General features: G+C 66.1%; 113 protein-coding genes, 1 tRNA gene and 1 pseudogene (2 of these 115 only partly in view). 67 read left to right on the forward strand and 48 right to left on the reverse strand.

Annotation, left to right across the window (positions count from 1 at the left end):
- A protein-coding gene (locus FZP69_RS05045) for a DUF2070 family protein (protein WP_152040257.1) crosses the window boundary here: on the forward strand, positions 1-955 show its 3' portion. It extends 947 nt beyond the left edge of the window; the window shows 955 of its 1,902 coding nt (coding positions 948-1,902); the start codon falls outside the window, past its left edge; its stop codon occupies positions 953-955.
- A 108-nt stretch (positions 956-1,063) separates the two neighbouring features.
- Here the strand turns inward: FZP69_RS05045 and FZP69_RS05050 are convergent, their stop codons facing one another.
- From FZP69_RS05050 to pth2, 9 genes are all read right to left on the reverse strand, one after another.
- Entirely contained in the window at positions 1,064-1,267 is a 204-nt protein-coding gene (locus tag FZP69_RS05050; protein WP_152040258.1) for an HVO_0649 family zinc finger protein, read from the reverse strand.
- A 65-nt stretch (positions 1,268-1,332) separates the two neighbouring features.
- Positions 1,333-1,599, reverse strand: coding sequence for a DUF3194 domain-containing protein (locus FZP69_RS05055; protein ID WP_152040259.1), 267 nt, complete (start codon positions 1,597-1,599; stop codon positions 1,333-1,335).
- Positions 1,600-1,604: 5 nt separating this feature from the next.
- A complete protein-coding gene (locus tag FZP69_RS05060; protein WP_152040260.1) occupies positions 1,605-2,003 on the reverse strand; it encodes a prefoldin subunit beta in 399 nt (132 codons plus the stop codon).
- A gap of 429 nt (positions 2,004-2,432) precedes the next feature.
- A complete protein-coding gene (locus FZP69_RS05065; RefSeq protein ID WP_152040261.1) occupies positions 2,433-2,726 on the reverse strand; it encodes a KEOPS complex subunit Pcc1 in 294 nt (97 codons plus the stop codon).
- Positions 2,727-2,739: 13 nt separating this feature from the next.
- The gene (locus FZP69_RS05070; protein WP_152040262.1) at positions 2,740-2,874 is read right to left on the reverse strand and encodes a DNA-directed RNA polymerase subunit P; all 135 of its coding nucleotides are present in this window, start codon (positions 2,872-2,874) and stop codon (positions 2,740-2,742) included.
- Between the two features lie 7 nt (positions 2,875-2,881).
- Entirely contained in the window at positions 2,882-3,154 is a 273-nt protein-coding gene (locus FZP69_RS05075) for a 50S ribosomal protein L37ae (RefSeq protein WP_152040263.1), read from the reverse strand.
- A gap of 245 nt (positions 3,155-3,399) precedes the next feature.
- Entirely contained in the window at positions 3,400-4,134 is a 735-nt protein-coding gene (locus FZP69_RS05080) for a DUF2103 domain-containing protein (protein ID WP_152040264.1), read from the reverse strand.
- A gap of 259 nt (positions 4,135-4,393) precedes the next feature.
- Positions 4,394-5,848: a tRNA pseudouridine(13) synthase TruD gene (gene truD, locus FZP69_RS05085; RefSeq protein ID WP_152040265.1), complete on the reverse strand. Its 1,455-nt coding sequence runs from the start codon at positions 5,846-5,848 to the stop codon at positions 4,394-4,396.
- Positions 5,848-6,186, reverse strand: a complete 339-nt coding sequence (pth2, locus tag FZP69_RS05090; protein ID WP_152040266.1) for a peptidyl-tRNA hydrolase Pth2 — start codon at positions 6,184-6,186, stop codon at positions 5,848-5,850. Before pth2 ends, truD begins: the two co-directional genes overlap by 1 nt.
- 101 nt (positions 6,187-6,287) lie before the next feature.
- Between pth2 and FZP69_RS05095 the strand changes: the two genes are divergently transcribed.
- The gene (locus FZP69_RS05095; RefSeq protein ID WP_152040267.1) at positions 6,288-6,617 is read left to right on the forward strand and encodes a hypothetical protein; all 330 of its coding nucleotides are present in this window, start codon (positions 6,288-6,290) and stop codon (positions 6,615-6,617) included.
- Between the two features lie 246 nt (positions 6,618-6,863).
- On the opposite strand, the gene FZP69_RS05100 is transcribed toward FZP69_RS05095, so the two are convergent.
- Positions 6,864-7,286: a hypothetical protein gene (locus FZP69_RS05100; RefSeq protein WP_152040268.1), complete on the reverse strand. Its 423-nt coding sequence runs from the start codon at positions 7,284-7,286 to the stop codon at positions 6,864-6,866.
- Between the two features lie 196 nt (positions 7,287-7,482).
- On the opposite strand from FZP69_RS05100, the gene FZP69_RS05105 reads away from it, so the two are divergent.
- Positions 7,483-8,733 carry a site-specific integrase gene (locus tag FZP69_RS05105; RefSeq protein ID WP_152040269.1) on the forward strand — a complete coding sequence of 417 codons (1,251 nt, stop codon included), beginning with the start codon at positions 7,483-7,485 and terminating at the stop codon, positions 8,731-8,733.
- A gap of 2 nt (positions 8,734-8,735) precedes the next feature.
- Here the strand turns inward: FZP69_RS05105 and FZP69_RS05110 are convergent, their stop codons facing one another.
- On the reverse strand, positions 8,736-8,939 hold the full coding sequence (locus tag FZP69_RS05110) for a hypothetical protein (RefSeq protein WP_192918473.1): 204 nt from the start codon (positions 8,937-8,939) through the stop codon (positions 8,736-8,738).
- Positions 8,940-10,093: 1,154 nt separating this feature from the next.
- Between FZP69_RS05110 and FZP69_RS05115 the strand changes: the two genes are divergently transcribed.
- Together FZP69_RS05115 and FZP69_RS05120 are read left to right on the forward strand one after the other, a co-directional pair.
- The gene (locus FZP69_RS05115; RefSeq protein WP_152040271.1) at positions 10,094-13,453 is read left to right on the forward strand and encodes a KAP family P-loop NTPase fold protein; all 3,360 of its coding nucleotides are present in this window, start codon (positions 10,094-10,096) and stop codon (positions 13,451-13,453) included.
- A 621-nt stretch (positions 13,454-14,074) separates the two neighbouring features.
- A complete protein-coding gene (locus FZP69_RS05120) occupies positions 14,075-14,362 on the forward strand; it encodes a hypothetical protein (protein WP_204959910.1) in 288 nt (95 codons plus the stop codon).
- A gap of 43 nt (positions 14,363-14,405) precedes the next feature.
- Here the strand turns inward: FZP69_RS05120 and FZP69_RS05125 are convergent, their stop codons facing one another.
- The 3 genes from FZP69_RS05125 to FZP69_RS05135 form a co-directional block, all read right to left on the reverse strand.
- Entirely contained in the window at positions 14,406-15,734 is a 1,329-nt protein-coding gene (locus tag FZP69_RS05125; protein ID WP_152040272.1) for a hypothetical protein, read from the reverse strand.
- Entirely contained in the window at positions 15,727-17,871 is a 2,145-nt protein-coding gene (locus FZP69_RS05130) for an AAA family ATPase (RefSeq protein WP_152040273.1), read from the reverse strand. The genes FZP69_RS05125 and FZP69_RS05130 overlap by 8 nt, the downstream gene beginning before the upstream one ends.
- Before the next feature lie 232 nt (positions 17,872-18,103).
- The gene (locus FZP69_RS05135; protein ID WP_152040274.1) at positions 18,104-19,294 is read right to left on the reverse strand and encodes an HNH endonuclease; all 1,191 of its coding nucleotides are present in this window, start codon (positions 19,292-19,294) and stop codon (positions 18,104-18,106) included.
- Between the two features lie 422 nt (positions 19,295-19,716).
- Here FZP69_RS05135 and FZP69_RS05140 point away from each other — a divergent pair, with 422 nt between their 5' ends.
- Complete coding sequence (locus FZP69_RS05140; RefSeq protein ID WP_192918474.1) at positions 19,717-20,976, forward strand: ATP-binding protein; 1,260 nt, start codon at positions 19,717-19,719, stop codon at positions 20,974-20,976.
- Between the two features lie 239 nt (positions 20,977-21,215).
- Here FZP69_RS05140 and FZP69_RS05145 read toward each other — a convergent pair whose 3' ends face one another.
- From FZP69_RS05145 to FZP69_RS22380, 4 genes are all read right to left on the reverse strand, one after another.
- Entirely contained in the window at positions 21,216-22,874 is a 1,659-nt protein-coding gene (locus FZP69_RS05145; protein WP_240137466.1) for a MarR family transcriptional regulator, read from the reverse strand.
- Positions 22,875-22,958: 84 nt separating this feature from the next.
- Positions 22,959-23,031: transfer RNA gene (locus FZP69_RS05150), tRNA-Thr, on the reverse strand.
- Between the two features lie 56 nt (positions 23,032-23,087).
- Positions 23,088-24,164, reverse strand: coding sequence for a class I SAM-dependent methyltransferase (locus FZP69_RS05155; RefSeq protein ID WP_152040277.1), 1,077 nt, complete (start codon positions 24,162-24,164; stop codon positions 23,088-23,090).
- Positions 24,165-24,496: 332 nt separating this feature from the next.
- A complete protein-coding gene (locus tag FZP69_RS22380; RefSeq protein WP_192918475.1) occupies positions 24,497-24,967 on the reverse strand; it encodes an HTH domain-containing protein in 471 nt (156 codons plus the stop codon).
- A gap of 147 nt (positions 24,968-25,114) precedes the next feature.
- Between FZP69_RS22380 and FZP69_RS05165 the strand changes: the two genes are divergently transcribed.
- Complete coding sequence (locus FZP69_RS05165) at positions 25,115-25,825, forward strand: TVP38/TMEM64 family protein (protein ID WP_192918476.1); 711 nt, start codon at positions 25,115-25,117, stop codon at positions 25,823-25,825.
- A 133-nt stretch (positions 25,826-25,958) separates the two neighbouring features.
- Here FZP69_RS05165 and FZP69_RS05170 read toward each other — a convergent pair whose 3' ends face one another.
- Both FZP69_RS05170 and FZP69_RS05175 read right to left on the reverse strand, forming a co-directional pair.
- Positions 25,959-26,399 carry a pyridoxamine 5'-phosphate oxidase family protein gene (locus FZP69_RS05170; protein WP_152040280.1) on the reverse strand — a complete coding sequence of 147 codons (441 nt, stop codon included), beginning with the start codon at positions 26,397-26,399 and terminating at the stop codon, positions 25,959-25,961.
- 34 nt (positions 26,400-26,433) lie between these two features.
- Positions 26,434-26,877, reverse strand: coding sequence for a universal stress protein (locus FZP69_RS05175; protein WP_152040281.1), 444 nt, complete (start codon positions 26,875-26,877; stop codon positions 26,434-26,436).
- A 159-nt stretch (positions 26,878-27,036) separates the two neighbouring features.
- Here FZP69_RS05175 and FZP69_RS05180 point away from each other — a divergent pair, with 159 nt between their 5' ends.
- Positions 27,037-27,465 carry a universal stress protein gene (locus tag FZP69_RS05180; RefSeq protein ID WP_152040282.1) on the forward strand — a complete coding sequence of 143 codons (429 nt, stop codon included), beginning with the start codon at positions 27,037-27,039 and terminating at the stop codon, positions 27,463-27,465.
- An 8-nt stretch (positions 27,466-27,473) separates the two neighbouring features.
- On the opposite strand, the gene FZP69_RS05185 is transcribed toward FZP69_RS05180, so the two are convergent.
- The 3 genes from FZP69_RS05185 to FZP69_RS05195 all read right to left on the reverse strand — a co-directional run bounded on the left by FZP69_RS05185 (position 27,474) and on the right by FZP69_RS05195 (position 31,239).
- On the reverse strand, positions 27,474-28,127 hold the full coding sequence (locus FZP69_RS05185; RefSeq protein ID WP_152040283.1) for a potassium channel family protein: 654 nt from the start codon (positions 28,125-28,127) through the stop codon (positions 27,474-27,476).
- A gap of 24 nt (positions 28,128-28,151) precedes the next feature.
- Positions 28,152-29,639, reverse strand: a complete 1,488-nt coding sequence (locus FZP69_RS05190; protein ID WP_240137577.1) for an APC family permease — start codon at positions 29,637-29,639, stop codon at positions 28,152-28,154.
- A gap of 436 nt (positions 29,640-30,075) precedes the next feature.
- Complete coding sequence (locus FZP69_RS05195; RefSeq protein ID WP_152040285.1) at positions 30,076-31,239, reverse strand: tubulin/FtsZ family protein; 1,164 nt, start codon at positions 31,237-31,239, stop codon at positions 30,076-30,078.
- Between the two features lie 30 nt (positions 31,240-31,269).
- Here FZP69_RS05195 and FZP69_RS05200 point away from each other — a divergent pair, with 30 nt between their 5' ends.
- On the forward strand, positions 31,270-31,623 hold the full coding sequence (locus FZP69_RS05200; RefSeq protein ID WP_152040286.1) for a hypothetical protein: 354 nt from the start codon (positions 31,270-31,272) through the stop codon (positions 31,621-31,623).
- On the opposite strand, the gene FZP69_RS05205 is transcribed toward FZP69_RS05200, so the two are convergent.
- Both FZP69_RS05205 and btuC read right to left on the reverse strand, forming a co-directional pair.
- Positions 31,584-32,978, reverse strand: a complete 1,395-nt coding sequence (locus FZP69_RS05205) for an ATP-binding cassette domain-containing protein (protein WP_152040287.1) — start codon at positions 32,976-32,978, stop codon at positions 31,584-31,586. The genes FZP69_RS05200 and FZP69_RS05205 overlap by 40 nt on opposite strands.
- The gene (gene btuC / locus FZP69_RS05210; RefSeq protein WP_152040288.1) at positions 32,975-33,994 is read right to left on the reverse strand and encodes a vitamin B12 ABC transporter permease BtuC; all 1,020 of its coding nucleotides are present in this window, start codon (positions 33,992-33,994) and stop codon (positions 32,975-32,977) included. The genes FZP69_RS05205 and btuC overlap by 4 nt, the downstream gene beginning before the upstream one ends.
- A gap of 205 nt (positions 33,995-34,199) precedes the next feature.
- On the opposite strand from btuC, the gene srp19 reads away from it, so the two are divergent.
- The 3 genes from srp19 to FZP69_RS05225 are packed head-to-tail and all read left to right on the forward strand — an operon-like array spanning position 34,200 to position 35,839.
- Positions 34,200-34,478, forward strand: a complete 279-nt coding sequence (gene srp19 / locus FZP69_RS05215) for a signal recognition particle subunit SRP19 (RefSeq protein WP_152040289.1) — start codon at positions 34,200-34,202, stop codon at positions 34,476-34,478.
- 19 nt (positions 34,479-34,497) lie between these two features.
- Positions 34,498-34,722, forward strand: a complete 225-nt coding sequence (locus FZP69_RS05220; protein WP_152040290.1) for an H/ACA ribonucleoprotein complex subunit GAR1 — start codon at positions 34,498-34,500, stop codon at positions 34,720-34,722.
- Between the two features lie 58 nt (positions 34,723-34,780).
- On the forward strand, positions 34,781-35,839 hold the full coding sequence (locus tag FZP69_RS05225; RefSeq protein ID WP_152040291.1) for a presenilin family intramembrane aspartyl protease PSH: 1,059 nt from the start codon (positions 34,781-34,783) through the stop codon (positions 35,837-35,839).
- 230 nt (positions 35,840-36,069) lie between these two features.
- On the opposite strand, the gene FZP69_RS05230 is transcribed toward FZP69_RS05225, so the two are convergent.
- Positions 36,070-36,555, reverse strand: coding sequence for a PUA domain-containing protein (locus FZP69_RS05230; protein ID WP_152040292.1), 486 nt, complete (start codon positions 36,553-36,555; stop codon positions 36,070-36,072).
- A gap of 121 nt (positions 36,556-36,676) precedes the next feature.
- On the opposite strand from FZP69_RS05230, the gene FZP69_RS22385 reads away from it, so the two are divergent.
- On the forward strand, positions 36,677-36,844 hold the full coding sequence (locus FZP69_RS22385) for a hypothetical protein (RefSeq protein ID WP_192918477.1): 168 nt from the start codon (positions 36,677-36,679) through the stop codon (positions 36,842-36,844).
- Positions 36,845-37,025: 181 nt separating this feature from the next.
- Here FZP69_RS22385 and FZP69_RS05235 read toward each other — a convergent pair whose 3' ends face one another.
- The gene (locus tag FZP69_RS05235; protein WP_152040293.1) at positions 37,026-37,523 is read right to left on the reverse strand and encodes a LabA-like NYN domain-containing protein; all 498 of its coding nucleotides are present in this window, start codon (positions 37,521-37,523) and stop codon (positions 37,026-37,028) included.
- Between the two features lie 545 nt (positions 37,524-38,068).
- Here FZP69_RS05235 and FZP69_RS05240 point away from each other — a divergent pair.
- Positions 38,069-41,188 (forward strand): malectin domain-containing carbohydrate-binding protein, encoded by a 3,120-nt coding sequence (locus FZP69_RS05240; RefSeq protein WP_192918478.1) that lies wholly within the window; start codon positions 38,069-38,071, stop codon positions 41,186-41,188.
- A 191-nt stretch (positions 41,189-41,379) separates the two neighbouring features.
- Here FZP69_RS05240 and FZP69_RS05245 read toward each other — a convergent pair whose 3' ends face one another.
- Positions 41,380-41,874, reverse strand: coding sequence for a hypothetical protein (locus FZP69_RS05245; protein ID WP_152040295.1), 495 nt, complete (start codon positions 41,872-41,874; stop codon positions 41,380-41,382).
- 707 nt (positions 41,875-42,581) lie between these two features.
- On the opposite strand from FZP69_RS05245, the gene dapA reads away from it, so the two are divergent.
- Genes dapA through FZP69_RS05275 form a run of 6 tightly spaced genes read left to right on the forward strand, consistent with a single transcriptional unit; the run spans position 42,582 to position 48,358 of the window.
- Positions 42,582-43,502, forward strand: a complete 921-nt coding sequence (gene dapA / locus FZP69_RS05250; protein ID WP_152040296.1) for a 4-hydroxy-tetrahydrodipicolinate synthase — start codon at positions 42,582-42,584, stop codon at positions 43,500-43,502.
- Positions 43,499-44,284: a 4-hydroxy-tetrahydrodipicolinate reductase gene (gene dapB, locus FZP69_RS05255; RefSeq protein ID WP_275689339.1), complete on the forward strand. Its 786-nt coding sequence runs from the start codon at positions 43,499-43,501 to the stop codon at positions 44,282-44,284. Before dapA ends, dapB begins: the two co-directional genes overlap by 4 nt.
- A gap of 9 nt (positions 44,285-44,293) precedes the next feature.
- Positions 44,294-45,136 (forward strand): 2,3,4,5-tetrahydropyridine-2,6-dicarboxylate N-succinyltransferase, encoded by an 843-nt coding sequence (locus FZP69_RS05260; RefSeq protein ID WP_152040297.1) that lies wholly within the window; start codon positions 44,294-44,296, stop codon positions 45,134-45,136.
- A complete protein-coding gene (gene lysA, locus FZP69_RS05265; RefSeq protein ID WP_152040298.1) occupies positions 45,133-46,386 on the forward strand; it encodes a diaminopimelate decarboxylase in 1,254 nt (417 codons plus the stop codon). The genes FZP69_RS05260 and lysA overlap by 4 nt, the downstream gene beginning before the upstream one ends.
- Positions 46,383-47,246, forward strand: coding sequence for a diaminopimelate epimerase (dapF, locus tag FZP69_RS05270; RefSeq protein ID WP_152040299.1), 864 nt, complete (start codon positions 46,383-46,385; stop codon positions 47,244-47,246). Before lysA ends, dapF begins: the two co-directional genes overlap by 4 nt.
- Positions 47,243-48,358 (forward strand): M20 family metallopeptidase, encoded by a 1,116-nt coding sequence (locus FZP69_RS05275; protein WP_152040300.1) that lies wholly within the window; start codon positions 47,243-47,245, stop codon positions 48,356-48,358. Before dapF ends, FZP69_RS05275 begins: the two co-directional genes overlap by 4 nt.
- A 71-nt stretch (positions 48,359-48,429) precedes the next feature.
- Here FZP69_RS05275 and FZP69_RS05280 read toward each other — a convergent pair whose 3' ends face one another.
- Complete coding sequence (locus tag FZP69_RS05280; protein WP_152040301.1) at positions 48,430-49,095, reverse strand: RNA ligase partner protein; 666 nt, start codon at positions 49,093-49,095, stop codon at positions 48,430-48,432.
- Between the two features lie 245 nt (positions 49,096-49,340).
- Entirely contained in the window at positions 49,341-50,129 is a 789-nt protein-coding gene (locus tag FZP69_RS05285) for a helix-turn-helix transcriptional regulator (RefSeq protein WP_152040302.1), read from the reverse strand.
- A gap of 239 nt (positions 50,130-50,368) precedes the next feature.
- Here FZP69_RS05285 and FZP69_RS05290 point away from each other — a divergent pair, with 239 nt between their 5' ends.
- The 6 genes from FZP69_RS05290 (at position 50,369) to psmA (ending at position 55,417) form a co-directional block, all read left to right on the forward strand.
- Entirely contained in the window at positions 50,369-51,319 is a 951-nt protein-coding gene (locus tag FZP69_RS05290) for a DMT family transporter (RefSeq protein WP_152040303.1), read from the forward strand.
- A 204-nt stretch (positions 51,320-51,523) separates the two neighbouring features.
- Positions 51,524-52,648 carry an RNA ligase gene (locus FZP69_RS05295; protein ID WP_152040304.1) on the forward strand — a complete coding sequence of 375 codons (1,125 nt, stop codon included), beginning with the start codon at positions 51,524-51,526 and terminating at the stop codon, positions 52,646-52,648.
- Between the two features lie 145 nt (positions 52,649-52,793).
- Positions 52,794-53,501, forward strand: coding sequence for an RNase P subunit p30 family protein (locus tag FZP69_RS05300; RefSeq protein ID WP_152040305.1), 708 nt, complete (start codon positions 52,794-52,796; stop codon positions 53,499-53,501).
- Positions 53,485-54,108: a class I SAM-dependent methyltransferase gene (locus FZP69_RS05305; RefSeq protein ID WP_152040306.1), complete on the forward strand. Its 624-nt coding sequence runs from the start codon at positions 53,485-53,487 to the stop codon at positions 54,106-54,108. Before FZP69_RS05300 ends, FZP69_RS05305 begins: the two co-directional genes overlap by 17 nt.
- A 40-nt stretch (positions 54,109-54,148) precedes the next feature.
- On the forward strand, positions 54,149-54,628 hold the full coding sequence (locus FZP69_RS05310; protein WP_152040307.1) for an Rpp14/Pop5 family protein: 480 nt from the start codon (positions 54,149-54,151) through the stop codon (positions 54,626-54,628).
- A 21-nt stretch (positions 54,629-54,649) separates the two neighbouring features.
- On the forward strand, positions 54,650-55,417 hold the full coding sequence (psmA, locus tag FZP69_RS05315; protein WP_152040308.1) for an archaeal proteasome endopeptidase complex subunit alpha: 768 nt from the start codon (positions 54,650-54,652) through the stop codon (positions 55,415-55,417).
- Between the two features lie 196 nt (positions 55,418-55,613).
- On the opposite strand, the gene FZP69_RS05320 is transcribed toward psmA, so the two are convergent.
- From FZP69_RS05320 to purH, 5 genes are all read right to left on the reverse strand, one after another.
- Complete coding sequence (locus FZP69_RS05320; protein ID WP_152040309.1) at positions 55,614-55,973, reverse strand: helix-turn-helix transcriptional regulator; 360 nt, start codon at positions 55,971-55,973, stop codon at positions 55,614-55,616.
- 48 nt (positions 55,974-56,021) lie between these two features.
- Positions 56,022-56,780, reverse strand: coding sequence for an NRDE family protein (locus FZP69_RS05325; RefSeq protein WP_152040310.1), 759 nt, complete (start codon positions 56,778-56,780; stop codon positions 56,022-56,024).
- Between the two features lie 275 nt (positions 56,781-57,055).
- Positions 57,056-57,493 (reverse strand): universal stress protein, encoded by a 438-nt coding sequence (locus FZP69_RS05330; RefSeq protein WP_152040311.1) that lies wholly within the window; start codon positions 57,491-57,493, stop codon positions 57,056-57,058.
- Between the two features lie 82 nt (positions 57,494-57,575).
- Complete coding sequence (locus FZP69_RS05335; RefSeq protein WP_152040312.1) at positions 57,576-57,881, reverse strand: hypothetical protein; 306 nt, start codon at positions 57,879-57,881, stop codon at positions 57,576-57,578.
- 101 nt (positions 57,882-57,982) lie between these two features.
- Positions 57,983-59,557, reverse strand: a complete 1,575-nt coding sequence (gene purH / locus FZP69_RS05340; RefSeq protein WP_152040313.1) for a bifunctional phosphoribosylaminoimidazolecarboxamide formyltransferase/IMP cyclohydrolase — start codon at positions 59,555-59,557, stop codon at positions 57,983-57,985.
- A 168-nt stretch (positions 59,558-59,725) separates the two neighbouring features.
- Between purH and purB the strand changes: the two genes are divergently transcribed.
- The 5 genes from purB (at position 59,726) to FZP69_RS05365 (ending at position 64,695) form a co-directional block, all read left to right on the forward strand.
- Positions 59,726-61,153, forward strand: coding sequence for an adenylosuccinate lyase (gene purB / locus FZP69_RS05345; RefSeq protein ID WP_152040314.1), 1,428 nt, complete (start codon positions 59,726-59,728; stop codon positions 61,151-61,153).
- Between the two features lie 386 nt (positions 61,154-61,539).
- Positions 61,540-62,610, forward strand: coding sequence for a glucose 1-dehydrogenase (locus FZP69_RS05350; RefSeq protein WP_152040315.1), 1,071 nt, complete (start codon positions 61,540-61,542; stop codon positions 62,608-62,610).
- Positions 62,597-63,247 (forward strand): transcriptional regulator GfcR, encoded by a 651-nt coding sequence (gene gfcR, locus FZP69_RS05355; RefSeq protein WP_152040316.1) that lies wholly within the window; start codon positions 62,597-62,599, stop codon positions 63,245-63,247. Before FZP69_RS05350 ends, gfcR begins: the two co-directional genes overlap by 14 nt.
- A 384-nt stretch (positions 63,248-63,631) precedes the next feature.
- Positions 63,632-63,973 (forward strand): glutaredoxin family protein, encoded by a 342-nt coding sequence (locus FZP69_RS05360; protein WP_152040317.1) that lies wholly within the window; start codon positions 63,632-63,634, stop codon positions 63,971-63,973.
- A 158-nt stretch (positions 63,974-64,131) separates the two neighbouring features.
- The gene (locus FZP69_RS05365) at positions 64,132-64,695 is read left to right on the forward strand and encodes a DUF7110 family protein (protein ID WP_152040318.1); all 564 of its coding nucleotides are present in this window, start codon (positions 64,132-64,134) and stop codon (positions 64,693-64,695) included.
- Between the two features lie 164 nt (positions 64,696-64,859).
- On the opposite strand, the gene FZP69_RS05370 is transcribed toward FZP69_RS05365, so the two are convergent.
- From FZP69_RS05370 to FZP69_RS05380, 3 genes are all read right to left on the reverse strand, one after another.
- Positions 64,860-65,390, reverse strand: coding sequence for a hypothetical protein (locus FZP69_RS05370; protein ID WP_152040319.1), 531 nt, complete (start codon positions 65,388-65,390; stop codon positions 64,860-64,862).
- Positions 65,391-65,625: 235 nt separating this feature from the next.
- Positions 65,626-66,009: a methylmalonyl-CoA epimerase gene (gene mce, locus FZP69_RS05375; protein ID WP_152040320.1), complete on the reverse strand. Its 384-nt coding sequence runs from the start codon at positions 66,007-66,009 to the stop codon at positions 65,626-65,628.
- Between the two features lie 57 nt (positions 66,010-66,066).
- Positions 66,067-66,684 (reverse strand): DJ-1/PfpI family protein, encoded by a 618-nt coding sequence (locus tag FZP69_RS05380; protein WP_152040321.1) that lies wholly within the window; start codon positions 66,682-66,684, stop codon positions 66,067-66,069.
- 238 nt (positions 66,685-66,922) lie between these two features.
- On the opposite strand from FZP69_RS05380, the gene FZP69_RS05385 reads away from it, so the two are divergent.
- The 5 genes from FZP69_RS05385 to FZP69_RS05400 all read left to right on the forward strand — a co-directional run bounded on the left by FZP69_RS05385 (position 66,923) and on the right by FZP69_RS05400 (position 70,447).
- Entirely contained in the window at positions 66,923-67,888 is a 966-nt protein-coding gene (locus FZP69_RS05385) for a phosphoadenosine phosphosulfate reductase family protein (protein WP_152040322.1), read from the forward strand.
- Between the two features lie 252 nt (positions 67,889-68,140).
- Positions 68,141-69,094 (forward strand): phosphoadenosine phosphosulfate reductase family protein, encoded by a 954-nt coding sequence (locus FZP69_RS05390; protein ID WP_152040323.1) that lies wholly within the window; start codon positions 68,141-68,143, stop codon positions 69,092-69,094.
- A gap of 201 nt (positions 69,095-69,295) precedes the next feature.
- On the forward strand, positions 69,296-69,427 hold the full coding sequence (locus FZP69_RS23370; RefSeq protein ID WP_192918479.1) for a zinc ribbon domain-containing protein: 132 nt from the start codon (positions 69,296-69,298) through the stop codon (positions 69,425-69,427).
- A gap of 100 nt (positions 69,428-69,527) precedes the next feature.
- Positions 69,528-69,686, forward strand: a complete 159-nt coding sequence (locus tag FZP69_RS22395; protein ID WP_192918480.1) for a hypothetical protein — start codon at positions 69,528-69,530, stop codon at positions 69,684-69,686.
- Between the two features lie 44 nt (positions 69,687-69,730).
- On the forward strand, positions 69,731-70,447 hold the full coding sequence (locus FZP69_RS05400; protein ID WP_152040325.1) for a diphthine--ammonia ligase: 717 nt from the start codon (positions 69,731-69,733) through the stop codon (positions 70,445-70,447).
- Positions 70,448-70,643: 196 nt separating this feature from the next.
- On the opposite strand, the gene coxB is transcribed toward FZP69_RS05400, so the two are convergent.
- Entirely contained in the window at positions 70,644-71,372 is a 729-nt protein-coding gene (gene coxB, locus FZP69_RS05405) for a cytochrome c oxidase subunit II (protein WP_152040326.1), read from the reverse strand.
- Positions 71,373-71,557: 185 nt separating this feature from the next.
- Here coxB and FZP69_RS05410 point away from each other — a divergent pair, with 185 nt between their 5' ends.
- Together FZP69_RS05410 and FZP69_RS05415 are read left to right on the forward strand one after the other, a co-directional pair.
- On the forward strand, positions 71,558-73,843 hold the full coding sequence (locus tag FZP69_RS05410) for a DUF6789 family protein (RefSeq protein ID WP_152040327.1): 2,286 nt from the start codon (positions 71,558-71,560) through the stop codon (positions 73,841-73,843).
- 5 nt (positions 73,844-73,848) lie between these two features.
- A complete protein-coding gene (locus FZP69_RS05415) occupies positions 73,849-74,376 on the forward strand; it encodes a hypothetical protein (protein WP_152040328.1) in 528 nt (175 codons plus the stop codon).
- 95 nt (positions 74,377-74,471) lie between these two features.
- Here the strand turns inward: FZP69_RS05415 and FZP69_RS05420 are convergent, their stop codons facing one another.
- From FZP69_RS05420 to FZP69_RS05435, 4 genes are all read right to left on the reverse strand, one after another.
- A complete protein-coding gene (locus tag FZP69_RS05420; protein WP_152040329.1) occupies positions 74,472-75,281 on the reverse strand; it encodes a cytochrome c oxidase subunit 3 in 810 nt (269 codons plus the stop codon).
- A gap of 163 nt (positions 75,282-75,444) precedes the next feature.
- A complete protein-coding gene (locus FZP69_RS05425; protein ID WP_152040330.1) occupies positions 75,445-75,687 on the reverse strand; it encodes a DUF7123 family protein in 243 nt (80 codons plus the stop codon).
- Positions 75,684-75,947 (reverse strand): hypothetical protein, encoded by a 264-nt coding sequence (locus FZP69_RS05430; protein ID WP_152040331.1) that lies wholly within the window; start codon positions 75,945-75,947, stop codon positions 75,684-75,686. The genes FZP69_RS05425 and FZP69_RS05430 overlap by 4 nt, the downstream gene beginning before the upstream one ends.
- Positions 75,948-76,248: 301 nt before the next feature.
- Positions 76,249-77,214, reverse strand: a complete 966-nt coding sequence (locus FZP69_RS05435; RefSeq protein ID WP_152040332.1) for a nucleotidyltransferase family protein — start codon at positions 77,212-77,214, stop codon at positions 76,249-76,251.
- Between the two features lie 217 nt (positions 77,215-77,431).
- Between FZP69_RS05435 and FZP69_RS05440 the strand changes: the two genes are divergently transcribed.
- The 9 genes from FZP69_RS05440 (at position 77,432) to FZP69_RS05480 (ending at position 87,428) form a co-directional block, all read left to right on the forward strand.
- Positions 77,432-77,722: a transcriptional regulator gene (locus FZP69_RS05440; RefSeq protein ID WP_152040333.1), complete on the forward strand. Its 291-nt coding sequence runs from the start codon at positions 77,432-77,434 to the stop codon at positions 77,720-77,722.
- An 88-nt stretch (positions 77,723-77,810) separates the two neighbouring features.
- Positions 77,811-79,223, forward strand: coding sequence for a sensor histidine kinase (locus FZP69_RS05445; protein ID WP_152040334.1), 1,413 nt, complete (start codon positions 77,811-77,813; stop codon positions 79,221-79,223).
- Positions 79,224-79,300: 77 nt separating this feature from the next.
- A complete protein-coding gene (gene hpt / locus FZP69_RS05450; RefSeq protein WP_152040335.1) occupies positions 79,301-79,867 on the forward strand; it encodes a hypoxanthine/guanine phosphoribosyltransferase in 567 nt (188 codons plus the stop codon).
- A 154-nt stretch (positions 79,868-80,021) separates the two neighbouring features.
- Entirely contained in the window at positions 80,022-81,950 is a 1,929-nt protein-coding gene (locus FZP69_RS05455) for an ABC transporter substrate-binding protein (protein WP_152040336.1), read from the forward strand.
- Positions 81,951-81,975: 25 nt separating this feature from the next.
- A complete protein-coding gene (locus FZP69_RS05460) occupies positions 81,976-82,944 on the forward strand; it encodes an ABC transporter permease (protein WP_152041522.1) in 969 nt (322 codons plus the stop codon).
- On the forward strand, positions 82,944-84,182 hold the full coding sequence (locus FZP69_RS05465) for an ABC transporter permease (protein ID WP_152040337.1): 1,239 nt from the start codon (positions 82,944-82,946) through the stop codon (positions 84,180-84,182). Before FZP69_RS05460 ends, FZP69_RS05465 begins: the two co-directional genes overlap by 1 nt.
- Positions 84,179-85,309 carry an ABC transporter ATP-binding protein gene (locus FZP69_RS05470; RefSeq protein WP_152040338.1) on the forward strand — a complete coding sequence of 377 codons (1,131 nt, stop codon included), beginning with the start codon at positions 84,179-84,181 and terminating at the stop codon, positions 85,307-85,309. Before FZP69_RS05465 ends, FZP69_RS05470 begins: the two co-directional genes overlap by 4 nt.
- On the forward strand, positions 85,309-86,652 hold the full coding sequence (locus tag FZP69_RS05475) for an ABC transporter ATP-binding protein (RefSeq protein ID WP_152040339.1): 1,344 nt from the start codon (positions 85,309-85,311) through the stop codon (positions 86,650-86,652). The genes FZP69_RS05470 and FZP69_RS05475 overlap by 1 nt, the downstream gene beginning before the upstream one ends.
- Before the next feature lie 83 nt (positions 86,653-86,735).
- A complete protein-coding gene (locus FZP69_RS05480) occupies positions 86,736-87,428 on the forward strand; it encodes a type 1 glutamine amidotransferase domain-containing protein (RefSeq protein ID WP_152040340.1) in 693 nt (230 codons plus the stop codon).
- A gap of 110 nt (positions 87,429-87,538) precedes the next feature.
- Here the strand turns inward: FZP69_RS05480 and FZP69_RS05485 are convergent, their stop codons facing one another.
- Positions 87,539-87,784, reverse strand: a complete 246-nt coding sequence (locus tag FZP69_RS05485) for a hypothetical protein (RefSeq protein ID WP_152040341.1) — start codon at positions 87,782-87,784, stop codon at positions 87,539-87,541.
- Positions 87,785-88,216: 432 nt separating this feature from the next.
- Between FZP69_RS05485 and mbhE the strand changes: the two are divergent.
- The 11 genes and pseudogenes from mbhE to FZP69_RS05540 all read left to right on the forward strand — a co-directional run.
- Positions 88,217-88,405, forward strand: a pseudogene (gene mbhE / locus FZP69_RS23330) (hydrogen gas-evolving membrane-bound hydrogenase subunit E); the annotation flags it as partial.
- 327 nt (positions 88,406-88,732) lie between these two features.
- Positions 88,733-89,770, forward strand: a complete 1,038-nt coding sequence (locus tag FZP69_RS05495; RefSeq protein WP_152040342.1) for a monovalent cation/H+ antiporter subunit E — start codon at positions 88,733-88,735, stop codon at positions 89,768-89,770.
- On the forward strand, positions 89,767-90,042 hold the full coding sequence (locus tag FZP69_RS05500) for a cation:proton antiporter (RefSeq protein ID WP_152040343.1): 276 nt from the start codon (positions 89,767-89,769) through the stop codon (positions 90,040-90,042). The genes FZP69_RS05495 and FZP69_RS05500 overlap by 4 nt, the downstream gene beginning before the upstream one ends.
- 3 nt (positions 90,043-90,045) lie before the next feature.
- Positions 90,046-90,411 (forward strand): monovalent cation/H(+) antiporter subunit G, encoded by a 366-nt coding sequence (gene mnhG / locus FZP69_RS05505; RefSeq protein ID WP_152040344.1) that lies wholly within the window; start codon positions 90,046-90,048, stop codon positions 90,409-90,411.
- Positions 90,408-90,944 (forward strand): DUF4040 domain-containing protein, encoded by a 537-nt coding sequence (locus FZP69_RS05510; protein ID WP_152040345.1) that lies wholly within the window; start codon positions 90,408-90,410, stop codon positions 90,942-90,944. Before mnhG ends, FZP69_RS05510 begins: the two co-directional genes overlap by 4 nt.
- Positions 90,941-91,444: an MnhB domain-containing protein gene (locus FZP69_RS05515; protein WP_152040346.1), complete on the forward strand. Its 504-nt coding sequence runs from the start codon at positions 90,941-90,943 to the stop codon at positions 91,442-91,444. Before FZP69_RS05510 ends, FZP69_RS05515 begins: the two co-directional genes overlap by 4 nt.
- Entirely contained in the window at positions 91,441-91,797 is a 357-nt protein-coding gene (locus FZP69_RS05520; protein WP_152040347.1) for a cation:proton antiporter subunit C, read from the forward strand. Before FZP69_RS05515 ends, FZP69_RS05520 begins: the two co-directional genes overlap by 4 nt.
- The gene (locus tag FZP69_RS05525; protein ID WP_152040348.1) at positions 91,790-93,352 is read left to right on the forward strand and encodes a monovalent cation/H+ antiporter subunit D family protein; all 1,563 of its coding nucleotides are present in this window, start codon (positions 91,790-91,792) and stop codon (positions 93,350-93,352) included. The genes FZP69_RS05520 and FZP69_RS05525 overlap by 8 nt, the downstream gene beginning before the upstream one ends.
- Entirely contained in the window at positions 93,349-95,145 is a 1,797-nt protein-coding gene (locus tag FZP69_RS05530) for a cation:proton antiporter (protein WP_152040349.1), read from the forward strand. Before FZP69_RS05525 ends, FZP69_RS05530 begins: the two co-directional genes overlap by 4 nt.
- Positions 95,145-96,908 carry a Na(+)/H(+) antiporter subunit D gene (locus FZP69_RS05535; RefSeq protein ID WP_204959914.1) on the forward strand — a complete coding sequence of 588 codons (1,764 nt, stop codon included), beginning with the start codon at positions 95,145-95,147 and terminating at the stop codon, positions 96,906-96,908. Before FZP69_RS05530 ends, FZP69_RS05535 begins: the two co-directional genes overlap by 1 nt.
- Before the next feature lie 104 nt (positions 96,909-97,012).
- Positions 97,013-97,672: a DUF7322 domain-containing protein gene (locus tag FZP69_RS05540; protein ID WP_152040350.1), complete on the forward strand. Its 660-nt coding sequence runs from the start codon at positions 97,013-97,015 to the stop codon at positions 97,670-97,672.
- A 33-nt stretch (positions 97,673-97,705) separates the two neighbouring features.
- Here the strand turns inward: FZP69_RS05540 and coaBC are convergent, their stop codons facing one another.
- On the reverse strand, positions 97,706-98,890 hold the full coding sequence (coaBC, locus tag FZP69_RS05545; RefSeq protein WP_152040351.1) for a bifunctional phosphopantothenoylcysteine decarboxylase/phosphopantothenate--cysteine ligase CoaBC: 1,185 nt from the start codon (positions 98,888-98,890) through the stop codon (positions 97,706-97,708).
- 207 nt (positions 98,891-99,097) lie between these two features.
- Between coaBC and FZP69_RS05550 the strand changes: the two genes are divergently transcribed.
- The 3 genes from FZP69_RS05550 (at position 99,098) to trkA (ending at position 102,116) form a co-directional block, all read left to right on the forward strand.
- Positions 99,098-99,871 (forward strand): FAD-dependent oxidoreductase, encoded by a 774-nt coding sequence (locus tag FZP69_RS05550; RefSeq protein ID WP_152040352.1) that lies wholly within the window; start codon positions 99,098-99,100, stop codon positions 99,869-99,871.
- A gap of 85 nt (positions 99,872-99,956) precedes the next feature.
- Positions 99,957-100,487 (forward strand): type II toxin-antitoxin system RatA family toxin, encoded by a 531-nt coding sequence (locus FZP69_RS05555; RefSeq protein WP_152040353.1) that lies wholly within the window; start codon positions 99,957-99,959, stop codon positions 100,485-100,487.
- 273 nt (positions 100,488-100,760) lie between these two features.
- Positions 100,761-102,116: a Trk system potassium transporter TrkA gene (gene trkA / locus FZP69_RS05560; protein WP_275689341.1), complete on the forward strand. Its 1,356-nt coding sequence runs from the start codon at positions 100,761-100,763 to the stop codon at positions 102,114-102,116.
- A gap of 9 nt (positions 102,117-102,125) precedes the next feature.
- Here the strand turns inward: trkA and FZP69_RS05565 are convergent, their stop codons facing one another.
- Complete coding sequence (locus FZP69_RS05565) at positions 102,126-102,584, reverse strand: universal stress protein (RefSeq protein WP_152040355.1); 459 nt, start codon at positions 102,582-102,584, stop codon at positions 102,126-102,128.
- 346 nt (positions 102,585-102,930) lie between these two features.
- Here FZP69_RS05565 and FZP69_RS05570 point away from each other — a divergent pair, with 346 nt between their 5' ends.
- Positions 102,931-104,535 (forward strand): TrkH family potassium uptake protein, encoded by a 1,605-nt coding sequence (locus FZP69_RS05570; RefSeq protein WP_152040356.1) that lies wholly within the window; start codon positions 102,931-102,933, stop codon positions 104,533-104,535.
- A gap of 48 nt (positions 104,536-104,583) precedes the next feature.
- On the opposite strand, the gene FZP69_RS05575 is transcribed toward FZP69_RS05570, so the two are convergent.
- Entirely contained in the window at positions 104,584-104,979 is a 396-nt protein-coding gene (locus FZP69_RS05575; protein WP_152040357.1) for a hypothetical protein, read from the reverse strand.
- Positions 104,980-105,168: 189 nt separating this feature from the next.
- On the opposite strand from FZP69_RS05575, the gene FZP69_RS05580 reads away from it, so the two are divergent.
- The 5 genes from FZP69_RS05580 to FZP69_RS22400 all read left to right on the forward strand — a co-directional run bounded on the left by FZP69_RS05580 (position 105,169) and on the right by FZP69_RS22400 (position 110,304).
- Complete coding sequence (locus tag FZP69_RS05580) at positions 105,169-105,603, forward strand: hypothetical protein (protein ID WP_152040358.1); 435 nt, start codon at positions 105,169-105,171, stop codon at positions 105,601-105,603.
- Positions 105,604-105,791: 188 nt separating this feature from the next.
- Complete coding sequence (locus FZP69_RS05585) at positions 105,792-107,633, forward strand: SLC13 family permease (RefSeq protein ID WP_152040359.1); 1,842 nt, start codon at positions 105,792-105,794, stop codon at positions 107,631-107,633.
- A gap of 317 nt (positions 107,634-107,950) precedes the next feature.
- Positions 107,951-109,345 (forward strand): APC family permease, encoded by a 1,395-nt coding sequence (locus FZP69_RS05590; protein WP_152040360.1) that lies wholly within the window; start codon positions 107,951-107,953, stop codon positions 109,343-109,345.
- Positions 109,346-109,360: 15 nt separating this feature from the next.
- Entirely contained in the window at positions 109,361-110,047 is a 687-nt protein-coding gene (locus FZP69_RS05595) for a potassium channel family protein (protein ID WP_152040361.1), read from the forward strand.
- An 80-nt stretch (positions 110,048-110,127) separates the two neighbouring features.
- Complete coding sequence (locus tag FZP69_RS22400; protein ID WP_192918481.1) at positions 110,128-110,304, forward strand: hypothetical protein; 177 nt, start codon at positions 110,128-110,130, stop codon at positions 110,302-110,304.
- A 49-nt stretch (positions 110,305-110,353) separates the two neighbouring features.
- Here the strand turns inward: FZP69_RS22400 and FZP69_RS05600 are convergent, their stop codons facing one another.
- Positions 110,354-111,249 carry the 3' portion of an alcohol dehydrogenase catalytic domain-containing protein gene (locus FZP69_RS05600; RefSeq protein WP_152040362.1) on the reverse strand. Its footprint extends 121 nt past the window's final position, so only the last 896 of its 1,017 coding nucleotides appear in the window; its start codon lies off the right edge, out of view; its stop codon occupies positions 110,354-110,356.

The raw sequence follows: 111,249 nt of genomic DNA on the forward strand, positions 1-111,249 counted from the left end.
GGTCGCCTCGCGCACCGAGGGGCTGGCGTTCCCGCCGCACGCGACCGCCGGGCACGACTTCAACCTCGTCACCGAGCGCGAGGTCGACACGATCCTCGACGCCGCCGACCGCGCCTACGACCGGATCACCTACTCGCGGGAGGCGACTCCCAGTGTTCGCGTCCAGTCGGGCGAGGCGAAGATGCTCGCCCAGGGGTTCGACGACGACGCGCTCCTCGTCTCGACGTACGCGCCCGGCTACGCGGACGACGTCGAGTACGCCGTCGGCCTCTCGGCCGCCGCGGAGGCCCGGACCGCCGGTCTCGACGACGTGCTCCTCGTCGACGCCCACAACTCGAACAACGGGCTCGACGGACCCGACCTCGGCCACGTCACGCCCGGCTCGAAACGGTCGTTCGACATGATCTCCGCGGCGGGCGACGCGGGGAGACGCCTTACCACCTCCCCGCGCGGCGACCTGGCGCTCGGGACGGCCTGGGACACGACGCCGTGGAACCCCAGAGACGGGATCGGTCCCCTCGGCATCCGCGTCACGGTCACGGCGGTCGACGAGCAGACCACGGCGTACGTCCTCGTCGACGGCAACAACATGGAGCCGGGGCTTCGTGACCGCGTCGTGGAGGCGCTCGACGATCTCGTCGACGTGAGCGAGGTGATGACCACGGACACCCACATCGTCAACACCGTCGAGGCGGACAACCAGGTCGGCGCGGCCATCGACCACGGGGCGTTCCTCGGCATCGTCACCGACCTCGTCGAGGAGGCACTCGCGGACCGCGAACCCGTCAGAGCGGGGATGGCGATGGAACGCGCGGAGGTCACGATCTTCGGTAACGACCGGACGGAGACGCTCGCCAGCCACGCCAACGCCGTCGTCTCGATGGGGGGTGCGCTCGCCGCGGCCGTCATTCTCGCGGCGATGGCCGTCAGCGTCCTCATCTTCTTCCTCGCGTAGCCGCCACTCGCGAGGTGTCTCCCGTCCTCGTCGGAGCTCCCCCGTGGCGATCGCTGGCCGTCCACCGTCGGATCGCCGGCCGCCTCTCACGCCGTCGAACCGGCCCGGTCAGTCCCGCAGTCGGAGCGTCCGCGTCTCGATCGCGCCACAGCTCGGACAGACGTGCCGATAGCTGACGCGATCGCCGGTCGTTCGGGCCTGCCACGCCCCGTCCGTGTCCACGTAGCCACACTCCCGGCAGCGGAGATCACGGTCGTACTGCGCCTTCAGTCGGTCCAGCGGGGTCGTTCCGCGTCCGTGGTCGACTGTCATGTGACAACATACGACACGGGTCGTGATAGCTGCTACGGTGGGCGCGGGGGTCGAGAGAGAAGGGGTTACTGCTCCGACGTCGCCGCTGCGCCGTCGGTCTCGTCGGCGAACAGATCGTCGACGGCCGCCTGCGCGGCTCGTGCGGCCTCGTCCGCGACCCGTTCGGCCTTCTCGTCGTCGGGCGCGTTCAGGTAGACGTCGACCTCGAGGACGCCCTCCTCGAACGTGACCGTGATGTCGACGTCGCGGACCGCACTCTGCTTGTACCGGTCGAAGACGACGCCTTCGGCGGCCTCGGCCGCGGTCTGGACGACTTCCTCGTCGGTCGGCATCGGCGTCAGTCGCCGCCGGCGCCGCCGGGGCCCATCGGGCCGCCGCCCGCGCCGCCCGCGCCACCCTGGAGCATCTGCTGGAGTTCCTGCTGGAGCTCCTCGAACTGGTCGCGGACGCGCTCTTCCTGTTTCGACAGCTGCTCGACACGGATCTCGAGCGAGTCGACGCGATCCTGGAGAGCGTCGTACGCCTCGTCGTACTCCGTCTCGACGAGCAGTTCGCCGACCTCGCGGTACATGACGGTGTCCTCGTCGATGTCGTCGAGCGCGTCGAGCGCGGTCTGGGAGTCGTTGAGCGTCGACTCCGCCGACTGCTTCTGCGCGGCGACCTGCTGGGCGGTCTCCTGAAGATCCTGCAGTTCTTCGAGTTTCTCCTGCGCTTCCGGCGGTAGGCTTCCCTGCATACGCGGGAGGAGGGTATCCTCCCTGAAAAAGCCCCGTATTCGCGTTCGTCGCCCGCCAGCGGCGTGTGAACCGTTCCCGTCGTCGGGTCTCGTGGCCGTCACCGGCCCGGTGATCCGATGCCGCGGGCCGGCGTCGGCTCGAAACATGCGAGATACTCTCTCAGAACACTCATTTGTTAGTTGTACGTCACACGGGCATGGGAGACATCGACGACGTCGAGGGACTGCCAGAGGGGGAGGACGAGATCGGCCCCAGCGGCGGAGATGTGCCGGACAGACCGCCGGGCCGGCCAACGACGGGACCGACAGTGCCGTCTGCCTCGAACTCGCGGGCGAGCGGTGGCCGCTGGACACGACGCTCACCGGCGACGAGCGCTACACGTTCGCGTACCCGGCGTAGTGACGACGGCACCACCGTCACGCACGGTGTCAGTTCCCGTTCGCGCGGCGCTCGGCGGCCAGCGCACACACGTCTTCGGCCGTCTCGACCAGCCGGATCCACGTGTTCACGCCGGCGCGGAGTGCGATCAGGTCGTGCGCTCGGACGTCGACGTGGAGCGTATCGCTCGCGCGGCGCACCGTGGCTGTCGAGCGATCGTCGTCGATCTCGCCGACTTCGACCGCGACCGCGTCCCCGACGAGCCGAGCGTCCCGCTCGTCGGCGTAGTCGAACAAGAGAGAGACCGTGTGCGGGTACGCGTCCGGTTCGGGCGTCGGGCTCACCGTCCGGCTCGTGCTACTCGACGGCGACTTCCTTGACCGTCGGGGCGCGTTCCTTCAGGAGGACGCGGTGCCCGCAGAACGGACACCGGACGCCGCCGTACTCGTCGAGTTCGACGTCGCGCTTGCAGCGGGAACACTTGTAGCTCATCGTCGGATTACTCGTCGCTGTCGGCGCTGAGCGCCGCGCGGATCGACCGACTGACCTGTCGGCCACCGGGCGTCTGCGGACGGTACGCGCCGCCGGTGAACACCTCGCCGGTGCGCTCGTTCTTCCAGACGCCCGTTCCAAGACGCTTCACGTCGTCGCCGTCGACTTTCGCGCTCCGCATCTCGCCTTCGATCTCCTTGACGCGTCGGCGGGCCACCCGACCGTACCGCGCCCCGAATCGGCCGGCGCTCCCGACCTTGCTCGCCTTCTTGTCGGCCATAGTACCACGGAGTACCCCGAGCGGAGGGATAAACCCTACGAGTCCGACCGACGCGAGGGCCGACGTGACACGGTCGGCGGTGCCGGACACGCCGTCTCCGAACTGGCTCGTGTCGCCGTTTCACGCCGCGAGAGCGTCTCTCCTGCCCGGCCACGACCTCCGTCACACTCGTGGTCGGGGCTATGCGGCACGTACGGCGGACGGCTCCGGCGATGGACGCGTTCGTCACTCGTCGTCGGTGTCGATCACTGGTCTCGTTCCTGCAGTCCCGCCTCGCGCAGTGCCGCGTTGAGGTCCTCCCGCACGCGTTCGCCGGTCTCGCGGTCCATGGCGGTCGTCACCACCCGGTTCTCCTGCACGCTGGAGCCGTCGCGCAGGAGGAGGCGGACGTTGCCGTTCTCGTCGGCACGGGTGACTTTCGCCCGCAGGCTCTTGCGCGAACTCATCCCTCCCGCCTCGATGGGACCGGGGACGACTTTCTTCACGTGGGGGTGTTCGGCCACGACGCCGATGGCTCGTCGACCCTCGCGTCCGCCGATCAGCGTGGTGTGGCTCCCTCCGAGTTTCTCGGCGGGTGCGGCGTCGACCACTTCGAGCGTCCGTTCGCCCCGACGAGCGAGCACCGAGGCCACGGGGTCGGACTCGTCTCTGACACGGAACACGTCGTGGTGCAACTGCGCGCGGATCTCGCGGATGACGTCGTGGTCGCCCGCGACGTACACCTCTTCGGGACGCTTGCGGTGGATCTCGTCGGCGACGAGGCCGGCGAAGTTCCGGAGCTGGATCACGCCGTGTTCGTCGCCCTCCTCGGGGACCGTCGTGACGGCGAACTCGCCGACCTCGTCGTCGTCGTCGAGCATCGTCAGCGTGGCCCGCTCCCGCGAGACGTCGACGACGACCGTGTCGCAGTTGGCGGTGTCGCAGGTGAGACAGTAGTCGCCCGGGCGTTCGAGCGGGGACTCACACCGCCGGCAGTTCATGCTCCTGACTGCGGGTGCCGGCGTAAAAGCCCGTCCGTTTTCGGTCGTCTACGAGGCCCGGTCCGGTACCGGTCGAAGCCCCCTGCAGGCGCGCACCGGACGTCCCGGGACTGTCGTGTGTGCCACGACGCCACTCCCGCTCGACCGGCTGGACGGTCCGCCGCCGGCGCTCTCCTCGTCGCCGCGACCGTCACTTCCGCGACGTCCCGTTCGTCCTCCTCGGACAGTCCGTCGCTGTCGAGCGCCGTGGACGCGGCGGTCAGAGGTCGAGCGGGTCGACTTTCAGGAACTCGCGGAGGAACACGGTCGCGTACGATCCGCGGGGGAGCGCGAAGTCGAAGGCGGCTCCCTCGTCGTCGACGGCCGTCTCGACGCCGGTCCGGACCAGCACGGCCCGGCGGGTTCCCGTCGAGTCGAACGCGCCGGGGAGCGCGAAGTCCGACGGCGCGAGGGCCAGCTCCTTGAGCACCGCGCGTTCGATGTCGCCCGGTTCTCCCACCCCCAGTTCGGTCTCCGTCCCGACGAGCGGCGCGGTGACGAACGCCCGCCCGCGCGCGCAGTGTCGTCGCATCACGTCGACCCGCGTCTCGGTCACGCGCTGTTCGCGGTCGGTGTCGGGGACGGCGAACGGCGCGTCCACGTCGCGGTCCGTAAAGCAGACGACGTCGCCCGCGACCGGCTCAGAGAGGGGGAGTCCCCGGCGGAGACGCTCGCTCACGATCCGGTTGAAGACGTACGACTGCGCGGCGTTGACGAAGAGCCGTTGCAGGTTCGACGGCACCGCTTCGAGCGCGTGGCGGAAACGGGCGTCCTCTGCGCCTTCTCCGTCTTCTGCGCCTTCTCCGTCTTCTGCGCCTTCCGCGTCTTCGGCGTCTCCACCCGCTTCGGCCTCACTCGCTTCGGCTTCCGTCCCCTCCGCGAGTCGGTGGAGCATCGACCGCTCGTACCGCAGATAGCCGGGGATGGTGTCGAGCGCCCGCTGCCAGTCGGGGTCGTCGCTCGTGGCCACCTCGTCGACGACGGCTCGCGCCTCCTGTGTCTCTGCCGGTTCACTGTCGGCGGGGTCACCACAGTACGCCAGCACCGCCTCGCGCCACTCGCCGCGGACGACGTGGAGACCCACACGATGCGTGACGGGTCGGCGCGACCCGAACCGCTGGTGGCCGAAGTAGTTGGGGACGCCGACGTGCGCTCCGTCAGTCCCCCCAGCCAGGTCCGCGAGCGACTCGGTCACGGCGTCGATCCGGTCGGCGGCGGCCGCGGTGTCACACGCGAGGTCGCGAACACGGATGGAGAAGTCGTTGCCCGCGAGGTCGCCGAACTGGAGCGCACGGCCGAGCCGACCGACGACCTCGATGTCGGCGTTTCGAACCGCCGGGACCTCGTCCGCAGAGACGCCCCGGAGCGAGAACAGCTGGGTCGTCACGGCGTGTTTGTCCTTCGTGCCGGCCCACGAGACGCGCTCGCGGCTCATCCCCAGCGCGTCGGACAGCCGCCCGGCGAAGTCGTTGGTGTCCCAGCCGTGGAGCGTCGCCCGGACGAGGAGGTGCGGGTAGTCGCCGGGGTCGCTCCCGACCGGTGCGGGGTCGAGCGTCTCGACCTCTCGCACGCGGAAGTCCTCGGGTCGGACCCTGAGCCGACCGCCCACGCCATCGGCGTCGCTCGCGTAGAACGCCATCCCGACCCGTTCCTCGCGGGGGTGTGCCGCGCGCATCAGTACAGCGAGAGGTCGCCGGTCACGCGGTCGACCTCGTCGTCCGCGGCGGGTCCGACGGCGACGGCGGTGACCGTCCCGGGCTCGAGCTGCGTGTGGCCCGCGTCGCGGACGACCGCGTTGGGGAGGCCGAGCCGTTCGGCCTCGCTCGCCACGTCGAACACCGCCTGCTCGCCCGACACCTTCAGGACGACCTTCTTCTGTCCCGACCCCTTCCACGCCTTCCGCGTCGAAGAGGAGGCGTCCTCGTACGCCGACAGCGACGCGTGGGCGACCTGCGCGGCCAGCTTCCCGCGCCCCATTCCGATGTCGGTACGTGCGGCGATAGCCTGCTTCATAGCTCCCCTCGTCGGGCTAGCGTGAAGTCTCCTGCTATCCCGGAAGCGGTGCGGCGACCAGGGGCGGAATACATATCCTTCGCGTAAATAGATCACATCCTATGAAGATCGTCGGCATCGATACGGAGGACGTCCGCACTCGTATCCACGTTCGCGCCGGTCGCTCCGAGGGCGACGATCTGGTCGCCTACGGATTGCGACGACACGTAGACCGCCTCCCGTCCGACGCAGAGGCCCGTATCCGACGTGTTCTCTCGGATCACGACATCGAACGGTATCCCGAAGGAGCGTACATCGGGACCTTCAGTTCACGACCACTGGAGGATTCGCGCATCGTCCGAGATCACGAGGAGATCGTCTCCGACCCGTATCCGCGCGACATCGAACTGACAGAGTTCCCACCCGAGGAAGGCCAACTCTACTACTGGTAGACGGCGTGTAGAACTGGTCTCCGAACGACTGTCTGTCCGCTTCGTGATTCGAATCACGGGCGCTCCACTCGCGTCTTCCCCGATTCGAATCCCTCCACACGACCACTCCTCACACACACCCACACCGTGGAGCCGTAACCAACCGTCCGTCTCTCGGTCGACTGAACCGTGTCGTTAGCTGAAAGGAGGCGCTAAGCCCCCACCCTCAACGGAGCGACCGAAGGGAGCGGAGTAGGGTCGGGTAGTTCACAAACTGGGTTTTCCGGACCCGCCGCCTCTGCCTGCGTAATCCGCGCTCACGGTGACGTTGTCGATCGGGAACGCGAAGCTCACGGCGTCGTTCTTCGTTCCATCACGCGAGTACTGGCGCGGCGGCGGGTACACGTCGTTGCCTTTCCCGTCGAGCGAGGCGTAGACTCCTGGCGGGGGGTACACGTCGTTACCCTTGCCGTCGAGCGACGCGTACAGACTCGGCGGGGGGGTGGGAACGTCGTTGCCCTTACCATCCAGCGACGCGTACAGATCCGGGGGATACGGGTCGTTGCCTTTCCCGTCCATGGGTTCGGCTGCGGCCGTTCCGACTCCGCCAACGACCCCGGCCGTCAGAACGGCCGCGATGAGGAGTGCTTTGATTACAGTGCGTCCAACCGTGATGTCGATTGCTTTCATCACAGATGTATCCAGGTCGGGGGATTCGATGGAGACAGATGCTTACTATTGAAGCGCGTTCCGGGATACGCATTCTAGATAGCTAGAGTTGTGCGCTCGGCGGCTCCGATCTCGCTTCGTTCGGCAGAAAGAGCCGGTGGAGGGGTTGTAACCTAAGGTTTACATCCGTGTAAGTTATCCATCGGTTCAGGGAGTCATGCCAACAGATCCCAAGGAAGCCGTCGAGCGTCTCGAAGACCGTATCAGAACCAGCGAGGAAATCAGACCGAACGACCGAGACAATCTTCTTGCGTTCATTGACCGTCTTCGTCTCCTTCGTACGGTGTACGGTGATCACCGCCGGGAGAAACTCCTCCGACACTGCACTATTCTCGCAGAGGAACTCAACCAGCTCACAGAGGCGCTTGACGATCGCGAAGCGGCTGAGTCGATCGTCAAGTGGATCAATCGTAACTACCCTAACGAGGAGACGAACAAGGACTATCGAGGTGCTCTCAGGGCTTTCGCTAAGCGAGTCACAGAGGGTCCGGATATCCCTTCGAGCGTAGACTGGGTACCTTCTGGTACCAGCCGCAACTATGATCCAAAACCGAACCCATCCGAGATGCTTCATTGGAAAGACGACGTGATTCCGATGATTGACGAGACCCGGAACGCTCGCGATGCCGCACTTATCGCAGTTGCTTGGGACTCTGGTGCTCGAAGTGGAGAGATCCAGGCGATGTCGGTCGGAGACGTCTCTGATCACACTCACGGGCTGCAGATCACTGTCGATGGAAAGAGAGGACAACGTTCCATCACGCTGTTTAACAGTGGTTCCTATCTGATTCGGTGGCTTCAGGATCACCCATGTTCGGATCAGCCAAACGCTGATCTCTGGTGCAAGTTGAGTTCCGGTGAGAGTATCAGTTACCAGATGTATCGAAAGGCCCTGAATCAGGCTGCAGACCGAGCAGGCGTCACCAAACCCGTGACGCTGACGAATTTCCGTAAGTCGTCTGCATCTCATCTCGCGAGCCAGAACGTGAATCAGGCCCACATCGAGAACCACCACGGTTGGAAGCGGGGTAGTAAAGTTGCCGCACGATACATAGTTATCTTCGGCTCGGACAGCGACAGAGAGCTCGCAAAAGCGTACGGTCTCGAGGTTGATGAAGAAGAAACCGAACCGATTGGTCCTCTTAGCTGTCCTCGTTGCCAGCGCGAAACGCCCCGACATGAGGAGTTCTGTGTTTGGTGCGGGCAGGCACTTGAGCCCGGAGCCGTCGAGTCGGTTAGGCAGACAGAGCGTGACGTCAGAGATGCAGTGTTCCGCCTCGCTCGGAGCGATCCTGAACTCCTTACGGAAAGGGAACGGATTGAGGGGTTGATGCGCCTCGTCGAGAGTAGACCTGACCTGATTGATGACGCCGAAAGATACCTGGACGCTCTCGAATCTACCAGCTGACATCAATCCTGCTCCTCATTCGAGAGTCGGTCGATCTCCCGTTTTATCTCTTCACGATCGCGCTCGTCGCCGCCTCTGAGCAGAACTGCCAGAGCCAATCCTCGGACCGTTTCGTCGGTTCCGTGTTTGAGGATGTATGCAAGATCTTCTCGATGATTCTGTACGTATTCTCTGACTTCGGGTGGTGTCCGGTTGTTTTCCATCATTCGGCGGCCGCAGAGCGCCACCCTCACTGGGTAAGGAAAACCTCTTTACTACCACACACTCTATTTTGGGTGTGGAGTGGCCTTCCTCGGCGCTCCTCGTTCTCGGTTCAAAACGGTATCACGGCATGCCTGGCAGCAACGACGTGATATCGTTCGAATCTACTCCTTTGAGAGCCATCGATTACAGCATGTTAGGTTAGTTTTCCCTTTTGTCAGGAAAACACCTAAGCTGATCCCACACAAAGACGCTGTTGGGGACGATCGACTGCAACCCTGAAGCTAGCAAACAACACGTGATTTCTCCCTCATGTTGCTTGCTGGTGTCGTCTGTCGCCCGGTCTTTCCCTGGGCGATTTTTTATCCCGAATCCATTTACACCACCAAATACTCCAAGCATCATTAAATTTTCTTTAACCAACATATGTTCCAGTGCGTTGGTTAAATCCCGCTCCGGAAGTTTCGAAGCTCTTTGGATGCCGGGATAATTAAAAAATGAGCGTTCAGTAATCCATTATCTGATTGAACAAATAAGAAAATATCTTGAGTTAGCAGCCATCCGCAGCTCACAATTCCAACCCCTTATTGCTAGGTAAATCACCCACGTCACGGTCTCTCAAAGTAACATAGCCGTATGAATACCTGAACTGGTGCGTTGTGGCTGGGATCTCGGCTCCAAGCCCTCGTAGTATTAAGTTAAATTAAACACTGGGGGGTGGGGGGGTGTGTGTGTCTACCCCGTTTCGTAAGGCATGTCGTAGTCTGTGTGCACCATTTGATTTGAACGGGTGTTAATGCATACTCCAGTCGAAATTGGAGTAAGACACCCATGAACATGAGCCGGATCCGAGAGTCTTGAGACGAACGCCTCAATGGATACGATAGTATCAAGTTCTGATAGAGACAGCGTATAAGACTTAGAGAGTATACTGCTCACACGTATTTCAAGGCGATTATCGGGCGCAGTTACACCCGGGTTCTTATTCTATCATAAGCAAACGTGATATCGAGGTCCCAGTACTCTAGCTCAGGCACCCAAAGACCGATCACTACTCCTCCCATAGATTCAAAAAGGCGGACTTGATCCAATTGCTGGCCTTCATTCATTTTTCAGCCGAAGATCACTTTTTTAATCGGGTGATGAGAGAGTCATATTCATGATCGATGAAGGCGGACGTGTCTTTCTTTCTGACGAGCCGATTGAATCGCCCGAACAGGACAAGTTCGAGCATCGGGAGTACGTTGATGCGCTCGAACAGATCCTCGAAAACGCTGAACCTCGGTGGAATATAGGTGTGTTCGGCAAGTGGGGCACTGGGAAGAGTTCGATAATCAATCTATTGTTCGACCGGCTGCAAGACAATCCAGCGTTCGACGATACGATCTGTGTCGAGTTCGATGCATGGACACACGCTGAGGAGTCGATTCGAACCGACCTGCTTCTCGGTATCGATTATCAACTTGGTGAAAAAACGGATACGAAGGTCGATGGCGAATACGGGATTCTTGGGGAGGACTACATAACGGAAGAACTCTACGACATTACAGAAGAGACAGGGAGCGAGGATCTCTCGTATCGGGAGTACACCGCTAGGCTCCTTTCCCATTCCAAGCCCGTTACTGGAATCGTTGTGATAGCCGCCGTAGTTCTAGTTCTGGGCGTTCTCGCCAACGTACTGAATCTCGTCGGTGTTCTAAATCCAGACCCTGACCTAATGGCCACCGTCAATAGCATCCTCCAAATCGCCATTCTCCCACTGTTTTTGAGTCTCTTCATTTTCATGGCGAAACAGGTGGAAGACGCGACCTCCACCCTCCGTCAACGATACCCTCGGAAGGAATGGTCCGGCGCATATGAGCAATTGTTCGAAGAGATGCTCACCGATCTGGTCAAGAAAACTGAGAAAAAGAAGGTCATCATATCGGTAGACAATCTCGACCGTTGTGAGAGCGACACCGTCTATGACGTCCTCGTCTCGTTAAAGACGTTCATGGAGAACGACCGCTGCACCTACATCATCCCCTGTGACGATGAAGCACTTCTCAGTCACGTGCAATCTATCGACAGAGGGGGGTACTTTGAGGAGCCCGAGAACGAACGTGAATTCTTACGGAAGCTGTTCCAAGCGCATGTCCGTGTTCCGCCGTTCACTAACGAGGCAATCTCCGACTATGCCAGGGAGTTGAAAGGGCAACTTGATGAGGACCTTGGAGAGGACTACGACGACGAGGTTCTGTCCGTAATCACGAAAGCATATGCCCGAAATCCACGCCGTATCAAACAGGCATTCAACCGGCTGACGACCCTGCGAATGTTGGCTCAAGAAATGGAAGCGACAGACCGTATGCGTGAGGGTGCAATCACAGATAATTACCCGTTTTTGGCCAAAGTATCGATACTACAGGAAGATTTTCCAGAATTCTATCGGGCGCTTCAGACGAATCCACGATTACTTGATGAATTCAATGACTACTTCGCCGGGCGTGTTTCCGAATCCGAACGAGAGAAGGAGCTGGCTGCGTATTTTGATCCTGATGAGAACGAAGACAACGGCTCAGTTGAAGGGCTGAGGGATTTTCTTCGGACAACCCGATACATTACTGACGACAACCCTCGTCGCTTTATTTACCTGAGCGAGCCATCATATGCACTCACCCTAGGAGACGACGAGCGCTTCGTACAGGACCTCCGTACCGGTCAGGTGGATAAAGTACGTGATGAGTTGAAATCGCTTTTCGAAAGCGACGAGGACTTCACTCCCTATCTTGAGGCTATTCGAGATACGCTCGATGAGTGGAGCCACCTCAATTCGGAACTATTCAACATCGTTGAGGGGTTGATGGAAGTTTTCAGCGCTCTCGACGAAGATTCCCAATCCAGAGTGGCTGCGGTTGTGAGCGAATACTTGGTCTCCGCTGACCGGAGACACTTCTTGGAGGATCTTGACCCACATCTCTCGTTCCCGCTCCTCCTCAAAATGCCTCATCGGGATTCTCAAATCCTTTTTAATGCATACGGACAACTAGCTGCCGACCCCGAGACCCTCCACGAGAACGTGCTTGAAGCATTTGTTTCTCACAGTGACGAAATCCCACGCTCTGCGCGGCGACCCCTTGCAGAAAATCTCACTCATCTGCGACAGAATCTACAGATAGATGAGTTCAAGCGGGCACTCGACATGCTTCACTCTTCAGCCCCAGCACGGGAGAAGTTCGCCACGGCAAGCCTGTTGAAAGAGGCTGTTGAGCTAATCGAGTTAGATAACCAACATCAGTTCCAGAACCACGAGTACTACACTAAATTCGACCCGCAAGCGTCAATCGAGGCTCGAAGCACGTTTGTCAAAAAGCTGATTGACCTTTACAATGATGTTGAGGATGACAACGTCAAGAATCTCAACCAGAACCTTGCTGACATCCTCCTTGATATCGAACCGGACTTGACAACACCGGCCACTCGCCGTCTCTATGACGAATTCCAGGGGTTAGTTCATGCGCCAAGTGGCGATGAAAGACAACTCGTAGAAACGCTCTTTCATTTCTACGATGTTCTCGTGCCGAGCGATCAAGACGAATTCCGCCAACAGTGTGTAAACCAGATCCAGAACTGGGGCAGCACCGCACAGCAGTATCTCAAGTGGGCAGAGCAGTACGACGTCCCACTACTCAATTCGGAAAACGCGGTGGAAGCAGCTCTCGCCCCGTTCCCCAACCAGAACTCGAACGCAAATCTATTCACTAAAACGATCCTGCCCCTAATCCCTGAGGAATTTGACGAGGAAGTGACGGCGAAGAAACTACTCGATATTCTGGATAGCAGTGACGACTCGCATGCACAACTCGGGGCGGAAATTTTCTTGACCGCGCCCGAACGCTTCTCCAATGTCCAGGATTCGGTTGTTGATAAGTGCCTCAGCAAGGCGAACAGGACGAACGACATTAAGAGTAAGCAGACGTTTCTGACCGCGGTTTCAGGAGTGTTTACCGAATTGAAGGACAGCGATCAAGAACTATTCCTTAGCCAGCTGACTGAGCTGGCGCGTGGGAGTAATCGGGACAAGCAGGCCTTTGCCCAGGTGTGGCGAGAAGTTGAAGACGATCTTGAACCCGGACACCGGCGCACTATTGGACAGAACGTTCTCAGCGTGCTGGAGGATGAAGCGAGCGATCAAAATCAGCAGGTCCCGAATGATGAACTGGTGAAAGTTCTCCAATCGGTAACGGACTACCTTACGACGAATGCACATGAGGAATTTGTCCAACGGTTGAGCGATAAGTTGACAGATGGCGATATAGGATGGCAACAGAAGCAGGATATTGTCGGGCAGCTTGTAGCGTTCGAAGATCTCGCTGGGCAAGAGGATCTGGTATTGACGCGTATCGAGGGAATGCTAAAGCAAAACTCGCAGGGGCGGCTCCACCAGACGACTGAAAAGAAACTGAACATACTCGAACAGCGTGACAAAATCGATCAAGAGCGAATCAAGGAAATCCGGAAGACCTACCTAGAGACGTAAGCCAAGTTTCCCACGGCATAGTTACTGATCCGTTCTACGCGCTGATGCCTGTTAACCTCGTCCCAACAAGGAATCATCGTCGTATCATGGTGATGTACCCTCCCAGTCTCTCCATCTCATTGAGAGTAGTGTCTAAATGTATCGTCCTGGCCGGATTTGCCATTTTAATACAATAATCCCCCCTTGGCGTAATAGAGCGTCGTCCGTATCAACCGATCCCATTGTCCAAATTCAGGAGTTAGTGCTGTGCGAAATTTGCGCGCTGTATTCAGCACTGGCAAAAAATCAATCATCGGTTGAGAGAATTTTCAATACGGTTGCTTACTATACCGGACTAATCCACACCTTTTCGAAGATTCTGACGGTATCCGGAGTCATGCATCAACATATGAGGAACCCCGCGGAACCGGGTCTTTGTGTAATAGGTGGGGGTTGCACGCTGAGAATATGCATTCTCCAGAACTGCACACACGACTGTCGTTGAAGTGTGCAGATTCACTCCAATCGAGTCTCCTCGGCGACGAAATACTGCAGTTGAGCCGGCCTATCCAAGCCGAGTATATAAGTGAACACTGGTTGCGTCACCCGCGAAAGATACCTATGGTCCCGACGTGTGCACAAATGATGCGACTCAGAATGCCCGAATCGAGGAAGCGACTGTATAAGCGACTTCTCGAGGCGACCGGCGAGTCAACGAAGTCAAAGGCACTCGACCGTGCTGCCCGGTACTACTGCGAGATGCGCGGAGACACGGCAGTCGTTCCCGTCGGTGCGATCGGCGAGCTTCTGGCGGCGGCCGAGGAGCGCGGATCACTCACGGGCGAGGAGATCGCGGCCATCCTCGACTGTCAGTGGCTTCGCGTTGAGTATGAAACCGAGTGGTTGGTGGGCGATGGTGATAACCGATAAGCGACCGTGAGGTGCATTCATACTGCTCGCGGCAATCCGTGCGCTACTGGATCTCCTCCGGAACCCAGTTGGTTGAGGATCCACTTGACAGGAGGTTCTCCGCAGAAATATGTGTGATTCGCCCATCCAGTGGAGATGCCTCATTCACCTCGATGTCATCCGTAATGAGGAGTCCACGGACATCGACATCATGTTCGGTGAGATAACCGTCCTTCTGCGCGAACTCGACGTATTTCAGTAGCTCCTCAAGCCCCCGGGTGAACGTCTGCTGGCTGTCGCTATACTTGATCTCGCCGAGAACAACCGCAGTTGGCGTTCCTCTCTCTCTGGAGTCGTACACCTCAATAACGAGATCCGGGCGGCCGTGGAATAATGAGGGCTCAGTGCTGCTACCATGGAACGCCTCGGTCAATTTTTGATGCTGGCGCTGGACGCGCCTAACACGTTCAGCATAAGCAGTCTCCACACCGTTCAGTTCGAAAAGCGGCACATAGAACGAAAGGCTACCACTTCGGTCGTGATAGACGTCGACGGTACGCTGCTGGTCCTCCAAGATGGCTAACTGCTTAGCACCCGATTCGATTGGCTGAAGGCGCCATGCCTGTGAGCGGAGCCCGTGCAGGAGCCGGAACACACAAAAAAGTTCGAAGAGCCGCGGTAACCGTTCAGGCACTACGAGCGTGTCTGTCAGCAGTTTAGAGATGTCTGCATCATCGTATGCTCCAGATAGCAAGCGTCGATAGCGGTCGTATAGCGTGAATGCCTCTGTATACAGCGTCTGTCTGGACCGTCGAGCCGTGTTAAGCATTCGACGTGTGACCTGAATATCTGCTCCGTCCTGTATTCGATTCAGATGGACGTTCCTAGCGTACACTCTGTCGAACATCGCGATGCGCTCGGCTGGCCAGGCGTTCGTCCGCCATTCGTAATCAATCGCGGCGACGTCCTCATCCACCGTCGAGTGGATCATCCAGAGAAGCTTCTTCAGGACGAGGTTCTCGTCAATGTTGTACTCCGTGTATGGAGTCTTACAAGCGAACCTGGTTCGATCACCGGATTGATCGGCGTATCGGAGACGTGTCGTCGCCGGCCAATCGATCCCTCCCCGGACCTCTCCTTGTGTGACCTCACGTTCGCGCTGGTTAGCGGTCTTGACACGCCGGAGTCTCTCTTGAAGTGCTTTGATGAAGTTGACAACCTCGTCACTGAGGCAATAATGGATTCGCTTGAGACGGTCGAGATTCTCGATGTTTAAATCTGTGATGTCAAGATGTCGAGTGACTTCTCGCTGGTTGATCGTCCCGTTTCGGAGATACGTGACCAGCTCCTCCTGAACGCTATCCACCAGTATGGTGCGGCCCAGTTTACTCATCAGAGCGTGGCGGGAGGTCGAAGAAGTCCTCAGCCTTCCGTTCGAGCCACTCTCCCTCAAGCGTGAGATCAACCGTGCCCGTCTCCGTCTGCACCTCGGTCGCGGTCAAGGATCCGACGAGGCTCCGCTGTTCCTGAGGTGCCATTCCTTCGAGCTGGGGGAACACTAATGCGACGACCGCGTCGGTGAGAGCAGGACCTGGATCTTCGCTCACTTCCGGCCCCGTCGCAGCGAGGTACCCAAGGATGTCCCGGACGATGGAGGGCCCAATGGTCTGGTGTTGATTCACTTTCTGCCAGACGACAGCGACCTGTTCATACGTCGTCTCCAAAACGCCTCGTAGTGACTCGTCAGCGTTGAGCCACACGGTAGCGTAGTTCTCGTCTTCGTTTGGATCCAGCAGTGAGGTCCGGACTCGACCGTTCCTCCTGAGCCGTGGGACTCCAAGATGGATGAAATTAAAACGCCGCATGAACGCATATGAGAGTTCATAGAGCGATGTTTTATCATAGGTGTTCATTGTGGCGAGGAGTCGCCAGCTAGGAGTGACTGGAAAGATATCCTGGTTCGTGACGATCGATCTAAGACGATCGTGTGTGGTCTCTTCATCGAGCGATGCGATCTCGACTGGTTCGTCCCGCTCGTAGGGGAGTTGTACCGAGTCTCCAGAGAGTACTGAGAATAACTGACCGAACGCTTTGTCGATATCAGAACGGTTGATCTCGTCGATTACCAACCATTCATTCCTAATCTCGCCATCTTTACGAAAGCAGTCCAGAAAGATTCGAGGCTGAAACACCAGTTCGTCTCCCTCAGCCGATCGGTTAGGCACGTATCCACCGATTGTGTCGAAGGTGGTCCATTCAGCTGTTGCCGTCGTGAACCGATAACCGTCCACAATTTCGCCCTGAGATTCCGTTACCTGCTCACAGATATGCTTGGCCAACTTTGTCTTCCCCGTCCCGGGTGGTCCAGTGAAAATGATGTGTTTTCCAGCATTGAGAGATGCATTCACTTGTCGGCGGATGCGAGCCCTTTCACCTCCGTGGAAATAGAGATTATCTGGCAACCCGATATCCATATGGGGTAGTTGGAGTCGTCCTTCCAGTCTAGAAGCTTGTGACCCCTCGACTTGTCCTTGTTCAAGCAGATAATCTCCAGCCTCTTGGCTCAGATTAAATAGGTACTGCTGATTGATCCCAGCTTTGTTGATCGGATAATATTTTTCCAGACGGACGTCTTCCTGCCAGAGGTACGAAAAAATGTCTGAGAACTGTAATGGCGAGTCGAATCTGTGAATCTCGATGTCTACCCGTCTCTTTTCTTCACCATCAACAGTCACAATGTATGGATGTGATACAACTTCTGAGTATGCAATTATCTCCCCATTCTGGTAATTGAATACAGTATCCCCCTCTTGAAGTTTGGCGAGGTCGTAATTCGGAAAATCGGTTCGTGGGGCTTGGAGAAAACCTTCCTCTATCTCCTCAGGATTGTTACTCTGGTTCACCCAATAGTACGGAGCTAGTTCGCTGGTTGATTCGTCGGGTGGACAGAGCCGTCTTCTGCTTTGACTCTTGATTCCGAATAGAGCTGACGAGGGATCTCCGGTAGATGAATTTTCTCTGAGGTGCTGGATGAAGTTAGAAATCGACTCGTATTCATCGTAGAAATTCGAGTTCGGTTTGTCAAAGTTAATCCGACTAAACGCATCATATGGGAATCCTGAATAACCCATCAGATTCCAAAATTCGTCTGCTGGTTTGTAGATATCGTAAACCCCGACCAGCCGAATTACAGTCGTATACGGATCGCCTGTTGTATATTCCCATCCGATATCTTCAGCGAACTGTTCCGCGCTGTCGACACCGAGTATATGTGATTCGGCAATCTCACCGAGTGCAATATATTCATCCGTTTCACGATCCGCGAATAGCAACCAGTCGCCTGTCAACCCAGTTACGTCGGTGCGAGTACCCCATATCCGGGAGATCTCTTCGGAAACTGTACCTGAAAAATACTTCTCAATGACGGCTGAGTCGACACCCTCAATGACCGTCTTCCTGTAATTTTCACGCATGACCGGAGGGTCACCCTCCGAGATTGGAACCTGATATACATCTGGATCTTGAGACATTGAGTACCATCCTGCACTCAAGCAGTAGACTAAATTCTTACTTCGGTGCTACCTGATTAACCTCTGAAAACTGCGTCGAGCTTAGACGTATGCACCGCCCACACCCTGCATGATTACATCTGTTCTAGGCTGGTACTTGATGCCGGATCCGCTTAGATAGCGTCAGTAATCGGTTATCCCGAACTGCGAGTCAAGTACGAATTGAGGTTACGCGAGTACCGGTGACAGAACGTCACCGTGCTATCTCGGAGTTGTGGTATTGTAGGTACACCTCTCCGACCTCGTGATCGCTGTGAACGCTTAGTGAGTGACCCGAGATCTCGGTATCGTATTCGTGCGTGATTTGCAGTGAGTCAGGCTCAATTCTAACCATGCCGTTGTCGAAATCGGCGTGGTGATTCGGACACAGGACAATCATGTTCTCACTCACGTCGGGCCCATCGTGTGGACTCCCGAGAGGCTGGAGATGGTGAACCTCTGAATACCCCTTGTTCGAACTTTGCTGTAGTCGCGTCTCACAAATCTGGCACCGGTGATCGTATAAGCATTTCAGCTCTTCTACCAGCCTCTGGTCCCTCTGTACTTGATCTTGGACCGTACTCCGACGTTTAGGGCTCTCTGTTCCCAGCTGCTCGAGAACGGTCTCACTAGTCTTCTCTACTTCCCTTGGCCGCCAGAGAATCGCAGATTCGATTGATCCATATTCTCGTCGTAGCTCCTCTGTCACTATGTCTGAGACCCTCATAAAACCGGTTACGATCTGCCGATCTCCGTATCCCAAGAGGCTCCAAACCTCGCCAATGTCCGGTCCCCAGTCGTCGTACTCCGTAACCAGGTAGACCCACTTGCTCTGTGGATTGTTCCAGAGCCAGTCACCGATCACGTCGCTTTCGATGGTCCTCTTGACCCGCCCCGAGGCGATGAAGTCTCCATCGTGGTAATACAGGACGAGATCGCCGGGGCACATTCGATCAATATAAGATTGGTGAGCAGGCGAATCAGTCTCCTCGATACCCCAGATCCGCGTAGGCAGTTCGTGCTCGAGTTCTTCGGGAACAGTTGCCCACCCTTCAGTCACTTCGCTTCGAACCGTCCGAGCGAAACGATCAATCCACTCGTCCGATACTGGTTGCAGGTAGAGCGCTGGAAAATTATAGAACCAACTACCGTCTCGTCGCTCAACTCTGCTGTTCTCCTTCCGTTTCAGTTGTTGCTGGACCCTACGAGTAGCGTGCATCCACTCGGGCTGGTCAGTGCCTCCGTCACACACTTCTGAACAGAGGTAATCGTCGTCACAGAGATCTGGATATGCAGACTTCACTGCCGGATATACCTCCTCAGTCGTGTCTCGAGTTCCCGAGGGAACACAGAGCAGCTCTGTCTCCAGTAGACGATCTTGGAGAGCACGCACATCGTCCCTCATGAGTGTCTCTCACGTTGTTCCAGCGTTGTTGTAGGTCTATCTCTGACCATCGCAGTCTAATCGTTGATCGCTCGTGCGTCCCATTATATACCGATTTATGTAGCGAGGGTCCAGAGCGCGGTGCTGGAGTAACCGAACATAGTTCGTCAATCCGACCTCGACTTAGCTGGACTCCGCAGTTAGATACTCTCCTCAGATCAACTGAGACTATACACACTGTCGAGGGTCAGGGCAGAGCCTGTGTGCATACATCGAGATCTCTGAATACATCAAGATACTACCCCAAGGGGTGGCGGGTTTCGACAGTACGTCCGGAGAGGAGTCATCAGTGAGTAATAACCAATAATATATTTGATATTAGATGGTCGTATGGGAGTCACGGCTCCGGTAAATTGATGTCACGCGTCACTAATAATCATATAATGCACGTAAGCGATATTTTCCCACATAATAGTTATCCTGAATACACATACGTCAAACGAGAAAAGCGTGATTTGGAAGAAAACCTCGAAGACGCACTTCGAATGTCTGGGAGTATTGTTTCTATTTCTGGACCTTCTAAATCAGGAAAGTCCATGCTAGTCAAGCGGGTCGCAAAGAACAGTCATATCGAACAAATTGCAATCGTAAACGGTTCAGAAATCGAAAGCACCGGAGATCTGTGGCGACAAGCTCTAGATAATTTGGGTACTCCTACTACTACTGAACGCCATTCCTCTGAAACGGATGAGAGTGGAAATACAATAACAGGAGGAATAAGCACGGTAGTTAGTGCAGGTGCTGATAAACATTCACGGAGCGCCGAAACAGACACTGATGTCAAAGTCGATTCTAGGCGAGGACTAAGCAAACTCATCGAGGTTGTTGACAAGGACAAATTCGTTCTGCTAATCGATGATTTTCACTATATAAAATCAGATGTTCAATCGGATATCGCGGAGGCGATCAAAGCCGCAGCTGAACGGGGAATTTCGATTTGTGTGGCACTTGTCTCATATCGGAGCGAAAACCTTGAGAAGGTGAACGATGATCTGGCGGGGAGAGTATATAACATCAAACTGGATTACTGGCACGAACATGAGCTAAGAGAAATTGCTGAGCTCGGCTTCACAGTCCTGAACGTAGAATTTTCTGAATCTCTAATTGAGACTCTTGTGAGAGAATCTGCAGGCTCTCCATTATTGATGCAGCTACTCTGTTACAGCACATGTCTCCACAACGACGTTCGCGAGCCACAAGATGAACATCGAGTCATCGAAATGGAAGAGGGCGATCGAGATGGGATATTCGAGGAAGCAATAAAGTGGGGTGGTTACTCAGACGTAGTTTCAGCGATTAACGACGGAGCGACGACCCGTGGAGAGGGTCGAAAACTGTATCCATTAAAAACAGGATCAGAGGGCGACTATTACGAGTGCTGTCTAAGGGCCATCGCTGCAAACCCTCCTGAATTCTCGTTCACCCGTAACGAGTTATATAATCGCGTAAAGCACGAATGCGCAGGCACTCACCCACAGTCAAATCAAGTCTCTCTCTTCTGTGAACAGATGGACAAGATAACCAAGGAAGAACGCCCAGACTCTCGATTAGTAGATTGGGATGAAGATGAAGACACTCTCCACATCTCTGAGCCAGGACTTCTATTCAATATCAGGTGGTCCGTTCGATTGGGGATTGAGTAGTAGCAGCCACAATTGGCTTGCGTCGATGTTTGTAGGACTGAAGTATTTTGAACTAGTACCCTTAGGTACACCCCTAACAGAGAACCCGACAGCTCCGGTCGGATTCGTTCCCTCACGTAATCCTGAGAAGCACTGTCTCCGAATAGTCGGTCTACAACAGCCTACGAACAGCCCCACCAGTCGGCAACATATGTCGCGATTACCGTCCCTCGACAGTGTTGCCACTCAGCAGTCGGTCGCTACCCGAGCGCTTCCCACACCCTTCCGCCGATCGTCCGGGTTCTCTCCTCAGCCTCGATGGACCGAAGCTCGTGTTCTGGTTCTGTGATTCGGTACCGGTAGCGCCCTGACCGATACGTGACGGAATCCCTCTTGCAGTCTTCCCACAGTGAGAGACCCTCCCTGAGTAACCTCTTCACCTCTTTCCGGTGTTCCTCGTCGGAAAGTTCTCCGAGATCGAGGAATACTGAATCGTCTCTCTCATTCACCCGCACGTCGTGTTTGGCAGCCCATGCGATGAAAGCAGAGGTGCGTCTGTCCAATCCTCTCTCTGCCGCTTCGAGAGCTTTTGCACCAGCTTCGAGCGCTCGTTCACTCGCTCTCTTGGCTTCTGTGACTGCCTCGTGAACGAGCTCTGCAACGTAATGCGAACGGAGACTAACTGACCCGTATTCTCTCTCGACCAACTCACTAATTCGATCCAGTGCCCGCCGAACACTGTCTGGGTGCCGGTCGGTCTCCTCTGCGATACGCTTCGGAGAAACAGTCCCCCCGTCAGAAACGAGGACACTGAGTGATTCCCACTCGACCGGACTAAGACCGTCTGCGATATGCTTGATGACGACACTCTCCTGGGACTGCCGAATCCGAGTTAGGTTCAGGTCTATGATTTGCCGTTCCCGATCGCTCTCGATCGCGGGGAAATAGGCATCTTTGACGTAGGTGTCTCCACCGGGACGAACGTCGATTCCGCTATTCGCGAGTACGCTGAGTACACTCTCTTCGAGTTCGTGTGTTAGCTGCTCGATCTCTTCGCTACTCACACCCAACTTTCCCTTCCACCGACTTACTTGGTAAGATGCACCGAGTTTCGGATGACGGAGTGGGTTGTTCTCTGGGAAGGAGAGTGCCTCTCTCGCGTAGTAGTGCTTGATCTCTTTCGGAAGTTCGTGGGATGGGAAAGCTTCCTGGATCCGCCGCTGATCAAGGGTTACGGTATGGTAGTACCCAGGTAGGTTCTTACCGTCCTCTGTCTGGTCGTTCTGGACTAACTTACGGTATCCTTCCCGGTCGTTCTCCAGCAAGTGTCCCATCTGAACGATTGGACCGTCTCGAGCGTGAACTGGACCACTCACCTCGTGATTGAGCCGGATGTAGCGCTCAGCATCCTGGATGTTACTATACGGGTGAGGACCAGAGAAGTAAGTCGAGTCAATCCCGACTGCTTCAGCTGCACACTGTAGAAGGGGTAGGTATCTCTTGAACTCGATATTCGACCCACTCACTCGAACATTCACACCCTCACCAAATCCCTCGGGCACGGGTACCCGGCTGCCTCCCTTCGACTTCATTCCCACCCAACGTGGAGCGATATGTGCGTTGAATTTTCGCTGACCTACGGAATCGTCCTTGCTTGAAATCGCGAGACGGAACTCTCGGAGTGTCTCAAGCTCGAATCGTGTCCCGCTCGGTGTCGTTTTTCCAGGGTGTTCTAAGCCGCTCTCTTGGAAGTAGAGCGTAACTGCCCACTCCTCACCCTCAGCAGTGAAAGATGCTCTCTGTGACCCCTCTCCTTCTTTCACCCGCTTGTCTGCAGCGAAGTACGGGAAGAGACCGCGATCGTTGAAGAGGTAGTTCGCACTGAACTCGTGCGGTGCCGTCTCGATTAGGACGGTCACAGAGCCCACCTCCCGACAACCGAGAGAGCCCGATCAGAGACCCCACGGAGTAATGTCTCTATGGGATGTAAACCAAACGTAGGAAGCCGGTGGAGGGATTTGAACCCTCGGCCTATTCCTTACGAAGGAATCGCTCTGCCAGCTGAGCTACACCGGCACGCCGTCGTGCACACGCACCTACCCCCAAGAGGAAAATAAGGCTTCCGAAACGGCCTACTGCGTGCGACGAAGCCGCACGTCGAGACAGACGTTCACCTCGTGAGGCGCGTACGATCGGACGACGTGTTCGGTCTCGACGCTCACCTCGTACGCGGGTTCGGCGGCGGCCCGGATCGCTTCGATCCCGGGGGTGAACGGGTTCTCGTCGTGCTGGATGTCGTAGTAGTGGAGGACGCACTCGTCGCCCGCGAGGGCGACTGCGGTGTCGAGAAACGCGTCGGCGGAGTGGGGGAGGTTCATCACGATCCGGTCGGCCCACCCCGCGTAGTCGGCGGCGACGTCGCGCACGTCGCCGTGGATCGCCGTCACGCGCTCCACGACGCCGTTGCTGCGGGCGTTCTCGCGGAGGTACGCGACCGCGTCGGGGTTGAGGTCAACGCCGACGACCGTCGCGCCGCGGGCAGCCATCGGCACGACGAATGGACCGACACCGGCGAACATGTCGAAGACGCGCTCTCCCTCCCGGACCTGCGAGACGACGCGGTGGCGTTCGGTGGCGAGTCGGGGCGAGAAGTACACCGTGGCGATGTCGAGGGTGAACTCGTGGCCGTATTCGCGGTGGACGGTCTCGGTTCCCTCGCCGACGAGCACGTCCCAGTCGCGCACCCGGAGTTCGCCCTTGATCTTCGAGGCGCGGTTGACCACCGTCTCGACGGGGAGGTCCGACTCGACGATCGCCTCGGCGATCCGCCGCGCACGCGCCGGGTCGTCCTCGTCGAGGATGGCGATATCGCCGAGTCGTTCGAGGCTCGGCTCGAAGCCGAGAAGGTCCGCGGGCGTCACCTGCGTCTCGCGGGCCGGGGCGTCGCGGGCGACGACCGTCACCGTCGGCTCACCGTCGCCGTCGGCGTCGTCGGTGTTCTCGCGCTCACCGTCGTCCTCGCCTTCGCCTTCGCCGTCGTCGTCGGCTCCGAGCACTCTGACGGCGGCCGCGGGGTCCCGGACCGGAACGTAGAGCCACCCCTCCTCGACGACGATCTCGTGGTCGGTGTCGAGGAGGTCGGCCGCCGCGAGTTCGCGGCGCGTCTCCTCGCCGGCTTCGCGGGGGACGCGCACACAGGGAACGCTCATCGTCGTCGACGAGGCCGCAGACGCGAGTAAGGCTGACGTTTCGCGACGACTGGTCCGCGGGCGGACCCACGCCGTGGACGCCCGAACGGGGGCTGTGCTGGCTCGTCAGGGGATCCCGGCCAGAGACGACTCCGAGCGTGACGGAGCGAGGACTCCGAGACCACGAAAACGACACGGAGACGACCACGAACCCGACGACCGGGACCGACTCGCACGGTCGTCGGATCGTCGTCTGAGAAACCGGGACTGCAACGCCACCGAGCGAGCACAGAACGCTACTGAGCGAACGCGGAACGCCACCGGGCCACGGATCGTCGTGTCTCCCGATCGACTCAGACGACGAGCCGCGGACCGGACTCACAGCCGGGCGCGTCGCCTGCGGCGGCGGCTTCGATCCACTCCCTCGGCGTCCACTCGCTGCCGCCTTCGACGCACGGGGCGACCCAGCGGAGCGTCCCGTCGCGCCACACCGCCAGCGCGGTCTGCGGGAGCGACAGCGCCGTGTACTCCGGCCCCATGCGCCCGACGCCGGCGGTCGTCCGTTCGGTGAAGGCCGGTAGCGTGACGCCCTCCCTCGCCGCCCACCGGCGGAACGCGCGGATCCGGCCCCCGATCTCGCGTTCCCTGGCCACCGTCGGTCCGTCGAGTGCGATCTCGTGTGGCCAGCTTCGGACCTCGACGGAGTCGATCACTCCTCGTCGTTCGAGCGCCGCGAGCCGTCGGCGCAGGTCGTCGTGTTCCTCGCCCGCCCCCGCGGGGAGTGTCCGTATCCACAGCTCGACCCGGGGTGGCGTCGTCTGCATAGTCCTCACCGTCTACAGAGACGTCTGCCGGGCGAAAAGAGCCCCCGTGCGCTTCCCGCGGCGCGAGAATCGCTCGGCTACCGGCGAACGCCTCCGTCATTCGACCGATGGCGAACGCCTTTGTCACTCGACGCTGAACGCCAGCGCGTGCGCCGCCTGCCCCGCGTCTTCGACTCCGCCCGCGACCGTCGCCGGGCGCTCGCCCTCCTGGCCGCGTACGTCCTGTTCGCCGCGTTCGTCACGTTCGGCCTCCCGCGTCTGTACCCACCGCTGGCGGACCCCGTGGCGGTCCGGACGGCCATCCGGGCGACGGGGACGCTCGCGCCGGTCGTCTTCCTCGTCGTCCAGGCGCTCCAGGTGCTCGTCGCGCCCGTGCCGGGGCAGGTGCTCGGCTTCGTCGCCGGCTACCTCTTCGGGGTCGTCGCCGGGACGGCACTCAGCGTCGCGGGGGCGACCATCGGGGGCTACGTCGCGTTCGTGCTCTCCCGGCGGTACGGGCGACCGGTCGTCGAGCGCCTCGTCGCCGAGGACGCGCTCGTGCGGTTCGACGACTTCTCGGCCGCCCACGGCGACGTCGCCCTCTTCTTGATCTTTCTCGTCCCCGGGCTCCCGGACGACAGCATCTGCTTCCTCGCGGGCATCAGCGACGTCGACACCCGCTCGTTCCTCCTCGCCTCGGTCGTCGGGCGGCTCCCGGGGTACTTCCTCGTGGCACTCGCCGGTGCGCGACTCGCGCAACGACGGACCGTCGAAACCGTGGTCCTCCTCGTGGCACTCGCGGTCGTCTCGGCGGTCGGCTATCTGGCCCGCGACCGGATCGCCAGCCGGCTGAGCGACGAGCGGTCGGCGGGACCTTGAGCCCGCCGTGGCGACCCATCGGCGGGATCCTGAGTCCGCCGCGGCGAGCCATCGACCCAGGCGGCCTCCGGAGCGCCCCCGGTGACCCCCCTCGTCCCGCCCCTGGACGCAGTGTCGACACACCCCGAGTCGCTCACCCGAACCGGGGCGTCTGCCGACCCGTCACGGACTCCGCGCGCAACTCGAACAGCCGGATCTCGGTGTCGCCGACGTCCTCGTCGAAGACGCGTGCGGGGCCGAACCGCTCGTTGACCGCGGCCGCGTCGTACGCGTCGGAGTCCTCGACGGGACCGACCGGTCCGCGCGCGACGACGCTCCACGAGTCGCCGTTCGTCGCGCCGTACACGACGAAACACGCCTCCGTCGTCGACTCGAGGAACTCAAGTTTCTCGCTGTCGCCGTCGTCGGTCAGGCGGAACAGGAGATTCCCCTGCTGGTAGTACGAGTGGACCGGGACCGCGTACGCCCGGTCTCCGTCGGCGAGCGACAACACCCCGGTCTCGGCCTCGCGGAGGTGGCGCTCGACGTCCGACTCCGCCATCCCGACCGTGTAGACGAATTCGATGTGTTCCACCGTGACACCCGTCTCGGGTAGGTCGGCCAGGTGATTAACCCCTCGCCTCGTCGGGCGTCGACAGCGGCGTCGACAGCACGGGGACGGGCGACTGTCGGACGACGCGTTCCGTGACGCTCCCCAGGTGTCGGACGCGGTCGAATCCGGTACGGCCGTGCGTGCCCATCACGATCAGATCGCTCCCGTAGGCGTCGGCGGCCGCGACGATCTCCTCGTGGGGGACGCCGCGCCGGAGGTGCGGTTCGGCGTCGACGCCGGCCCGCTCGCAGGCGTCCGTGACGGCCCCGAGCGCGGTCTCGGCCTCGGCTTCGAGCCCCTCGACGACGACGTCGTACTCGGCCGCCGCGGGGAACGTCTCGTCGACGACCGCGAGCGCGTCGATCGTCGCACCGCACCGCGTCGCGATCGTGATCGCCTGCTGCACGACGGCCTCGGTGCCGTCGCTGCCGTCCGTGGGGACGAGGAGACGGTCGTACATGCACGGCCGTTTCGCGCGCGTCGTTCAATACTGTTCCGCGACACGGCTGGATCCCCGACTCGACGGTCGGGGTCGTTCCCCCGCTCGCGACGGCGGCGGGCCGACCGCGTCACCGACGCGGCCACAACGGTTAGGATAGTTGCCGCGTTGACAGTGGGTGTGTACGACGCCGTCCTCCTCGCCACGGATGGGAGCACCCCCGCGAGCCGTGCGCTCGACCGGGCGGTGGCCCTCGCCGTCGAGACCGGTGCGACGCTGTACGTGCTCTCGGTCGTCGACACGGCCGATCTGGACCTGTTCTCGGGGGCCGACACCGACACCGTCGACGACCTCTTTCGAGGGGCGGCCCAGAGCGCCGTCTCGGACGCCGGGGCGCGCGCCGAGGCGGCGGGGGTCGACGTCGCCCGCGCGGTTCGCGTCGGCGCCCCACACCGGGAGATCTGCGCGTACGCCGACGAGGTCGGGGCCGACGTGATCGTCGTCGGAACGCACGGCCGGACGGGGCTCTCGCGGGCGTTCCTGGGGAGCGTCGCCGCCCGGGTCGTCCGGACTGCACCGGTGCCCGTCCTCGTCGTCCCGCCGATCTGAGTTGGCCCCTAGCCACGCATCAGGTTCATCACCTCGTCTGCGACGTCGGGTTCGACCGCGACGACGTAGCGCCGTCCGGGGTCGAGCGTCGTGTCGGGACGCGCGATACGCTCGCCGTCGTCGTCGGAGATCACGAGCGTCCCCGAGGGGAACCGGATCTCGCTCAGCGTCTTCCCGGCGGCCGGCGCGCCCTCGGCGACCCGGATCTGCATGATGTCGAGTGAGCCGGTGACGTCGGCGAGCGTCTGGACGTCGCTCCCGAGGATCTCGTTGACCGCGACGCGAGCGCCGGCGCGCTCCGGGAACAGCACCGCGTCGACGAACCGCGTGTACGCGTCGGCGGCGGCACGATCGATACGAGCCACGGTCCGAACGTCGGGCGACATCTCCCTCGCCGCCATACAGACCGCGAGGTTCAGGCCGGTCTCGCCGGTCAGCCCCGCGATCGCGTCCGCGCGCTTGACGTCGGCCTGTTCGAGGATGTCGGGGTTGGCCGCGTCCCCCTCAATGACCGTCGCGAAGTACGCGTCCGCGATCTCGTTACACCGCCGTTCGTCCCGCTCGATGATGATGACGTCGTGTCCCTGGTCGTCGAGTATCTCCGCTGTCTGGAAGCCGACACGGCCGCCGCCCGCGACGATGACGTCGAGTTTCGCTGTCATAGTGTTGTGAGTGTGTTGTGGTGCTCAGTCGTCCTCGTCGGCGGCCGGTCCCGTGTCGGAACCGGCGCCTGTTCGGCCGTCCTCGTCGGCCAGGCTGGTACTCGTCTCGCCGACCGCGCCGGCTTCACCCAGGTCCCCCGCCTCGCCGACCCCGGTGACGCCGGACCCGGGCGACTCCCGGTACCGGTCGAGCGCGACGTACGCGACCACGCCGAGGAGGATCCAGGCGACGCTGAGGACGAGGGCGAGCGGATCGGTCTGGATGAGGAATCGCACGAGGACGCCCGTCAGGACGAGGTTCAAAACGATGCCGAGCACCGGCGGGAGCGGGTAGAACGGCATCTCGTACGGCCGGGTCATGTTCGGTCGCTCCCGGCGGAGCTTGATCACCGCGCCGTTCACCACGACGAACGACAGGAGGAAGAAGAGGCTGGACATGTTGCCGGCGCTCTGCGTGGGCAACACGACGGAGCCGAGCATCACGACGGCGCTGGCGACGATCGCCACGAACGGCGTCCCGAAGCGGTGGTGAATCTGGCCGAAGCCGGGGAGGAGCTGCCCCTCGCGACCCATCGAGAACGCCACGCGCGAGGAGGCGATGACGACCGCGTTCAGCGCGGTGAGCGTCGAGAACACCGCGCCGAACACGATGACAGCGCCCCCGTTCTTGATCACGGGCAGCCCCGTCGGCATGAACTCGGTCGCGGCCTGTGCGATGCCGGCCTCGCCCGCCTCGGCCAGCCCGCCCGCGCCGAGCGTGCCGATGGCGACCGTTACCACGAGGAGGTAGACGATCACGGTCACTGCGAGGCTGACGAAGATCGCCTTCGGGATGTTCTCGCGCGGGTTCTTCACCTCCTCGGTGACGGTGGTGATGAGGTCGTACCCCTCGAACGCGATGAACGTCAGCCCCATCGCCGGCAGGATGGCGAACGCCGTCCGATCGCCGGGGAACAGCGGCTGAAACTCGGCCGTCGAGAACATCGGTGACGCGACGCCGAAGCCGACGAAGATCATCAGGATCGTCACCTTCGTCGCCGTGAAGATCGTCTCGACGCTCCCGCTCGCCGCCGTCGAGACGGCGTTCAGTGCCACGAACAGTGCCACCGCCGAGAACGCGAGACCGACGCTGGCGGGGATGCCCACGTCGATCACGGGCAGGGCGACCGCGCCGACCTGCTCGGGCGGCGGGACGATGCCGTAGACGTGGAGCAGTTCGAGGAAGTTGGGGGCGAAGCCGAGCGCGTACAGCGCGCCGGCGATCATGTACGCGAACCAGAGCATCCACCCCATCAGGAACGACTGGAGGTCGGCGAACACCTCGCGGACGAAGGCGTACCCTCCACCGGACTTGGGAATCGCGGAGGCGAGTTCGGCGTACGACAGCCCGGTAAAGGCCGTGACGACGCCGTTGAGCGCGAAGACGAAGATCGCCGCCGGGCCCGCGATCTCCGCGGCGAGTCCGGTGAGGACGAAGATGCCCGCACCGATCATCGCGCCCATCCCGATCATCGTCGCGTCGAGCAGACCGAGTTCTGCCTCCGGTGTGCGCTCCCCGTGGCTACTCACGACAACCCACCTCACGCGACCGCGTGGGGTGACGACCGATCTCGTCGGCGTCGGTGGCCGTGTCGATTCGTGTTCTCACTGCGTCGGCGCGCCGGTCTCGTGTTCGTCGAGTCGGTACTCCCGGTGTCGGCCGTCCTGTCCGTCGACACGGCCCCATGTCCGAGCGCATTTGATTCCAGCCCCTTTGGTTCTCGGGCCCGATTCCTCCGTTCCCGGAATCGTCCCCCGTGTTCTTGATAGCGGGGGATCGTCGGCGATCGGCCGGACCGTTCCATCCGCGCTGGTCGTTGCGAGCGATCCCGGGCGTCACCCGATCGGCTGGAGTCGTCGCGCGTCAGCCTCAGCCGACCTCACGGGGTCGTCGCCCCCGGGCCCGCCCTCAGAAGAGAGTGTCGAGTTTGCCGTCGGTGTCGAGGAGGTCCGAGAGCCGTTCGGGGCTGGCCGCGTCGCGCTCGCCGAACTCGCGCTGGGCCTCGATGGCGACCGCCTGCAGCTCTTTGATCCGCGGGACCGACGTTACCCCCGACAGGAGAACGACCACGGCGACGTACCCCGAGTCGACCGGGTAGTCGCCGCCGCGGACTTCCATCGTCCCGGTCTCTGATTCGAGCCACTTGCGGCCGTGTTCGATCCCTCGCCGCGAGAGCGCCTCGGGCGGGCCACTCACGACGACGAGCGCGCGTTCGGTCCCCTGGACGAGACAGGGAAGCGTGAGCCGACCGAGCGTCGCCCGACGGACGAGACTCGACACGCGGTTGACCACGTTCGAGTCGTCGACGACCGCCTCCTGCTTGCCGCGGAACCGCGAGAGCAACCCGCCACGCTCGCGGTCGATCGGGGCGGCCGCGTAGCCCACGGTGGAGACGCCGCCGGACGCGAGGGTGTTGATGATCTCCGAGGAGTCGACGACGCTCTCGGCGACCTGTCCGTCCGTGATCTCGCCGGCCGAAAAGAGGACGCCGAGACGGCGCGCGAGCTCCTCGTTGAGTTCGGCGTACCCCTGCTTGACCGACTCGCCGGTCTTGCGCCAGGCGTCGTTGTCGAAGACGATGAGGTTGTCCACCTCGCGAACGAAGGTCTGGAACGACCGCGCGGCGTTCAGCGTGTAGATCCCGCCCTCGTCGCGTCCGGGGAGGAGGCCGAGTCCGTACACCGGCTCCGTGTACAGCCGCTTCAGTTCGTGGGCGAGCACCGGCGCGCCACCCGAGCCGGTGCCGCCGCCCAGCCCGGCGACCACGAGGAACGCGTCCACCTCGTGTGTCGGCGTGTCGTCGAGCGCGCCGAGCACCTCGTCGATGTCCTCGGCCATCACCTCCGCGCCGAGCTCGTTGTCCGCGCCGACCCCGTGACCCTTCACGCGCGCCTGTCCGACGAGGACGCGGTTCGCGGTCGGGATCGTCTCGAGCCCGAGGAGGTCGGCGCGGGCCGTGTTCACCGCGAGTGCTCCCACGACGAACTGGCCCTTCGTCTCCCTGTCGTAGCGCACGAGCGCCTCCACCACTTTGCCGCCGGCCTGGCCGACGCCGATGAGTACGAGTTTCATGCTGATAATGTCGAATGAAATATGGGTCGCGTGGTATTGAACACAGCGGTGGGGGAGTTTAGATACGACCGCTCCCTACCGGCGGACGTGACCGACCCGTTCCCCCCACCGTCACCCGGTCCGTCGCGCGAGCGGCTCGCCGTCAGACTCGGCTGTACGGCGGTCGCCGCCGGTGTCTCCGTCGTCGTCTTCCGCGACGTCGTGACGGAGGCGCTTCCGCTCCTGTGGCCGCCGACCGATCCCGTCTCGCGGTGGGTCGGGCTGGTGACCGTCCTCGCCGTCTCGTTTCTCGTGTTGCCGGGCGTCGTCGGGACGCTCGTCGCCGATCGTCTCTACGACGCCGTTCAGGACTCTCCGGACGAGGCCGTCGAGGGGCGCGACTGACTCCGCCCGCGGTCGTCCCCGATCGACTCCTCGCCGGTCGTCGTCGATCCTTCGCCGTTCGTCGTCGACACCTCGTTGCCCGTCGCCGGTTCGGTCTCGTCCCCGTCGGTGGTGCTGTCGATCGGGTTCGACGGACCGACGGCGGTCTCGATCGCTCCGAGCACGTCCTGTCTGTCGACGGATGTTCCCCGCTCGCGGAGCCGATCGTACGCGTCTTCGCCTCGCTCGCCGGCGAAGTTGCGCGCTGCGAACGGCCGGCGTTCGACGAGGACGATCTCGTCTGCCGCCGCCGCGGCCTCGAGGTTCGGGAGGTTGCCGTCGCCGACCTCGACGTCGGCGACGACCACGGCGTCGGCAGCCGCCACGCGCGAGTCGACCTCGCGTCTCGCCGCCTCGTCGACGCCCGCGTACGGCGGGACCGTCACGACGTCGAGCCCGAGGTGGCGGGCGGTCTCGGTGTCCGTGTCGCCCTCGTTGAGCGCGCCCACCGTGACGGTGTAGCCCGCCGCCGACAGGAGGTAGAGGACGCGTGCGGCGCTCCCGCCGCCGCCGACGACGTGGATCCGCCCCGCCGACCCGCCGCTCGGTTCGGGCAGCGCCGTGACGTACACCGAGCCCGTCACGGGGTGGCGGGAGACGACGGCGTTGGCCTCGAACGCCTCGCGCAGCCGTGGTTCGGTCAACACCTCCCTCGGCGGTCCCGACGCGAGTACCTCGCGCCCGGCGAGCAACACCAGTCGGTCGCAGTAGTGCGCCGCGAGGTTCAGGTCGTGGATGGCCGCGACGGCGGTCTTCCCCTCCCCGACGAGTTCCCGGACGAGTTCGAGCGTCCGGACCTGGTGGTTGATGTCGAGGCTCGCCGTCGGTTCGTCGAGGAGGACGACCGGTGTCTCTTGGGCGAGCGCACGGGCGATGAGTACCCGCTGCCGCTCACCGCCCGAGATCTCGGTGACGCCCCTGTCCGCGAGGCCGACGACGTCGGTCCGCTCCATCGCTCGGTCGACCGCCGCCCTGTCTTCGGGTCGCCACGTGCCGAACCGTGATCGGTGCGGAGTCCGGCCCATCTCGATCGCCTCTCGAACGGAAAAGTCGAACGACAGCGACGTCGTCTGCGGGACCGTCGCGACGAGTCGACTCGCCGCCCGCGAGGAGAGGTCGTGGACGTTCTCGCCGGCGACGCACACGCGCCCCCGGGCGGGCGAGAGCGCTCCGTTGATCGTCCGCAAGAGCGTGGTCTTGCCCGCGCCGTTCGGGCCGACGAGACCGACGAACTCCCCTGCCGAGACGGTCGTCGATACCCCGTCGAGCACGTGGTCGCCGCCCAGCGTGACCACGAGCTCCTCGACCGAGATCACAGCCGGCGCACCTCCCGCGAGCGGAGGAGGTAGACGAAGAAGGGCGCGCCGACCGCGGCGGTGACGATCCCCACCGGGAGTTCGGCGGGTCCCGACCGCGCGACGGTGTCGGTGACGACGAGAAAGGCCGCGCCACCGAGCGCCGACGCGGGGAGCAACACGCGGTGGTCGGGGCCGACGACGAGCCGCATCATATGTGGCACTACGAGCCCGACGAAGCCGATGACGCCCGAGACGGCGACGGCGGCCGCCGTGACGAGGCTGGCGAGCGCGAGCAGGAGTCGCTTGGTACGCTCGACCTCGATGCCGAGCGAGTGGGCGTCCTCCTCGCCGAGCAACAGGACGTTGAGGTCTCTGGTGTACACGAGCAACACGACGAAGACCGGCGGGAGGACGACGAGCGTGGCCCGCACGTCGCCCCACGAGGCGTCGTGGAGGTGGCCCATGAGCCAGAAGACGGCGCGGTTGAGGCTCTCGCCCGTCTGGAGGAGGAGAAACGAGACCACCGCTCCCAGGAAGGTCTGGACGGCCAGCCCCGCCAGCAGGAGCGTCGCCACGGGCGTTCGGCCGTTCTCGGTGGCGACGAGGTAGACGGTGAAGGCGGCGACGACCGCGCCGACGAACGCCGCCGCCTGCAGGCCGATGCCGAACGGGAGCGCGGGCAGGGCGATCGAGGCGACCGCGCCGACCGCGGCACCGGAGGAGACGCCGACGATCGAGGGATCGGCCATCGGGTTGCGAAAGAAGCCCTGCATGACGACGCCGGCGGTCGCGAGGGCGAAGCCGACGACGGCGGCGAGCGTGATCCGGGGCATCCGCACGCGCTGGACGATGACCGTGGCCTCCTGCGGCACGTCGAACGCGACCCCTGGCAGAGCGTCGAGGACGATCCGCGCGACCGTGGTCGGCGGAATGCTGACGGGGCCGACCCCGGCGCTCGCGACCATGGCGACCGCACAGACCGCGGCGAGCCCGACCGACCAGCCCACGGCTCGGACGCGCACGTCCCGGGCCATCTCGAATACAACCGCAGTTTCAATACGTAAATACGTGTTGTACTCGGGATGCACCGACGGCGACCGCCGATGTCCTCGACTACGCCCGACTGCGAGACGCGATCCCGAGTGTGTCTCACGGCTCTCGAGCCCAACTCGACGGCGTCACCGGAGACGGACACGCCCAGACCACAACCGTATTACGGCGTCGTCTCCCTCGTCGGGTATGGTCGAGAACGTCATCTGGCCCGCGTACTTCGACGCCGCCCTCACCCGCTCCGAGGGGCGCCGGGTCGCCCTGGACCAGGCGGTCGAAGAGCCGACCGTCGACGAGCTCGCGAAAGCCGTCCAGCAGGTCGGCTACGACGCGGTCATCGAACGCGACAAGACCTACTCCCGGGAGTACGAACAGCGCGGTCGAGTGCTCGTCCAGGGGGCCGACGACGCCTCGAAGAACGACCTCGTGCAGGCCGTCGCCGCCTACGTCACCATCCTCCGCGACTGATGTCGGGGGAGGACCGTCGATGAAGCGCGTCGGCACCGTCTCCCGGATCGCACAGGGGGTCGCCATCGTCCGACTCGACGACGACCCTCCCGAGATCGGAACGCCCGTCGTCGACGACTCGCTGTCGCGGGTCGGCCGCGTCGTCGACGTGTTCGGCCCGGTCGACCGGCCGTACGTGGCGGTCTCGCCGTCGAGCGGCGTCACTCTCGCGTCGCTCGTCGGCTCGAAGCTGTACGCGCGCTGATGTGTGTCGGGAACGGGGAACGAAAAACGCCAAACCCCTGCCCCCGAAACGCGGAGGCATGAAGCCTCGCGTCTACGGCGGCATCGCGTTCGCCGCCCTCCTCTTTCTCCTCGTCCAGCTGGGTGCACTGGCGCTCGTCCCGACGTTCTACGCCGAGGGGTACCAGCAGGTAGAGGATCCGACCGACCCCGCGAACAGCCTCCTGTACATCGGCGCGATCCTCGTCGCGACGGCGTTGATGCTCGCCGCGTTCAAGTACGACTTCGACTGGGCCGTCCGCGGCGTCGTCGTCTTCACCTCCGGTCTCCTGTCGTGGTACGTCTTCGCCGTCCTCGTTCCCGGCGTGGCCGCGCTCGTACTCGCGGCCGGCGTCGCGGTCGCGCTCCTCGTCCACCCCGAGTGGTACGTCATCGACACCGCTGGAGTGTTGATGGGTGCGGGTGCCGCGGCCCTCTTCGGGATCAGCTTCGGGGTGCTCCCCGCGATCGTCTTGCTCTCTGTGCTCGCCGTCTACGACGCCATCTCGGTGTACGGGACGCGGCACATGCTCGACCTCGCCGAGGGCGTGATGGACCTCCGCATCCCCGTCGTGCTCGTGATCCCCACCAGCCTCTCGTACTCGCTCCTCGACACCGACTTCTCCGGTGCGAACGAGGTCCACAGCGCCGATGGGGACGAGGAGACGGCGGCCGACGGAGCGACAGCCGATGGCGGGGACCACGACGAGGACGACGTCGCCGACGAGCTGGCGAACGGCGAGGGGAACGGCTCCGACACCGACACGGACCCGGCGGCCGACGACGAGTCGGTCCGCGACGCCTTCTTCATCGGTCTCGGCGACGCCGTCATGCCGACCGTGATGGTCGCCAGCGCGGCGTTCTTCTCGCCGGCCGCGTCGCTCGGCATCGCCTCGCTCTCGGCGCTGAACGTCCCTGCACTGACGGCGATGATCGGCACGCTCCTCGGTTTCTTCGTGCTGATGTGGGCCGTGACGAAGGGCCGCGCCCACGCGGGGCTCCCCCTGCTCAACGGCGGTGCCATCGGCGGCTACCTCCTCGGCTCGGTGATTGCGGGCGTCCCGCTCGTCGAAGCGTTCGGCCTCGCGTCGTACCTGTAGGCCGCCGGCGATGCATGAGCGGTCGGCGTCCAGCGACCGTCTGCGAACAGGCGGCACGCTCGTGGCGACGTCGGTTTCGACCCCGGGGCGGCGTGCCACACGACCGCGAACACCCCGTGGCAGCTCTCACACGCTCACACGGTGGGCGTGGCCGCGGCATCGTACATGAACGTTCGGCGTGCCACCGGACGACAGTGGCCGAGTGAGGCAACGGCGACCCCAGCGACGCGTTACGTCTCCGGCTCCGGCTGCCCCGACCGCACCTTCACCGCCATCCCCGTCTCGAAATCCCGCATCGCCGCGGCGGAGAGCTCCGCTCGGCCGACCGCGAGCAGCGTGTCCGACGGGGTCACGACGACGACCTCGTCACCCGGACGGACGGCGGGATCGACGTCCCGCACGAACTTCGCGAAGGCGTTCTTGCCGTCGCGGACGAACGGTTCGGACTCGTCGCCGACGACGACGCGGTACGCCGGTTCGTCGAGCGCGGCGAGCAGACGCCGCCCCCCCTCGACCCCGAGGGTGAACCGCCCGTCGACGGCGTACGTGACCAGTCGACCGGCGTCGGCGTGAACCTGGCTGGGACGCCCACTCGAGGTCCGATCGATCCGGAGGGTCTCGGCCGGGGGGAACAGCCCAGCTCCCGCGCCGCGCCCGAACTGGTAGTCGGCGACCGTCCGCAACTGGCGCAGGTCGCGCTCGTCCGCGTCGCTCATGACCGATCCTCCCCGTGGTGTGGACAAAACCCTTCGGCTTCCGGTCTCCCCGCTGTGATCACTGCTGACACGGGCGGTCGAGACAGCAACTCATATACCCGTGAATTACTGAGAGGCGGTCATGAACGTCAGACTCGCGCTCGCCGGCGTCTGTCTCCTCCTGGCGAGTAGCGGCCTGTTCGCCGCGAGCAACGCCCCGAACGGCGTCCCGCTCGTCCTCGCTCTCGCTGCCGTCTGCGGTGCCACCGTCGCACTCGCCCGCTTCGGCACCCGCCGTGGCGCCGCGTAGACCGTCATCGCCGTGGGCTACTTCGTCCCCTCTTGATCGCTACCACGACAGTGTCGTGACTCCGGTGAACAGAGTGGTCAGAAACGCTACTGACGGCTCACGCTACGCCGCGTTTCGTCGTCCCGGAGCCGTCAACGGGCCGAGCGGATCGGGTGGTCCGGGGCTCGGATCCCGGAGCGGTTCACAGCAGGAACGTCTCCTGGCGCTCGGAGAGGTCGAGGAAGGCGTCCGCCGCCTCGACGAGTTCGTCGGCCGTCGACTCCGAGAACGCCATCACCTCCACCCGGACGCCCTCGTGGCGGAGGTGCGAACAGAGCCGCGAGAAGTCGCCGTCGCCGGTACAGAGCACCACGCTGTCGACGTGTGAGGCGAGGGTCACGGCGTCGAGGCTCATCCCGACGTCCCAGTCGGCCTTCTTCGACCCGTCGCCGAACGTCTTGATGTCCTTGATCTTCGTCTCGAAGCCGATGTCGACCAGCGCGTCGAAGAAGCGCTCCTCGTCGGGCGAGTCCGCCCGGATGACGTAGGCGATGGCACGGACCAGTTCGCGGCCGGAGACGCTCTTCTCAAGGAGCGCGGAGTAGTCGATGTTCCGCGAGTAGAGGCTGTGTGCGGAGTGATAGAGGTTCTGCGCGTCGACCAGCACGGCGACCCGCTGGTGAGGGTGGATCTCGGTCATTGACGAACGACGCAGGCCCACGGACTAACGGTTGTCGGTCCGGCGAGACGTGTGTCTTCGAGAGGATTTCACCCGTCGGCGTCGTCGCGCGTGCTGTGGCCGGTTCACGGACCTCGCCGGACGTGCCTCACGCGCGCTGTCAACCGTCCCCGTCGGAGGCTCGGTTCCGTGAACGTCCAGTGCCGTGTCCGGTCTTCCGGAGCAGGACTCCACCAGTGAAGGGTGGCAGTGTCGTACGTCGTGAGTGGGGAGTTCGGAGCAGCGGACGACGGCGAACCGTGCTGTTCGCTCAGTCCAACAGCATCAAAGCGACGCCACGGGGAGTTCCACGGGCGGATTCCAGTCGAGGAGTTCACTCGAGCAACAACTTTATGACCAATTGGTGTACAACACTGTACTCGTAGATGATCAGTACATCAAAAAAACATATGGATCGATAAATTTCACTGGATATGAATACGCTCGATCTAACACGAATAACGGCCCGGTCGAGGGGCGTGCAACTGGTCGCGGCCGTCTGTTCTCTGCTCGTGGTGACAAGTCTCATGACCGTGGGCGTCGGACTCTCGAGCGCCCAGACCGACGAGTCTCCTGTCGTGTTCGCGGTCAACGCGGGCGGACCGGCGTACACTGCGAGCGATGGGACCGTCTACCAGGCCGACACGAACTTCGACGGTGGGGCGAGTTTCCAGACCGGTTCGGCCGGGACGCCGTCGGATCCCGAAATCGAGAGCACGACCGACGACCTCCTGTATCAGTCCGAACGGTACGGGACCTCGTTCGGGTACGACGTGTCGGTACCGGACGGGACGTACGAGGTGACGGTACAGTTCGCCGAGATCTATCAGGGTGTTTCCTCGAACGACGTGCCGGACTCGTCGGGTCCGACCGACGGGACCAACGAGAACGACCGGGTGTTCGACGCGTCGATCGAGGGGACGACGGTGCTCGACGGCTACGACATCTTCGCCGAGGTCGGCCCGCTCACCGCGACCCAGAAGACGTACACGGTCGAGGTCACCGACGGGACGCTGAACCTCGACTTCGACGCGGTCAACAACAACGCCAAGATCAGTGCTATCAAAGTCTCGAGCGCCCAGACCGACGAGTCTCCCGTCGTGTTCGCGGTCAACACGGGCGGACCGGCGTACGCTTCGAGCGATGGGACCGTCTACCAGGCCGACACGAACTTCGACGGCGGGACGGTTTTCCGGACCGGTTCGGCCGGGACGCCGTCGGACCCCGAAATCGAGAGCACGACCGACGACCTCCTGTATCAGTCCGAACGGTACGGGACCTCGTTCGGGTATGACGTGTCGGTACCGGACGGGACGTACGAGGTGACGGTACAGTTCGCCGAGATCTATCAGGATGTTTCCTCGAACGACGTGCCGGACTCGTCGGGTCCGACCGACGGGACCAACGAGAACGACCGGGTGTTCGACGTCTCGATCGAGGGGACGACGGTGCTCGACGGCTACGACATCTTCGCCGAGGTCGGCCCGCTCACCGCGACCCAGAAGACGTACACGGTCGAGGTCACCGACGGGACGCTGAACCTCGACTTCGACGCGGTCAACAACAACGCCAAGATCAGCGCTATCAAAGTGACCACAGTCGACGGTGACCCCGTCGGTGACTCGCCGACCTCCGACGCGATCTACCGGGTGAACGCCGGCGGCAGCCAGCTTTCGGCTGCGGACGGCGGTGGCGACTGGCTCGCCGACACCGCCTCCGATCCCGCCGCCGACACGAACGCCGGCGCCGCGAACAGCAAGGCGTACTCGACGTCGGACGACATCCCGACCACGGGATCGGTTCCCGCGACGACACCCTCCGAGGTGTTCGAGACCGAGCGCTACGATCCGGGCTCGGGCGACGAGATGTCGTGGAATATCCCGGACGTCACGGGTGGCGAGACGTACGAAGTGCGGCTGTACTTCGCCGAGATCTACCACACCTCGGACGGCCAGCGGGTGTTCGACGTCTCCATCGAGGGGACGACCGTGCTCGACGACTACGACATCCACGCCGACGTCGGCCACGACACCGGCACCGTCAAAACGTTCACCGTCGAATCCAGCGCGGAACTCGACATCGACTTCACCCGCGAGACGGGCAACCCGAAGGTCGCCGCGATCGAGGTCGTCCCCGTCGACGGGACGGGCAACACCGCGCCGACGATCGACGCGATCGCGGATCGGACCGTGGTCGAGGGTGATTCGATCGACGTCTCGGTGAGCGCGTCGGACGCCGACGGCGACAGCCTGTCACTGTCGCTCGGGCAGGCGCCCGGCTTCGTCTCGCTGACCGACGACGGCGACGGAACCGGCACGGTCAGTGTCGACACGGCGGCGGGCGACGCCGGTACCTACACCGTGGACGTGGTGGCCGACGACGGAACCGCCACGACGACCGAGAGCTTCACCGTGACCGTCGACGACGGGACGAACACCGCGCCGACGATCGACGCCATCTCGGATCGGACCGTGGCCGAGGGTGATTCGATCGACGTCTCGGTGAGCGCGTCGGACGCCGACGGCGACGGCCTGTCGCTGTCGCTCGGGCAGGCGCCCGGCTTCGTCTCGCTGACCGACGACGGCGATGGGACGGGGACGGCGACGATCGAGCCACAGACGGGTGACGCCGGCACCTACACCGTGGACGTGGTGGCCGACGACGGGACCGACACGACGACCGAGAGCTTCACCGTGACCGTTGAATCGGACTCGACCTCCGGCGAGGTGACGATCGCGGTCAACGAGAACGGCGGGATCGACACGTCGACGTACAGAACTGGCTCGTTCGAGATCAGCAACACGGGTGACGAACCGATCGAGTCGATCACGATCGATCTGCGGTCGTCGATCCTGCCCGATCTAGTGTTCGATCCGGAGGGGACGGCCGGCGACGACGCGGCCAAGGGCTTCGTGCTCGACGAGGACAACACTGGTGGCACCGTCCAGTCGAGTTTCTCGAACCCGCACAACGGCGTCGACGGTTCTGACGGCTACGACACGCTGACGATCACTTTCGGCTCGTTCCAGCCGGGCGAGTCGATCGCGTTCTCGGCGGACAACGATCCCACGAGTATCAAGGGCGCGGGGAGCGGCCAGCAGACGGAGGCCGGTCCCGTCTCCGGGCTGGAGCTCACGGGATCGACGGTGACGACCGAGTTCGGCGACGGTGCGACGGTGGAGACGTCGCTGTTCAGCGACGGGAGCAACGGCGGGTCGCAGGCGGTCGGTGACGGGGAGGTGGCGGCCGCCCCGACGATCGGCGTGGACGGCGTGTCGCTGTCGTCGACGACGCTCTCGTCGGATCACACCGCCGCGACGGTGACCGACGCCAGCCAGACCGTGACCGTCACGGGCGAGCCCGGGAGCACGGTCACGCTGCTCCGGGTCGAGGCCGAACTCAACCTCGAGGACGTCCCCACGTACGACGGCACTCCCGGCTACGAGATCGAGGAGTACGAGGGCAACACGGCGATCCAGGTCGAGGAGTACACCGTGACGATCGGGAGTGACGGCACCGCGAGCGTCCCCGTCACCCTAACCGACTCCACGTCGGTCGGCGGCTACAACTACTTCATCGCCGTCACCGACGACGGGGAGGGAGAGACCGGCACCACCTCGAACACGGTCGTCCTCAAGTACGAATAGCACACGAACAACACCGAATAACACACGAACGACACGGCGTCGACACTCGACGACGACCGACGCCACCGCCACCGGTAGTAGTTTGTAGCCGGTCGGCGCGTTCGATCGGTCGACGTGTGCCGGAACGCCACGGCTTCGTCCCTCTCTTCAGGACCGGACGGCCGGAACCAGCTGCGCCGGATCCGACCCTGTCAGGTCGTCTTCGTGGTCACGCGGAACTCCGACAGCGGGTCGACGAGTCCCCAGGCGGTTCCGGCGGGGTGGACCAGTGAGACGAGCGGCAGCAGCGGGAGCGCCGCGAGGAGGCGAACTGATCGCTCCTCACGCGCTCGACGGTACCAGAGCGCCCCACGAGCGTACCAGGACGCCGTCAACGCCCCGAGGAGCATCGAGCCGAACCGGAGGAACGGATCGCTGATGACGACCGCCCCGGTGAGCGTGAGCGGGAGCGTCACGGCCGTCACCACCGGCGACAGCGCCCACGCGTAGTTCCGGACACGGATCAGGAGCCGGCACCCGAACGGGAGCCTCGATGCGTCGGCGTGGTTGCCGGCGGCCCACCGTCTCCGCTGCTGGGCGATCTCCACGAGCGGCGGCGGTGCTTGGGTCCGACAGACGACGTCGGCGAGCTCGAAGTCGAGGTCCCGACCTGCGCCGCCGCCCAGACGAACGTCAGGACTACCCACACGAGGGTGACGTCACCGAAGACGAACAGGCTCACCCACAGCACCGCCCGGGCTCCGGTGTCGGCCGTGCCGACGAGGAACGTCCACGCCGTACTCATGGCGTCGACGTGCTCGGCACCGGGTGGCGACCCCCAGCCGACGTCCACGCCGACGCCCATGCCGATCAGCACGAACAGGACGGTCGCGACTCCGAGGAGCGCGCGCCTCATCCTATCCGGCGGTGCGGACGGAGAGCAGTTCAAACACCGACTCGCTACCCCCGTTTTCCGGGGGGTTCAGCCCGATTTGCGTCGAGTTACTTCCGTCAGCAACGGCGTAACGCCGTGATCTGCCGTACCCGGCGGACCGACCACGACGACCCTCGCGATCGGTCCGTTCTCCGGCTCGCCCGCGCGAGCGACCCGTCCACGGGGACGCTGTGGTTCGTGTTGATGCATCTCCCGTGGTCCTGTGGTTCGTGTTGACTCGCGACGACTGCTCCCGCAAGCTATAACAGGGTGAGCGTGCGTGGAATGAGACGTGACACGATCCACGTCTCGCAGCGCTCGCCCGTGGAGAGCCACACGTGGGTCGACGCCGAAATCGAAAAAACGCGTTTTCTGACGCTCGCGGCGGGAGTAGCGACCCCGTCCCGGGCGGTTCTCGACGCTCCGTGAGCGACACGTAACGACCAAGCGACCCACACCACACGACGACATCCACAACCCATGACGATCGACGAGTTCCGCGGCGTGTACCCGGCGATGTGCACGCCCTTCCACGACGACGACAGCATCGACTTCGAGACCCTCCGCGACGACGCCCGACGACTGGTCGAGGCCGGCGTTCACGGCCTCGTCCCCGTCGGTTCCACGGGCGAGTCAGCGACGCTCTCGCACGACGAACACATCGAGGTGGTCGAGTGCGTCGTGAGCGAGGTGGGCGACGAGGTGCCGGTCATCGCGGGCTCCGGCTCGAACAACACGCGCGAGGCGCTCGAACTCTCCCGGCGGTCGGCCGAGGCGGGTGCCGACGGCCTGCTGCTCATCTCCCCGTACTACAACAAGCCGGAACCGCAGGGGTTCGTCGAACACTACCGGACGATCGCGGACGCGGTCGACCTGCCGCAGATCGTCTACAACGTCCCCTCGCGGACGGGGCGAAACATCCAGCCCGACACGGTCGTCGAACTCGCCTCACACCCGAACATCCGGGGGTACAAGGCGGCCAGTGGCGACCTCGGGCAGATCTCCGAGGTGGTCGAGCGCACCCGAGATGAGGCGTTCCAGGTCCTCTCGGGCGACGACGGTCTCACCCTGCCCGTCCTCTCGGTCGGCGGGACGGGGACGATCAGCGTCGTCGCCAACGTCGAACCGGAGCGGACGGTCGGGATGGTCGAGGCGGCACTCGCCGGCGACTACGAGCGTGCCCGCGAGCTCCACCACACGCTCGCCCCGCTCGTCCGCCAGCTGTTCGTCGAGACCAACCCCATCCCGGTCAAGGAAGCGATGGCCATTCGCGGCTACGGCCCCGCGAACCTCCGGCTGCCACTGACGCGCATGGGCGAAGAGGGCGCCGCCGAACTGGCGCGGGTCCTCGACGACCTCTCGGCGCGAGAGCCTCCCGTCACTGCGGAGGCCGACCGGTGAGCGACCGCACACGAGCACGGCTCGCGGTGACCGGCGCGACCGGCCGGATGGGACAGGAACTCCTCTCGCTCGCCAGCGACCGCGACGACTGCGACGTCGTCCTCGCGGTGAGCCGCTCGGCCCCGGACCACGAGATCGCGGGCGTCCCCGTCGCCGACGCCGACGCGCTCCCGCGTCTCCTGGTCGAGAACGACGTCGACGTGCTCGTCGACTTCACCGGCCCCGGCTCCAGCGTCGAGTACGTCGCCGCCTGTGCCGACGACGGCGTCGCCGCCGTCGTGGGCACGACGGGCTTCTCCGCCGACCAGGAGGCGACGCTCCGGCGCGCCAGCGAGTCGGTCCCCGTGCTGAAGGCGGCGAACTTCTCGCGCGGGGTCGCCGCCCTCCGGCGGGCGGTCAGAGAAGCGTGCGCGGCACTCCCCGACTTCGACGTCGAGGTGACCGAGACCCACCACAACGGCAAGCTCGACGCCCCCTCGGGGACGGCGAACACCATCCTCGACGACGTGGACGACGTCCGCGGTGCCCACCCGCGCGTCCACGGTCGCGAGGGCGACCAGCCGCGCGAGACGGGCGAGATCGGCGTCCACTCCCGCCGCGCCGGCGGGATCCCGGGCGAACACGAGGTGCTCGTCGGGGGTGCCCACGAGTACCTCTCGCTGTCGCACGCGGCGCTCGACCGCGGCGTGTTCGCCGACGGCGCGCTCGACGCTGCCGTGTGGCTCTCGAACAGGGACGCGGGCTGGTACGACTTCGGAGCCGTAATAGACGATGAGGAGTGATGGAGACGCATGACGCTACAGACCGACGTCGAGACCCTGTGGGAGCAGTACCGGACCGATGAGATCGACGCCGAGTCGTCGACCGCGGCCGAGCTGGAGACGCTCGACGCCTTCCTCGACGCGCTCGAGGCGGGCGAGATCCGCGCCGCCGAGAAGACCGGCTCGGGGGTCGAGAGCTGGACGGCAAACGAGTGGGTCAAGCAGGGCATCCTGCTGAACTTCGGCCTCCGCGAGACCCACCCGCGGGAGTACGGCGACGTCACCTACCACGACGTCCTCCCCCTCCGCGAGACGGACGACCTCGCCGAGAAAGGGACGCGCAACACGCCCGACGGCACGACGATCCGCCGGGGTGCGTATCTGGGGAGTGACTGCATCATGATGTCGCCGTCGTTCGTCAACGTCGGTGCGTACGTCGGCGACGGCACGCTGGTCGACTCCTGTGACACCGTCGGCTCCTGCGCGCAGATCGGCGAGGGCGTGAAGCTGGGCGCGAACACGCTCATCGGTGGTGTGCTCGAACCCGTCGAGGACGCCCCCGTCGTCCTCGAAGCCGGCGTCTCGCTGGGCGCGGGCTGCCGGGTCACGAGCGGGTTCAGGGTCGGCGAGAACACCATCGTCGGCGAGAACACCCTGCTCACACCCCGTATCCCGGTGTACGACCTCGTCGCCGACGAGGTGATCTACGGGCACCTGCCCGCCGAGCGGCGGGCCTTCACCCGAATGGTGGAGTCGTCGATCGGCGACCACGACCTCTTCGCCGGCGGCGCGTACAAGCCCGCCGTCGTCGCGCTCGACATCGAGGACGACACTCGCGACGCGACGCGACGGGAGGAGGCCCTCCGCGAATGAGTGCGGGGGAGTCCGCGGAGTCGTCAGCGAACCCGCCCGTCCGGCGGCTCTCAGCGTGGGACGCCGACGAACTGGCGCGGCTCGCAGCCGAGCACGAGACCCCGCTGTACGTGATGGATCTCGGACGGGTGCGCGAGAACTGTCGCCGTCTCCGCGACGCGTTCCCCGACGCCGACGTCCGGTACGCCGCGAAGGCCCACACGGGCCGGGCGGTGCTCGAAACCGTGCACGGGGAAGGACTCGGCATCGAGTGCGCCTCCGCCGGCGAGGTCGAGCGCGCGTTCGCGGCCGGCGCCTCGGGCGAGGACGTGCAGTACACCGCGGTCAACCCCCCCGACCGGGACCTCGACGTCGTGGTCGAGCGGTGGCACGACGCGCCCGACCTCACGGTGACCGTCGGCGCGCGGGACACGATCGACCGCCTCCGCGACCGCGGCTTCGACGGTCGGCTGTGCGTGCGGGTCAACCCCGGCGTCGGCGCGGGCCACCACGAGAAGGTCACCACGGGGGGCCACGCCAAGTTCGGCGTCCCCTACGCCGACGCCGAGTCGGTCGTCCGCGACGCGCGCGACGACTTCGACGTCGTCGGGATCCACGCCCACGCCGGCTCCGGCATCTCGGGCGACGACCTCTCGGCGCACCGCGAAGTCGTCCGGCGGATGGGCGACCTCGCTCGCGCCCTCTCCGACCTGCGCCTGGAGTTCGTCGACGTCGGCGGCGGCTTCGGCGTCCCCTACCGCGAGGACGAACCGCCGCTGGACCTCGGCACCGTGGCCGAGGCGACCCGCGACGCGCTCGGCGACGTCGACGCCCAGCTCGCCATCGAACCGGGCCGGTACGTCGTCGCGGACGCGGGCGTTCTCCTCACGACGGTCAACACGGTGAAGGAGTCCGACGAGTACGAGACCGTCGTCGGCATCGACGCCGGGATGACCACGCTCCTCAGGCCGGCGATGTACGACGCCTACCACGCGATCAGAAACCTGTCAGTCAACGACGACGAGACCGAAATCGATGTCACCGTCGCTGGGCCTATATGCGAGACGAGCGACGTCCTGTGTGAGCACAGACCGCTCGCGCGACCTTCGCGAGGCGACGTCCTCGCGGTGGGTAACGCGGGCGCGTACGGGTACGAGATGGCGTCGACATACAACTCACGGCCGCGGCCGGCGGAAGTCGTCCTCGAGCCGGCGCCACGCCTCGCCCGACGCCGCGAGACGCTCGCGGCACTGACCGAGCTAGAACGATGACCCAACCCAGCACCATCCACTTCGAGAAGTACCACGGGACCGGCAACGACTTCGTCGTCGTCGACGCCGACGATCCCGTCCCGAACCGACAGGCGTTCGCGACCACCTACTGCGACCGTGACGTCGGGGTGACCGACCCTTCCTCCGAGACCCGCGGCGCCGACGGCGTCCTCTTCCTCGCGCTGGAGTCGAGCTACGACCCGCCGCGCGTCGTCATGACGCTCGTCCAGCCCGACGGCTCCGTCGCCGCCATGTGTGGCAACGGCGCTCGCTGTGCGGCGGCGTGGGCCCGCGACCGGACCGACGCCGACGTCGTCATGATCGACACGCCCGCTGGAACCCGCCGGGCCGTCCTCGACGGCGACGAGGTGACCGTCGAGATGGGCGTCCCCTCTTTCGACCCGCGCGACGTCCCCCTGGACCGCGACGCACCGCTCGTCGAGGAAGCCGTGGAGGGCCTCACCGTCACCGCAGTGAACACGGGCGTCCCGCACGCCGTCGCGCTCGTCGACGACGTCGACGCGATCGACCTCGACGCGGTGGCCCCCCCGGTCAGACACGCCGACGTCTTCCCGCGCGGCGCGAACGTGACCCTCGCCTCCCGGGACGGGGACGGCTTCCGCCAGCGCACCTTCGAGCGCGGCGTCGAGGGCGAGACCCGCTCCTGTGGAACGGGCGCGGTCGCCGTCGTCGCCGTGGCGAAGCGCCTCGGCCTCGTCGGGAGCGACGAACTGCGGGTGTCGCCGCCGGGTGGTGACCTCCTGATCCGGGTGCCCGACCGCGACGAGGCGACGCTCCGCGGGCCCGTCGCCCTCGACTTCGCGGGCGAACTTCCGGTCGTTCCGACGCCCGAACCGTGACGGCATCGAGATTCGACCCCGTCGCGTTCCTCGAACGCGCGGTCCGCATCGACTCCACCGACGCCGACGTCGCCGAGATGCGCTCGTTCCTGGTCGAGACGCTCGAACGAGCGGACGTGTCCGCGACGGTCGACGACGCCGGCAACACGCTCGCCTCACGCGGTGCCCCGGTCGAGACGGCGACGCGTCACGTCGTGCTCAACACCCACATCGACACCGTCCCGCCGCACGTCCCGTACGAACGCGACGCCGCCGGTGACGACGTGATCCGCGGCCGCGGCTCGTGCGACGCGAAGGGGCCGCTCGCAGCGCTGCTGGCCGCGTTCTTCGCGGTCGACCCCGGCCCCGACGCCGACGCGCGCGTCACGCTCGCGGTGACGCCCGACGAGGAGGTGCTGTCGACCGGCGCGGCCGCGCTCGACCTCGACGCCGACTGCTACCTCGTCGGCGAACCGACCGGCCTCGACGTCTGTACGGCGGCCAAGGGCCGGTTCCAGGGTACGCTCGCGCTCTCGGGGAGCGCCGCACACGCCGCCGAACCCGACTCCGGGGTGAACGCCGTCGCCGCGCTCGAGTTCGCGCTCGGAGCGATTCGGACGTTCGACGCCGACCGCGACCCCCACCCCGACCTGGGTGCGGCGACGCTCACCCCCACGGTCGTCGAGGGCGGCGCGGCCACGAACCAGGTGCCCGCCGACTGTTCGCTCGTCGTCGACCGCCGGAGCGTCCCACCCGAGACCGCCGAGGGCTTTCGGTCGTCGCTGGTGACCGCTGTTCGAGAGCGAGTCCCGGACGACGTGGGCGTCTCGTTCGCGCTGACCGACCGCCCGACGCCGTTCCTCGAGGCGTTCGCGACCGACCCCGACCACGAGCTCGTCCGGACGCTCGCGGCCGCCGCACGCGAGGCCGGCGGCTCGGCTCGGGTTCGGCCGTTCACCGCGGCGACGGAGGCGTCGTACTTCGCGCCCGCGCCCACCGTGGTGTTCGGCCCCGGCGTGCTGGCGGACGACGAGGGGGCCGTCGCCCACGCCGAGCGGGAGTACGTCCCCGTTCAGGAGGTCGAACGGGCGGCCGAGGCCCTCACCGTGACGCTCGACGCGCTCGTCTCGTAGCCCCGCCGGGGAGCCCGTCTCCGTTCGCCCGCCGGTTCGCCACTCGGTCGGTCTCGTCGTCTATTCGCGCGCTACTCCTCCGCCCCCGTCGCCCGCAGGTACTCCTCCAGCAGGGTCGGGAACTGGCCGCCGTGGACGTACCGGAGGCCGAACTCGTCGGCCCACGAGATGACCCCCCGATCCTCCGTGACGACGCCGGCGTCGAGTTCGCGCGCGAGCACGAGCAGGTCGAAGTCCTCGCGGGAGTCGAGGACGCCCTGCCGGAGCGCCCGGCGGTACTTGTCGCGCATGTTCGAGAGGACGCGGTCGGCCTCGGTCACGTAGTCGCCGTCGTCGCTGGCGAGCAGCTCGGGGTCGAGCTGCTGTACCTCGCGGAGCGCCTCCTCGGAGACGCGCAGGCCGCGGTTCACGCGGTCGGACATCTCGTCGATGAAGTTGTAGACGATGTTCGCGGGGATCGTGACGCCGTAGCGGTCGGGGCTCTTCCTGACGACCCAGGTGTCAAGCCGGGAGAACACCTCGTCGCTCACGTCGCGGTCGCGGAGCATCGTCGCGAGTTCGTCGTGGATCGACGGCGGCATGTAACACGAGATGTTGAGTTCGAGCCGCGCCGTCGCGACTAGGTCGAGCAGGCGGACGACGGCCGGCTCCAGCGACTCGCCCTCGCGTCGGATCTCCTCCGTGATGAACAGCGACGTGTCGAGCACGAACCGCTGGCGCGGCAGTTCACCGGGCATGGCGTAGATTGATCCCCGCGATATAAATGCGTCCGCCCTCCCACGGCTCGGCCGGTCGCGGGCGTGCCGGGGTCTCGTCGTGACCCCACCGGGGCGCATCGGGGGGATCCACCGGAGCACTGGGATCTCCGCCGGGTGGTCCGTGGATGCACACGGAACGAGCCGTCGAGCTCCCCGTGCGTCCCGTCACGTCCCCTCTCGCCCGGTTGCCCGTCCCCCCCGCGCGTTTCCCGCGTCCGTCGTCGTTACAACCGATCGACGGTCAGCGGCTCCGCGCTCTCCCAGTGTCGCTCGAACAGGTCGTTCGCCCACGAACACACCGCGGGGTCGTCCCAGTCGATCGAGGCCTGAAGGACGCCCTGGTCGTTGCGAAGGAAGAGATGGACGACCGCGTCGGCGATCGTCGCCGCCACGGGAATCGCCTGGTCGGTGATTCGAAGTGTCACCCCTCCGGCGGCGAGCAGTTCCCGGAGCCGCCGTCGAAGCTGCGAATCGTCGGCGATGGCGTCGATCGCTCCGGACGAGAAGACGCCCTCGAAGCGCTGATCGCCGGCCGCGGTCCGCTCGGCGATCGTCTCGAGGCTCTGTTCGTTGAACGCGTACGAGACGATCCGGACGGAACTGGCGTCGCCGAGGAGGTCGATCACGCGCGTCACCGGCGCGTTCGGGCGGACGCGGCTCGGTGCCGTGACGTTCGCCACGGTCAGGCGATCGAGGTCGAACGTGATGGCCTCCGCCGGCAGCCACCGGACGATCGGCCGGAGTTCGGCGTCGGTTTCGAGGATCTCGACGAGGTCGCCGAACCCGCTCGAGACGAGCTTCCCCGTCAGCGACGCCCGGTACGTGCCGCCGTCGTGTGTGACCCACGAGCGGTCCTCGAAGTCCTGCAGGATCCGCCCGACCGTCGGCTGTGAGGCACCGGTCAACTCGACGAGTTCGCGTCGGGTCCGGGGCTCTTCGACGAGGTGTCTGAGCGCCTCCACGCGGTTCGGCGAGAGCGCAAGGAACTCGATCTCCTCCAGTGCCGATTCCATACTCCGGGGTGTGGGACCCGTGGCCAAACGGCTTTCGAGTCGCGACACGACCCCGCGCCGGGTTTCGAGCCGCGAAACGGTGTCGTGGTCTGAACCTCTTCCCTCCCCCGGTTCCGTGTTTCTCGCCGTGCATGGATTTCTGAATCGTCGTATAACCCCTGGACTCTTCCCCCAAAGTAGATGGTTTCACTGTCTCCGTCGCCGGCGGGGGTCCCTCCGAGCCGGGGTGAAGCGTGACGATGGACGCGTCCCGTCGCCTCACGCTGTTCGCGCTGGTGAGCCTCCTCCTCGGGGGGACGTTTGTGGCCGCGAAAGCCGGCCTCGACTACTTCCCGCCGCTGCTGTTCGTCGCGCTCCGGTTCGACATCGCGGCGGTCGTACTGTTCGCCTACGTCGCCGTGACGACCTCGGGACGGGTGGCTCGACCGACGTCGGTGCGCGACGCCGTCGCCGTTCTCGCGACCGGGGTGTTCGTCATCGGGCTCGCCAACGCCTTCCTGTTCGTGGGACAGCAGCACGTCTCCAGCGGCATCGCGGCGATCGTCTTCAGTCTCAACCCGATCCTGACCCCCGTGTTCGCGGTGTGGCTTCTGGCGGACGAGCGGCTGTCCGTCCGCGGCGCCGTCGGCCTGGCGATCGGGCTGGTCGGAGTCGCCCTCGTGGTCCAGTTCGACCCGGCGAACCTCCTCGACGGGGACGTGCTGTGGAAGGGGGTCGTGTTCGCGGGCGCGGTCGTCGGTGCCCTCGGGACCGTCCTCATCCGGTGGGCCGACTCGGACCTCTCGAGCAGCGTCCGGACCGCGTGGGCGCTCCCGGTGAGCGCCCTCCTCACGCACGCACTGAGCGTCGTCTCGGGAGAGTCGGCCGCCTCGGTCGTGTGGGCTCTCGAGGCGCTCGTGGCGCTCGGTTACGTCGGTGTCTTCGCCGGTGCCCTCGCGTACATCGTCTACTTCGGCCTCCTCGACGAGGTCGGTCCCATCCGCGGGAACCTCGTGTTCTACGCCGTGCCCATCGTCGCGACGCTCGGCGGGTGGGTCCTCCTCGGCGAATCGATTTCGACGCCGACGCTCGTCGGGTTCGCGACGATCTTCGCCGGGTTCGCGGTGCTGGCGAGCGAGTCACTCGTCGCCGAAACGGCGAAGTGGTACGGTGCGGTCGCCGCGCGGATGGCCTCGCTCGAACTCGGCTGAAGCCGCCCCTCTCGTCTCCCGACCGCCTCGGCACCCCCTCCTTCCGACCTCGGAACGCTCCTCTCTCGACATCTCTCGGCCTGCTCACACGGTGATCGACATCTCTTGGCCTGCTCACACGGTGATCGACATCGTTGGCGTCGTTCGCTCCGTGTTCGACGGGTCGCGCCCGGGACTTTTGCCCGTCCACGATCATCGGGGGATATGGACATCCGCGCGTACTTCGAGCGGCTCGACTCGACCGCCGCGGAGCCGTCGGAGCTGTTCGAGCACTTCGAGACGCGCTCCGTGGACGGCCGAACGTACCACGCGCTCCCGGACGCCCGCCACGGCGTCGAGCGGGGGACCGTGGTCTTCGACGACGCCGACGCCGTCGTCCGCGGCTACCCGAGCGTCCCGCGCGTGCTCGTGCTCGAGACGGGCGTCCCGTCGGTGTTCGGCGACCGCGACGTGGTCGTCGAGGAGAAACTCGACGGGTTCAACGTCCGCATCGCCGACGTCGACGGACCGCTGGCGTTCACCCGGGGCGGACACGTCTGTCCGTACACCACGTCGCGGGCGCGTGCGCTCCTCGACTTGCGCGCGTTCTTCGCCGACCATCCCGAGAAGATGCTCTGTGCGGAACTCGTCGGGCCGGAGACGCCGTACACGACCCACGACTACGACGACGTCGACTCCCACGAGTCCCGGGTGTTCGGGATCCGTGACCGCGAGACCGGCGAGCCGATGGGCGTCGAGGCACGGCACGAGTGCTGCGAACGGTACGGTTTCGAGGAACCGCGGGTGTTCGGCCGGTACGACTCGACTGAGGCCGTCGAGGCGATCGGCGCGGCCATCGAGACGCTGGACGCGGCCGGGCGCGAGGGGGTCGTCATGAAGTCGGTCGAGGGGGAGCCGCTGGCCAAGTACACGACCGAGTCCCAGCACCACGCCGAACTCGGCTACGCCTTCTCGCTGCCGTTCGACTACGGCCGCGACTTCGTCTTCTCGCGGATCGTCAGGGACGCGTTCCAGGCCTACGAGTTCGACGACACCGACGAACGGCTCCGCGAGCGCGCACACGACCTCGGCGAGTCGATCCTCCTGCCGATGGTCGAGACGATCGAACGCGTGGCGGCCGGCGAGACGGTCGGGGACCGGCACACGATACGGGGCGAGTCCGAGCCGATCGAGGCACTCCTCGACCACCTGCGCGAGCAGTCGCTGACGCTCGACATCGAACGCGACCGCCGGGTGGAGAGCGAGCGCGTCGTCGAGTTCGTCAAGATCGCCGAGGCGACACACGACCAGACGCAGTACTACCTCGACGGGGGGACCCGAAACGAGTAAGACCTCCTCGCGACGGCTCGGATCGACGGCCCTGACGTCGTGACGACACACGTCGAGGAGGTCACGCTGCCGGTCGTCCGGCTTCGCGACGCGCGGAGACGCACGAAGCGTAAACCCGATACCGACGGGCGGTCTCCTCGTGCGCATGTACGAGGCCGTCACCGCCACGCCCGACGGCGAGTCGACCCCGTCGCGGTTCGCCCACGCCGCCGCCCGCTACGGCTACGACGGCGTCGTCGTGCGCGCCACTGGGGAAGACGGCGGGCTCGGGATCGACGACTACGACCGGATCCGCGAACGGTTCGGGGTCGACGTCGTCGACGGCATCGAGATCGACGCCGACGACCCCGAGTCGGCGGCGGGTTCGATCGGCGCACACCGCCCGTCGCGCACGCTGGTGCTCGTCCGCGGGGGTGAGGGGCTGAACCGGTTCGCCGCAGAACACGAGCGCGTCGACGTGCTCGCCCGACCGTTCGCCGACGGTGGCGACGTGAACCACGTGATCGTGAAGGCTGCCCGCGACAACGGGGTCCGGCTGGAGTTCGACCTCGGGCCCGTCCTCAGACTCGACGGCGGGCGGCGGGTCCAGGTGTTACGGAAGCTCCGCAAACTCCGCGAACTCGTCGAGGCCTACGACGCGCCGTACGTCGTCAGCGCCACCCCGAACTCGCACCTCCAGTTGCGCGCACCGCGCGAGCTGGCCGCCCTCGGCGAGACGCTGGGCTTCTCGGCAGAGGGGATCACGGAGGGGCTCGAGGAGTGGGGCCGTCTCGCGGCGAGGAACCGCCACCGACGCTCCGAGTCGTTCATTGGCCCGGGGGTCGAACGGGGTCGGTATGAGGAAGACGCGTGAGGAATACGCTGCCCGCTTCTCGGCGAAGGCGGCCGACTACGACGACGCCTCGCCGGAGTATCTCGCCTGCTGCGACCTCGTCGTCGACCACGCCGCGCCCGGTCCCGACGACGTCGTCCTCGACCTGGGGACCGGGACGGGAGCCATCGCGCTCGCGCTCGCTCCCCACGCGAAGCGGGTCGTCAGCCGTGACATCAGCGAGGGGATGCTCGATCGCGCCCGCGAGAAGGCTCGCGAACGCGGGATCGACAACGTCGAGTTCGGCGACGGCGCGTTCCGCGCCCCCGCGTTCGAGGAACCGGTCGATGTCGTGACGTCGAACTTCGCGCTACACCATCTCTCGGACGACGAGAAGCGTGAGGCGGTCGAGACCATCGCCGCGCTCGGCCCCCGGCGGTTCGTCCTCGGCGACGTGATGTTCTTCGGTGAACCCGACCCCGACGAACCGTTCTACTCGCCCGAGGTGGACGACCCCGCGACCGTCGGCACGCTCGCGGACGTCTTCACCGACTGCGGGTTCGCGCTGACGGCCGTCGAGCGGGTCCACGACCAGGTCGGCGTGCTCGTCGGCGAGCGGGCGAGGGCCCGCGAGGACGGACGGACGTGAGCCGAAGCCGAGAACGGACACGGGACCGCGAGGACGTCGCGTGAGACACCTCCCGAAACACCTCCGTCCACGGTGGCGCTACCTCGCCGTGGGGCTGGAGTCGTGGCCCGACGCCTCGCTGTCGCGCGGAGCGTTCCAGCGCGAGCTCTGGTACGCGGCGCAGAACCTCGTCGGCGACACGAAGAGCGCAGACGCCGACCTGACAGTCCTCGGCTTCGATTTCGAGCGCGGGAGGGGCGAGACGCTCGTCCGCGCCCGGCGCGACGAGGTGAGCGTGGCTCGCGCCGTGGTGGCGTGTGTCGACGAGGTCGACGGTCACCCGCTCGGCGTGCGGGTTCGCGGCGTGTCGGGGACGGTGCGAGCCGCTGAGGAAAGGTATTTAAATCGCGGCCCCGGACGATTCGAGGAGAGAACCGTCGTGGTCGATGAAGACGCCCGGACTGCCGTCGCCCGTCCTCCCGTCGTCGACGTGGCCGGTCCCGGTGGCTTCTCGGGCGCGACCGAACTCGATTTCGAGTGATACGGTAACACGCAACACATCATGCAGGGACAAGCCCAACAGCAGGCGTACGACCGCGGAATCACGATCTTCTCACCGGACGGCCGCCTCTATCAGGTCGAGTACGCTCGCGAGGCCGTCAAGCGGGGGACGGCGAGCATCGGTGTCCGGACGCCGGAGGGCGTCGTCCTCGCGGCGGACAAGCGCTCGCGCTCGCCGCTGATGGAGCCGACCAGCGTCGAGAAGATCCACAAGGCTGACGACCACGTCGGCATCGCCTCGGCGGGTCACGTGGCCGACGCACGCCAGCTCATCGACTTCGCGCGTCGACAGGCACAGATCAACCATCTCCGCTACGGCGAGCCGATCGGCATCGAGACGCTCACCAAGGAGATTACGGACCACATCCAGCAGTACACGCAGGTCGGTGGTGCCCGACCGTTCGGCGTCGCGCTCCTCATCGCGGGCGTCGAGAGCGGCTCCCCCCGGCTGTACGAGACGGACCCCTCGGGGACGCCGTACGAGTGGAAGGCGGTCTCCATCGGCGCCAACCGTGGCGACCTCCAGGACTACCTCGAAGAGCAGTACACGGACGACCTCGCGCTCGACGAAGGGGTCGACCTCGCGCTGCAGGCCATCGCCTCGACGAACGACGACGAACTCGCGCCCGCGGGCGTCGACGTCGCGACGGTGCCGACCGAGGACGCGACGTTCCAGGAGCTGTCGAACGACCACATCGAGGGCCACCTCGCCGAACTCGACCTGCTGCCCGACGAGGACGCCGCGGACGACGAGAGCACGGACGAGTAACGCCGCGCTGTCCCTCTCGATCTCCCCCGCCAGTACCGGCCAGCCGGGCGACCCGTGTCCGAACCCACACCCGTCTTCTCCGCCCCTATCCGGCGGCGTTCGGGTGGCTCACGGTGGTGTGCTCCACGGGACCGTGTGCTACTAGCGGCCAGAGAGATCCGTTCCGTCGGACGGTGCTGCGTTCCCGGTCGACTCCTCAGATGTCGTACTCCTCGTACGCGAGGTTCATGAGCCACTGTGAGAACGCGTCGCTGTTCGGGTTTACTTCCTCCTCGCCGATGAACGGTGAGAGGAGGTCACCGGCCATCAGCAGCGAGAACTGGAGGTCGCGGGCGGCCGGTTCGAGGTAGTAGGTGTTGTGGCCGTTGTAGACGGTCTCCTCGCGCTGGATGAGGTCGAGATCTTCGAGCTTCTCCGCGATTCGACTCCCCTTCCGCGAGGAGATGTCCAGCGCCTTCCAGAAGTCGCTCTGGTGGATCCCTCCTTCGTCGCGAATGAGTTCGAGTGCCTGGCGCTCGTCGTCGGAGAGGTCCGCCTCGGCTTCGGCCGCGCTCATACCTCACCGACGTTCCGCGAGCGATTTAAAGTTGACCTTCGTCGGCGTTCACTCGCCGTCGACGTTCGTCGCGATCCGTCCGTAGGACGTCTCACACGGTGGTCCGGCTGCGAACTGGTAGTCGACGTGGCCGCCGTCGCCGACCGTCACGAGCGACGACGACCGGGTGCCGTACCGTCCGGCGTCGTCGTGGACACAGACGCCGTACTCGTGGTCGGCGAGGACGGCCTTCGCACGGTCGAGCCACCCGCTGGCGCTCTCACCGGGCACCGGCCAGAGCGCCTCCTGGACACGGGTCGCGTTGTTCCCCTGTTCGGGTCCCATCTCCGGGCGGCGTTCGGGCTCGAAGAACTCCCCGTTCACCCCCACGTTGACGACGACGTGGACGCCGGGTGAGAGGTTCCGGACCCGCGTCTTCCCGTCCCACTCGACGAGCACGGCGGCGTGCGCGTCGGCGAGCACCAGGTTGAACCCCTCGTACCTGTGTTCGCGGATAGCGTTCTCGACGAGCCGGGTGGCGTCCTCGGCCGACGTCGCGCCGAGCGCGTCGCGGACGAGGAGCCCCCGCGAGCGTTCGCCACCGCCGTCGACCGCGACCCAGCGGTTCGTGATGCCGACGAAGACGCCGGCGTCGTTCACCCCGATCCAGGTGCCCCCGGCGTCGACGTCGCGCGGGGCGACGAACCCCGGGTCACCCGGGACGCGAGTGGGCGGCTCCGAGGGCCGGTCGAGCGCCTCGTCACGGTTCGCGGCGACGACCACGGGTGCGCCGTCGAACGCTTGCCACGCGAGAGTGAGTGTACACACGCCCGCGGCTACGGTGGCGACGGGCATAAGGCTCTGCTCGTCGGCGCTCGTCGTCCGCGTCCGTAGCGTCTCGGACGCCGTCGTGGCGTTTCCGAAGACCTCCCACGGTTGATATACGATGGCGGCGGTATCCCGGTCCGTGACGTGACGACTCCGGGCGAGCGTCCCGCGGAACGACGGCACGCCGCTCGTCCGCCCGCCAGTGCCGTCTGCCTGCTCTTGGCTGCTGGTCGACCGTCCTCCCCGCGATGCCCGTCGTCCCCACCGAAGCGACGTCAGTCGTCGCCGATGTGGACGACGAGCACGGGCTGGTCGGCGTTCGCCACGACCCGTTCGGTGACGCTCCCCATGTTGACGAGTTTGTCGCGGCCGGTCCGTCCGTGCGTGCCGATGACGATCAGGTCGACGCCTTCCTCGTCGGCGTATCGGAGGATCTCCGAGTGGGGGACGCCGTCGCGGACCGCCGTCGTCGTCTCGACGCCCGCCTCCGTCGCCCGCTCGCGCACCGCCGCGGTAGCCTCCTCGGCGTCGGCGGTCAGGCTCTCGAGGATCGCGTCCTGCTGGTCCCGATCCGCCGAGAGGTAGACGCGACGGTCGACCACCGAGAGTGCGTGCACACGTGCGTCGCGCTGCTTCGCGACGTCGAGTGCGTGTGTCAGTGCTTCCTCCGTGCCCGCGCTCCCGTCGGTCGGAACGAGGATGTCGTCGTACATCTCGTGCGACTCTCTCGCGCGCGACTGTTATAATAGACGATGGTAGCCGCTACTGGGTGCTGTTCACCGTCGTCGATCGCGCTCACCGGGCGTCCGCGAGTGCGAGGCGTCGATCGCGCTCGGACGCCACCTCGACCGACTCCATCTCTCGTGGCGTCTCCTCGTCGAACTGTTCGGCGAGGACCGCGCAGTCGACCAGTCGACGACGTGGCGGGTAGCCTGCCCGGAACAGACCGGGCTCTCGGTCGTCTCGAACCCGGCGGTCCGAAAGGACGATGTCGGTCCCGGCGACCCGGGCTTCGTCGACGATTTCGGCGTGGACGACGCCGCGGCGGACGGTCGCCGTCGCGTCGGGGTCGGCCCGACGAGTTCGTCCCGCCGCTCGCATCGTTGCTCGGCGCGAGCGAATCGGTGGGTCTCCGTCACTACTCGTGCCCGACGCACCGGAGCGCTCGTCCCTTCACGCTTCGAGCTCTCCCTCGCTGGCACTCAGTCGTGTCTGAAGCACCGCCGACCGGTGAACACCATCGCCATCCCGTGGTCGTCCGCCGCGGCGATCACGTCCTCGTCGTTGACGCTCCCGCCCGGCTGGATGACCGCCTCGATGCCCGCCCCGGCGGCCTCCTCGACGCCGTCGGGGAACGGGAAGAACGCGTCGCTCGCCATCACGGCACCGTCGGCGGACTTCCCCTCGGCGTGTTCGTCGGCCTTCATCGCCGCGAGCCGGACGGCGTCGACGCGGGAGACCTGTCCCATCCCCACGCCGACGGTCTCCGTCCCCGACGCGAAGACGATGCCGTTGGATTTGACGTGTTTGAGGACGCGCCAGGCGAACAGCATCGACGCCAGCTCCTCGTCCGTGGGGTCGCGCTCGGTGACGACGTCGAGGTCGTCCGTGGCCGGTGCCCACAGGTCGCGTTCCTGGACGAGCCGCCCACCGACGAGCAGTTTCTCCGTCAGCCGATCCGTCGTCTCTCCCAGCGGTCCCACGTCGAGCACCCGGAGATCCCCCTTCTCGCGCAGGACGTCCAGCGCGGCGTCAGTGTACGCGGGGGCGACGACGACCTCCTTGAACGACTCGGTGATCGCCTCGGCGGTCGCGGCGTCGCACTCCCGGTTGAGCGCGACGATACCGCCGAAGGCGCTCATCGGGTCGGTCGACAGCGCACGGTCGTAGGCGTCGACGAGTGTCTCGGCTGTCGCACAGCCGGCAGGGTTGGCGTGTTTGATCACCGCGGCCGCGGGGTCGTCGAACTCCTTGATCAACGAGAGCGCCGCGTCGGCGTCGTTGTAGTTGTTGTACGACAGCGCCTTCGCGTCCTCGTTCAGCTGTGCCGCGTGGACGACGTTCGCCTCCGCACAGCCGTCGTCGGCGTACACCGCCGCGTCCTGGTGTGGGTTCTCGCCGTAGCGCAGAGTCGAGACCCGGTCGTCGGAGGTGAGCCGACGCTCCGGGAAGTCGCCGCCATCGTCGCCGTCGACGCGGACGCCGTCGTCGGTCACCTCGACCCGATCCTCGCTGAACCACCGGACCGCCCGTGGGTAGGCGGTGAACTCGCCCTCGTACAGCACCCGCTCTTTCAGGGTCGCGGCGTCGTCGCCCTCGTAGACGGGGACCGCTTCCTGCGTGACGATCGGTCCACCGTCGACCGCCTCGGTGACGACGTGGACCGTACAGCCCGTCATCCGAACCCCGGCGTCGAGCACCTGTTCGTGGGCGTCCATCCCGGGGAACGACGGCAACAGGGAGGGATGGACGTTCAGCGTCGTCGGCGCGTCGTCGAGGAACTCGCCGGTGAGGACGCGCATATAGCCGTCGAGACAGACGAGGTCGAAATCGTACGCCGACAGACGGTCGAGGACGCGCCGTTCGTGTTCCGCGCGGGGGTCGTCGCCGCGTTCGACGACCTCCGTCGGAATGCCGCGCTCGGAGGCGTCCTCGAGGATCGGCGCTCCGTCACGGTTCGTCAGCACGACGGCGACCTCGGCGCCGCCGGGTGCGCGGTCGGCGATGTGCAGGAGGTTCCGCCCACGATTGCTCGCGAGCCCCGCGATCTTGAGCATGCCTGAGTCACCTCGTGGAGGCGGAAAAACAGTTGCGGTCCGGTGCCGCGATGTATGCAGAGACGTGGATTATCAGAAGGATAGTGACGGGAGTTTTGGCGTCGAATGTGCACAACAGTGTCTCCCGCCATCGATACGTTTTTGCCGGCACCGCGGACAGTTGCCGCCATGACTGCCCACGACGCCCGTTCGGACCTCCCCCGAGCGGATCCGCTCGCGGCGGTGTCACCGCTCGACGGTCGCTACGCGTCGCGGACGGGGCCGCTCGTCCCCTACGCGAGCGAGTCGGCGCTGATGCGTGCCCGCGTCGAGGTGGAGGTCGAGTATCTACTCGCGCTCGCCGACCTCGACGCCACACCCCTGGACATCGACGACGCGACGCGCGCGCTCCTCTGCTCGCTGTACGAGGAGTTCACGGCCGACGACGCCCGCCTGGTGAAACGGATCGAGGTCGACGGGACCGACACGTACGCGGCGACCAACCACGACGTGAAGGCGGTCGAGTACTTCCTCCGCGTGCGTCTCGCCGACGCCGTCGACGACGCCGACCGGCTCTTCCCGTGGATCCACTTCGGCCTCACGAGCGAGGACGTGAACAACCTCGCCCAGCGGCTCCTGGTCCGCGGGGCGGTCGAGGACGTGTTGCTCCCGGCGCTCGATGCGCTCCGCGACGACCTCGTCGAGACCGCCCGCGAGCACCGCGATCTCCCGATGCTCGCGCGCACCCATGGCCAGCCCGCGACGCCGACCACGTACGGCAAGGAGATGGCCGTCTACGCCGCCCGGCTGGGGCGCACCACGGGCCGCGTCCGAACGGCTGTCGAGGAGCTCGCCGGCAAACTCGCGGGGGCCTCCGGCGCGTACGCCGCGCACGTCGCGGCCTATCCCGACGTCGACTGGCGCGCGTTCTCCCGGGCGTTCGTCTCGGGGCTGGGACTGGATCACCAGCGGCTGGCGACGCAGGTCAACCCGTGTGACGACCTCGCCGCGCTGTTCGATGCAATTCGGGGGGTCAACAACGTCCTCGTCGACTTCGATCGCGACATGTGGCTCTACGTCTCGGACCGGTACCTGGGTCAGGAGGCCGCCGAGGGGGAGACGGGATCGTCGACGATGCCACACAAGGTCAACCCGATCGACTTCGAGAACAGCGAAGGGAACCTCTCGAAGGCCGACGCCGACCTGACGTTCCTCGCCGACTACGTCACCACCTCGCGGCTCCAGCGCGACCTCTCGGATTCGACGGTGAAGCGAAACATCGGCGCGGCGTTCGGTCACTGTCTCATCGGCTACACGAAGGCCGAACAGGGGCTCTCGAAGGTGGTCCCGAACGAACAGGTGATGCGGGACGAACTCGAGGCGACTCCAGAAATCCTCGGCGAGGCGATCCAGACGATCCTCCGGCGGGAGGGTGACACCGAAGCGTACGAGCGCGTGAAGGAGCTCACCCGCGGGCAGCGAACGACTCTCGCCGATCTCCGCGCCCTGTTCGAGGATCTCGACGTCTCCGACGACGTCCGTGCGGAGCTCACCGCGCTCACGCCGGCCGGCTACACGGGGCTCGCCGCCGAACTGGTCGACGACGTCGATCGGTAGCGGTCGGGGCGCGTCGTCGCCGCGTGACACGGCCACGGTGGCTTCCAGCGGTGTGGGCCGAGCGCACACACGACCCTCCTCTCACTCGTTTTCCTCGGCGTCCGAGACCGACCACAGCCGACAGCCACGGGTGACGATCGACTGGCGGCGCGGAGCGCCGGCTCCGGTGGCGACGATCACGATCGTTCGCAGAAAACGCCCGCGATGCGGGCGCTCAGAGGCACGGGATGCGGTGAGTGCCGACGGAACATGGCTGGTCGGACTGGGCTTGGATCCGCGTAACGCGGCGCGTCTGGGCTGGGTGACGCGGTCGGCAACTCACCCGTTCGTATTGTTTACTCACTATAGAATAAATCTTTTGGTGCTACGGGTCGTAGCGAGCGACTATGAAAGCCATCGCAGTTCGACGGGAGACCACGGACCCCGTCGTCATCGAGAAGCCGCGTCCCGAGCCGAGCGCGGGTGAGGCCCTCGTTCGGACGCTCCGTGTCGGCGTCGACGGGACGGACCACGAGGTCATCGCCGGGGGTCACGGCGGGTTCCCCGACGGCGAGGACCATCTGGTCCTCGGCCACGAGGCCGTCGGCATCGTCGAGGATCCGAACGGCACCGGGTTCGAGGTGGGCGATGCCGTCGTCCCGACCGTGCGCCGTCCGCCGAACGGGACCAACGAGTACTTCGAGCGCGGCGAACCCGACATGGCGCCTGACGGGATGTACCACGAGCGCGGAATCGTCGGTGCCCACGGCTACATGGCCGAGTACTTCACGTCACCGGCCGAACACCTCGTTCGGATTCCAGACCACCAGGCACCGTTCGGCTTCCTCGTCGAACCCATCTCGATCACCGAGAAGGCGTTCGAAGTCGCGTACGCCTCGCGCTCGTCGTTCGAGTGGCGTCCGGAGACGGCACTCGTCCTCGGGAACGGGTCGCTCGGCCTGCTCACCCTGGCGATGCTCGACGAGACGTACGACCGCGTCTACTGTCTCGGCCGTCGGGACCGCCCCGACCCGACGATCGACATCATGGACGAACTCGGGGCCACGTACGTCGACTCCCGGCAGACGCCGGTCGACGAGGTGGGCGCGGCGTTCGAGCCGATGGACTTCGTCTTCGAGGCGACCGGGTACGCCCCGCACGGCGTCCAGGCGGTCCACACGCTCGCCCCAAACGGCGTGATCGCGCTCCTCGGCGTCCCCGGCTCGACCGACTACGAGTTCGACGTCGGCGCGATGCACGGCGAACTCGTCCTCCACAACAAGGCCATCGTCGGGAGCGTCAACTCCAACGCGGGCCACTTCGAGGCGGCGACGGACACTCTCGACTCGCTGCCCGCGTGGCTCCTCGACGACCTCGTCACGGGGATCTACCCCGTCGACGACTTCCGGAAAGCGTTCGTGGACGACAACACCGTTATAAAAACGGCCGTCGAATTCAGCGCGTATGAAGAACGTTAACGACCTCATCGAGAGCGCCGAGGAACTGGCCAACCGCGGGCTCTCGAAGGGCGAGATCGCCGACGAACTCAACGTCTCCCGGGAGACCGCGTCGTGGCTCGTCGAGAAGAGCGGCGCCAGCGGCGGTTCGACGGCCGCCACGACGTCGCGCGCCGGGGACGACGGCGGCCCGCACGACATCCACGTCGACTGGAGCGCGTTCGGTCGCGACAGCGCCCGGCTCACATACGCCGGTCGGGCGATGGCGGACCTGCTCTCGAAGGTGGGCGAAGAGGTCGATCTCACTATCGGCATCGAGAAGGCTGGCGTCCCGCTCGCGACGGTCGTCGCGCGCGAACTCGACACGGACCTGGGGAGCTACGCCCCCGCGAAACACCAGTGGGAGGAGGGCGATATCGAGGACCTCGGGGGGTCGTTCTCGCGGAACTTCGCGTCCATCCGGGGTCGTGACTGTTACGTCGTCGACGACATCGTGACCTCGGGCACGACGATGACAGAGACGATCGAGGCTGTCCGCGAAGAGGGTGGCAACCCCGTCGCGTGCGTCGTCCTGGTCGACAAGCAGGGCGTCGACGAACTGAACGGCGTCCCGGTCTACTCGCTCATCAACGTCGTCCGCGTCGGCGAGGACGGCTGAGCCGTCTCTCGCCGGCCGGTCCGCTCCGGCGACGTGGTGGCTCCGTCCAGTCGTGCACTGGGCCACGTCACGCTCCTCCTGCCCCGGGAAACTCCCGTCGGGGACTCGAAACCGATCGGCAACGGCTCGGCCGCTTCGGTCGACGAGGCCGTTCGTCGCGGACCGGGTCCTGTACGGGCGTGTCGTTCTTCGGGTCGGCTCCATCGCTTCGTCGGCGCGATGGCTGCGCAGTCCGGACACGCCACGTCTGCTGAGCGACTCTCTTTCGATCCCGCGATCCGGTTCGTCCCCGGGCGACGAGAGACGACTCCCGCGACCGTCTCCGAGGAGGGTTCACGCGACCGTGGCGCAATACCTTTGAACACGCTCACCCTACAGACGGCCATGACGTTCAGTCCCGAGTCGGAACTCTCACCCGAGGAGGTCCAACAGCGCGTCGACGAAGCCATCGAGACCAACGACGTCGTCGTCTTCATGAAGGGGAACCGACTGATGCCACAGTGTGGTTACTCCCGGCGCGCGGTCGAACTCGTGGGCAAGTACGTCGACGAGTTCGAGACCGTCGACGTCCTCCCCGCCCTGCCCGAGTTCCGCGCGGCACTCGAGTCGCACTCGGGCTGGGAGACCACCCCGCAGACGTTCGTCGACGGCGAATTCATCGGCGGATCTGATATCCTCGCCGAGCTGGACGAACGCGGCGAGCTCGAGGCGACGCTCTCGACCTGACGCGCCGGGCTTCTCCGGGCGACAGCCGTGAATCCGCCGATTTCGACGGTTCGTCCCGCCCCACGACGAAAGGATAGCCCATATAAACCCGGACGACCAACTAACAGACGACTACGACCGCAGTGCGCTCCGGCCGCTGTCCACCCCCACGCTCAACAATGTCAGGCCGCGTATTCCGACTCCACTCGACGCTGGAACTGCCGCTCGAAACAGTGACTGACTACTTCGCGGGTGATCCGGAACTCCCCCCGGAGATCGAGGATATCGACATCACCCGACGGAACAACACGCTCATCATCAAGGCCGTCGCCACGGACGAATCGCTCAGCAAGTACACGCCGACAGCGCAGCTGAAGGCGAGCGTGACCGAGAACCGGGTGTACGAGGAAGAGCCCCCACGCGCCGGCGCGCCGCGCTGGGGCGAGGAGGAAGAGGAGATCCCCTCCGAACTCGTCGAGTTCGCCTGTTTCAAGGGCGACCGCGAGACCGTGCTCCAGAACACCGCGCTCCAGTACCCGATGTTCCTCGTGCTCGTCGACCTCGCACGCCTCGCCGAGAAGGGGACGCTCACTGCCGTCACCGAAGAGGACGGCGAACTCCGCGCGACCCGCATCGTCGAGGGCGAAGAGCGCGCGGCGTCGGTGGAGGTCGTCGAGAACCCACAGCAGAACAACGGTGGCGGCAACACCGTGAACTGGCGCGACAACAAGTTCATTTCGTAGGACAGGTACCGAACCAGGTACCAGCAGCGTTCTCACGCGAACGCACCGATGGAACTGCCGTCCTGATTTCGGGTGAGGGTAGCACGATCCAGTGACGAGATCGGGGATGACGTGGTCGATTTCGAGTGATACACCGGAGGAGCTCGACACCGCCGAAGTAGCCGTCACTCGGCCAGATCCTCTACACGGGACTCCTCACCCGTCACGTAAAGCGAGCGGAGACGCTCGACCATCGCGCTCGACCCGCGTCGCCGGTACTCCCGGTATCCGACACCGGCCACCACGGTCCCGGCCAGCAGCGACACGATACCGACGGCGAGGATGGCGGGGTGGAGGACCGTCGCGTACAGGGAGGCGAAACACCCACAGACGAGCAGTCCTACGAAGACGATCCCGCCGAGCGGGAGGTCCGGAAGGGCGTCGGGTGTGCTCGCGTCCGTCGAACGGGTGACCCCGGCGGGAACCGGGACGAACGCGTCGCCGTTCGCCATCGACGTGAACACGTGTTCGACCTCGGCGAGCGACGACACCTCTCTGACCGGGACGGTACGGTCGTGCCGTTCGTTCGAGTCACCGGGCGAGACGTGCTCGTCGGTGACGACTTTCGCTCGAACACGACTCCGATGCGTTATCAGGTAGACGCCTTCGGCGCTCCGTTCCAGACACCATCCCCCCTTCCGTCGCACGACGCTCATACAGTGTTGTCATCGACGTATCGTAAACACCTTCCTGACCGGCTATCACAGCCGATAGTGGCGTCTCGCTCTCGTGGGACCGTCGGCGACCGGTCGGTCGTTGGGGGAGTTCCGTGGTTTCGAGCGGTCCGATCCCGCCGAGCCGTCCGCTCCCCCGTAGAAGAGACCGGGGAGGGACGACGCCTCTCGCGACGCACCACGCACTGCGCGGTTTCGGTCCGACTCGCTCGCGACGTCAGTGCTGGAAGAACTCGACCAACAGTCCACCCGTCGAGTCGGGATCGAGAAACGCGATGTCGTGACCCCACGCGCCGGGCCGGGGTTCGTCGTCGATCAGGTCGACCCCGAGGTCACGGGCGTGCTCCAGCGCCGCGGGCAGGTCGTCGACCTCGATCCCGACGTGGTGGAAGCCGGTCCCGTGTTCCTGGATATACTGGCCGATATCCGTGCCCACGTCGACTGGCTCGAGGAACTCGAAGTAGCTGCCGTCCACTTCGACGAACACGAAGTCGATGTCGCCCGATTCGATGTGGGCGACCGTCGCATCGAAGAGGTCGACGTACAGGTCGGCCAGTGCCGCCGCGTCGGTCGTCGCGATGCCGATGTGGTCGAGTCGCACGGATCGAGAGAGTCGGGAGACGGTGATAAAACCGGGCGCTGGAGTCGACCGGGACCGTCAGTCGTCGGAGGCCGCCTCGATTCCGGCGTGTTCCGCGACCGTCTCGTGGACGGCGCGACAGAACGCCGGGAGCGCGTCGGGGTTGCGGCCGGTCACGAGGTGTCCGTCGACCGCGACCGCCTCGTCGACCACCTCGCCGCCCGCGTTCGCGAGATCCGTCCGGACCGGTCCGACGCCGGTCACCTCCCGTCCCTCGAGAGCGTCCGTCTCGACGAGCAGCTGCGGCCCGTGACAGATCGCCGCGATCACGACGCCCGCCCCGTCACACTCCGTGAGGAAGTCGACGACGTCGGCTTCGGTCCGGAGATGATCGGGCGAGAAGCCGCCCGGCAGGAGGACGCAGTCGAGCGCCTCGACCGAGAGCTCCTCGAACGGCGTCACCGTGTAGTGGTCACCTTCGGTCAGTACGTCCGGGGGGATCGGCGTCCCGTACCGGCCCGTCACCGGCTTCGCCTCCCTAGACTCCAGCGACGGGCGGGGATGGTGTCCCACCTCCACGGGTACGAGGTGTACCTCCGCGCCCATCTCCGAGAGACGGAGCAGGGGGAACTCCAGTTCGACGTCCTCGAACTCGTGGGCCGCGACGATCGCGACGCTGGTGTCGTCGAGAGACATGGCAGCTGACCATCAGGAACGCACGGCTCAAAAACCTGGCTCCGCGCGCCCGGCCTCCTGGATCGATCTCCTTCCGAACGCTCGCGATATAATATCGGACGATCTCACGCGGATCCCCGAACGTCCCTCTCACACCCCAGTTTTCGACGTCTCACGCGGGACATCTGCGTGGTATTATCACTCACGACATCGCGTATCCATAAGGCCTTTCAACGACGTAATTAGATGTCATTATACGATGTCAGCGTTCCCCGACTACCTCGACGTCGACTACACCGACGGCGAGGGTGAAGATCCGGCGGACTACCCGAGCATCGAGCACAAGATCGAGAAGGCCATCGAGGTCACGAAGGTGGGACTCGAGCAGTACGAGAACCCCGTCGTGATGTGGACCGGTGGCAAGGACTCGACGCTGACGCTGTACTTCGTCAAAGAGGTCGCCGATCGGTTCGACCTCGAGGTACCCCCCGTCGTGTTCATCGACCACTACCAGCACTTCGACGAGCTCATCGACTTCGTCGAACACTGGGCCGACGAGTGGGAGCTCGAGGTCATCTGGGCGCGCAACACGGACGTCGGCGACTACGTCGACGAACACGGTCTCACTCCCGGCGACGACATCCCGGTCGAGGCGCTCTCGGAGCACAACCAGCACCACATCCGGAACCTGCTGGAGTACGAGGAGGACACCTTCCCGTTCCTCCTCGACACCTACGTCGGCAACCACCTGCTGAAGACGGTCGCCCTCAACGACGCCCTCGAGGAGTACGACGTCGACGGCGTCATCTCCGGCGTCCGCTGGGACGAACAGGAGGCGCGCGCCGACGAGACGTTCTTCTCGCCGCGACACGACCCCGACATCTACCCGCCGCACGACCGCATCCAACCCATCCTCCAGTTCGCCGAACCCGACGTCTGGGAGACGTTCTGGAACTTCGCCATCCCGGAGACAGTCGAGGGCTACCCCGCCGGCTACGTCCCGCAGAGTGCGGACGACCTGCCCGAGGGGATCACGATGGAGGACATCCCCGTCTCGCCCAAGTACTTCGCCGGCTTCCGCTCGCTCGGGAGCGAGGTCTCCACGGACAAGTCCGCCGAGGAACCCGCCTGGCTACAGGACATGGAGAACACCACGGAGCGGGCCGGCCGCGCCCAGGACAAGGAGGACCTCATGGAGCGCCTCCGCGACCTGGGCTACATGTGAGCGCCGTTCGGGCACGCCCTCGCTCCACGACACCACGGCCTCCGACCTGATCAGCGCCTCCCCCTCTTCTCTCCACTCGACCACTCTCGGTTCGTTTCGGTCGACCCGGCGCACGCCCCGTTCTCCGAACGGTGACGCGTGCATCCGGTGACCACGGTTGGTTCGCGTCGTCGACCGAATCCGGGCGGCACAGCCGTGTGGTAGCCCGTGGCATCGAATAAGTATACATAGTCGGCGGGCGATACATTCTCCATGTCTGTTGCGTTTCCCGACTACGTCTCTGTGAACTACGACGACGGACGGTCCCAGACCGCCGCCGACTACCCTTCTCTTCAGGACAAGTTCGAGAAGGGTGCGACGGTCGTCGCCGAGGCCCTGCAGACGTACAGGCGCCCGGCGGTCATGTGGACCGGCGGGAAGGACTCGACGCTCGTGCTCTACATCGTCCGTGAGGTGGCCGCCGACCTCGGCGTCGACGTCCCGCCCGTCGTGTTCATCGACCACTACGAACACTTCGACGCGACCCACGAGTTCGTCGAGCGCTGGGTCGACGCCTGGGATCTCGATCTCGTCGTCGCCCGCAACGAGGATTTCGCCCGGCTCGACGTCGCGGTCGGCGAGTCGGTCCCCGTCGCGGACCTCGACGAGCGCAACCGCCGCGAACTCGAGCGTCTCGACTACGAGGGCGACACCCTCACCCTCGACCCCGACACCTTCGAGGGTAACCACCTGCTGAAGACGGTCGCCCTCAACGAAGTCGTCGAGGAGGGTGGTTTCGACGGCATCTTCTCGGGCGTCCGCTGGGACGAACAGGAGTCCCGCGCCGACGAGACGTTCTTCTCGCCGCGACACGACTCCGACAAGTACCCTCCGCACGACCGCGTCCACCCGATCCTCCAGTTCGACGAGCGCGCCGTCTGGGACGCCTTCTGGGGGTACATCGTCCCCGACGCCGTCGAGGGCTACCCGGCGGGTCACGTCCCCGCCTCGACCGACGACCTCCCCGAGGGGACGACCCCCGAGGACCTCCCCGTCTCGCCGAAGTACTGGGAAGGGTTCCGTTCCCTCGGCACCGAATCCGGTTCGGCGAAATCCGCGGACGACCCCGCGTGGCTCCAGGACCTCACCGGGACGACCGAACGCGAAGGTCGCGCCCAGGACAAGGAGAACCTGATGGAGCGCCTCCGCGACCTGGGCTACATGTAGCCCGTCCGAGGGAGCGGCCCCGGCACCACCCGAACGGCCCGACCGACTTGTCCGCGGCGTGCCAAGCAGGTGGGCCATGCGCACCTGGTGTGTCACGCTCTCTGGCGGCGTCGTGCCGCTGGCTCTCACCGAGACGGTCGGTCGGGTCGCGCTGGTCGTCTTCGTGGGAGTGGCGACGCTCGCCGTGATCTGGTTCGGGTTGTGGAGGCCCGCGCGCTGTTCGGGAGCGACGAGGACCCGTCCGAACGGAAGACGAACTGTCCGGCGTGCGGCTCCCGCCTGTCGGCCGACGCCGAAACCTGCGGCTACTGTGGCGAACCGCTCGGCAGGTAGCCGTGCTACGGTGGGTGACCGCGCCGGTTCTCCCTCCCTCACCCGACCCTGTCACCGACCGACACGGTTTTGTCCCTCGACGATTTAGGTAGGCCTAAAGATGTCCCGACTCCTCTCCATCGTCTCGCGCGTCGTGCCGCGCCCCGTCCCGCGTCGCTGTCGAGCGAACGCGTGGGCCTCGGTGTACGCCGAGGTGTACGACGTCGAACCGCGAACCGACGGCGGCCACGACGCTCGCGAGACACACGACGAACGCTGACCGGAACCGACGACGGTTTACTGTCGTCCGGCCTATCCCCGCCGATGACTGACGACTGGGTGGGTCTCTTCTCCGGCGGCAAGGACTCCTCGTGGGCGCTCTACCGCGCGCTCGAGGAGGGGTTGAACGTGACGCGACTTCTGACCGTGCACCCTGGCGAGGGGTCGGACTCGTACATGTACCACGTCCCCGAGACACGTCTCGCGGCGCTCGCCGCAGAGAGCATCGGCATCGAACTGGTCGAGGTCGATCCGGGGAATCTCGAGGCGACCACGGCTGCGGACTCGGCCGCCCAGGGCGACGCCGAAGTCGAACCACTGGAGGCGGCTCTCCGCGAACTCGCCGAGGAGATCGACCTCGTCGGCGTCACCGCCGGTGCCGTCGAGAGCGAGTTTCAGACCTCGCGCATCCGGGCGATGTGCACTCGACTGGGAATCGACCTGTTCGCCCCGCTCTGGCAGCAGGACCCCGACGACCTCGCCCGGGCGATGCTCGACGCGGGCTTCGAGATCACGATCGTTCAGGTCGCCGCGGGTGGGCTCGACGAGTCGTGGCTCGGACGGACGCTCGACGCCGCGGCACTCGACGACCTCCGGGCGCTCAACGAGCAGTATGGCGTTCACCTCCTCGGCGAGGGTGGCGAGTTCGAGACCCTCGTCACCGATGGCCCGCACATGTCGCGCCCCATCGAACTGACGTACGAGACGGAGTGGAACGGAACGCGGGGACGAATCCGCGTGACGGACGCTTGGCTGTGGTGAGGGTCTTTTGGTCCAGGTTTTGCGGGAGCGAGCCCGGCGAGCGACCGGAAAAGCTGGGAGTGGAACGGAACGCGGGGGCGAATCCGCGTGACGGACGCTTGGCTGGGGTGACGCCACGTCCCGAGTCGGGCGACTGCCGCCCTCGACGTGGTCTGTCTCCCCGGTGCCTGGCCGTCGTCCCCGTCCCGCCCTCGACTCACTCCCCGCGTCGTCCCTCGAGCCACTCCTCGTATTCGGTCGGCGAGACGACTCTCACGGTACCGTGCATCCGGGTGTGGCCGACGCCACAGAGCTCCGCACAGTAGAGGGTGTATTCGCCGGTCTCCGTCGCGCGGGTCCGCGCCTCCGTGGTCTGTCCGGGGATGATGTCCTGTTTCAGGCCCAGTTCGGGGACGTAAAACGAGTGAATAACGTCCCGTGTGGTAAAGGAGAAGGCGACGTCCCGGCTGCGGGGTAACACCAGCTGTGACTTGCTGGTTACCCCCTCACCCTGGTAGCGGAACTCCCAGCCCCACTGGTACGCCACCACCTCGATCTCGACTGCGTCCTCGGACAGGCCGGTGTCCGACTGACCGGCGGCGGTCGGCGTGATGTACGGGTTCGCCAGCACGAAAAAGGCCGAGAGGCCGACGAACAGCAGGATGACGCCGGTCGCGGCCGTCCACGTGATCTCGAGGGCCGGGTCCTTCGTCGTCGGCTGTGGATCGTCGTTGTCCCGGAACCGGTAGAGCGCGTACACGAGCGTCAGCTCGACGAAGAGCACGAGGGGCAGCGCGACGTACAGTAGCTGCTCGTTGAGGTCGTCGATCGCGCTCCGATTGATCGACTGTGCGGCCACGGGCGAGGCGAAAAGCGCCACCACTGCGGCGGCGCCGAGCGTGGCGACGACCAACCGGGCGACCCTCCGGGAACGACTGCGACGCATCGACGATCCGTTCGGGACGGCTCCTGTTATAGATTGGCATAGCAACACGATCGGTCTCGCGACGACCCCGAGATCGGGCCGATGCCACCACCGTCGACACGTGGTTTTATGCAGTCCGACTCGCAGTACCTGTCAATGCGTGTTGTCAGCAGAACGTGGGGACGCCGTCCGGGACGTGTGGCTCGATGAACCGGGCTCTCGTCGAGATGACGGCGCTCTGTGTGGTCCTCACCGGCTGTCTCGCGGTGTGGTGGCGTGCGCGCGGGCGGCACGTCCTGAGCGACGGTGGGACCGTCCAGCGCGACGCGGTCCGCACGGAGCTCGGTCGTCTGCAGAACGGTGCCGTCCGCTGGCTCACGACGACCGACCACAAGGACATCGGGCTGCTGTACCTCGTCTTCGGCACCGTCGCGGGCGTGTGGGGCGGGATCGACGCCATGATGATGCGGACGGAACTGTTGACGCCTGCGGCGGACATCTGGACCCCGGAGACGTACAACGCCCTCTTCACGACCCACGGGCTGACGATGCTCATCTTCTTCGCCGCGCCCGTCTTCTTCGGCATCGGTAACTACGTCCTCCCGCTCCTCCTGGGCGCCGACGACATGGCGTTCCCGCGGGTGAACTCCATCGGCTTCTGGCTGTTGCCGCCGGCGCTGTTGCTCGCGCGGGCGGGGCTGTTCATCCAGGTCGGTGGGCAGGTACTGAACGTCTTCCTCCCGACCGAACCCATCCGTTTCCTCCTCACGGTGCGGGAGGTCGGGGTGGGGTGGACGCTGTACGCGCCGCTGTCGATCCAGTCGCCGAACCCCCAGCTCGATCTGCTCCTCCTCGGGCTGCACCTGAGCGGCATCGCCACCACCGTCGGCGCGATCAACTTCATCGCGACCGTGTTCTACGAGCGCGACGACGACGTCACCTGGGCCGAACTCGACATCTTCTCGTGGAACATGCTCGTCACGAGCGGCCTCGCCCTGTTCGCGTTTCCCCTGCTCGGGAGCGCGATCGTCATGCTCCTGCTCGACCGCAACTTCGGCACCACGTTCTTCACCGCCGACGGGGGTGGGGCGCTCCTGTGGCAACACCTCTTCTGGTTCTGGGGCCACCCGGAGGTGTACATCCTCTTCCTCCCGGCGACCGGGCTGATGAGCCTCATCCTGCCGAAGTTCGTCGGGCGGAAGCTGTTCGGCTTCCGCGCAGTGGTCTACTCGACGCTCGGCCTGAGCGTGCTCGCGTTCGGCGTGTGGGCTCACCACATGTTCACCACGGGTGTCGACCCGCGCATCGGCGCGTCGTTCATGGCCGTCTCGATCGCCATCGCCGTCCCGTCGGCGATCAAGGTGTTCAACTGGCTCACGACGATGTGGGACGGCGACATCCGCGTGACGGCCCCGCTCATCCTCTGTGCCGGCGGGATCGGCACGTTCATCGTCGGCGGCGTTACCGGCGTCTTCCTCGCCGTCATCCCCATCGATATCCTCTACCACGGAACCTACTACGTCGTCGGCCACTTCCACCTCATCGTCGTCGGCATCATCCCGTTCATGATGATCGCGGCGAGCTACTACTGGTATCCGCTCATCACTCGCCGGTGGTACGACCGGCGGCTCGCCCGGTTCCAGGCGGTCCTCCTCGTCGTCGGCGGGACGGTCGCGTTCATGACGCTCCTCGTCATCGGCGGCCTCGGCCTCCCGCGACGGCAGGCGATCTACCCCGCGGAGTTCCAGCTCGCACAGCAGATCGCCACCGTTGGCTCGTACATGGTCGGGCTGAGTGCCCTCCTCTGGGTGTACAACATGCTGGCGTCGTACTGGCAGGGCGACCCGGTGGAGACGACCGACCCCTGGGATCTCAAGCGGACGAACCAGTTCACCAACGAGTGGCAGTGGTTCGAGCGGCGGCTGGTCGACCGCTACGACATGGAACCGACCGAGCCCGAGACGACCCGTCGGTCGTACGCGCCCGAGGCCGAGGCGGCCAGCTCCCTCTCGGCGGGTGCGGTCGGCTCCACCTGGCGCGTCGTCGTGTCGAACGCTTCGATCGCAGCCGTCGGTGGCTTCGTCGGCACGCTGCTGATGGCGGGTGGGCTCGGCACCGCGGCGGTCGTCGGCGTCTTCGACCTCGCCTCGCTCGCGGAGCTCGGCGAACTGGTCGGCCTCCCGTCGACCCCCGCCGTTGGTGCCGCGCTGTTCCTCGTCGGCGGGACCGTCACCTGGCCACTCCTGTTCCTCGCGTTCTCCGACTACCTCCCGGGTCGACTGCTGTTCGAGACGGGGCTCGTCTTCGCGACGATCATCTCCTCGGGCTTCCTCATCGCTTTCTACTCCGGACAGAGCGGGCTCGCACTCGTCGGTTACCTCGGATTCGTGCTCGTCGCACACTGGGCCTACGGGATCGGGCTGACCGTGACGTTTCGGTATCTCCAGACGCGGCGGCGTGACCGGCTGGCGTCGGAGTCGGAGGCGGGGTGATCGCGATGGGCGACGCCGACGCCGACTCCGACTCCGTGCTGTTCACCTACGTGGCGCCGTTCGTCGGCGTCCTGCTCATCTCCATCGGGATCGGTGGCGCCGTCCCCGGTGGCTACGCGCTCATTCAGGAGGACCTCCGCGACTGCGACTCGCCGACCATCCTGGTCGAGCCGCCCGAGCGGGCCGCGGCGCTCACCGACGACGGCGGCCCGGACCTGACTCGCATCCCGTTCGAGAATCTGACCGACGCCGAACAGGAGGCGTTCGTCGCGGCGCTCGACGCCCCGCGCCGCGAGGCGCACATCCACGGGTCGTTCCGCAACCGTCCCGCGTTCGAGGAGGGGGCCATCGTCGTCTTCGAGGGAGCGCCGTACTACGTCACCATCGTCGCCGAGAACACCTGCTTCCGGGCCCCGCCGCTGGGCTTCCCGCTGGGACTGTTCGCCATCGGCCTCGGCACCGTCGCCGTCCTCACGCCGCCGGCCTACCGGAAACTGGTCGCGCTCGAACGGCAGGCAGACGAGCGCGACTGAGACGGGGACGGGGACGGAGGCGGGACCCTGGACCCTGGACCCTGGATCCGGGGATTCGCTCGACCAGCCACCGACGTCGTCGCGACCGTCCACGCTCAGCCGACGACCGCACCCACGTACAGCACGGCCACGAGGAAGATCCACACGACGTCGACGAAGTGCCAGTAGAGCGCGACCGTCCGGACCGCGGTGTCGCGACCCTCGGTGTAGTGACCACGCAGCGCGCGCCAGAGCACGATGCCGAGGAGGACGACGCCGAGCGACACGTGGAGCCCGTGGAGGCCCGTGAGACCGAAGAAGGCGCTCGCGAAGACCCCACCCGAGAGGGTGAACTCCTCGTGGACGACGAACTCGTAGTACTCGAACACCTGCCCGGCGACGAACACCACGCCGAGGCCGACCGTGACCGCGAGCCACCTGACGAACCGTTGCCGGCGGCCGGCCTCGAGCGCGCCGTGTGCGAGGTGGATCGTCCCGCTGCTCGCGACGAGCACGAGCGTGTTCGCGAGCACGAGCGAGCCGACCAGCGGGGGGAGTTCGCTCGGCGGCCACGACCCCACTCTGATGAACGCGTAGTAGACGAACCCCGCCAGGAACGTCGCCACGTCCGAGATCAAGAACAGCACCATCCCCCCGACGTAGAGCCGCGAGCGGTCGGCCTGCGTCGTCCAGTAGTCGGCCACGAACGCCTCGTAGGCCCAGCCGACGAGCCCGACGAACAGCAGCACACCGCCGACGGCGGCGAGTCCGCCGAGGGGGAGCCGTGGGAGGAGTGATCCACCGGCGAGCAACAGCCCGACCCCGCCGTACAGCGCCGCTGCACCGACGGCGGCGACGACCGGCCAGCGGCTCCTGTGGTGGACATGTCCGTGGTCACCGACCGTCGCGTCCGATGTCCCGTCCATACAGCCTCATCCGGTCGTGGTGACAAATATCCACCGCGCCGTCGGCGTGACTGCGAGGCGTCGATCGTCCCGGTGGTGGACGCGACGCGCGTCCGGAGACGGAGCCAGTCATCCGTCGGCGTGGTCAGTCATCCGATGGCGCGGGTGTCCGGTGAGGACGTGATCAGTCGCTCGCGGGGACGACCCGCCACGTCGTGGCGTTCGCGTACCCCCACTCGTCGATATCCAGCGCACTCGTCGACCGGCGAATCTCCGGGAGGAGCGCGCCGATCTCCTTGGTCGAGAGGTCGACCTCGCCGGCGATGAACTTGCTCTTGAAGTAGAACTCGCCGTCCTCGGCCCGCCGGCGGAGGTACTGCTCGAGCCGGTCGCGCTTGCGCGCCGTCGACGCGTCGGTGCGGCTCATGCTCGTGCTCGCTCGGGCGACTCCTGTCCCCGTCCGCGGGGGGCGTGGTCACGGCCGACGACCAGCGCGGCGGCGTTCGCCAGCCAGAGTGCGAGGATCACCGGAGCCGAGGTGGCGGTGAACCCTTCGATTGCCAGCAACGGCACGTGGAGGAACGGGAGGGCGACGGCGGACCAGAAGCCGACCCACCGCAGGGCGGCGATGCTCCGGTCGACCGACTGGGTCACCAGTGGGGAGGCGATTCGGGCGTACTCGTTCATGCGTGTCCACTCCTCGACGCGGAACCACCCAAAAGGTATCCAAGGCTCAATCGGCGCTTTGAGTCACCGCGTCGCACGCCGCCGGATCGGTGCGGGGTCGGTGCCGAGTCAGTGCTGAACCGTGTCGGTGTCGGCGCGTGCTGGCTGTCGGCGTCGGCGCGTGCTGGCTGTCGGCGTACGCCGGACGTTCGTGGGCGTGTCGTCGACCGTTCGTGCGGGTCGCGTGTGAAAAACAGCGGCTGTTGGTGACCGCGGGCCGTCCCGTCGCGTTGCGACTCGCGTGACTCGAGGTATCGTCGCCTTACTCGTCGCGTAGTTGCGAGTACGCCCCGACGAGCGACTCGGTCAGTTCGAGGCCCTCGACGTGGGTCTGTTCGTCGACGATCGACTCGTCGAGTGTCGAGTCGACGATCGTCGCGTCGGGGAAGACGACCGAGCGGTCGATCGTCGAGTTCTCGATGTGTGCGCCCGCCATCACGTGGACGTTATCGCCGAGGTCGGACCCTTCGATCACCGCGTCGTCGTGGACGTAGTTGTCCCCCTCGAGGTAGCCTTCGACCGCGTCGAGGTACGACGCGGCCGTCCCGATGTCGTACCACTCGGTGTCGAAGGTGAACGCGTAGACGTCCTCGTGCGACTGGAGCCACTGGACGAACCAGCCGGGCTCGTCGGGGTTGTTGTCGTCCGAGAGGTAGTCTTCGAACAGCGGGAGGGTGTCCTGCGGGTAGAGGTAACACGCGATCGAGACGAGCGTACTGGCCGGGTTCTCGGGTTTCTCCTGGAAGTTGACGACCCTGTCGCCCTCGAGCTCGACGAGGCCGTACGACTTGGCTTTCTCCTTCGAGCCGACGTCGTAGGCGACGAGCGACGGCGACTGCTTCTCCTCGAAGTAGTCGATGAAGTTCGACAGGCCGAAGCTGATGAGGTTGTCACCCGCGACGATGAGCAGGTCGTCGTCGACCTCCTCTCGGTCGATGAGCTGGGCCATCGCGCCGACGACGCCGAACTTCTCGTCCTCTTCGACGGTCTCTTCGACCGAGAGCGTGGGCTTGTCGTAGTCGCTCTCGGCGAGGAACTCCTCGAACTCGTCCGCGAAGTACTCGTTGGTGCTGATGAACACCTCGTCGATGCGGTCGTCGGCCTCGAGCTCCTCGAAGATGGTGTCGATGACGGTGCCGTCCCCGATGGGGAGGAACATCTTCGGACGGTGCCGGGTGATGGGCCAGAGGCGCGTGGCGTACCCGCCTGCCAGGACAACTGCCTTCATGGTTCGTCCGCCGTTTCTCTCCGCGGTGTTTTTGTCTTTGCTATGTCCTCTCCGGAGCGATACGCGAACGGTCACCAGCTGATACGCGAACAGTCACCGGCCGATACGCGAACGGTCACCGGCCGATACGCGAACGGTCACCGGCCGGGAGTCGTGTGCGAGTCTGCCGCCGCGTGCGCACGACAAGACGTTTGCCCGTTCGCCTCCGACCCCGAGCATGACCGAGGACACGACGCGACAGCGCATCGCCGACGAACTCCGCGCCGCCCCGGCGACCGCGAGCGAACTGTCGACGCGCGTCGGCGTCCCCGCCTCGACGGTGTACGACCACCTCCGGCACGTCGCGCGCTCGCTCGACGGCGACGACGAGCAGTTCCTCGTCGCGCCGCCCGAGTGTCGGACCTGCGGGTTCAGCGCCTTCGACGACCCCGTCAACTACCCCTCCCGGTGTCCGGACTGTCGGAGCGAGGGGATCGAGGAGGCGGTGTTCAAGATCGAGGTGGTGTAGCGGCGACGGGTCGACGATCGAGGAACTGTTTTCAAAACAGAGAAACGGGGCAGAGGCGTTAAAACGGGAGAAGAGACACAGAGAAACGATGCAGGTCGACGAGTCACTCTCTATTCTCATCGTTGACGACAGCGCTTTCTTCATCTCACTTCTCACCGACAAGCTGGAGTCGACCCACGGAATGACCACCACGACGGCGACGAACGCCGACGAGGCGATGGCGGCGCTGGCACGGGAGCCAGTCGACTGTATCGTGAGTGACTACCAGATGCCGGAAACGACCGGCCTGGGGCTGTACGAGCGGGTCGAGGACCAGTACGACGTCCCGTTCATCCTGCTCACCGGCGAGGGCGGCGAGGAGGTCGCGAGTCGCGCGATCAGGATGGGTATCGACGAGTACCTCCTGAAAGAGAGCGTGCAGGTGGACGAGCCGCTCGAACTGCTCGTCAACCGCATCCGGAACGTCGTCGAACGGCATCGGACCCAGCGGAAGTACGAACGACTGGTCGACAACTCCCCGGACGAGATCAGTCGGCTCGACGTCGACGGGACGCTCCGGGCCGTCAACGACACGATGGCGCGCTCGTTCGGAGCGTCGGAGTCGGAGCTCGTCGGGCGACAGTTGTCCGACTGTCTCCCTGCCGACGTCGCGGCGACCCGCATCGAACAGAGCAAGCGTGCGATCACGGCCGGTAGCGCGGTAACGTTTCAGGACAGTATCGGGATGCGGCACTTCCACAACATCGCGGTGCCGCTCGCGACCGCCACGGAGGTGGAGTCGGTCCAGCTCGTGACTCGAGAGATAACGCTCCAGAAGCACAACGAACGGAAACTGGCACAGAAGTCCGAGACGCTCGCCATGATCAACCGCATCGTCCGTCACGACATCAACAACGACCTCCAGTTGCTCATGGGATGGGCCGATATGATCCGAGAACACGTCGACGAGGCGGGGATGGAGACGGTCGAGCGCATCGACGAGACGAGCACGCATATCTCCGAGCTCACGTCCATCGCCCGGGACTTCGTCGAATCACTCGAGGACGACGCCGAGGTCCGGCTCGAACGGGTCGCGCTCGACCGCCTCCTCGAAGCCGAGGTGGAGAAGAAGCGGGCGGCACACGACGATGCGACGATCACCGTCGTGGGTCTCCCACGAGTGACCGTCCGGGCCAACCAGCTGTTGTCGTCGGTGTTCGGCAACCTGCTGAGCAACGCGGTTCGTCACAACCGCACCGGCTCACCCACGATCCACGTCGAGTGTGACGAGACCGACGACGACGCCGTCGTTCGGATCGCCGACAACGGTCCGGGTGTCCCCGACGAGCGGAAGGAGGCGATCTTCGGGAAAGGGAACATGGGTCCCGAAAGCCCCGGCACCGGCATCGGCCTCCACCTCGTCTACACGCTCGTCGAACAGTACGGGGGAGACGTGTGGGTGGAGGACAACGAGCCGTGCGGTGCGGTCTTCGTGGTGGAACTCCCGAAGACCGCCCCGTGAGAGCCGGGACGAGACGACCTCACGCGAGCGAGCGGGCGAACCGCCACGTTTTATTCCTCCCCTTCGGTACCGTCGGCATGGACCAGTTGCGGCAGTCGCTCCTCGACGCACCGATCATCGAGAAAGACGACTACCAGTACTTCGTCCACCCTATCAGCGACGGGGTGCCGATGCTCGAACCGGAGCTCCTGCGCGAGATCGTCATCCGCATCATCCGGAAGGCGGAGATCGAGGACGTCGACAAGATCGTCACGCCCGCGGCCATGGGTATCCACATCTCGACCGCGGTCTCGCTCATGACCGACATCCCGCTGGTGGTCATCCGCAAACGACAGTACGGGCTGGCGGGCGAGGTGTCGCTCCACCAGACGACGGGCTACTCCGATTCGGAGATGTTCATCAACGACGTCAAGTCGGGCGACAAGGTGCTCGTCCTCGACGACGTGCTCTCGACGGGCGGCACGATGAAGGCCATCCTCGACGCGCTGTCGCACATCGGTGCCGACGTGATCGACGTGGTCGCCGTGATCAAGAAGGCAGGGCCGAACAAACTCGACGACACCGACTACTCGGTCAAGACGCTCATCAACGTCACCGTCGAGGACGGCGAGGTCGTCGTCGTCGACGCACAGGGCGACGACTGATCGCACGGCCCGCCGCGGACCCGAGCGGCGGCGGTTCGACCCTCGTCGACGCGTCCGGAAGCGATCGGCTGTTTCCGGGGTGGAAACGGACGATTTCGCGTGAATGACACCCCCCACCGATGGATATTTACTTTGGAGGCTGTTTTCACACACCATGCCATCCGGTTCCGGAGGCGACGACGGCCCGGCCGCCCTGTATCGGCCGGGTCGGAGAGACCTGTTGAAACTACTGGGCGTCGGGGGTGTCGCGGCGCTCGCGGGCTGTTCGAGCAGCCAGGGAGACGGTTCCGACGGCGACGGGGGGGACCAGAGCGGCGGGAGCACGACGGACCAGACGACCTCGGATAGCCGGGCGAGCGGCGCCAGCGACGGCGAGCGGAGCGTCGGCGGCACGTACGTCAGTGCGTCGTCGGTCGACGCCTCCTCGCTCAACTGGATCTCCATCGCGGACACGACCTCTGGCGGCTACATCGGCCTCACGATGGACGCGACCTGGGTCATCACGCCCGAGCAGGAGATCTTCCCGCTCTGGGCCGACATCTCAACCGAGGACGGCCGCGTCTACGAGGTCTCGCTCCGCGACAACCTCCAGTGGGGTGCCGGCTACGGCCAGATGACCGCCGAGGACTGGGTGTACATGATCACGAACGTCTTCCAGGCGTCGGAGAACTGGTCGGGCTACCCCAACGCCGACGACTGGATCCGCGGGGGCGAGCCGATCCCGGTCGAGAAGACGGGGACGCTCACGTTCGAGATCCGACTGCCGGAGATCGACCCGTCGTTCCCGTTCAAACCCGTCCTCTGGGGGCAGAACTGCATGCCGAAGGGACTCTTAGAGAAGTACGTCCCGAACCAGGACACCGAGGGGCTGAAACAGGACGAGGAGGTCAACACGCTGGCGTACACCGGCAACCTCGGCCCCTACACGTACGAGCAGTGGGAGCGCGAGTCGCAGTTCGTCGTCACCCGCAACGACGATTACTACCTGCGCGAGGTCGCCGCGAACGGGGGGTTCGAGGGGTACGACGACGAGTTCGCCTCGCAGTTCGCGGAGGCACCGTACTTCGATCGGTACATCGTCCGCGTGATCAAAGAGGAGAGCGCCCGGCTGGGCGCGCTCCGCGGGGGTGACGTCACGAGCGCCGGCGTTCCGCCGAACAAGGCTAACCAGTTCCAGGACACCGACGGGGTCTACCTCAACGTCACGCCACAGCCGTTCGTCTCGGTCCTGACGTACAACCAGCGGGCGAACGGCTGGCGGCCCTTCAGGCGAAAGGCGGTCCGGCAGGCGCTGGCACACGCCGTGAACAAGCAGGCCATCGCCGAGAGCATCTACCGCGGCTACGCGCAGGTCGCCCAGACGATGCAACCGAAGTGGACGAAGTGGTACGTCGACGACCGGATCACGAACTACGGTGTCGGCGACCGGTACGGGCCCGAGGTCACGCGCTCGGCGCTGGCGGACGCGCTCTCTGGCACCGAGTACAGCTACGACGGCGACACCCTCGAGAACGGCAACGGCGAGCAGGTCACCCTCTCGTTGTTCTTCGACCAGGGCCAGAACACGGAGCAGACGACCGCCGAGTTCGTCGCCCAGGAGTTCCAGAAGAACGCCGGCATCGACGTCGAGCTCAAGGCCACCTCGTCGTTCATCGAGAAGTACGCCTCGAACACCCCGTCCCAGGGCGAGGAGGCGCCCTGGAGCGCCGGCCGGTTCAACGGCGGCCCCCGCGACGTCTCCGTGAGCCAGGAGCCGTGGGATATGTCGCTCAACCTGGGGTTCAACACCTACCCGTACACGCCCGCCTCCTCCAAGGGGTTCTTCGAGACGCGCGGCGGGATCAACTACTACGGCTACGTCCCCGAGGCGGACATCGCCGGGCTGTACGAACAGGCGTCACAGACGGCCGACGAGACCGAGCGCCGCGAGCTGTTCGGCCGGGCGTTCGGGCTCATCAACGACGAACAGCCGTTCGGCTTCGTGACGATGTCGTCGTCGATCTCGGGCTACCGCTCGACCCTCCAGGGGCCGATCGAGGACTTCGCGAGCGGCTGGGACTCCCAGCGGTGGTACTTCGAGTGATCCGTCCGGGGAGCCGACGATGAGTATGCGCTGGTACGTCGTCCGGCGGCTCCTCTGGACCGTGGTGGCGACGTTCATCATCCTCTCCGTGACGTGGGGGCTCCTGACGGTGACGCCGAACCAGCAGGCCGCCGAACTGCAGTTCCAGGCGGCACAGGCCGGCGGGAGCGCCGAAGCCGCCGAGGCGGCGTTCGAGCAGTCGCGCGGTCTCGACCGCCCCCTCTGGGAGCGGTACACGACCTACATGACGAACATGGTCTCGCTCAACTGGGGGTGGTCGGATAGCCGCTCACAGCCGGTGATCGAGGCGATCTGGGCGGCGCTGCCGTACACCGCCATCTACTCGGTCCCGACGACGATCCTCTCGATCCTCCTCGGCCTGTCGATCGGGCTGTACTCCGCCACCCACCAGTACACGAAGACAGACTACGCGGCGACGTTCTTCGCCTTCTTCGGCTTCGCGATCCCCAACTTCTGGTTCGCCATCATCCTCCTGCTCGTGTTCGGCGTCCAGCTGGGGTGGTTCCCGGTCGTCTTCGACCCCGACGCCCCCTTCTTCTCGCTCCAGATGGCCCAGCAGCTGGTGTTGCCCGTGATCGTCCTCACGACCGGCACCATCGCGGGGCTGATGCGCTACTCGCGGGCGCGAACCCTGGAGTTCGTCCAGTCGGACTTCGTCAAGACCGCGCGGGCGAAAGGGGCCAGCGAGTGGCGCGTCCTCACCCGACACATCCTCCGGCCCGCCTCCCCGCCGCTGGTCACCATCCTCATCTCCGACCTCCTCGGTATCTTCATCGCCGCCTCCTATCTCGTCGAGGTCGTCTTCGGCATCCCCGGGCTGGGACAGCTGTCGTTCCGGGCCATCATCGCACAGGACACCGCACTCGTCCTCGGAACCGTGTTGATCGGCGTCTTCATCGCCATCGTCGGCAACCTGTTCCAGGACCTCGCGTACACGATCCTCGACCCACGCATCGACTACGGTGATCGCTGATGGCGACGGAGACCGACTCCCGAGGAGGGTACGGCGGCGAAGGCGGCCCCGAACACGAGACCTTCGAGGACATCGACTGGTCGGAAGACAGCGGCCGTGCCGTGCTCTCGCGGCGCGACCTCGGTACGCTCGGCGTCCTCGCGGTCCTCGCGGTCGTCTTCGTCTACGACTACGTCGTCGTCCCGACGGACACCCCCACGTTCGAGTTCGATCTCCCGCCGGCGGTACCGCTGTTCGGCGACGCCTTCATCTGGGATGTCACCCAGCTCGACTGGCTGTTCGTCCTCACGCTCGTCGTGATGGTCTTCTACGTGGTGCTCCCGCTATCGGACAACCGCCGGCTCACGGCGTACTACTGGCGACAGTTCAAGAAGAACCGGCTCGCCGTGGTGAGCCTCGTCTACCTCGTCGTCGTCTTCTTCATCGGCACCGTCGGCCCGATCTTCATCCCCGCGCCCGAACTCGCGCTCACCCGGCAGTACCAGCCGCCGATGTTCACGACCGTAGATACGTCGGTGCCGATCCAGTGCGTGGGTCAGGTCACGGGTGACGCCTGTCACGGCTCGCTCGCCCACCCGCTCGGGACGACCTCCGACGGGAAGGACATCCTCGTCCTCGTCATCTACGGCATGCAGGTGAGCATGAAACTCGGGCTCATCACGACGCTCTTGGTGATCTCGATCGGTACCATCGTGGGAACGGTCGCGGCGTACTCCGGCGGGATGCTCGACGAGGTGCTGATGCGCTACGTCGATATCCAGCTCACCTTCCCCACGTTCTTGCTGTACCTCCTGCTGGTGTTCCTCTTCGGCGGCTCGCTGTTCATGTTCATCCTGCTGTTCGGGCTCACCTCCTGGGGCGGCATCTCCCGCCTCGTGCGGTCGGAGGCCCTGCAGCTGCGAGAGGAGGAGTACGTCATGGCCGCCCGGAGCGCCGGGGCCGACGCCGCGTACGTCATCCGCCGTCACCTCGTTCCGAACGTCTCCTCGACCGTCATCACGGCGGCGACGCTCGCTATCCCGGGATACATCCTCGCGGAGGCGGCGCTGTCGTTCCTCCAGCTGGGAGATCCGACCATCCCCTCGTGGGGGCAGGTCATCGCCGCCGGGCGCTCGGATCTCGACACCGGATGGTGGATCTCCACGTTCCCCGGCTTCTTCCTCTTCTTCACCATCCTGGCGTTCAACTTCATGGGCGACGCGCTCAGGGACGCGCTCGATCCGAGGGCCGAGAAATGACTACTCGTGAGTCGGGCCGCGACCGAGAGCCACTCCTCGAGGTCCGCGACCTCCATACCCGCTTCCGGACCGACGACGGCGTCGTCCGCGCGGTCGACGGGGTCTCTTTCTCGGTCGATCGGGGCGAGACGGTCTGTCTCGTCGGCGAGTCGGGATCGGGCAAGACGGTCGCCTCCGAGTCGATCACCCGACTGATCCGGACGCCCCCGGGGGAGATCGACGGCGAGATCTCATTCGAGGGCCGCGACCTCGCCACCCTCTCGAACGAGGAGCTCACCGAGGTGCGCGGCGGCGACATCGCTCACGTGTTCCAGAACCCACAGGGCGCGCTCAACCCCGTCTACACCGTGGGCTGGCAGCTGATCGAGGCCGTCCGGCTCCACGACGACGTCTCGAAAGAGGCGGCGCGGGAGCGGGCACTCGAACTCCTCGACAGGGTGGGCATCCCCGACGCAACCGCGCGGTTCTCCGACTACCCCCACGAGTTCTCCGGCGGCATGAAACAGCGGGTCGTCATCGCGATGGCGCTGGCGTCGAACCCCAAGCTGCTGATCGCCGACGAGCCGACGACGGCGCTCGACGTGACGATCCAGGCGCAGATCCTCCGCCTGCTCGTTGAACTGCAAGAGGAGTTCGACATGAGCATCCTCCTCATCACGCACGACCTGGGCGTCGTCGCGGAGGTCGCCGATCGCGTGATCGTGCTGTACGCGGGCAAGGTGATGGAGACGGCGGGCGTGTACGACCTCTTCGACCGACCGTCGCACCCGTACACCCGCGCGCTCCTCGGCTGTCTGCCCGGTCGTGGCGGGCGGATGCACTCCATCGGGGGGACGCTCCCCGACCCGACGGACCCGCCGCCGGGCTGTCGGTTCGCCGAGCGGTGTCCCCACGCAGTCGACGCCTGTGTCGAGGGCGACCAGCCGCCGTTGTACGACGTCACCGACGGACGGGACGCGGCGTCCGCCCCCGAGACGACCGGTTCGGCCGACGGGCCCGACGTCGACCATCGCGTCTCGTGCGTCCACTTCGGTCCGGGTGGTGACCCGAGCGTCGTGCTCGCCGACGCCGACACCACCGACGGGCCGGATGCGAACGCGGAGTCCTCCGCGGGGGGTGACGACTGATGCCGCTGCTCGACGTCCGGAACCTCGAGAAACACTACCCGGTCACCGAGGGACTGCTGAAGAACGAGGTGGGACGCGTGCGGGCGGTCGACGGCGTCTCCTTCACCGTCGAGCGCGGCGAGACGCTCGGCATCGTCGGCGAGTCCGGATGCGGCAAGTCGACGGCCGCCACGTCGCTCCTCCGGCTCGAAGAGCCCACGGGCGGGCAGGTGCTGTTCGACGGCGAGGACATCACGACGTACGACGCCCGGGAGCTGAAGCGGTTCCGCCGGCGGGCACAGATGATCTTCCAGGACCCCACGTCGAGCTTCGATCCGCGGATGTCGGTGGGCGAGGCCGTCGCCGAACCGCTCGTCATCCACGGGATCCGCGACCGCGACCGCCGTCGCCGCATCGTGGGCGACCTGCTCGAACGCGTCGGTCTCTCCGCGGAGGACTTCGACCGCTACCCCCACGAGTTCTCGGGCGGCCAGCGCCAGCGGATCGCGCTCGCCCGGGCACTCGTCGTCAACCCCGACCTCGTGGTGGCCGACGAGCCGACGAGCGCGCTCGACGTCTCGGTGCAGGCGGAGATCCTCACGCTCATCGAGCGCGTCCAGGCGGAGTTCGGCCTCTCGATCGTCTTCATCAGCCACGACATGGGCGTCGTCCGGGAGGTGTGCGACCGCGTCGCCGTGATGTATCTGGGAGAGATCGTCGAGATCGGTCCCACCGCCGCGGTGTTCGGAGAGCCACAGCACCCCTACACGCGGGCGCTCCTCTCGTCGATCCCCGAGCCGGACCCGTGGTCGCGGGGGCTCGGGACGGTGCTCACCGGTGACGTGCCCAGCCCGTCGAATCCGCCCTCGGGCTGTCGCTTTCACACCCGGTGTCCCGAGATCATCCCGCCCGACGACTACGACCTCGGCCGGGAGGAGTGGCGGGCGACGATGAACCTCCGTATCCGCCTCCAGTCGGAGGGGATCGACGTCGACGGCGTCCGGGAGTTCGTCGCCGCAGAGACCGGGAGTCCGGCCGACGGCGTCCGCGACGACCGCGTCGTTGCGGCGATGCGCGCGGAGTTCGACATCCCGGAGACGCTGTCGGACCCCCGCGCCGAACGGGTGGTGCGCGAGGCGCTCGACGACGTGCTCGCCGGCGACCAGGCGGCCGCGTCAGACCGTCTCGCCGAGGCGTTCCCGACCGTCTGTGCCCGCGAACGACCGACGCTCGGCCCCACGGACGCGGGTCACGAGGCGGCCTGTCACCGTCACGACGACCGCTACAAAGACGTCCGCGCGACGCACGACGGCCACCCGCAGACCCGACACCCCGACACGACGCCGCCGGGTGCCGACGAGTGACGCAGTGCCGTGTGTGACCGGGGTGGCAGCCGAACTTTCCGCGGCCCGGCCGCTTTTGCGCGTGGCCCCAGTATGCTCACGCGATGACAGAAGCACTGTTCGTCGTCACGGAGGAAGGGTACTGGGGAGAAGAGTGCGTCGAGCCGCTGCAGACGCTCACGGAGGCGGGCGTCGACTGTACGGTCGCGACCCCGACCGGGAACCCGCCCGTCGTCGACGAGCGCTCCGTCGACCCCGAGACCGTGGGCGAGGAGATGGCGGCCCGGGTGACGGAGTGCGACGCGAACGACGAGCGGCTGAACGACCCCGAGCCCGTGGCTGCCGTCGATCCCGGCGCGTACGACGCCGTCGTCTTCCCCGGCGGCCACGGGACCGAGTGGGACGTCAACCAGGACCGCCACGCCCGCGCCGCCCTCCGCGAGGCGGTCGAGGGCGACGCGAAGGCGCTGGTCGTCTGTCACGCCGTCGGCATCCTCGCGTTCGCCCGCGACTCCGACGGTGGGTTCCTCGCCGCGGGTCGCGACGTGACCGGCTTCCCGAACGAGTGGGAGGAGGGTATCGTCGACGACCTCGACCGGATGCCCGACGGCCGGAAACTGCCGTACTGGGTCGAAGACGAGGTGAAGGCAGTCGGCGCGAACTGGGACGCCGAACTCGACGCCGACACCTCCGTCACGGTCGACGGCGACCTCGTGACGGCCCGCGGTCCCGAGTCGTCGCACGAGGCGGCACTGACGCTCCTCGGTGAGTTGGGAATCGAAGCGCCGAGCGCCTGAACGGCCGGTTCTCGCCCTCCGACGACGCCTGTCCGTCGGCGGCCACCCACCGTCTAGAGGGCGTAGACGGCCCGTGAACTGGACAGTGGTACCTCGCTCGTCGATCGATCTCACCGAGGGTCGATCTGCAACGACTCGACGTTGAAGATCCGCGCACCGACGACGACCGTGATGGCGCCGATGCAGTACCCCCAGAACCACGGCGTGATCGGCGTCGTCCAGGCGACGACGACGCTCACGAGCAGGAACGCGGTGTATGCCCAGACGCGGTGCCAGAGACACAGGGCGATCACACGATCGAGCGACGAGTCTCCGGCCGCGTCCGGTCCGTCACGGACGTACTCTCTCCACCCCATCTGTCTCCGACGAGGGACTGCACGTATTTGACGCCGTTCATTTCTGTCACTCGCCCTCCACGTTCTCGCGCGGATCGACCGCGTTCTTCCACCCGGACGTCGACGACCCGTCGAACAGTGGTCACTGGCTGCTGCCGTCACCCCGATCGTGAGCCTCCGTGAGGATTCGAGTCCCGTTCGCCGATACCGCGTGCTCCAGAAACCCGTCGGTCTCCGCACGGTCGTCGTGACCGGAACGGCCGGTCGCACGCGCACTCTCTGCCCGGTGTGTTGCTTCCTCACCGTTCGGCCACTGACCGTCTCGTTCGACAACGCCTCAGTCGAATCCCCCCACATTCCGGCACGTGTAGCCGACACCCGAAGTCGTCCTCGTCGTGGTGTTCCTCCCGTTCGTCGGGGCGGCCGTGGCCCTCCTCGTCTGCCGGGTGCTGGGCGGGCGTCCCCGCCGAACACGGCCCCTTCTTCACCGACTTCGGCGGCAACATCGTCAACGTCATCATCGTCGACTTCCGTGCGTTCGACACGATGGGTGAGATCAGCGTGGCGGCGATGGCGGCGCTCGCCGTCCTGACGCTCGTTCGAATCGCACGCGGGGTGGGGCGCAGTGAGCGCCGGCACTGACGCGGGTGATCCGGCCGCCGTCGTCGCACGCGGTGGCGCCGACGCTGCGCGAAGAGCCGGCTATCGCAGCGCCGAGCGCCTGACCGGCACCCACCGACGCAGCCGGGAGCCGCCGTCGTCACCGGACCCCCCCGTGGGGTCGGCGGCGAGGAGTGCGGCGAATGCGACGCCGAACGCCCCCGTCTCGAGCGCCGACGAGGGTCGTGCCCGCCTCCCGAAACACGGTGAAAAGAAACCCTTTAACGGATGTGGTGGAACGCCTAGATTAGGTATCGATGTCAAACGTTCACGCTCGGACGGTCGCCCGTCACGGAAGAGGTGGTTCCCGTGAGTGACACCCGGGTCCTCGTCCCTGTCCTGGAGTCCGACACCCTCCGTAATACCGTCGCGTACGCCGTTCAGCGCGCGACCGAACGCGCCGAGGAGACCGGTGGGACGGTGTCGATTCACTTCGTCTACCCGGTCTCCGAGCGGCTCACGTCGGAGACGGGAGAGGCCGAGTTCGAGACGGCACGCTCACTCCTCGACCGGGTCGCGGTCTGGGCCGCAGAGGACGTCGGTGACGACACCGACGCGGTCGTGCTGGAGACGGCGCTGGTCGGGACCCGTGAGTACCTGTTCAGTCCCGGTGACTACGCCGACGTCCTCGTCCGGTACGCCCGCGATCACGACCTCGAGCTCGCCGTGTTCGACCCGAACTTCTCCCCGTTCGGCAAGACACGGCTGCTCCCGCCGCTCGAGAAGGAGGTCGATCGGGCCGGCCTCGTGGTGGAGGAGGCACCGGTCACGCGGGGACGGCAGAACCCGCTTCTCGTCCGTTCCGGCAACGTCACGCAGTTCCTGGGTCTCTTCTCGGTCTCGTTCCTGTTCTACCTGCTCCTGGCCGGGTCGGTCGTCCCGTTCGAGCTCGTGACGGGGGCGATCAGCGCGACGATCGTCGCCGTCAGCCTGTTGGGCGTCTCGCTCACGATGCCGATCCGGCCCGTACAGACGGCGAAACTGGTCGCTCGGCTCGTCCTCTACGCTCCGTACCTGCTGTGGGAGATCGCCAAGGCGAACCTCGCCATCGCCTACGTCGTCCTCCACCCGTCGCTGCCGATCGACCCCGAGATGGTCGAGTTCGACGCCGCCGTCTGGTCGGCGTTGCCGGTGACGACGCTCGCGAACAGCATCACCCTCACCCCCGGCACGCTGACCGTCGACGTCACCAAGAGCCACTTCACCGTCCACACGCTCACCCACAGTTCGCGCGAGGACCTCTTCGCGGGGTCGCTGGAGCGTGCCGTCCGGTTCGTGTTCTACGGGCGGAGCATCGCCCGCATCCCGAGTCCGCTCGAACGGCGCGAACAGCGGGAGAAGCCATGACGCTCGTCGAAGACGTTCTCATCGTCGCCGCGGCGGCGTTCGTCGTCGCTTCACTGGTCGGCGTCTACCGCATCGTCCGCGGTCCCACCATGCCGGACCGGGTCATCGCCGTCAACGTCATCGGCTCGAACACCGTCATCGTCATCGCGCTCCTGGCAGCGGCCATCGGCGAACCCGGTGCGCTCGACATCGCGCTCGTCTACGCGCTGTTGAACTTCGTGTTGAGCATCGCCATCTCGAAGTTCTCCGTCGAACGCGGGGGGGTGCTCTGACCGATGACCCCCACGGAGATCGCCGTCGTTGCCCTCGCCGCCGGTGGCGTCTTCTTCGCCGCCGTCGCCGCCGTCGGCCTCGTCCGACTCCCCGACCTCTACACCCGCGCGCACGCGACCTCCAAGAGCGAGACGCTCGGTGCGGTGCTGACGCTCGCGGCAGTCGCGATCGTGGTCGACTCGGGGCTGTCGACGGTGAAAGCCGCGCTGTTACTGCTGTTCATGTTCCTCACGAATCCGACCGCCGCTCACGCCATCACGCGGGCTGCGGCCGAACAGGGTATCGAACCGTGGACCGTCGCCGACGACGAGTCCGGGACGCCGGGCGGCGGGCCCGAAACGCCGACGGAGGGGGTGGACGACTCGTGATCACTCCGCTGGAGGGCGGGCTGTTCCTGTTCGTCCTCGGCTGTGCAGTCGCGGCCGCGCTACTCCGCGACGTTCTCGGGTCGATCATCGCGTTCAGTGCGTACAGCCTCGGCATCGCCATCATCTGGGTGTTCCTGCGAGCGCCCGACGTCGGGCTCACGGAGGCGGCCGTCGGGGCCGGCGTGATGACGATCCTCTTCCTGCTGACCATCGCGAAGACCGTCCGTCCGTCCGGTGAACGGACGTTCGAGCGCGTCGACCTCCGCGCGGCCGGCGTGGCGGTCGCGCTCGTCGCCGTACTCTCGACGACGCTCTTCGCGCTCCCGCCCGTCGGGGCCGCCGACTCGGCGGTGGCGACCGACCAGGTGACGAACTACTACCTCGCGAACGCCTACTCGGAGACCGGCGTCAAGAACGCCGTCACCGCCGTCCTCGCGGCGTACCGTGGGTTCGACACCCTCGGGGAGGCGGTGGTCGTGTACGCGGCCGGCGTCGGGTTGCTTCTCGTCCTCGGCCGGGAGGTGTTCGGATGAGCGACGCCGACCGGCTCGTCGGCGACGGCCCCGAACGCGAGCCGACGGGTCCGTACGTCGAGAGCCCGATAATCATGACGACCGTGCGCCTCATCACGCCGTTCGTCTTCACGTTCGGCCTGTTCGTGATGTTCCACGGCGCCGACTCCTCCGGCGGCGGCTTCCAGGGCGGCGTCATCGTCGGAACGGTCATCCTCATGCTCGGACTGGCGTTCGGCATCGAGACGACCCGGCGGTGGGTCGGTCCCGAACTCCTCGTCGCGCTCGTAGGGGTCGGCGTCCTCGCGTTCGTCCTCATCGGCCTCGGGTCCGTGCTGCTCGGCGGTGACTTCCTGCAGTACACCACCTACGGCATCAAGGACGCCTCGAAGTACGGTATCGAGCTCGTCGAACTCTCCATCGGTCTCATCGTCGCGGGGGTCGTCAGCGGCCTCCTGTTCGTCATCGCCGCCGGGATGCGTAGCGACGGTGGGGACGAGAGCGGAGGTGGTGCGGCGTGATCGACCTCGTCGTGGACCGTCTGTACTACCTCGTCGCGTTCCTCCTGCTCGGCGTCGGGACGTACACGATGATCGGCAGTGAGAACCTCGTGAAGAAGGTCATCGGGATGAACGTCTTCCAGACGGGCATCTTCCTGTTCTTCATCGTGTCGGCGTTCGTCGACGGCGCCAGCCCGCCGCTGTTGACGGCCTCCGAGCCGTACGTCAGCCCGCTTCCACACGTGCTGATCCTCACCGCCATCGTCGTCGGTGTGAGCCTCACCGCCGTCGCGCTCGGGCTGACCGTCCGCATCTACCAGGAGTACGGGACGCTGAGCGAGGAGGGAATCCGGCAGGTGATCGCCGATGAGTGACCTCCCCGCCCTCGTGGTCGCACTCCCGATCCTCGGGTCGGTCGCGGTGCTGCTCGCCGGACTCGTCCGCTCGGGGACCGGTTGGCCAATCGCCGTCGTCGCGACGGCGGCACAGACCGTCGGGGCGGTCGCGCTGGCGGTCGGCGCGTTCGGCTCTACCCCGATCCGGTACGTCGTCGGCGGGTTCACGGCACCGTTCGGTATCGAGCTCGTCGTCGACGGCCTGTCGGCGACGATGGCGGTCCTCGTCGCCGTGGTCGCCCTCGGCGTTCTCGGCTACGCCCGACGCGCGGGCCCCCGGTCGAACGTCTTCTACGCGACGTACCTGCTGTTGGTCGCCGGGTTGACCGGGATGAGCATCACCGGCGACGTGTTCAACATGTACGTCTTCCTCGAGATCACGGGGCTCGCCGCCTACGCGCTCGTCGCGAGCGGCGAGGGTGGTCGCTCCGCCCGGGCGGCGCTGAAGTACCTCCTCGTCGGGACCGTGGGCGCGTCGTTGTTCCTCCTCGGGATCGGCTACGCGTACGTGGCGACGGGGACGCTCAACATGGCCGACCTCTCCGCACAGCTCGCGGCGGTGGGCTACACGTCGCCGCTCGTCCAGGCGTCGTTCGGGCTGCTCGTCGTCGGCCTCTTCGTCAAGATCGCCGTCTTCCCCGTCCACACGTGGCAACCGGCCGCGTACGCCGGGGCACCCGACTCGGTGAGCGGACTCATCTCGGCGCTCGTCTCGACCGTTGCGGCGTACGCCCTCATCCGCATCGTCTTCACCGTCTTCACCGTCGACTTCCTCGCGGCCAACGAGTTCGCACAGAGCGTGCTCGTGGTCGGCGCCGCGGTGAGCATCGTCGTCGGGAGCGTCCTCGCGGTCACCCAACGCGAAATAAAGCGAATGCTCGCGTACTCGTCGGTCTCGCAGTTCGGCCTCGTCGTCGGCGCCATCGCGGTGGCCAACGGCACCGCACTGACGGGCGCGATGATTCACCTGGTCGGTCACGCGGTCATGAAGGGCGGGCTGTTCCTGACGAGCGGACTCATCGCCGACGAGACCGGGGCACGGAGGATCGACGCCTACGAGGGGCTCGCCAAACGCACGCCGACGGGTGCGGCTGCCTTCGGCGTCCTCGCGCTCGGGATGGTCGGGGTGCCGCCCGCGGTGGGCTTCGTCGGCAAGTGGTACATCGCGCTGGGCGCGGTCGAGGGACAGGCGTGGCCGCTCGCGGTCGTCATCCTCGTGAGCACGCTGTTGACGCTCGCGTACTTCGCGCGAATCCTGGAGCGTATCTACTTCCGCGAGCCGGCGCCGACGGAGCCCGGGGACGCCGGGACTGACGCCAGCGCCGACGCAGAGGGCGGCTCGCAGAGCCGGACCGTCGTCACCGACGGGATCGGCAGCGAGACGGTCGCCCGGGCCGGACAGGCACGGACGCAGGTGTCGACCGGGATGCGCGCGACGGTGCTCCTGGCGGCCGTGCTGGCCGTCCTCCTCGGCATCGTCGCGTTCGAGTACGGACAGCTCCTCGAACCAACCATCGAACGACTCCTCGCATGACCGAACTCACGTCTCTCAGACCACTCGCCGCCGTGCTCGTCTCGGCAGTCATCATCGTCCCGATTCTCGCCTCGCGCGGGCGGCCGAACCTCCGGGAGGGCTGGACCGTGCTCGCGGCCGTGACGAAGCTGGGGCTCGTCGCCAGCATGGTTCCGGGCGTGCTCGGCGGCGACGTCTACGTGACGAACCTCGGGACGTTCGTTCCGGGCATCGAGTTCGCGCTCCGCGCGGACCCGCTCGGCATCCTGTTCGGCCTGCTCGCGAGCATGCTGTGGCTCGTGACGAGCTTCTACAGCATCGGCTACATGCGCGGCCTCGACGAGCACGCACAGACGCGGTACTTCGCGGCCTTCGCGGGCAGCCTCTCGGCGGCCATCGGTATCGCCTTCGCCTCGAACCTGCTCGTGCTGTTCGTCTTCTACGAACTGCTCACCGTAGCGACCTACCCGCTCGTCACCCACGACGAGACCGACGAGGCGCGGGCCGCGGGCCGGAAGTACCTCGCGTACACGTTCGGCGGCGGCGTCGCGGTCCTCTCGGGGGCTATCCTCATCTTCTGGCTCACAGGGACGGCAGGTGCGCCGGGGACGACGGCCTTCTCGGCGGGCGGCATCGCCCAGCTGGCGTCGGCGGACCCGGTGTTCGCCCGCGCCGCGTTCGCACTGCTAGTCGTCGGCTTCGGCGTGAAGGCCGCGCTCATGCCCATGCACTCGTGGCTCCCGGACGCGATGGTCGCGCCGACGCCCGTCTCCGGGCTCCTGCACGCCGTGGCTGTCGTCAAGTCCGGCGTGTTCGGCATCGCACGCGTCGTGCTCGACGTGTTCGGGCCGGATCTCGTCGCCGACCTCGGCGTCGGGGTGATCCTGGCGGCCGTGGCGGCCTTTACCCTCGTCGTCTCGAGCGTCATCGCGCTCCGACAGGACAACCTCAAGCGCCGGCTCGCGTTCTCGACGGTGAGTCAGCTGTCGTACATCGTGCTCGGCCTGGCGGTCCTCAATCCCCTCGCGCTCGTCGGGGGTCTGCTCCACATCCCCGCCCACGCGTTCATGAAGCTCACGCTGTTCTTCTGTGCCGGGGCGCTCCACGTGGAGACGCACACCGACGACATCAGCAACATGGCGGGCATCGGGCGGCGGATGCCGCTGACGATGACCGCGTTCGGCGTGGCGGCGTTGGGGATGGCCGGCATCCCACTGGTCGCGGGGTTCGTCAGCAAGTACTTCCTGCTCATCGGCACGGTCTCGGCCGGCGGCGTCGTGTTCACCGTCGCGCTGTTGGTGTCGGGCGTGCTCAACATCGCGTACTTCTGGCCGGTCGTCTACGCGGCCTTCTTCGAGTCGCCCGACGAGTCCGATCCGAAACCCGTCGTCGAGAACCTGCTCGGCGGCCGATTCGGTGCGTCCCCGACCGACCAGGCGGCAACCGACGGCGGCTCACCGCGCGACGGCCCTGACGACGACCACGCCCACGAGCGTGAACAGGGACACGCCCACGAGTCCGACGCCGCTTCCGAACCCATCCGGGACGACCACGGCTACGCCGAGAGTCACGAGGGGCAGGGGGCCGTCGACGAGGTGGAGGCCGCAGCACAGATCGACAGCGGCCACGGCCACGACGCGAGCCGCGCGTGGGAACACCGCGCGTGGAACGGGGCGGAGTCGACCTGGTTCATGCTCGGCCCGATCCTCTTCGCGATGACCGGCTCACTCGTGCTGGGTATCCTCCCGGACACCGCCGTCTTCCTGCGGATCGTCCGGCTCATCGTCGCCGGCGCGACAGGGGTGAGCGTCTGATGGTGGCCCTCGACCCACTGATCCCGCCGTTCGTCCCGGTGCTCCTGGCGGCGCTCGTCATCCCGTTTTTGGGCCGGCGGGTGGGTCACGTCCTCGGCATCGTCGCGACGGGCGTCGTCGTCCCGTACGTCTGGCTCTCACCCGAGGGTCAGCACCTCCCCGTCGCGCTGTTCGGGTTCGACGCGGTACTGTACAATGTCGACGCGTTCTCGACGCTGATGGGGCTCATCTTCGGTCTCATCGGCGCGGTGGCGGTGCTGTACTCGTGGTACTCGGAGGCGGATTCGTTGCAGACCGCCTTCGCGCTCTCGTACGTCGGAACGAGCCTGGGGGCCGTCTTCGGCGGCGACTGGCTCTCCCTTATCTTCTTCTGGGAGCTCATGGCCGTCACGAGCACGCTCCTCGTCTGGCACTACGGCGGGCGTGCGGTGCGGGCCGGCTACCGCTACGCGATACTGCACGGCATCGGCGGGACGCTCCTCTTGGGCGCGGTCATCTGGCACTACGTCGAGGTCGGCTCGTTCCTGTTCACCGCCTCGGAGGGTATCGCCGGTCCCGTCGCGCCGATCCTCGCCGCAATCGGCATCGGCGTCAACGTCGGCTTCGTCGGCCTCCACGCCTGGCTCCCCGACACATACCCGCGGCCGCACATCGCCGCGAGCGTCTTCCTCTGTGTGTTCACGACGAAGACCGGCGTCTACGGCATGTACCGGGCGTTCCCCGAGGGACAGCTCGCGATCGCCTACATGGGCGGCATCATGGCGGTCTTCGGCGCGACGATGGCGCTCTTTCAGAACGATATGCGGCGGCTGCTCTCGTACCACATCCAGTCACAGGTCGGCTACATGATCGCCGGTGTCGGCATCGGGACGACGCTGGCGCAGGCCGGCGCGATGGCGCACGTCTTCAACCACATCCTCTACAAGGCGCTGTTGTTCATGACCGCCGGCGTCGTCATCTACCGAACCGGCACCGAGAGCCTCAAGAAACTCGGTGGGCTGGGTCGTGAGATGCCGCTGACCGCGGCCGCGTTCACCGTCGCCGCGCTCTCCATCGCGGGCTTTCCCCTGTTCAACGGCTTCGTCAGCAAGGGCATCGTCATCGCGGCCAGCCACTACGACTTCGCGAAGGGGCCACTCTACGTGGGCGGCCGAACCACACTGGAGTGGCTCCTCCTCGTCGGGGGCGTCGGGACGTTCATGTCGTTCATCAAGTTCGGCTACTACGCCTTTTTCCACGGCGAACACGAGGGGAGCGTCGCCGACGCGAACGTCGGCCAGTCGGTCGCGATGGTCACCGTCGCCGTGCTCTGTGTCTTCTTCGGCGTCTTCGACTCGGCGCTGTTCGCGCTGTTGCCGTTCGACGTGACCTCCGAGGCGGTCGTCTCGGAGGTGTACGTGACGTACACGGTCGGCCACATCGTCGAGGGGCTCGTCCTCGCCGTGGCCGGACTGATCGGGTTCGCCCTCGTGAAGAAGCCGCTGTCGAAGGTGAAACGGGTGCCCGATATCGACGATCTGTACAATCCGGCCGCGCTGTACGGGACCCGCGCGCTCGTCGTCGGGACGACGGAACTGTACGCGGCGGTCGACCGGGCCGCGGTGACGGCGACGCGCGTCGCACACGGCGTCGTCATCGACCCCCGGTCGGTGCTCGCACGGCTCGGTGACCGCCAACCGGCCCGGCTGACCGCCGACATCGGGACGAGCATCGTGCTCGTGACGCTCGTCCTCGCGGCGACCGTCGCCGTGTTGCTGATGTGAGCGGCCGGCCCGTCACGACGTCTCGACCGAAGCGACCACCGGTCTCGTTCGTCGCACGCGGGTGAATCCGAACCCTGATTATCTCCGCGTCGCATCCCCCGGTGATGGACGACGACTGGTTCGACGACTCCGAGAGCCTGTATCCGGACGGGATGGACGGGCCGACGGTGAAGACCCCGTCGGTCGACGTGCCGTCCGCGACGGGGGACGTCTTCCAGCGCTCGCCGATCGCCCGGCTGTTCGTCCTCCACGTGTTCGTCTGGAACGCCGTCGTCCTGCTCGTGAGCCTCGGCGCGATGCTGATCTACTTCCGCAACGACTGGGAGACCGGGAGCCGGTTGCTCATGGCCGGCGGCATCCTGGCCGGCTACGGACTCTACCGGTGGCCCCGCGGGACCGACGCGGACGACGCGGACGACCCCGACAGCGGAGGCTCCGACGCCGAGGGTGCTGCGGAGGACGCCGGCTCCGTAGCCCCCGACGCCGAGGAGTCCGATACCGACACGACCGACACGACCGACACGGCCGACACGACCGACACGACCGACACGACCGACACGGCCGACACGACCGACACGACCGACACGGCCGACACGACCGACACGACCGACACGGCCGACACGACCGACACGGTCAACACGACCGACACGGCCGACACGACCGACACGGTCAACACGACCGACACGGCCGACACGGTCAACACGACCGACACGACCGACGAGACCGATCTTCTCGCCGACAGCGACGCGAGGGCCGATCCCTGAGTCGCCCGACGTATCACGCCGATCCGACTCACCTCACGCCGATTCGTCGGCCAGTGCACGGCCCAGTTCGTCGGTGATCCGCTCTGCGAGTACCGCTTTCGACCCGACGAACTCGTCGTCGGCATCCTTCGAGACGACGAGCGCCCGCGTCTCTTCGCGTCCCATCACGCTCGCGTCGTTGGCGACGACGAACGCCAGCCCTGCCCGCGACATGATGCGTCGCGCCTCCCGGATCATCGCGTCGTCGTCGCCCGACGTCTCGGCTTTGAACCCGACGATGGCGAGGTCGGGATGGGCCTCGCGTACCGTGTCGATGAGCTTCGGCGTCGGTTTCAGGTCGAGCGTTCGCGGCTCGCCCGAGCGGATCTTCTCCTCGGCGGCCGCGACCGTGAAGTCCGAGATCGCTGCCGCCGACAGGAGGGCGTCGGCGTCGTCGCACGCCTCCAGTGTCGCCGCCAGCATCTCCTCGGAAGTCTCGGCCCACACGACGTCGGCGTAGTGCGTGTCGACCTCGGGCTTCGAGCTCCCGGTGCCGTGGACGAGAGTGACCGCTGCACCCGCGACGTGACAGGCGCGGGCGAGTGCCCGGCCCGTCCTCCCTGACGACCGGTTCGTCAGCACACGGACGGGGTCGAGCGGCTCGGCGGTCGCCCCCGCGGTGACGACGACGTGCCGGCCGTCGAGTCTGCGGGCCGACAGCGCCCGGGCGACCCCGGTCACGATGGCCGCCTCGGTGGCGATCTTCGCCTTCCCCTCCTCGAGCCGGGGATCGACGAACTCGACGCCCCACTCTTCGAGTTGATCGATGGCGTCGAGCACGCCCGGATGGTCGTACATCGGCTCGTGCATCGCGGGGGCGCAGACGACGGGGACGCCCGCGCCGAGGGCGGTCGTCGCACACGTGGTCACGGGCGTGTCGTCGACGGCGCTCGCGATCTTGCCCACCGTGTTCGCCGTCGCGGGTGCGAGCAAGAGCACGTCCGCCCACCCCTCTCGCCCGCAGAGTTCGACGTGCTCGACGCGGCCCGTGAGCTCCGTGACGACGTCGTGCTCGGTAGCGAACTCCAGCGCCCAGGGGTGGACGATGCCCTGCGCCGCGGGCGTCATCACGCCCCGGACGGTGGCACCGTGTCGCCGGAGTTCGTGGGCGAGTTCGACGCACTTCACGGCCGCGATAGAACCCGAGACGCCGAGGGCGACGGTGACTCCTTCGAGCATTTGCCCCCTGTTGGGCCGGTAGCGAGTAAAAACCGTCCGGTGGCAGGGACACGGACTTCGTCCTGTTCGCCCCGGTCCCCGATCGGTCCGCCCGCTCCGCAGACTCGACCCGGCAGGGGGGGGCGGAGCCGCGAGCGGTCGCCGACGGGCAGGGACGACACCGACCACACGCCACAGCTTTTGCTCGTCCGCCGCCTCCCGTAGGGTATGACCGACACCTCCGAACCGACCGATGGCTGGGACGTCGTCGTCGTCGGCGACGGCCCTGCCGGGCTGACCGCGGCGACGTTCACCGCCCGCCACGACCTCCGGACGCTGGTCATCGGGACCGGCGACTCCATCCTCCGGCGCAACGCCCACCTCGAGAACTTCCCGGGGTTCCCGGCCGGCGTCAACGCTCGTCTCCTGCTCGACGCCATGCGCGACCAGGCCGACCGGGCGGGCGCCACGGTTCGCTCTGGTCGGGTCGTCGAACTCACGACGGCGGACGACGGGAGCGACGTCCCGGGTTTCGTCGTCGGGACGGCCGACGGCGACCGGGTCGAGACGCGGTACGTCGTCGCGGCGACGAAGAACGAGACCGACTACCTCGCGGGGCTCGACGTCGACCTCGTCGACCACGGGAAGACGTTCGTCGCGACGGACGCACACGGCAGAACGAGCCTTCCAGGGCTGTACGCGGCGGGACGGCTCGCGGCCAAACCCCACCAGGCGGTCGTCGCCGCGGGCCACGGCGCGGAGGTCGCGGTGACGCTCCTCGACGACGACGCGACGCCCTTCTACCACGACTGGGTGACACCGGCAGGGTACTTCACCGGACGCGGCCGCGAGGTCCCGCCGGGCTGCGAGGAGATCCCCGACGCGGAGTGGCGCGAGAGAGCGGACGACGCGCGGGAGACCATGCAGCGGTATCTCGCCGAACCACACCCCGACGGTCCCGAACAGCATCCCAGCGTCGTCGAGCGCGACGACGGGGAGTGAGCCGCCGCAGTCGCCGTCGGCGCGACGCGACGACACCGGACCGCCGGGCCCACAGGGTTTTGTCTCCCGCGCCCTACCTGCGGTCGTGGACGAGATCGTCGTCACTACCGTCGTCTACCTCCCACCCGACGAGGTGTACGCGTTCCTGGAAGACTTCCCTCGCTACGCCCGGTACTCGGAGTACCTGAAGGACGTGAACCAGCGCGGGGACGGCGGCCCGGGCACCCGGTACGACCTGCGCTTTTCGTGGTGGAAACTCACCTACACCGTCCGATCGGAGGTGACGGAGGTCGACCCTCCGTGGCGCATCGACTGGCGCATCGTGAAGGACCTCCACGCGCACGGACACTGGGGGGTCGCGGAACTGGACGACCTGCCAGCCGACGCGCCAGCCGACGCCGAGACGGCGTGTCGCGTCACGCTTCACGTCGAGTTCGACCCACAGACCGCCCGGGACGGTACGCTGGATCTGCCCCGGTTCGTCTCGTTCGACTTCGTCGTCGAGAAGCTCAAGCCGGTGCTGGTCAGGGAGGCGACGCGCGTCGTCGAGCGCGTCGTCGCCGACATCGAGGGGCGACAGCGGGACGTCGACCTCGTGGTCGAACAGCGCCCGTGACACGAGCCCGCCTCGCACGCCGCCGGCCTCCCACACCTCGACGCTGCGGACGTTCACTGTCCCGCCCGACCGCTGGACGGCTCGTTCGACCCGTAGCCCCTCTCCCTCGCGCTCTCGCGCTCGCTCGAACCCCTATCCCATCCCCGTCCCCATCTCCGTCGGTGAGGCGGCCGTCCTCGTCGACGTTCCCGTCGTCCCCGCCCCTGCCACAGTTCGAAACTCACGGTTGAGAGCCGAAAGGAAATACTCATACACGCACCGCGTACAAGAACGGTGCATGGGTGGCAGACGGTGCGCGTAGTCATCATCGGAGCCGGGCAGGTCGGGTCGTCGATCGCGGCCGACCTGGACAGTTCTCACGAGGTCGTCGTGGTCGAACGCGACCCGGATCGCGCCGAGGAACTCAACTACTCGCTGGACGTGCTGGCGATCCAGGGCGACGGCACCGCCGTCTCGACGCTCGAGGAGGCGGGCGTCGAGGAGGCGGACATGGTGATCGCCTCGACCGACAACGACGAGACCAACATCGTCGCCTGTTCGACGGTGAAGGCCATCTCGAACGTGTTCACCATCGCCCGCGTCAAGAACACGGAGTACCTCTGGACGTGGCGTCGCTCGGAGAAGGCGTTCGGCGTCGACTTCATGGTGTGTACGAACCTGCTCACCGCCGAGGCCATCGTGCGCGTCGTCGGCCTGCCGGCCGCGAGGGACGTCGACCCCTTCGCCGGCGGCCGCGTCCAGATGGCCGAGTTCGAGGTCGACGAGTCGAGCCCCATCGCCGACCAGACGGTTCAGGAGGCCGACCGCTTCGAGGCACTCACGTTCGCGGCCATCGTCCGCAACGGCTCCGTCGAGATCCCCCGTGGCGAGACGGTGATCCAGGCGGGCGACCGCGTCGTCGTCATCGGATCGCCCCGGTCGGTCCAGGAGTTCGCCGGGACGGTCGCGCCCGAGGAGTCCCCCGGAACCGCCGAGGAGGTCGTCATCGTCGGGGGGTCGGAGATCGGTTTCCACGTCGCGCGCCTGCTCGAGGAACGCGGCTTCAGCCCCCGCCTCATCGAACAGGACTCCGACCGGGCGCGCGAACTCGCCGAAGAACTCCCCGGCACGGTCGTGATGGAGTCGGACGCGACGGATCTGGAGTTCCTCGAGCGCGAGCACGTCGGCGAGGCCGACATGGTCATCGCCGCGCTCGACTCCGACGAGAAGAACCTGCTCGTCTCCCTCCTGGCGAAACGACTCGGCGTCGAACGCACCGTCGCCGTCATCGACACCACCGCGTACGTCGAACTGTTCGAGGCGGTCGGCATCGACGTCGGCGTCTCGCCGCGCGAGGTCGTCGCCGAGGAGATCACCCGCTTCACCCGTGAGGGTGGCGCGGAGAACGTCGCGCTCATCGAGTCGGACAAGGCCGAAGTCCTGGAGATCGAGATCGACACCGACAGCGTGCTCGCGGGGAAGGCGATCCGTGACGGCGTCGCGGACCTCCCCGACGGCGTCGTCATCGGGGCCATCACCCGCGACCGGGAGTTCGTCGTCCCCCGTGGGAACACGGTCGTCGAGCGGGGCGACCACGTCGTCGTCTTCGTCGACGCCGACGTCAGCGAAGAGGTCTCGAAGCTGTTGTGACGGTCCGGCCTACGCGGCGTCCGGGTCGACGACCACGACGGGGCGGGTCGTCCGCCTCATGACGCTCTGCACGACGGCGCCGAAGAGCACGCTCTCGACTGCGCCCCGCTTGCGGCCGCTCAGCACGATGGCGTCCGCGTCGATCGCGTCCGCGAGCGAGACGATCCCTTCCGTCGGCGGATACGGGTGTTCCACGTCACGGATCTCGGTCTCGATACCGCGCTCCGCCAGCCAGTCGGCGGCGTGTCTGACAGCCCCGACGCGCTGGGCACTCCTGAACTCCCTCGGCGTCTGGAGTTCCTCCCCGTGCAGGACGTGTGTGAGCGTGGCCAGGACGCTGTCGGGCGCGGTCGGGAGTGAAGCGACGTACCGTGCCTGAGCGAGGGCGTTCGCCTCGGTGTCGCCGATCGCGAGTAACACGCGGTACTGTGGGCGGTCCCCGCCGAGGTCGGTGGTGTGAGTCGTCATCTAGCGCACCGTCGCCCCAGGTGTACGTCGTGTGACGAGATAAACCGTGTCGGACCAGCTCTGGCCCGCTTTCGCCGAACACCTCGGACCGGCCGACCACGAACGCGCCGTCCACCGTGGCCGACGGTGGTCCGACACCGACGGGACTCGATCTCGCGGGTTCGAGGTCGGAGCGACGGGGCCGTCCGCATCCTGACACGACGGTCGCGCGCAACTACTCCCGTCGGGTCGATCGCGCGCAGTCGTGTGGTCACGGGAATCGATGCCGTGCACCCGCGACGACACTTCAGTAACTTAAAGAGCCGCTCGCAACACGTCCCGGTGTGTCTCGAATGGGTGGTCGGGTGTGAAGCTCCGCGTCGACTACCGGGCGAGTCTCAGCCTCGTCGGGAGCGTCCTGAAGTACCTCTCCGTTCCGCTCGTCATCCCGCTCGTGACGGCGCTCGTCTACGACGAGACGATCCTCCCGTTCGTCGTGACAATCGCCCTGACGATCGTCGTCGGGGTGGGGCTAGAGCGGCTCAAACCCGACCCAGACATCCTCGCCCGCGAGGGGTTCCTGATGGTCGGGATGACGTGGCTCGCCGTCAGCCTCGTCGGGAGCGTCCCGTATCTCGTCGAGGCCTACGGTGTCCCGTTTGTGGCACCGCCGGTCCACCCCACGTCGACGCTCGCGAACCCCGCCAACGCCCTGTTCGAGTCGATGTCCGGCTTCACCACCACGGGGGCGACCGTCCTCGGCGACATCTCCTACGACACCCACACTCGCGGGATCATGATGTGGCGACAGCTCACGCAGTGGCTCGGCGGGATGGGGATCGTCGTCCTCGCGGTCGCCATCTTACCGGAGCTCTCCGTGGGTGGCGCACAGCTGATGGACGCCGAGGCACCCGGACCGGGCATCGAGAAACTCAGTCCCCGTATCGCCGAGACCGCCCGCGCGCTCTGGGGCGCGTACCTCGGGTTCACCGTGCTCGAGATCGGGCTGCTGTACGGCCTGCACGTCGGCGGGCTCGCGCCGAACATGGACGCGTACAACGCCATCGCCCACGGGCTCACGACGATGCCCACGGGGGGGTTCTCGCCCGAAGCGCGGAGCATCGAGGCCTTCTCGGCGGCCGTCCAGTGGGTGATCATCCCCTTCATGATCGCCGCCGGGACGAACTTCGCGCTGTTCTGGCACGTGCTCACGGGCGACCCGCGCCGACTCGTCCGCGACGCGGAGTTCCGGTTTTACACTGGCGCGCTGGCCGTCGTCACCGCCATCGGCGCCGGCCTCCTGTTCACGGGCGTGGGTTTCGTCGACGTCGTCCCGGCCGGCGAGACGTACGACGCGAGCTACCTTGAGACGTTCCGCGGTGCAGTCGTCGGCTCCGTCGAGCCGTCGGTCCGTCACGCGGCGTTCCAGGCCGTCTCGATCGTGACGACCACGGGGTATGCGAGCATGGATTTCAACGCGTGGTCCGCACCCGCACAGTACGTGTTGCTGTTCGCGATGTTCATCGGCGGCTCCGCCGGCTCCACGGGCGGGAGCGTCAAGATCGTCCGGTGGTACGTGATCGTGAAGTCGCTCCGGCGGGAGCTGTTCACGACGGCCCACCCCGACGCGGTCCGCCCGGTCAGACTCGGGGGACGCACCCTCGACGAGCGGGCCATCCGGGGCATCTACGCGTTCACGCTCCTCTATTTCGTTCTCTTCTTCGTGGCTACCATCGCCCTCTTCGTCGACGCGGTACGCGTCGGCCAGTCGCTGTCCGTCCTCGAGGCGATGAGTGCGGTCGCGGCGACGCTCGGCAACGTCGGTCCGGGCTTCGGCACCGTCGGGCCGATGGGGTCGTACCTCGCCTTCTCGGACCTCGGCAAGCTGTTCATGACCGTCCTGATGTGGGCCGGTCGGCTCGAGATCATCCCGGTGCTCGTGCTGTTCACGCCGGAGTACTGGCAGCGGTGACCCTCGACCGCGAGCGACGGGGATCCGGCCGCTCGTCCGTTCCGTCGGTCACCGACGCAGCACGGTCAGGTCGACGCGGTCGAGGAGGCGGCCGGCGGCCACGAGGACGACTCCGACGGCCGCGAGCGTCACCGCGGTCGCCGGAGTCGTGAGCACGCCGAGCCACGACAGCGCCGCGACGACGAGGAAGCCGACGCCGACGCCCGCCAGCGCGCGCGGGAGTCGAGACCGTCGGTCGGGGTTCTCCGCCGCGTCGAACCGTTCGTCGAGACGCGTCCGGGGGACGGATTCGACTGCGCCCCCGTGGACGCGCTCGCCGTCCTCGTCGGCCACCCGAAGGAGCGTCACTGCGCCGTCGTCGAGGCCGACGACGCGGTAGACGCCCGGGTCGGCGGTCCCGTTCTTCGGCCGGTAATGTTCGTAGGGGGCTGGCCGCTGTCCCATACCCTCGACCAGCGGTCGAGCTACCTAAACGCTCGGGGTGGGTGCGACCCGTACGCAGGCTCGTCGGTCGTCGGTCGTCGGGAGCACGCCCCGGTGACGGACTTCGAAGTCACAAAACGTTTAACACGACAGACGGACTGCACGATACGTTCCCGCGATCTCCCACGCGGGACGGTCCCCCTCCAACACATGTCGTCACGATACGCCACCGCCGACTCCTCCACGATCGGTATCGCCTGGGCCGCCCTCGTCGCGTACTCGCTCGTCGTCTGCGCCCTCCACTTCGGCGGCCTCGAATACGAGATATACACCGCAATCTGGTGGTGGGATCTGCTGACCCACTCGCTGTCGGGGTTCGGTGTCGCCGCCTGGCTCTGCTTCGTCCGGTTCACGCCGTTCGAGCCGACCCACCTCATCGCCCTCCCCCTCGCCGTGGTCGCCATCGGTGCCGGGTTCGAGGTGTACGAGTACCTCTTCAAGGACTTCTACGTCGAGTGGACGCTCGCCTTCTACGCCGTCGACACGGTCCTCGACCTGATCCTCGACGGTGTCGGCGCGCTCGTCTTCGCGCTCTGGTACGCGGGTCGGCGAAGGGACGACGTGACCGGCGCCACACAGTCGTAGAGCGCTGACCAGTCCCCGTCGGTCCCGACGGTCGGGTCGCGGTCAGAAGCCTCACCGTGGTGTCCGTCCCGACCGGTGGCGGTTCTCGGGCGGACAGACGCTCGTACTGGCGTCTCTTGGAACCGTGCCTCTTCGCCGAACGCGGTGGTAGAAAGGATAATATCAGTTCCGAGCACTGTAGTGTGTGAATGGTTACCGTAACCCTCGGGATGGCGATCGTCTTCGCCCTCATCGGCGGGGCGCTGGTCCTGTTCGTCTCCGAAGCGCTCCCGGCGGACGTCACGGCGATCGCCGTGCTGGTCGCCCTGGCTCTACTCGAGCCGTGGACCGGCGTGTCGGCGAGAATGGCCATCGCCGGCTTCGCCAGTTCGGCGACAGTGACGATCCTCGCGATGTACATCCTCTCGGAGGGGGTCCAGCGAACCGGGGTGGTCGATCGGCTGGGGGTCACGCTGGCGAGAGTGACGAAGGGCGACGAGCGTCGGCTGCTGGCCGCCACGGTGGGTTCGACCGGCGTGGCCGCCGGCATCATCAACAACACGCCCGTCGTCGCCGTCTTCATCCCGATGATCACGGGCCTGGCCGAGCGGGCCGGTCTCTCGCCGTCGAAGCTCCTCCTGCCACTGTCCTACGCCGCGATGCTCGGGGGCACGCTGACGCTCATCGGCACGGCCACGAACCTGCTGGCGAGTGACCTCTCTCGGCAGTTGCTCGACCATCCCATCGGCATGTTCGAGTTCACCCCGCTTGGCATACTCGTCCTGTTGGCCGGGATCGCGTATCTCCTCACGGTCGGTCGCCGGCTGACGCCCGCTCGGATCCCGCCCGAATCCGACTTCACGGCCGAGTTCGAACTCGATCGCTACCTCTCTCGGGTCCAGCTCCGGGAGGACTCACCGCTGGCCGGGTTGCCGATCGCCCGGGCTCACGAACGGTTCGACGAGGACGAGGCCGACCTCGACATCCTCCAGGTCGAGCGCGACGGCGAGACGTACCTCGCAGGCTGGAGTGACCACGTCCTCGAACCCGGTGACGTGCTGGTCGTTCGTTCCACGCTTCAGGCCCTCAACCGGATAACCGAGGCGATAGGTGTCCGTCAGCTCCCCCACGAGGACGTCGACGAAACCGACCTTCTGGGCGACGTCGGAACGCTCGTCGAGGCCGTCGTTCTCCCGGATTCGGGACTGGTCGGCGAGACGGCGGACGAGGCCGGGCTCGACCGGGCCCTGGCCACGACAGTCCTCGCGGTCCGCCGCGGACCGGACACGATCCGGACCGACCTCGACGAGTTCGTGTTCAAGGCCGGCGACACGCTCTTGCTCCAGACGACCGAGCCGGCCGTTCAGTTCCTCACCGAAGAGGGGGACCTGCTCGTAAGCGAGCACTCGGAGAGCGAACTCCCCCAGCCCGACGTGGATGATGAGGACCTGGCGCCACTCAGTCCGAAGACCCCCTACGCCCTGGCGATCATGGCCGGCGTCATCGGGCTTGCGGCGCTGGGATGGGTGCCGATCGTCATCGCCGCCCTCGGCGGTGTCGTCGCGATGATCGCCACCGGTTGTCTCAGTTCCTCGGACGCCTACGACGCCGTGTCGTGGAACGTCATCTTCCTCTTGGCGGGCATCCTCCCGCTAGGGATCGCGATGCAACAGACCGGCGGCGATGCGCTCGTGTCCTCGGCTCTCGTCGGCGCGGCGGACGTCTTGCCGGTGCTGGGACTCCTCGCGCTGTTCTACCTGCTGACGGCGGTGTTGGCGAGCGCGATCACCCCGGTTGCGACCGTCGTGCTGATGATCCCGGTGGCAGTCGATACCGCGACGCGCATCGGCGCCGACGGCTTCGCCTTCCTGCTCGCCGTGACCTTCGCGGCCTCGGGCGCGTTCATGACGCCGATCGGATACCAGACCAACCTCATGGTGTACGGTCCCGGTGGGTACACGTTCACCGACTACTTCCGCGTCGGTGCGCCGCTGCAGCTCGTTCTGACCGTGGTCGTCACCCTGGGAATCGCGGTCCTCTTTGGCGTCTGACAGCGACGGTCGCGAGGGCAGCTGACGTCTCCGCCGTCGCCCGAGCCACCCGAACCACCCGCCCGGGAGACGGTGTGACGAGGAGAGCGAGGCGTGTCGGACCGAGAGAGCTCGTCGAATCGAGAACGCCACGCCGACGAGCGCTCCGAGCATGCGCTCGCACGAACGCCGCACTCCGCGGACGATCCGCGACAAGAGCGCCCTCTGGTGTCCAGCACAGGGGAGTCCGGTCGACCGGGATTTTATATCGGACGATGCAGACGTCCCATGCGCATGTCCTCGGTGGATCTGCAGCGGGGGCGACAGGGGTCGGATAGATGAGCCACTCGGGTGGACGGGAACCGACCGCGAGCCTGAGCCTCCTCGACGCGACGATGGTCGGCATCGGCGCGATGATCGGCGCGGGGATCTTCGTGCTCACGGGGCTCGCCGTGGATATCTCGGGGCCGGCGGCACTCCTCGCGTTCGCACTCAACGGCGGCGTGACGACGTTCACGGCGCTGTCGTACGCGGAACTCGCCGCCGCGATCCCCCGAAACGGTGGGGGGTACGCCTACGTCCGCGAGGTGTTCTCCGCACCGGTGTCGTTCGTCATGGGGTGGACACGGTGGTTCACCTACATGATCGCCGGATCGCTGTACGCGCTCGGCTTCGCGTCGAACTTCGTCGAGTGGGGCCACCTGTACGGGATCGACCTGCCCGGCCCCGCCGTCGGGTACGCCCTCTTGGCGGTGGCGGCGCTGGTGACGCTGAACGCGCTCTCGACCGAGGCCTCGGGCAAGGGCGAGACGGTGATCACCATCGTGAAGATCGCCATCCTCGGCGTCTTCGTGGCGTTCGGTCTCACCGCCGCGCGCACCGGCGAGTTCGAGCCGCTGTTCTCGAAGGGGGCACTCTCGGTGCTCCCGGCGATGGGGCTGACGTTCATCGCCTTCCAGGGGTACGACCTCATCGCCACCGTCACTGAGGAGGTCGAGAACCCGCGGGTGAACATCCCCCGGGCGATCCTGCTGTCGGTCGTCGTGACCGTCGTGGTCTACCTGCTGGTGGTGTTCGTCGCTATCGGCACCCTCGGCGCGGAGGCGCTCGGCGGGGCGGGCGAGACGGCCATCGCGCAGGCCGCGGAGGGGTTCATGCCGACCTTCCCGGTGCTCGGGACCGGCGCGTCGCTCATCGCCTTCGGTGCCGTCTTCTCGACCATCTCGGCGCTGAACGCCGTCGTCATCGGCTCCTCGCGCGTGGCGTTCGCGATGGGCCGCGAGGGACAGCTTCCAGCCAGGCTCGGCCGTTTCCACCACCGCTACGGGACACCCCTGACGGCCATCGCCGCGAGCGCCGTGTTGATGCTCGTCGCCGTCGTCGTCGTCCCCATTCGGATCGTCGGCAACCTCGCGAGCCTCTTCTCGCTTCTGGGGTTCATCATCGTCAACGTCGCGCTCATCCGTCTGCGCTCGCAGCAGCCCGACCTCCAGCGTCCCTTCGAGGTTCCGCTCTACCCGTTGCCCCCCATCCTCGGCATCGTCTGTAACCTCCTGCTCGGGCTGTTCATCGACCCGTTCACCTGGGGGCTCGCGATCGCCTGGTTGGCGTTCGGCGGCGTCGTCTACTTGGTCTGGTCGCGACGGCGGGAGACGCCGCGCGACGAGGCGGCCGAGGTGACGGAGATCCAGGCGCCCGAGCCGATCGCCTCGGCCGAGGAGGGCGACGACTAATCCACACGACAACTCATGAGCAACTCACCAGTCCGTGACGACCCGACCGAAGCACAGGACCTCCGCGTCGTGATCGCTGGCGGCGGCCAGATGGGGATCAGGACGGCCGAACTCCTCGCCGACCGCGGCCACGACGTGGTCATCGTCGAGGAGGACCCCAAGCGCTGCGAGGAACTCACGGACGCGTACCTCGCGACGATCATCGAGGGCGACGCCTCGCGGCCGGAGACGCTCCGGCAGACACAGCCGAACCGGAGCGACGTCGTCGCCGCGCTCACGAACGACGAGACGGCGAACTTCGCCACCTGCATGGCCGCCCAGCGCATGGCCCCACAGGTGCGAACCGTGATGCGGGTCGACGGCACACCGGACGAACTGTACGAGGAGTACGTCGACGGGCTCGTCTTCCCCGAACGTCTCGGCGCGCGGGCCGCCACGAACGAGATCGCCGGCAGCGGCGTCCGGACCATCGAGGACGTCGCCGGCAACGTCGAGATCGTCGAGGTCGAGATCACGGAGGAAGCGCCCGTCGCCGGGAAACGACTCGACGAGGTTCGACTCCCCCGGGGGAGCCTCATCATCGTCGACTACCGGGGCGACCGGATCGGCGGCCCCGACACGGTGCTCGAGGTGGGGAACCGATACGTCGTCGCCGTCGAGTCGGAGGTGGCAGACGAGGTGATGAACCTCATGCGGGGGTAGCGCGGTCGTCGTCTCCCGTCGATTCTCGTGGTCGGGGAAGCATCGGTCGGATTGAGGACGTTGTGCCGCCAAGTAGCTGTATGACCCCGTGGGATCGACACGAAACGCATGCCCTCGTCGACGCGCTGCTCGACTCCAACCGGATCGACGCCGAGACCGCAGCGCGAGCGCACGAATTCGTCGACGGCGGCCACCCCTCCCGCGCCCTCACACTGGTTCGACTGGCGATCTCTCCGGTACTCGTGCTCCCCCTTTGAACGGGTCCTGACGTCGGAGCGTCGGTGCCGACCCCGTCTGCGACACGCCTCAATCGTCCGTCGTGACGACGAGTTTGCCGACGCTCTCGCGCGCCTGCATCGCCGCGAACGCCGCACCGGTCTCTTCCAGCGGGTACGTCGCGTCGATCACGGGAGAGAACTCGCCACTCGCGACCAGACCGACCAGCCGTTCGAGGTCGCGCTGGGTCCCCATCGTACTCCCCTCGACGCGCTTGTGCCCGAGGAACAGGTCCGGTACGTCGATCTCGGAGACGGAGCCGGCGGTCCGTCCACAGACCAGCATCCGTCCGCCGCGGCGCACGACGTCGAGGCCGACCGCGGTGTACGCTCCGCCGAGGTGGTTGAGCACCACGTCCGGCGTGCCGACCTCCGAGACGGCCGCGCGAATCTCGTCGGGGTCGTCCGATTCGATCGCGTGGTCCAGGCCGAGTGCCGCGACCCGGTCGAGCTTCGCCGCCGACGAGGACGTCCCGATCGTCCGCGCGCCCATCACGTCGGCGAGCTGGACGCTCGCCACCCCGACGCCGCCCGTCGCCCCGGGGACGAACACGAGATCGCCGGGACCGACGTCCGCGCGCCGGAGCATGTGGTACGCCGTCATGTACGCGGTCGGCAGGGCAGCCGCCGTCGTCGCCGTCACCGAGTCGGGCAGCCGAACGAGGCGGTCCGCCGCGACGACTGCGCGTTCGGCGAGTCCCCCGTGGTACAGCGAGAACGCCTCGCACAGGTTCTCCGGACCGTCGCGACAGAACCGGCAGGTCCCGCAGGTCTCGTTCGGACAGAGGACGACCCGGTCGCCGGGGTCGACGTCTGCCCCGTCGCCGACGGCGCGGACCACGCCGGCGACGTCGAGGCCGCTGACGAACGGGAGTTCGTCGGCGTCGACCATCGTCGACTCGCCCTCGAGGATCCAGAGGTCGTGGC

It is taken from the genome of Salinigranum salinum, assembly GCF_009176545.1.
GTDB classification, from domain to species: Archaea; Halobacteriota; Halobacteria; order Halobacteriales; family Haloferacaceae; genus Salinigranum; species Salinigranum salinum.

What these genes read in the sequence shown, in the direction of transcription:
- FZP69_RS05230 (WP_152040292.1), bottom strand. Translation starts at nt 36,555, where the DNA reads ATGAGCGACGCGGACGAGCGCGACCTGCGCCAGTTGCGGACGGTCGCC.
- truD (WP_152040265.1), bottom strand. Translation starts at nt 5,848, where the DNA reads ATGCGCGCGGCACACCCCCGCGAGGAACGGGTCGGGATGGCGTTCTAC.
- FZP69_RS05445 (WP_152040334.1), top strand. Translation starts at nt 77,811, where the DNA reads ATGCAGGTCGACGAGTCACTCTCTATTCTCATCGTTGACGACAGCGCT.
- FZP69_RS05295 (WP_152040304.1), top strand. Translation starts at nt 51,524, where the DNA reads ATGGACATCCGCGCGTACTTCGAGCGGCTCGACTCGACCGCCGCGGAG.
- FZP69_RS05465 (WP_152040337.1), top strand. Translation starts at nt 82,944, where the DNA reads ATGGCGACGGAGACCGACTCCCGAGGAGGGTACGGCGGCGAAGGCGGC.
- FZP69_RS05125 (WP_152040272.1), bottom strand. Translation starts at nt 15,734, where the DNA reads ATGAGTAAACTGGGCCGCACCATACTGGTGGATAGCGTTCAGGAGGAG.
- FZP69_RS05120 (WP_204959910.1), top strand. Translation starts at nt 14,075, where the DNA reads ATGATGCGACTCAGAATGCCCGAATCGAGGAAGCGACTGTATAAGCGA.
- FZP69_RS05475 (WP_152040339.1), top strand. Translation starts at nt 85,309, where the DNA reads ATGCCGCTGCTCGACGTCCGGAACCTCGAGAAACACTACCCGGTCACC.
- FZP69_RS05300 (WP_152040305.1), top strand. Translation starts at nt 52,794, where the DNA reads ATGTACGAGGCCGTCACCGCCACGCCCGACGGCGAGTCGACCCCGTCG.
- FZP69_RS05525 (WP_152040348.1), top strand. Translation starts at nt 91,790, where the DNA reads ATGAGTGACCTCCCCGCCCTCGTGGTCGCACTCCCGATCCTCGGGTCG.
- FZP69_RS05220 (WP_152040290.1), top strand. Translation starts at nt 34,498, where the DNA reads ATGAAGCGCGTCGGCACCGTCTCCCGGATCGCACAGGGGGTCGCCATC.
- FZP69_RS05130 (WP_152040273.1), bottom strand. Translation starts at nt 17,871, where the DNA reads ATGTCTCAAGATCCAGATGTATATCAGGTTCCAATCTCGGAGGGTGAC.
- srp19 (WP_152040289.1), top strand. Translation starts at nt 34,200, where the DNA reads ATGGTCGAGAACGTCATCTGGCCCGCGTACTTCGACGCCGCCCTCACC.
- FZP69_RS05480 (WP_152040340.1), top strand. Translation starts at nt 86,736, where the DNA reads ATGACAGAAGCACTGTTCGTCGTCACGGAGGAAGGGTACTGGGGAGAA.
- pth2 (WP_152040266.1), bottom strand. Translation starts at nt 6,186, where the DNA reads ATGAAGCAGGCTATCGCCGCACGTACCGACATCGGAATGGGGCGCGGG.
- FZP69_RS05575 (WP_152040357.1), bottom strand. Translation starts at nt 104,979, where the DNA reads ATGGGACAGCGGCCAGCCCCCTACGAACATTACCGGCCGAAGAACGGG.
- btuC (WP_152040288.1), bottom strand. Translation starts at nt 33,994, where the DNA reads ATGGCCCGGGACGTGCGCGTCCGAGCCGTGGGCTGGTCGGTCGGGCTC.
- FZP69_RS05415 (WP_152040328.1), top strand. Translation starts at nt 73,849, where the DNA reads ATGGGCGACGCCGACGCCGACTCCGACTCCGTGCTGTTCACCTACGTG.
- FZP69_RS05290 (WP_152040303.1), top strand. Translation starts at nt 50,369, where the DNA reads ATGGACGCGTCCCGTCGCCTCACGCTGTTCGCGCTGGTGAGCCTCCTC.
- dapF (WP_152040299.1), top strand. Translation starts at nt 46,383, where the DNA reads ATGACCCAACCCAGCACCATCCACTTCGAGAAGTACCACGGGACCGGC.
- hpt (WP_152040335.1), top strand. Translation starts at nt 79,301, where the DNA reads ATGGACCAGTTGCGGCAGTCGCTCCTCGACGCACCGATCATCGAGAAA.
- FZP69_RS05530 (WP_152040349.1), top strand. Translation starts at nt 93,349, where the DNA reads ATGACCGAACTCACGTCTCTCAGACCACTCGCCGCCGTGCTCGTCTCG.
- FZP69_RS05515 (WP_152040346.1), top strand. Translation starts at nt 90,941, where the DNA reads ATGAGCGACGCCGACCGGCTCGTCGGCGACGGCCCCGAACGCGAGCCG.
- FZP69_RS05390 (WP_152040323.1), top strand. Translation starts at nt 68,141, where the DNA reads ATGTCTGTTGCGTTTCCCGACTACGTCTCTGTGAACTACGACGACGGA.
- gfcR (WP_152040316.1), top strand. Translation starts at nt 62,597, where the DNA reads ATGAAGAACGTTAACGACCTCATCGAGAGCGCCGAGGAACTGGCCAAC.
- FZP69_RS05370 (WP_152040319.1), bottom strand. Translation starts at nt 65,390, where the DNA reads ATGAGCGTCGTGCGACGGAAGGGGGGATGGTGTCTGGAACGGAGCGCC.
- FZP69_RS05460 (WP_152041522.1), top strand. Translation starts at nt 81,976, where the DNA reads ATGCGCTGGTACGTCGTCCGGCGGCTCCTCTGGACCGTGGTGGCGACG.
- FZP69_RS05425 (WP_152040330.1), bottom strand. Translation starts at nt 75,687, where the DNA reads ATGAGCCGCACCGACGCGTCGACGGCGCGCAAGCGCGACCGGCTCGAG.
- FZP69_RS05430 (WP_152040331.1), bottom strand. Translation starts at nt 75,947, where the DNA reads ATGAACGAGTACGCCCGAATCGCCTCCCCACTGGTGACCCAGTCGGTC.
- FZP69_RS05470 (WP_152040338.1), top strand. Translation starts at nt 84,179, where the DNA reads ATGACTACTCGTGAGTCGGGCCGCGACCGAGAGCCACTCCTCGAGGTC.
- FZP69_RS05595 (WP_152040361.1), top strand. Translation starts at nt 109,361, where the DNA reads ATGAGCAACTCACCAGTCCGTGACGACCCGACCGAAGCACAGGACCTC.
- FZP69_RS05410 (WP_152040327.1), top strand. Translation starts at nt 71,558, where the DNA reads ATGAACCGGGCTCTCGTCGAGATGACGGCGCTCTGTGTGGTCCTCACC.
- FZP69_RS05535 (WP_204959914.1), top strand. Translation starts at nt 95,145, where the DNA reads ATGGTGGCCCTCGACCCACTGATCCCGCCGTTCGTCCCGGTGCTCCTG.
- purB (WP_152040314.1), top strand. Translation starts at nt 59,726, where the DNA reads ATGACTGCCCACGACGCCCGTTCGGACCTCCCCCGAGCGGATCCGCTC.
- FZP69_RS05440 (WP_152040333.1), top strand. Translation starts at nt 77,432, where the DNA reads ATGACCGAGGACACGACGCGACAGCGCATCGCCGACGAACTCCGCGCC.
- FZP69_RS05075 (WP_152040263.1), bottom strand. Translation starts at nt 3,154, where the DNA reads ATGGCCGACAAGAAGGCGAGCAAGGTCGGGAGCGCCGGCCGATTCGGG.
- FZP69_RS05195 (WP_152040285.1), bottom strand. Translation starts at nt 31,239, where the DNA reads ATGAAACTCGTACTCATCGGCGTCGGCCAGGCCGGCGGCAAAGTGGTG.
- FZP69_RS05095 (WP_152040267.1), top strand. Translation starts at nt 6,288, where the DNA reads ATGAAGATCGTCGGCATCGATACGGAGGACGTCCGCACTCGTATCCAC.
- FZP69_RS05540 (WP_152040350.1), top strand. Translation starts at nt 97,013, where the DNA reads ATGGACGACGACTGGTTCGACGACTCCGAGAGCCTGTATCCGGACGGG.
- FZP69_RS05420 (WP_152040329.1), bottom strand. Translation starts at nt 75,281, where the DNA reads ATGGACGGGACATCGGACGCGACGGTCGGTGACCACGGACATGTCCAC.
- FZP69_RS05320 (WP_152040309.1), bottom strand. Translation starts at nt 55,973, where the DNA reads ATGAGCGCGGCCGAAGCCGAGGCGGACCTCTCCGACGACGAGCGCCAG.
- FZP69_RS05285 (WP_152040302.1), bottom strand. Translation starts at nt 50,129, where the DNA reads ATGGAATCGGCACTGGAGGAGATCGAGTTCCTTGCGCTCTCGCCGAAC.
- FZP69_RS05135 (WP_152040274.1), bottom strand. Translation starts at nt 19,294, where the DNA reads ATGAGGGACGATGTGCGTGCTCTCCAAGATCGTCTACTGGAGACAGAG.
- FZP69_RS22380 (WP_192918475.1), bottom strand. Translation starts at nt 24,967, where the DNA reads ATGCAGACGACGCCACCCCGGGTCGAGCTGTGGATACGGACACTCCCC.
- FZP69_RS05185 (WP_152040283.1), bottom strand. Translation starts at nt 28,127, where the DNA reads ATGACAGCGAAACTCGACGTCATCGTCGCGGGCGGCGGCCGTGTCGGC.
- FZP69_RS05260 (WP_152040297.1), top strand. Translation starts at nt 44,294, where the DNA reads ATGACGCTACAGACCGACGTCGAGACCCTGTGGGAGCAGTACCGGACC.
- FZP69_RS05585 (WP_152040359.1), top strand. Translation starts at nt 105,792, where the DNA reads ATGGTTACCGTAACCCTCGGGATGGCGATCGTCTTCGCCCTCATCGGC.
- FZP69_RS05280 (WP_152040301.1), bottom strand. Translation starts at nt 49,095, where the DNA reads ATGCCCGGTGAACTGCCGCGCCAGCGGTTCGTGCTCGACACGTCGCTG.
- FZP69_RS05580 (WP_152040358.1), top strand. Translation starts at nt 105,169, where the DNA reads ATGTCGTCACGATACGCCACCGCCGACTCCTCCACGATCGGTATCGCC.
- FZP69_RS22395 (WP_192918480.1), top strand. Translation starts at nt 69,528, where the DNA reads ATGTCCCGACTCCTCTCCATCGTCTCGCGCGTCGTGCCGCGCCCCGTC.
- FZP69_RS22385 (WP_192918477.1), top strand. Translation starts at nt 36,677, where the DNA reads ATGAACGTCAGACTCGCGCTCGCCGGCGTCTGTCTCCTCCTGGCGAGT.
- mnhG (WP_152040344.1), top strand. Translation starts at nt 90,046, where the DNA reads ATGACCCCCACGGAGATCGCCGTCGTTGCCCTCGCCGCCGGTGGCGTC.
- FZP69_RS22400 (WP_192918481.1), top strand. Translation starts at nt 110,128, where the DNA reads ATGACCCCGTGGGATCGACACGAAACGCATGCCCTCGTCGACGCGCTG.
- FZP69_RS05365 (WP_152040318.1), top strand. Translation starts at nt 64,132, where the DNA reads ATGTCAGGCCGCGTATTCCGACTCCACTCGACGCTGGAACTGCCGCTC.
- FZP69_RS05590 (WP_152040360.1), top strand. Translation starts at nt 107,951, where the DNA reads ATGAGCCACTCGGGTGGACGGGAACCGACCGCGAGCCTGAGCCTCCTC.
- FZP69_RS05435 (WP_152040332.1), bottom strand. Translation starts at nt 77,214, where the DNA reads ATGAAGGCAGTTGTCCTGGCAGGCGGGTACGCCACGCGCCTCTGGCCC.
- FZP69_RS05565 (WP_152040355.1), bottom strand. Translation starts at nt 102,584, where the DNA reads ATGACGACTCACACCACCGACCTCGGCGGGGACCGCCCACAGTACCGC.
- FZP69_RS05140 (WP_192918474.1), top strand. Translation starts at nt 19,717, where the DNA reads ATGCACGTAAGCGATATTTTCCCACATAATAGTTATCCTGAATACACA.
- FZP69_RS05335 (WP_152040312.1), bottom strand. Translation starts at nt 57,881, where the DNA reads ATGCGAGCGGCGGGACGAACTCGTCGGGCCGACCCCGACGCGACGGCG.
- FZP69_RS05240 (WP_192918478.1), top strand. Translation starts at nt 38,069, where the DNA reads ATGACCGTGGGCGTCGGACTCTCGAGCGCCCAGACCGACGAGTCTCCT.
- FZP69_RS05110 (WP_192918473.1), bottom strand. Translation starts at nt 8,939, where the DNA reads ATGATGGAAAACAACCGGACACCACCCGAAGTCAGAGAATACGTACAG.
- FZP69_RS05305 (WP_152040306.1), top strand. Translation starts at nt 53,485, where the DNA reads ATGAGGAAGACGCGTGAGGAATACGCTGCCCGCTTCTCGGCGAAGGCG.
- coxB (WP_152040326.1), bottom strand. Translation starts at nt 71,372, where the DNA reads ATGCGTCGCAGTCGTTCCCGGAGGGTCGCCCGGTTGGTCGTCGCCACG.
- FZP69_RS05400 (WP_152040325.1), top strand. Translation starts at nt 69,731, where the DNA reads ATGACTGACGACTGGGTGGGTCTCTTCTCCGGCGGCAAGGACTCCTCG.
- FZP69_RS05105 (WP_152040269.1), top strand. Translation starts at nt 7,483, where the DNA reads ATGCCAACAGATCCCAAGGAAGCCGTCGAGCGTCTCGAAGACCGTATC.
- coaBC (WP_152040351.1), bottom strand. Translation starts at nt 98,890, where the DNA reads ATGCTCGAAGGAGTCACCGTCGCCCTCGGCGTCTCGGGTTCTATCGCG.
- FZP69_RS05080 (WP_152040264.1), bottom strand. Translation starts at nt 4,134, where the DNA reads ATGAACTGCCGGCGGTGTGAGTCCCCGCTCGAACGCCCGGGCGACTAC.
- purH (WP_152040313.1), bottom strand. Translation starts at nt 59,557, where the DNA reads ATGCTCAAGATCGCGGGGCTCGCGAGCAATCGTGGGCGGAACCTCCTG.
- FZP69_RS05050 (WP_152040258.1), bottom strand. Translation starts at nt 1,267, where the DNA reads ATGACAGTCGACCACGGACGCGGAACGACCCCGCTGGACCGACTGAAG.
- FZP69_RS05455 (WP_152040336.1), top strand. Translation starts at nt 80,022, where the DNA reads ATGCCATCCGGTTCCGGAGGCGACGACGGCCCGGCCGCCCTGTATCGG.
- FZP69_RS05100 (WP_152040268.1), bottom strand. Translation starts at nt 7,286, where the DNA reads ATGAAAGCAATCGACATCACGGTTGGACGCACTGTAATCAAAGCACTC.
- FZP69_RS05550 (WP_152040352.1), top strand. Translation starts at nt 99,098, where the DNA reads ATGACCGACACCTCCGAACCGACCGATGGCTGGGACGTCGTCGTCGTC.
- FZP69_RS05155 (WP_152040277.1), bottom strand. Translation starts at nt 24,164, where the DNA reads ATGAGCGTTCCCTGTGTGCGCGTCCCCCGCGAAGCCGGCGAGGAGACG.
- FZP69_RS05235 (WP_152040293.1), bottom strand. Translation starts at nt 37,523, where the DNA reads ATGACCGAGATCCACCCTCACCAGCGGGTCGCCGTGCTGGTCGACGCG.
- FZP69_RS05485 (WP_152040341.1), bottom strand. Translation starts at nt 87,784, where the DNA reads ATGGGGTGGAGAGAGTACGTCCGTGACGGACCGGACGCGGCCGGAGAC.
- lysA (WP_152040298.1), top strand. Translation starts at nt 45,133, where the DNA reads ATGAGTGCGGGGGAGTCCGCGGAGTCGTCAGCGAACCCGCCCGTCCGG.
- FZP69_RS05115 (WP_152040271.1), top strand. Translation starts at nt 10,094, where the DNA reads ATGATCGATGAAGGCGGACGTGTCTTTCTTTCTGACGAGCCGATTGAA.
- FZP69_RS05380 (WP_152040321.1), bottom strand. Translation starts at nt 66,684, where the DNA reads ATGTCTCTCGACGACACCAGCGTCGCGATCGTCGCGGCCCACGAGTTC.
- FZP69_RS05190 (WP_240137577.1), bottom strand. Translation starts at nt 29,639, where the DNA reads ATGATCGGGATGGGCGCGATGATCGGTGCGGGCATCTTCGTCCTCACC.
- FZP69_RS05385 (WP_152040322.1), top strand. Translation starts at nt 66,923, where the DNA reads ATGTCAGCGTTCCCCGACTACCTCGACGTCGACTACACCGACGGCGAG.
- FZP69_RS05060 (WP_152040260.1), bottom strand. Translation starts at nt 2,003, where the DNA reads ATGCAGGGAAGCCTACCGCCGGAAGCGCAGGAGAAACTCGAAGAACTG.
- FZP69_RS05175 (WP_152040281.1), bottom strand. Translation starts at nt 26,877, where the DNA reads ATGTACGACCGTCTCCTCGTCCCCACGGACGGCAGCGACGGCACCGAG.
- FZP69_RS05055 (WP_152040259.1), bottom strand. Translation starts at nt 1,599, where the DNA reads ATGCCGACCGACGAGGAAGTCGTCCAGACCGCGGCCGAGGCCGCCGAA.
- FZP69_RS05330 (WP_152040311.1), bottom strand. Translation starts at nt 57,493, where the DNA reads ATGTACGACGACATCCTCGTTCCGACCGACGGGAGCGCGGGCACGGAG.
- FZP69_RS05500 (WP_152040343.1), top strand. Translation starts at nt 89,767, where the DNA reads ATGACGCTCGTCGAAGACGTTCTCATCGTCGCCGCGGCGGCGTTCGTC.
- FZP69_RS05350 (WP_152040315.1), top strand. Translation starts at nt 61,540, where the DNA reads ATGAAAGCCATCGCAGTTCGACGGGAGACCACGGACCCCGTCGTCATC.
- FZP69_RS05225 (WP_152040291.1), top strand. Translation starts at nt 34,781, where the DNA reads ATGAAGCCTCGCGTCTACGGCGGCATCGCGTTCGCCGCCCTCCTCTTT.
- FZP69_RS05070 (WP_152040262.1), bottom strand. Translation starts at nt 2,874, where the DNA reads ATGAGCTACAAGTGTTCCCGCTGCAAGCGCGACGTCGAACTCGACGAG.
- FZP69_RS05360 (WP_152040317.1), top strand. Translation starts at nt 63,632, where the DNA reads ATGACGTTCAGTCCCGAGTCGGAACTCTCACCCGAGGAGGTCCAACAG.
- dapA (WP_152040296.1), top strand. Translation starts at nt 42,582, where the DNA reads ATGACGATCGACGAGTTCCGCGGCGTGTACCCGGCGATGTGCACGCCC.
- psmA (WP_152040308.1), top strand. Translation starts at nt 54,650, where the DNA reads ATGCAGGGACAAGCCCAACAGCAGGCGTACGACCGCGGAATCACGATC.